Consider the following 82400-nt stretch of genomic DNA (forward strand, 5'->3'; position numbering starts at 1 on the left):
AAAAATAAGAAAAAATCAAGCAAAAAAATTGAAAGTTTATAATTGAACTTTATTTAAAATTAATGTAAAAAATTAGTAAAAAATTGAACTGTTATTAATAACTAATAATTTCCGCCAACACTCTGATGGTTTTTTCATCAAAAATTTTAAGACTTAGAATTAATAATGTAATTGTAGTTATATTTATTATATATTAAAAATAAAACTTAATTTATTATAGGTAATTTTAAAAGTAAGATGTGATATTAATGGGAAAATTTCTTAGAATTTTACTAGTAATTGTATTATTTATAATATTTTTTGAAGTAGGATTATTTAGTTCATATACAATTGTCACAGCTGAAGTTCCGGATGTTAAGGGGTTAATTGATATGCAGGTTGGCCAAATTACCGGATTTTTTAGTCCACAAAAGGTTAATGATGTGTTAGTTAAAGATCCAACACCGGTAAATTTCACTAACCATAAGGATGTAGCGAATAAGATGCAGCAGCTGTCGAATGTTGACGGCGTTAACGTTGATTCAATGAATGCATCAACCTATGAAGATACCAGTAAAGGTGAATTTAACATTACTATTGAAGCTTTAGGTTATGCTGCACCAAATTCAACTTCAGGACAAATTGTTATTAGTCAAAATCCTTCATATAAAGTAATAGTTACATCTGTTGCTTCATATAAGAATGGGGAACTGATAGTCGACACCAATCAAATGAAAGTAAATTCTGTATTAAAATTATTTTAGGTAAATCATGATTAATGTTATAGGAATTGGTCAAAATAGAGAAAATATGACATTAGGCGCCTTAAAGGCTATTGAAGAGTCTGATGTTATTATTGGTTATAAAAAATATATTGATCAAATTGAAGACCTTATCGAAGGAAAGGAAATTTTAAAGAAGGGAATGGGCGATGAAATAGCCAGGGCTGATGTTGCTATCCAAAAAAGTAAGGAAGGCCAGGTTGTTTCATTAATCAGTTCTGGAGATCCGGGTGTATTTGGAATGGCAAATGTATTATATCAGATACTTTCCAAATATGATGATGTTGATGTAAAAGTCTATCCCGGTGTTTCAGCTCTTAATTATACTTCATCAAAATTGGGAGCTCCTTTAAATGATTTTGCAGCTATTAGTTTAAGCAATATTCTAACTCCATTATCTGAAATAGAAAAAAAGTTAAGGTATGCTCTTGAAGCTAATTTAATCGTGGCTATTTATAACCCCATCAGTAAAACACGTAAAGAGCCATTTAGAAGATTTAAACAATGTGTTTTAGATATAAAAGGAGAAGATGCTTTAATTGGTATTGTAGATAGTACTTATGAACCTGCAAAAGAAACTATTGTTAAAGTTAAAGATTTATCAGAAGATATTGTTAACATGTCCTGTACATTAATTGTTGGAAATGATTTAACTTATATTCAAGATGATAAGTTAATAACCCCAAGAGGTTATGTAATAAGAACTCCAATTCATGAACTTTCTAGAAATCATTATGAAAAATTCTTAAATGGAGAAATTGGCCATGGTCCTAACCGTGAATGCGAATATTATCCATGCCACTGGGATGGCCAGTATTGTGATTTCTGTTATTGTCCTTTTTACCCGTGCGGTGATTCATCAACTGGCGGAGAGTGGATAAAAGGCAAAAATGTTTGGAATTGTAAAGAGTGCAACTGGCCTCACCAAAAAGAAGCCGTTGAATGTTTAAGAGGACCTATAGAAGAAATTTTAGATGAAGTTGATGATTTAAAATCTAAGAAAAAAACTTTATTAAAACTAAGAAGGGCATGCTTATTAAAAAATAATCCAAGGGATTTGTAAGAGGGATAAAATGTCGATTAAAAATCTTTTAATTGAAATGAAAAATATGTCGGAGCTAATGGTTGATTTAGCTTATTCAGCTGTTTTATTTAATAGTGTTGATGCGGCTGAAGAAGTATTGGCATTGGAAAATACTGTTAATGCAATGAATTATGAAATTAAAAAAGAATCATTAGTTGCAGCAAGAACATATGAAGATGCTGAAAAATTAACTGCATTACTTGAAATTGCTGAAGCTGCTGAAAGTATGGCTAATGCAGCAAAAGATTTAGCTGATTTAGTAATTAAAGGTATTAAACCACACCCTGTATTTAAAATGGTAATGGAAGAATCTGATAAGATGATTGCTAGAATTGGTGTGGTGGATGAATCTGATTTAACTAATAAAACTTTAGGAGAATTATTATTAGTTAATCGTACAGGAATGAGAGTTATAGCTATTAGAAGAGGAGAATCATGGATTTATGGTCCTGATAAAAATACTATGATTCTTGCAAATGATATTTTACTTTTAAAAGGAACAGATGAAGGTGCAGAACTTTTAAGAAAATTGGCATCAGCATCATGTTCATTAGAAGATATTCAAGAAGAATTAGATGACGAAGATTAAATTTAAGAGTGATATTATGATTGTGGGTAGTGATATGCATGAAAACCAAGAAGAAGATTCGCACTTCACTATCTTCATTTCAGGACTTCTTTTCAGAACATAAGTCTGTACTAAAAGAAAGTTTTATAGCTCTTTTAATTTGTGCATTAGGAGATTTATTTGCCGGAATTATCTTGGGAAACATGACCTTTTTCTTAGAAACATTTCCGGGATTACTTGTTATTATCCCTGGTGCAATTGGTATGAGGGGAAATATCTTTGGAACTTTTGCTTCAAGACTATCGACCAATTTACATATTGGTATATTATCTCCTGAATTTAAGTTTTCAGAAGATTTAAATAATAATATTATTTCATCTTTTGTTTTAACATTAGTATTATCTTTATTTTTAGCTATTATAGCTAAATTATTCTGTATTTTATTACATTATGAATCAATGTCCTTAATTGATTTTATATTTGTTAGTGTAATTGCAGGAATAATTTCTAATTTGATAATGCTTCCAATTACTATGCTGGTGTCATTTAAGAGTTTTAGTCATGGCTGGGATCCGGACAATATTACAACACCAATTATTGCTGCTTTAGGCGATTTACTCACATTGCCGGCTATCATTGTTTCAGTAATATTTTTATCATTTTTAAATACTGATGCATTTATTAAAAATATCTGTTTTGTAGTTATAATTGTTTTAGTTATCATAGCATTTATTTACGCAATTAAAAAATCTGATGAGTCTAAAAAAATTATTTTCCAATCAATTCCGATTTTACTGCTTTGCTCCGCTTTGGGTGTTTCAGCCGGTATAATATTGAACAGTTCTGTCGAAACATTGCTTACTAATCCTACTTTGCTTACATTATTACCTTTATTCTCTGGTCTTTGTGGAAGCTTAATTAGTATTTTAAGTGCTAGATTATCATCTAGTCTTCACTACGGTTTAATTGAACCTTTAACAAGACCTCAGGGTGAAAGTATTCATAACTTTTTAATTTGTTATGTTTTAGCACTTTTGATGTTTCCTTTCATTGGATTTTTGGCAGAGGATTCGACCGAGATATTGGGTTTGGTCGGTGTAGGTTTTGTTAATATAATAGCTATTTCATTAATTTCAGGCATTATTCTTTTGACAATAATGATTTTTGTAGTTTATTTCATTTCAATAAATTCATATAATCATGATTTAGACCCGGACAATATTGTTATTCCTATTTCAACAAGTTTAACAGATGCCATTTCCAGTTTAATACTTGTTTCAGTATCACTTTTATTGCTTGGAATAATTTAACTCCAAGCTCTTATGGTGAAATCACATGTTTGTGTTGTAAAATACTTATAATTTAATTTATTTTTATCAAATTCCTTTGGAACAGCGACCAATACAGCTTTTGCATCCTTCTTATTGAAGTGAATAAAAACGATAGAACTTGTATCATTTCCTTCAAACAAATTTTTTAAATCGTTGTTTAAATAAATTTCTGTATTTGTTACTTTTTTTCCATTATAACTTTTAAAGTGTGTTGTATCAATTGAATATTCGCATTGTAAGTTCTCGCTGTCATCTATCAGTAAATAATAGTCCATTTTTTTTAAATTTTTTGGAAATATTTTAAAGTAGTTACAGCTGTGGTCTTTTTGATTATGGTTATGATTACATTTTCCATCGTTTAAAAAATCACAGATTACATATTTTTTAAAAAAATCACATTTTACAACTCTTGTAACACTAAAAACATTGTTATCTTCAGTTTCAGTAGAACCTATTTTTACACTTGAAATAGATGTATCATATGCTTTCAGTTCCATATTTGAATGAAACTTATTATTGAATAGTTTTTTAGTAACCAGGTTATCGTAATCTCTTCCGAGTTCTAGGAATTTAAAGTATGAAACGCTGTTCATGACTATATTTTCCTCTTCATTGATGATTGCAAGGCCTACTCTTTTAGGTTTATAGTCTTCCCATACTATTGGAGTTCCAGGATCATTTATTAATGTATCAGCTATTTCTGAAATTGTTTTTTCAATGTCATTGTCTTCTACATTTTTTGAAATCTTTTCATGAGAGACTTCAGATGCAAGTGCAGTAATACCTAAAATCAGTAAAATGATTATTCCGACCACCACTATTTCAAGTGTAAAATTTCCTCGGTTATCCATTGCGAATCAACCCGTATTTTTTGGCATGAGAATCATCTAAAATTAAACTGTTAATGTCTAATTTGTTTAATTTTTCTCCAGTATATCTGTCATGGAAAACTACATGATCAGAACATGATACACTTTCATTTGACATAGTGTGGGTTTGAATAAAGACTTCCATTCCATAATGCGGACAAGTACCTTTTCCATCCAATCTGCATAAATAACAACTACCGTCTGCACTTTCATGAAAATAACCTTGTTTTAAACATTCACTTAGTGTATTTCCATCTCCATGATGAGAATAAGGGTCATACGGGCATTTTTTAATTGTTAAAGGTGACGTGGCTAAAAGATATGCATTATATTCCTTTACATTATGCATCCGCAAATATTGAGCCAGAGATTGAAAATAGTAAATTCTGTCCCCATGATGGTTTATATTACTTTGAATTTTAGGTAATTTTGCATAAGGGAGGGGATCATTTAAACCTTCAATTGAAGAATTGCTTTCTAAAATACCATCAAACTGTTCAGTATCTTTATCCGCTTTTACACGAACTTTAAATAATACTTTCCATGGGCTATCCGTACTTTCTACAGATATGACTTCTGATCTAATGTCAATACCATATTTTTCTTTATATTCTTTGTTAACCTCTTTTAATTTATTATTTAAGATTTTTTTTATATCTCCTCTACTGTTATGAATTATATGTGCATGATATAATTTATCTGTCTCTTCAGCTATTGAATCTCTACCTAATTGTTCTAAATTTTTATTGTAGTCTTTAATAATGTATTTGAAATTATCACTAGATATTGAGTTGATATTTTCACTTTCCATATAATTTAAACTATTTACAACAAAAATTACAATCAAAATAATTGAAACAACTAAAATTAGCGTTGTTCCAGTAATTATATTTCCTTTGTTATCTATTTTTGAGTACATGAAATAAAATTAGAATAATATTTTTTAAATTAATTTTTGAAGTGCGATTGTGTGATTTTTTTAATCCTTTATATGGTGTTTTTAATTTTTCTTATTTTTTTCAAATATTGTTTAATTCATATCCTCAAACTTTTTAAGTTAATTTTTTATATTATCACTATTAATAATTATTAATAATCAATAATTTTTTTGGAGGATACACATGTCAGATACTGTTAGAATGTGGCGTCATATACAACAGAGATATAATCTTGTTGGTTCAAAATGTAATACCTGCGGAGATGTATTTTTCCCTGCCCGTGTTGTTTGCCCAAATTGTAGAAGAAAAGGAAAATTAGAGCCATTCCAATTTTCCGGCAAAGGTAAAATTTATACTTATTCAGTTATTAGATCACCTCCAGATGATTTCAAAAAGATGGCACCATATGCTGTTGCAATCATTGAATTAGACGAAGGTGCTAAATTAACTTCACAACTTGTTGATTGTGACGTTGATAATATTGAAATTGGTGATCCTGTAGAAATGGTCTTTAGAAGAATTTCTGAAGATGGACCTGATGGTGTTATTTCTTACGGATTTAAATTTAAACCGATAAACTAATTTTGGAAATTAATACTTTCCTTAATTTTTTTCTACTTTTTTTAATAACTACTTTTATATAATATATTTAATTAATATTTATATCATGATTAGTAATAACGGAATTATACTCATTAGTCATGGTAGTAGCTTGCCTTATGGTGAGGTTACTTTTACAGAAATAAAAGATAAATTTATTGATAAAACAGGATTTGCAACAGAAGTCGGTTATATGAAAGTTTCAGAACCAAGTATTGCAGGCGCTGTTGATATTTTAAAAGATGAAATCGATGGATTAGATAAAATTATTGCACTTCCTGTTTTTTTAGCTCCGGGGATTCATACCAATATTGATATTCCTATTCTTTTAGGTTTAGACCCATTGGAAGAAGACCCAAGATGTCCTGATGGAAATTATCCGGAAAATCATTATTTATCCATTGCAGATGATGTTGATTTTGATGGTGAAATTGAATTATTGCCTCCTATTGGCCCTGATGATGATTTACTTAAATTTATTGATAAAAGAATTGAAGAGGTATTGTCCGAATCTGAATTGGATGAAGATGTTAAAACAGGAGTTTTACTCGTTTCACATGGAAGCAGATTAAAATACAATAAGGAATTTACATCAGCATTATTTGCTAAATTTGAAAAAACTACTGATTATCCATGTAATTTTGGATTTATGGAATTGGAAGAACCTAATATTCCTACCGCTATTGATACTTTACTTAGTGAAAATGAAATTGATAGATTAATTGTTATTCCGGTATTTATTGCTCCGGGAGTTCACACAACTAATGATATTCCTACAATTTTAGGCTTAAAAGAAGGTCATTCTCACGAACATCATCACCACCATGGCCACGACCACGAACATGGCCATGACCACCATCATGATTTAACAACAATTGATTTTGATGGTGAGATATTATATCCTGAGCCAATTAAGGCTGATGATATATTAATTGATATTTTAGTAAAAAAAGTTAATAATGCCTTATAATTATTAACTTATTATTTTTTTGTTAATTGAGGAAGGTATGCAAAATTTTTAATTAATTTCTATTTTTAGAAAAATTTTCTTTATTTCTTATTTATATTGATATTTTGTATTTTTTTATCTAAATAATACTAATTTAATATTTTTTGGTTAAAATATGATGTAAGCAACCACTTCCATTCGAAAATCTTTATATGTGGTCGAATTCAAATTAATAATTAGAAAACATGCATTAATATAAAAAATTATTGTATTGTTTATTTTAAATTTGTAGGACGATAAATCATGAAAAAAATAATTTTTGCATTACTTGTTTTGTCAGTTGCTTTAATTGGTATGAGTTTTGTTTCAGCATCCTCTGATGTTGATGATGTGAATGTTGATTCTGATTATGAAAACTTGGGTGATTCAGCTTCAAATAATATAAATAAACATTGGGATTTTCCGGATCCATATGATCCAGCTAATTTTCATAGAATACTTCCGAATGTTATATGGGGTCCTCACGGACCAATTGATATATGTCCACCTTCAGGTACAAATCCAGGTCCGGTAGCTTAAAATCCAAAACAATATTTAATTATTTGATGAAGTATTTTAATACTTTAAAACTTTTTTTTTTAAAAATTGAGGAATTGTCGCAAAATTTTTAATTAATTTCTATTTTTAGAAAAATTTTGTTCAATCAAATCTAGAATAATCACGCTTAAATCTCAAAATTGTAAGATAATTAGGATGTTGCATACTTGTTAAGTACATATAACCAACATCTGTTTGTGTTCTTCGCTTAATTTCAAGTGAGGATAAAAACACTCGTTAAAACTAACCTAAACAATAATATGAGGATAAGTAAATTAGTCAGGCATATCACCAAACTTACGGTTCGCTTCAGAACAGTCAATATAATCGGCTATATTTTTAATAAAATAACGCGGATGGTCTTTTGGAATCAATTTTCTCAAGTTCATGAGGTATAATCTCTTAAAACTATAAATAAAACAATTATAAAGATTTACATGGGAATAATAGATTATACTTCATATTATATAAAGTTAAAGGAAAAAATAAATAAAAAAATTTAAAAATTAATGAGTTCGTGTCCAATCCTCTAATTAATTAAACTTTAAATATTTTTAATTATAAAGTAGTAATAATAAAAAATGAGTTGTTATTATGATTGACGAAAAAACTGGAATTTTACTTTTAAGCCATGGTAGTAGATTAGAAGATGGTAAAAAAGTAATTGAAGCTTATACTAATATGTTTAAAGATGAATTTCCTAATACTGCTGTAGAATATGGATTTATGGAAATTAAAAAACCAGGAATTCCTGAATCTATTAATAAATTAACTGAAAATAATGATTTGGAAAGAATTATTGTTGTTCCTGTTTTTGTTGCCCATGGACTTCACACAAAAAGGGATATTCCCGAATTACTTAAAATTGAAAGTGATTTTAAAGAAGAAGATGCACACGGACATCATCATCACCATCACGGGCATGACCATGGTCATGGACATCATCATCACCATCATGATGAAGATGAGGAAGACTTTGAATTTGATGGTGAAATAATTTTAACTGATCCTTTAGGTATTGATACAAGATTATATGATATTATTAAGGATAGAATTTCAGAACATTTATAGATGTTCTGATAACTTTTTTTTAGAAAATTTATATATATTAGATTAGTTATAATTATATTACATTAATAAAATTTATTATGTGATATGATGAACTTTAAAAATATATTTTTTATAACAATTATTTTATTAGCTATTTTTTCAATTTCTGCTATTAGTGCAGAAGAAATAGCTGATGATAATGGTGTAGATATTATTAGTAGTGATTTAGACTCTACTGATATTGTTTCTACCGATGTTAGTAGTGATATAAGTCTAATTCAGGAAAATGGTACTGATACAGATGATGATGGAAATACTACCCAATCTTCAATTGTATCAAGTGATTTAGTAAAATATTGTAAGAACGATACACAATATGAAGCGACTTTTTTTGATGCTAGTGGAAATCCGTTAGCAAATAAAATTATTCCTATTGAGATTAATGGTGTTGAATATAATAGAACTACCGATGCAAATGGTTTAATGAGGATGTCAATCAATTTAAACCCAGGTGATTATGTTATTAAAGTTACCAATCCTGCAACCAATGAATTTGCTTTAAATAATATCACTGTTTTACCTACTTTAATTGGTAATGATGTTCGCAAATCCTTTAAAAACGCAACTCAATATTATTTATTGGTTTTAGATGGCCAAGGTAAAGCTTTACCTAATGCTGACATAACTTTCAACATCAATGGGGTAATGTATGAGCGTAAATCTAATGAATATGGTATTGCTAGACTAAATATTAATTTAAATCCGGGCAATTATGTCATATCTGCTTATAAAGAAAATGGAGAAGCAACTTCAAATAATATTACAGTTTTACCAACAATCACTGCAAATGATGTTAAAAAATATTACAGAAATGGAACTCAATATTATGCTAATTTCACAGACAGTCAAGGTAATCCTTTAGCTAATGCAACTGTATCTTTTAACATTAATGGAGTATTTTATAATAGAACAACCAATGAAAATGGTACTGCAAAATTGAATATTAATTTAAATCCAGGTAAATATATTATAACAGCAACAAATCCTGTTACAACTGAGCAAAAAGGTAATACTGTTGAGGTTTTAAGTAAAATTGTAGTTAAGAATTCTCAAACTGGTGGAAATATATCAATAGAATATAATACCAAGGCTAAATACACTGTAGTTCTTTATAATGATAATGGTACTCTAGCTAAAAATAAAAATGTATCATTTAATATTAATGGTGTATTTTATAATAGAACAAGTGATGAAAATGGAACTGCTTCTTTAACCATTAATTTAGTACCTGGAAATTATGTTATCACTTCTAATTTTGAGGGATGTCTTGTAAGTAACCTCATTAAAGTAAGAATAACTCCTGCTATTAGTGTAGTAAGTACTAAAGTTAAATATAATCAACCTATCCAATTTTATATAAAAGAGAAGAATACAGGCAATCCAATCACTGGTGACCACTATGGTGTTGTTATATTTAATGATACCTATTATGGAGCTTTACCTGATGCAAACGGTCTTGTAAGTATTGGTCAAAACCTTCCTGTAGGATTTAGAGATTTATTCTATTTCGCTGTGATGGATGACGATTATTATTCTTCAATAATGGTAGGTAATACTATAGAAATTGTTGAATAGATTTAGTTAATGTGATTTTTTCACATTAATTTTTTTTACTTTTTTTCTTAAAACTTATTTATTTTAAAATTAATACTAATATACATGGCTTTAAATGTCTCAGATATTGGTGAAAAAGAATTAATTAACTATATTTTATCTAAATCTAAGGATATTATACCAGATGACACAGCTATTACTAAATTTAGAGATACTAATCTTATTTCTACTTGTGACATGCTTATAGAATCAAAGCATTTTCCTAGGACAATGTCTTATTTTCAAATGGGTTTTAAAGCAGTCACTGTTAATGTCAGTGATCTTGCAGCAATGGGGGCCGGTCCCATTGGTTTTTTACTTTCAATAGCTTTACCTAAGGATTTGGAGGTTAATAACTTTAAAGAAATTATCGACGGAGTCATTGATGCCTGCGATTATTATAAAATACCTTTAATTGGTGGAGATACAAATGAAGCATCTGAAATTATTATTTCGGGTACTGCTTTAGGCTTGTGTGATAAGCCATTAATGAAAAATACTTCAAATGCAGGTGATTTGATTTGTCTTACAGGCGATATTGGTCTTGCCGCTTTGGGTTTTAACCTGAAAGAAGATAATATTTATACAAAAAAAGCTTTAAAACCAATAGCCAGATTATCTGAGGGAAAGGTTATTAAAGATTCTGGGGCAACATCAGCAACTGATGTTACAGATGGTTTAGCATCTGAACTGTATGAAATGAAGCCGGATTCTTTAGGATTTATGATTTATGAAGATAAACTCAATATATCACAGGAATATAAGGATATTTCATCTGAATTGGGGTTGAATTATTTGGATTTGCTTTTGCATGTCGGTGAGGATTTTGAATTAATTTTCACTATTGGTAAAGATAATGACTTGAATATTGACTTTACAATAATTGGTGAAGTGAATAATTCCAATAAAATCCAAATTACTTTAAGTAATGGTGAAGTAAGAGAAATTGAAAACAGGGGTTATAATCATTATGTTAGTTAGTCAGGATTTATATAAAAAAAGCTCTAAAACACAAAAAATTAGATGTGAGATTTGTGCTAATTACTGTAAAATTGCGGAAGGCAATGTTGGAGTTTGTAGACAGCATAAAAATATAAATGGAGAACTTTTTGATTTGAGTTATGGTATTGTATCTTCTTTAAGCCCGGATCCTGTTGAAAAAAAGCCTTTAAATAAGTTTATGCCAGGTACTTTCACCTATTCAATCGGCGGTTTTGGGTGTAATATGACTTGTTTGCACTGCCAGAACTATACGATTTCACATGAATATGAAAAGTTTGGCAATGGCATTAAAATACAACCAGAAACGATTGTCGAAAATGCACTTAAATATAATTGTAAGTCAATTGCTTGGACCTATAATGAACCTACTATACACTTACCTTTCAACAAAAAAACTTCTCTGCTTGCAAAGTCAAAAAACCTGAAAGTAATTTATGTAAGTAACGGTTATATGTCAAGCCAGTCTCTTGGTGAAATTTTAACTTTTGTTGATGCATTCAATATAGACTTGAAATCCATGTCTGAAAAATTCTATAAAAAAGTATGTGGTGCAGACCTTGACATAGTTTTGGATAATTTAAGAAGTATTTATTTGGCGGGTAAGCATTTGGAAGTTACAAATTTAATAATTAATGATTACAATGATTCAATTGAAGAGATAGAACAATTATGTGATTTTGTAGTTGATGAATTGTCTGTTGATGTTCCGCTCCACTTTTCAAGAGCATTTCCATACTATAAAATGAGAGATATTGAGCCAACAAACAGGGAAATATTATACGAAGCCCGTGAAATTGCTATAAAAAAAGGAATAAAAAATGTTTATTTGGGAAATATTTAAGTTCATTCCCCAAAACTAACTCTTTCGAATTTTTCTAATGTTTTTAATGATTTTGTTGCATCAACACCAATTTTGGTTGTAGTACCATCACTTTCAGCAACTGGATCAAGAGATGAACCACGTACGTTAGGAACAATCATAATATCTCTGTCACCTTTTACACGGGTAGCTATTGCATACTCAACATCTTCAGCATCAAATACGTTGACATCAGTGTCTACAACAACACAATGTTTAAGTGATGGGTGAGCAGATAATGCGGCCATAATAGCGTTTTTACCGTCTCCTTCAGTTTGTTTATTAATGGAAACAGCCGCATGTAACCAGCAGCATCCTCCTTCAGTTAAAACAACATTTTCAACTGTAGGAACTGCATTTTTAACGGATTTAAATATTCTAGGTTCCTGAGGAAGACCTTGTAATAACTTATGTTCAAATCCTGCAGGAATAATTGCATGATAACATGGATTATCCTTTTTAATATGCATTTTTTCCAGGTTAATTACTGGTTGGTCACGAATAATATCATAAGTGTCAGTTAAATCTACAAATGGACCTTCCCTAACAGTTTCCGTTACAGAAATCTTACCTTCTAAAATAATATCTGCTTCGGGAACTTCTAAATCACCGCATTTAATCAATGTTAACTGGCCATCTTTAAATGCATTGGCAACATCCATTTCATTATAATCAATAGGGATTGAAGTTGTACTTGCAAGCAAAATTGCAGGATCAATTCCAATAGCTATTGCTATATCCAAGTCTTTTCCTTCTTTTTGAGCATTTTGGAAGTAAGTGTAAAGATTCCTTGGAACAATCCTGATAACAAGTCTTTTATTATCTAATACCATCATTCTGTGGATTGATGCATTTTGAATACCGCTTACAGGGTCACGTGCAAAAACAACACCTGCTGTGATGTATTTACCACCATCTCTTTTATAATGAGTTAATATTGGTATTTTATCTAAATCGATTTCTAAATTATCATATTCACTAAAATCACTGAATTTGTCAACTTTAATAGGATTGTCGCTAGCTTCAATAATTTTTTCAGTAATTTCAGACACTTCACAGTTAATTGATTTAGCTATTTTTTCACGTGTATTACAAATACCGGAAATAATAGGTATATCATATCCTTTAACGTTTTTAATAATAACTGTATCTTTAGGATAATCCCTTAAAACGCGAGCTACTTCAAATTCAGAAGATAATTCTTCCGTAATTTCAATAATGTTTTCATCTTTAATATTCATTTTAATCCCTACAAATTAATCTTTTTATCTTTTAATTTAGTTAAAATTTCAATAGTGTTAGTATTTTTAATTGAAAGTATTTCACCAGCCAAAACTCCTGCATTTCTTCCATTGTTAATACCTACTGTAGCAACAGGAACTCCCGGCGGCATATTTACTGTTGTGAGTATGTGTTCTCTTCCAAGTTCATTTTCACATGGAACACCAATGACAGGTCTGTCAGTAAGGCCAACCAAAGCGCCAGTAACTTGTGATGAATTTGAGCTGATTCCAATAAATACTTTGGAGTTTTTGACAGAAACAACATAACTTTTGAATTTTCTATTTGATCTGATTGGACATATTACTTTCATATTATAACTTATTTTAAGTCTATCTAGTGTAGCACTTACTTTTTTAGCAACTACCAAATCAGATTGCCTACCAACTAAAATTGCAACATCTGCATCTGGATTAATTGAATCTTCAATATCAAGTTCCTCTTTTTCAATTTTTAAATTTTCAACATCCAGATAATCTTTAACAAGGTATTTTTTATCTTCAAGAGTAGCAACGATTTTATTGCTGTCGAAAACTTTCTTTTCATATTCTTTTCTTAACTTAATAACTTTTTCACGAATTTCTTCATCATGTAAAGCCATAAATTGAGCAGCTAGAATTGCACCATTGTCCCCTCTGTCAATACCGACAGTTGCAATAGGTGAGGGATATGGCATTTGAACACATGAATCAAGAGCATCAACACCTCCTGTTTTAACATCAACAGGAACTCCAATTACTGGTCTTGGAGTATAAGCAGCTATTGCTCCAGGTAAATGTGCTGCAAGACCTGCAATACCTATGAAAACTTCAATTCCAGCATCAGTTCCCTGTTTTACAATTTCACGAACTAAATCCGGTGTTCTATGTGCTGATGCAATTTTTAAACTATAGGGAATTTCTAATTTTTCAAAAATATCCATACTTTTTTCAGCAATAGCAATATCAGAACTACTGCCTAAAATAATCATCACTTTTGGAACCATTTAAATACCTTCATCATAAATTAATATTACTTAATAATATGATTTTTTATATATTAATAGTTTAATAAAAACCAATAAATGTTAATATTAATGTTGCGGATAAAACTAATGTAATACAAGTTAATAAAATATGATTATAGTCTTTAATTTTTTTACAGTACCCTTTACCTATAATTAATGGAATTAACGGCAAAATTGGAATAAAATATCTTGCTTGAATACCTAAAATTACATTACTACCAACAGGTGACCAACTCAAAAATTGTATGAGGAAAATACTGACGTATATTACCATGAAAACAAAAAACATATATAATCTTTCTTTTTTCTCAAATTTAGCTGGTGAAAGTAAAGATACAATAAAGAATATAATTAATATTAATAAATTAAATAAAATGTAACCATTTACGTATTTTATATTATAAAGATTTAATTCATAGATGAATATTGTGTAAATAGAACTTCCAACACTTTTAATAAGTGTTAAAATCGCATTTAATGGATTATTTAACATGTAATTTATTTGGCCTGATACAGATACATTATTTTGAGCCATTATTAAAGCTCTTCCACTATTTAATAGTTCATGTGAAGCATATTTGTATGAATAAATCATTGCAATACCAATCAAAAGTAATGAAATTAAATTCAACGTTAAGCAATAATTTTTTGATTTAAACTTGTTTTTCGGTAATATGAAGATTAATAGCAATATAAAAATATAAGGCATCTTTAAAAGACCCATCAATAAACCGCTGATAAAAAAGATTAGCAAATCTTTCGAATCGAACTCTTTTTCACTATTATATAAACGAATAAAATAAGAAAAGTTTAAAATAGCCATTGCAAAAATAAACCCGTCAACACTCATTGATGCAGCTTGAAAAATAGCTAAAGGCAAGCATGCTATAAATAATAATTCATATTTAAATTTTGGAATATTTCTTATAGAAACATAAACAATTAATGAATAAAAAATTAAATTAAAAAACCTGCCCAACCATAAAGTCCATATTACAGATAAATCTAAAATTTTAGCTAGAAATATTCCAATTGCCTGAGCAATATATCCATAAAAAAGATTTTGCGAAAATACTGATTCAAAAAAGGCCTGTGTATCCCATATATCCCAATGTGTTAAATTAGCATTGAAAATTGTTGATCCGGTATTATAGAGCATATCCCAAAAGTAATTATTCATATAATATCCTTGATTGGGGCTATATTGGGGAAACAGTACCCCCTCTGATGTTAAATCACTTCTTGCAAAGTGTTCAACTTCATCAGGAGCTACGAAAATAGGTGAAGTAAATGCTATTATCAAACCAAAAATCAGCAAATACAATAACGCAATCTGATGGATATTTTTTCCTGATTTTAAAGAGAATTTTAATAGAATAAATCCGACAATAAAAGTTATTGTAATTAATATTAAATTAATTTTTGAGTAGTTAAATCCATTACAATAAAAAATAATTAGAGTATATAAAATTAAACTAATCAAATAGATTAATGTCAATTTATTTTTAAAAAAATAATTTTTAATTTTTTTATTGTCTATCATTATTTATAATTTACTTTTTTTAAATATAAATAATTGATTAATATTTTAAATCAATTATTAAAGCTTTTAATTTAATTTTTTACCATAAAACATTAGGCGACGTGCTCCAAAGTTCCAGAATAGAACTAAAAAGGATGCAATAATTTTTGATAGAATAAGGCCTAGGCTAAGAATATCTACGAATAAGTAAAGAAGTATCTCTGTAAATATCCAACCCACAATACTTATTGCTAAAAATATATTAAATTCAACAGCCCTATTCTCAATTTGACTTTGATTAAATACCCAGGATGTTGATAAAATGTAATTTGCAATAACAGATATGAAAAATGCTACTGCAGCGGCAATTAAATAATTTATGCCAAGATAGCATAATAGAATGTAAATGCAAAAATCAATAATAAATGCTGTTCCACCAACAAAAATGAATCTAAAAAATTGTAAGAAAATATTGTCAGTTTTGTCAACGAATAGTTTTCTGATTAAATCATTCATTAAATCACACACACCTAATATAAAGATTATAGAACTTGATGAAAATTTTGTAATTGTAGTTACAATAATTAATTTAATTTCTTCATTATTTATATTAGAATATTAATGCTAATAAAACTAATGTCGGTAAAGGTATTTTGTAACAACACAGGATTCTATAATATTAACCAATCCTATGGATTAATGTTAAATATTGATGGGTTTTTAAATAATTAAATGGTTTAGAAATCTTTTGTTTATATTATTTTTCATTTAATCAAAGTTATCTTCTTTTATAATGTATTTTGGCCTATTTTTTGTTTCAACATAAGTTTTACCTACGTATTGACCTAAAATTCCTATAGAGAATAGTTGTATTCCCCCAATAAATAGTATAACACTCATTGTAGATGGCCAACCGCTTACAGGATCACCAAATAATAATGTTCTCACTACAACAAATAAAATAAAAATAAATGAGATAATTGAAAATATAATTCCTATAACTGTGGATAAGTATAATGGAGCTACTGTAAATGATACAATACCTTCAATTGAATAAGCGAATAATCTCCAAAATGACCAGCTTGTTTCACCTTCACTTCTTTTAATGTTTTCATATTCAATCCATTTTGTATTAAAACCTATCCATTGGAAAATTCCTTTAGAGAAACGATTATTTTCATTTATGTCCAATACGGCATCAACTACAATTCTTTTCATTAATCTAAAATCACGGGCACCATCGACAAGCTCTATATTTGTTAGCCTATTCATTACTTTATAGAAATTTCTTGCAAAAAATGATCTTATTTTTGGCTCTCCAATTCTTGAAACACGTCTTGTAGCTACAATATCATAATCATCAATATAGTCAATCATTTCAGGAATTAATGATGGAGGATCTTGAAAATCACAATCCATTAAAATAACATAATCTGCTTTTGTATGTTTTAATCCTGCAAAAATTGCAGCTTCTTTTCCGAAGTTCCTTGAAAATGAAATGTATCTAACATTGTCCAGTTTTTTTATTTCATCTAATGTATTATCAGTTGAACCATCATTAACAAATATTATATTAAAATCAATTTTATCTCTTAAAACATAATTTATTTCAATAAAAAATTTTTTAATGTTTTTTTCTTCATTATGACATGGAACAACAATTTCTAAATTCATTTTTATACCTATGCACTGATTTTATAGATTTTGAACGTATTATTCTTTAATGTTTGATCGAATTTTACTTCTTCAACATGTATTCCCTGAGCTCTTACTTCTTCAATATTTTCATGACCACCATCAACATAATAAATTTTCGTGCCATTATTAATCTCTGCCTGAATTCCGGGGTCATTTAATGTATTTCTAACATTGACTCCCACATCTTCAGTATAACCGATATAATGGTTATGTGGTAAGAAATATCCGCTAAGTTCAAAATATATTGGGAAAAAGTCCACAATTAAAATGTTCCCGCTACCTACAACTTCGTTTAATGAGTTCATTTCTGTTTCAGTGTTTATCGCATCCTGTGTCTGGATATTAATGAAATAAACGCATCCAACAGCACCAATAACTAGTATAAATGCCAAGATAATATAAAATAACTTTTTATTTTCATATATTTTAGCTAATAATATAGAAAAGCCTAACCACAAGCATCCTACTGCCGGAATTAAAAATCTCTGATGGAAACACGGTTGTACTGCTATTGAAAGTATCACTCCAATAATTGGAACTATTATAAAAGCTATTATGCTTGCAATAGCAAATTCATCTCTTACTCTGTATATTAAATATAAAAATATTAATAGAAATATGCTTCCAAAAATGGTAGGAGATAACAATTCGTTGGCTTGAATAAAGTATGTTGCAGGAGATAATACAAAATATATATAACTGATTAATGTTTTAAATGTAATTGGTTTAATCCAAAATCCGCTTTTATATGTGGCCATCTGATTTAAAACAATAAATGTCCAAGGTAAAAATACTATAACACTAATTATAGCAGATAAAAGCCAGTATTTTAATTGTCCTCTATTATTTTTAAATAAGTAGATAAATAAAAGCATGTAAATACCAAATGAAGCTACCGCTGAAAAATAATGTGTATATGAAGAACAAATTGTTAAAACAGTTAAAATGGCCCAATATTTTAAATTAGAATCATTTTTAATAATTTCGTAACCATAAATTAAACTGGCCGTTACGAAAAATAAACCCCAGGAATACATTCTAACTTCAACGCTGTAAAGCATTAATTGAGGCATTGATGTAATACATAAAAAGAATAATCCTGCTGTTAAATAACCAAAATTCTTTTTGACTTTGGTTATTGATAATAACCCAATTAAATATATTGGAATCAGTGATACAATTTTTCCTATAACTCCAATATCCAGAAATGTAAAAATTTTTGTAAATGCTTTAAAAATTATATAGTATAGTATTGGATGAACGTCTTTCGGTCCAATTTCTAACATATCATGGATAGGTAATTGTGCAAATGCTATTGAATATAGTTCATCGTACCATAATCCAATTTTTGTCAATCCGATATATGTAGTGATTAAAAGAAAGATAATTCCGATAATAAAAAGAATTATGCCTAAATTATCTTCTTTTGAATTATTTTTAAAATCCTCTAACTTAAACATTGTATCAAAATTTATTTTTAATATTATTTAATATTTTACTGTCACAGTAAGCATTATCATTCCACCAATAAATCCCATAGCTATTGTTAGGAATAATAAGGATAATTTCTCTTTATCATATTCAAATAAATCTGTATTTATAATAAACGGAACGAAGATTAATAACGGCATGAAATATCTAGCGAATACTCCATTAACAACACTGTCAGCACCAACTTTAGCCCATGTTAAATATTGAACACCAATAACACCTATATATATTAAAAATCCTATTAGAAATCCTTTAATTCTAGTTTTTATATTAAATTTTTCATCTAAAGGATATATAAATGAAAATATGAGGAAAAATATTGCGTAAAGTGTAGCCAGTAAAGTTGATGAATACTGACGAACATCATTTGAGAAGTAGAAAAATCTATCTGCAATTATAGGAAATTGAGTAAATACATTTAAGAATCTTTCAAAAGCAAATTTTGGATGATTTATTAAATTGTTAGCCTGTTGTGTACTATTAACATTACTATTTATAAAATATTCTCCTCTCCATGAATTCGCCAATACACTTGTTGCATAACTGCTCCAGGCAAATCCGATAGCAAATGTAGGTAAGATAGCCAGCTTTGATATTATATTTTGAGTTTTATTTTCAAAATGATTGTTTGGAACTAAAAATATTAATAAACTTAATGCCAGGAACGGAGATTTCAATAGTCCGGATAATATTATTGCAATATAAAAAATTGCCAAATCACCCCATTTGATTTTTGGAGTTTTATAGAAATATAAAAAGTAAGCAAATGCAAGTAAGGCAAGAGATGAAAACATTCCATCGACACTTAATGAAGCGGCCTGATATATTGCCAACGGTAGAATAGAGACTATCAGCATTGGAAACTTCAGTATAGGTGTTTTACGTATTGCGAAAGAAATGATACCTGCATATAATATTAAATTAAACAATCTTCCAAGCCATAACATCCAAATAGCATTCAAATCCAATAATTTTGCAAGAAATATCCCTATGGCCTGTGGAAGATATGAGTAAAATGGATTTTGGGAAAACGCTGAGTTAAAATACGATGGCGTATAATCAATTTTCGCGTCATCCACATTCGTATTAAAAACATTTAATCCTGCACTGTTACAAAAATCAGTTAATGATTTTATTGTTTGGTAGCCGTGTACAGTTGTATTTGGAATTAAAATATAATCAGTTGAAATCTGTCCGGTTGATACTATCTCGGATCTGATGAAATGTTCCTGTTCGTCTGATATATCATTAATTGGAGAAATAAAAACACAGGTAACTCCAAAAAGCAGTATTATAATAAATGCAACCTTATGAAGATTATCTTCATTTTTCATGTAATAATATAAACAAAAAGCTCCAATTATAAAAACCAATATTAACATAGCTATTTCAAAAAACGGAGATGAATAATCTTTTTTTGTTAAAAAACACAATGTAAATATAACTAGAATAGCCAAGTAAATTAATATGTAATATTGATTTTTTAAGTTTAAATTTATTTTTTTCATTATGGTAGAGTTTATTTAAAATATTATATTAAATTTTCATTGAAAGCTGTATTCTTTTTCTGGAAATATCAACATCCAAAACTTTAACATTAACGATTTCGCCGACGCTAACAATATCCAATGGGTGTTTTACAAATTTGTTGGCCAATTGAGATTTATGGATTAAACCATCCTGATGAACTCCGATATCAACAAAAGCGCCAAAATCAACTATATTTCTAACAGTACCTTCTAAAATCATGCCTTCCTCTAAATCTTCAATAGATAAAACATTTTTTCTTAATTTAGGTTTTGGCATATCATCACGTGGGTCACGGCCAGGCTTTTTAAGCTCATGAATAATATCTTTTAGAGTTTCAATACCAATATTATAGCTGTTTGATATTTCATCTAAATTTAAATTATCTAATTTTAAATTATCTTTTCCTATATCTTCAACACTATAACCTAAACTTTTTAAAAGTTTTAATGTAGCATCATAGGATTCCGGATGAATTGTAGTATTATCTAGAGGAAAATCAGGATTATTTATCTTAACAAAACCTGCGCATTGTTCATAAGTTTTTTTTCCTAATTTTTTAACATTTAATAATTCTTTTCGGTTTTTAAAACTTCCATTTTCGTTTCTATATTCAATTATATTTTTTGACGTAGTTTTGTTAAGGCCTGAAATGTAGGAAAGTAAACTATAAGAGGCAGTATTTAGATCAACACCAACTTCATTTACAACTTTTTCAACAACACCACTTAATGATTCTGTTAATTGTTTCTGATTCATGTCGTGCTGATATTGTCCAACACCAATTGATTTGGGGTCGATTTTAACGAGTTCAGCTAATGGATCTTGCAGTCTTCTGGCAATACTAACTGCACTGCGTTCCCCTTCAGAAAAATCGGGAAATTCTTCATCAGCCAGTTTACTTGCCGAATAAACAGATGCTCCCGCTTCATTAACAATTATATATTCAACACTAGTATTTTTAATAATGTCAGCTACAATTTCTTCAGATTCTCTTGAAGCTGTTCCGTTTCCTATTGCAATGACATTAATGCCGTATTTTTTAATTAGTTCATGAACAGCTTTTTTTGATTCTTTAATCTTATTTTGAGGTTCTGTCGGATATATTAATGCAGTTTCAAGAACTTTCCCGGTTTTATCAATAACTGCTAATTTACAGCCGGTTTTAAATGCAGGATCCCAACCGAGTATAGTTTTTTCTGCTAAAGGAGATTCCATTAATAGCTGATTTAAATTTTTTGCAAATACTTTAATTGATTTTTCTTCCGCCTTTTTAGTTAAAAATGTTCTTATTTCACGTTCAATAGCAGGTGCAATTAATCGTTTATAGGAATCGTTTATTGCGTCTTTTATGATTGGCGTTGTATGCGGATTATATTTGATTTTTTTAGGGGTTTTTGAGTGATTTTTTAGGGTATGTCTTTTTAAATAAATCAGTATTTCTTCTGTTTCAACAACTATTTTTGCTCTGATAACTCCTTCTTTTTCAGCCCTATTAATTGCAAGAATTCTATGTGGAGGAATTTTTCTTAAATCTTCATCATACTCATAGTAAATCTCATATTCAGATGAAATATCTTTATTTTTAACTTTTGTCTCAATTTTACCAGAGTAAAAAGTGTTTTTCCTGATTTTCTTTCTAAAAACAGAATTATCGGAGATAATTTCGGCAATAATATCTTTTGCACCTTGAATAGCATCTTCTGGTGTATTAATATCATGTTTTGGGTTAATATAATCTTTAGCTATTTCTATTATAGGTTTATTAATGTTTTGTTCTAATATAATGTCTGCTAAAGGCTTTAAACCTTTTTCCTTTGCTATTGATGCTCGTGTATGCTTTTTACTTTTGTAGGGCCTATACAAATCTTCAAGTTCAACCAATGTTTCAGCATTCAAAATACTTTTTTCTAGCTCATTAGTCAATTTTCCTAAACTATCAATTCTTTCAATAATTTTGGATTTTTTTTCTTCAAGATTTCTAAGGTAAGCTAACCTTTCATCAAATTTCCTTAATATTTCATCATTTAAAGAGCCAGTAACATCTTTTCTATATCTGGCAATAAATGGTATTGTGTTACCATCATCAATTAGCTTAATTACTTTTTTTACTTGCCATGACTGAAGATTTAACTCTTTCTGCAGTGTTTTTGTAATCATTTTAATTTATTTTTTTATTGTCTAATTCAGGATTCATTCCCCATTTAAAGTAAATTACACCTTTAGATCCATTGTCCATAGCTAATTTTCCATCTTTTATTAGTTCATCAGCAGGTGTATTGGTGATATTATCATCGGAATGGTATGTTTGCAGTCCTATCCATACGTCAGCTTTGCCTGAGTTATCTACAAACCATTTAGTTGTATTTGAAATCCATGAACTGTCCTCTTTATAATTTCCTTTATACATCATTGGAATTATAACATCAACGTTTTTACTTATTGTTTTAATATCCTGTCCATAATAATAAGCATCATTTTCAGCTTCAGGCATTACTGTTGCAGATATTGTCAATGAAGGATTTACCTTTCTTACACTATTTGAAAAGTTCTCAACAAATTGATTTATTGCAGCTGTTCCATTTGGATATTTGTATGCATTACCTTCAAATCTTATATAATCCATCTGTATTCCTTTCACGCCTTCAAGACCAGCGTAATATTTTGCTTCTTCAATTTTGTAATTAAAATACTTGTTATCTGGCGTACCATTTTTAAGCGGTGAAATCCAGTTACCGGTATTGAATATCTGCATCCAAATATGAACTTCAATTCCATGGGCGTTTGCTTCTTTAATCCAGTTCAAAACATCTCTTTGTCCATGTTCCGTAAAAGCATAAGAATTTAAAAATATAATATTAACTCCATTGTCTGATAGTTTATCAAAATCAACATTGTACATGTCACCAGACCATACCCAGTATCCATATTTTTTTCCCTGTCCGAAGAAGTTTAAAAATCCAAAGAAATCAAAATCCTTTGAAACAGATGGGCTTTTGTAATTTAATTCATTTATTGCGTGGTATTTTATCGGTTGATGGTTTATTTCTTTAACTTTGTAATTAACACATATGTTATCTGAAATTATTGAATCATCCGATAAATCAGTATCAACTGCTGAAACTATTGCAATTGATAAAATAAAAAACAGTGTTAATAACAATATTAACAATTTTTTATTAATAAATAGTCCTCCTATTCTATCCTTTTATAATGTTTTTTTTTAATACTCTTTTATATTTTTTGTTTTTTACTATTTTTTAACTAAAATAATTTTAAATAATATAATAAATGAATGTTATATATAACAATTAATATATTACGTGGGGAAAGAACAATGAAATATTTTAATAAAGCACTGTTGTTTATAATTATATTTATTATAATACTTCCAATCAGCTTTGCTAGTGAGAATATTACTTTAAATGATGATAATTTATCTTTAAATGATAATGAAGGAATGTCATCTTCAACATATGTTTATTTTGATTCATCACTATCAGTTGATGGAAATGGTAGTCAAAATAGTCCATATAATCATTTAGAATCAAACAGGTTAAATGATAATTCTATTGCTTATTTTTTTAATGGGGAGTATAACCTGGATTATTCAAGAAGTTTTAATAACTTAACAATTATTGGTCAGAACCATTTAAATACAATAATTAAAAGTAATTATCTGCAATTTACATCAGATGGTACCTTATCAATTGTTAATATTACTTTAGATAGTGTATCAATTAGAAATAATAATGATTTTACTGCTACAGGCGTAATTTTTGAAAATAATATGGGTAGTTATAAGGGAAGATATGATAACGTTTTTGGTGGTGTTATTTATTCTACTTCAGGAAATGTTTTAATCGATTCCTCTACTTTTAAAAATAATAATGCAACTTATGGTGGAGCAGTTTATACCACCAATACAAATTTAAGAATTGTTAACTCTAATTTTGAAAATAATAATGCTTACAAGTATGGTGGTGCAATAGCTAGTGAAGATAATTCCATTTTAGATATAAGTAACACATACTTTTCAAATTGTTATACTTTAACTAATGCCGGTGGTGCAATCTATTTAAAAGAGTCTACATTAAATGTTAAAAAATCTAATTTCACTTCATGTAATTCTACTTTTGGAGGTGTTATCTGTGATTTAAACTCTGATTCTACTATTGATTCAATAATTGCATCTAATAATGTAGCTAATTATCAGGGTGGAGCTATTTATAAAATGTATGGAAATATGACCATAATATCATCCACTTTTAACTCTAATAAAGCATTGAATGGTGGGGCAGTTTTTGCGGATAATTCATCTGAAGTAATTATCAGGTCATCTACATTTAATTCTAATGAAGCTACATATGAAGGTGGAGCCATTTATACAATTTTAAACTCAAAAGAAACGGTTTCATCAAACACATATATTAACAATAAAGCAAAAATCGAAAAAAATTATTATAAAAACTCAGGTTATGATTTATTTATTGGAAACGGGAATTATACTCAATATGTCGGTGATTTTTCATTTAATGGAGTATTACCTTCTAAATATGATTTAAGAGATTATAATCAGGTTACACCAGTTAGAAGTCAAAAAAGCAGTGGAAATTGTTGGTCATTTACTTCACTTGCCGCTTTGGAATCCTGTATTTTAAAAGCATCAGGACAAAGTTTTGATTTATCCGAAGAAAACATGAAAAATATAATGGCATATTACTCTGATTATGGTTGGAATTTAGAACCTAATAAAGGGGGATATGATGATATGGGTGTTGCTTATCTTGTAAGTTGGCTTGGTCCATTTGAAGAAAATTTAGAAACATTCAGTGACTATACTGTATTGTCTCCAGTTTTAAACTCCACTATCCATGTTCAAAATGTTATTTATTTAACCCGTACAGATTATACGGATAATGATGCTGTAAAAGAAGCTCTTATTAGATATGGTGCTGTAGCAACCGGTATTTATTATAGTGGTTCATATATGAAATCTGATAGTTATTATTATTCCGGAACTAGTGGCCCTAACCATGCAGTAACTATTGTCGGATGGGATGATAATTACTCCAAAAATAATTTCAGAACTGCTGCACCGGGAGACGGAGCCTGGATTTGTAAAAACAGCTGGGGTGAAACCTGGGGTAATAAGGGTTATTTCTATGTTTCATATTACGATAAAAATTGTGTAAGGCTGGGAGCTTATGATAAATCTACATATACCGTTATTTTAAATGATACTCTTCATTTTGATAAAAACTATCAGTACGATATTATTGGAATAACTGATTATTTAATAACCGGTAATGACACATTGTGGTATGAAAATATATTTAATGCTACTGATAATGAACTTTTAACTGCATTTTCCACTTATTTCAATGCTACTACAGACTGGACTGCTCAAATTTATGTGAATGATGCTTTAATGATTACTCAAAATGGAAAATCCAATCCTGGTTATTATACATTTAATTTGGATGTTCCTATACCTTTAAAAGTTGGAGATACATTTAAAATAGTTATAAAAATTTCAGCGGATAATATAGCATCAGTTCCTATTTCCGAAAAAGTAAGGTCAAACAGAATTCTTTACTCAAAAGGAGTTTCATTCTTCAGTTTTGATGGTAAAAACTGGATTGATTTATTCGATTTTAAATATAATGCATCTCAGTATTCTCATACTTACGAATCACAGGTTGCATGTATTAAAGCATTTACAACCTATTATTCTAGTTCAAATATTGTCCTTAACAATTTAGATACTGTATCTATTAATACTCCATTTTATGTTGTCGCAACAGTTAAAGATGGTCAAGGTAAATTAATTAATGAAGGTAGTGTAAAATTCACTATTGATTCTCAAAATTACACGGTTAATGTTGTAAACGGTAAAGCAATATTAAAAACTCAATTATCTTCAATTGGATCTTATAATATTTTAGCTACTTATGAAGGCAATACACATTCATCTTCATCTGTTTCAGGTCTTATTAATGCCATCGATAAATATGCAAATTTAACATTAAGCATTTCAGATATTAATTATGGAGATGTATTAATCATCGAAAATACGTTAATTTCTAATGAATTAAAGGTTTCAGGAACTATTGATGTTAAAATAGGATCTAAAACTTATTCAATCGAGTCCAATAGTAAAACTCAAATTAATGATATTTTTAATCCAGGTAATTATGTTGCTTTTGGATATTATTCCAATATTGCAACTGCAAATACCACATTTGATGTAAACAAAGCTCCATTAGAATTGAATTTAAGTATTAATCACATATCTTCTGACAGTGTAAATATTACAGTAAAACTTTCAAAAGCTATTGATGGTACTGTTACAGTCAATGTCAATTCTAAATCTTATAACGTTAAAGTAAATAACGGAAGTGGAGTTTTAAGTTTAAATGATTTGGATTATGGTGTTTATAAAGTAAATGCTTTATATTCAAGCGATTATTATGAAAATGCTAGTGCAAGCAGTGAATTTAAAATAGATTCTATTAGAACCATCTTGACTGCTGATAATCTGGTGATGTATTATCGCGACGGATCCAGATTTAATGTCGTATTAAAGGATAAAAATAATAATTTATTATCAAATCAGAAAATTAAAATTCTCCTTAATGGCGTTGTAAATGAAAGAAATACTGTTGATGGTGTTGCATCTATGGCAATTAATCTTAATAGTGGTACTTACACCACTTATATTGAATATTCAGGAAATGATATTTATTTACCTTCCAATATCTCAAGAACTATAACAGTTAAATCAACCATTATTTCTTCAAATATAGTTAAATATTATAGAAATGGAACTCAATATTTCGCTACTATTTTGGATTATAAAGGTAATCCTGTAGCTAATGTTGATGTAGGCATGAATATTAACGGTGTATTTTATACAAGAAAAACTAATGAATATGGTCTTGTTCGTTTAAATATTAATTTAATGCCGGATAAATATATATTAACTATTACTAATCCGATAACTGGCGAAGAAACTTCTAATAATATTACTGTTCTATCCAGATTAGTTGAAAATCATGATTTAGTTAAATATTACAAAAATGCTTCAAAATATTCTGTTAAGGTATTGGATGAAAAAGGATCTCCATTAGTGGGGGTTGGTGTTACTTTTAATATTAATGGTGTATTTTACATAAGAACAACTGATTCAAACGGTGTAGCTAGTTTATCTATTAATTTAAACCCAGGTACATATGTTATCACTGCAGAATATGATACATCTTTAGTATCCAATAACATTAAAGTTCTAAGCATTATTGAAGCCAAGGATTTAGTCATGACTTACAGGGATGGAAGCAGATTTAACGCTTTAGTCCTGGATGAACAAGGTAATCCTAATCCTAATCAAAGTGTTACTTTTAACATTAATGGTATACTTTACACAAAAATGTCAAATTCAACAGGATTTGCGAGTTTGAATATTAATTTAATGCAAGGAAAATACATAATAACTACACAATACAACGGATTAAGTGTTTCTAATACTATTATTATTAATAGTCCTTAATCCATTTTTTTTTAATAACAAACATTTATACTATTAAAAAAATATACTTATTAATGTATTAAAAAAATTTTAGGTGAAATATTTGTCTTGGTTATTTGTTATTCTTGCTTTTTTACTTGCTGGTGTAAAATCATCAAAACCAAAATATCAAAAGGTTTCTGTTATTATACCGGCTTTTAATGAGGAAAATACAGTAGCTAGGGTTGTAGAAGTAATTAAACAAGTTTCATGTGTAGATGAAGTTATTGTTGTTAATGATGGATCGTCAGATAATACAGCTCAGGAGGCTACAAAAGCAGGTGCTATTGTAATTTCTCATGATGTTAATAAAGGTAAGGGTGAAGCTCTTTATACGGGTTATAAAAATACTGAATGTGATATAATTGCTTTTATTGATGCAGATATTCATAATTTAACTTCTAAAAAAGTTTCAGCAATGATTAAACCAATTTTGGATGGAAAAACAGATATTACTAAAACTAAATTTGCACGTGAAAGCGGACGTGTTACAGAGCTCACTGCTAAACCACTTTTAAACTTCTTTTTCCCTGAAATTTCATTTGAACAACCTTTGAGCGGACAGTTTGCTGCTCGTAAAGGAATTTTAAAAAGAATTAATTTTGAAAAAGACTATGGTGTTGATGTAGGTATTGTTATTGATGCTGATGTTTTAGGTATTTCTATTATGGAAGTCGACATCGGTGCAATAGAACATGACATGTCTCCTTTATCTGATTTACACATGATGGCTAATGAAGTTGTAAGAACTATTATGAGTCGTGCCAATAAATATGGTAGAGTAACGATGATTGATGACATTGGATTTTACATTCGTATGTCCATTGTTGGTTTATCTTTAGTTATTTTAGGCTTGTTTACAATATTTTTCGTTAAATTTATCCCATTATCTGCAGGTGTTTTAATTTCAGTTATTGGAATTATTATATCAATTTATTATTTAGTTAAAGTTGTTATCCAATCTATTATTATTTATAGAAAGACTCCTAGAGGTAATTTAATTAAATCATTTGTTAAAATTCATTTTCCTTTAATTATATCTTTAATTCTTTTAATACTAATGATTTCAACATTTCTGGGTGCTGCCAATATACAAAATGGTACTATTTCAATTGAACCTAATTCAAGAAATTTAATAATTTTTACAGATACACATAATAACAATTCAATTTCTGTTAGGGGACCATATACCGTAGATGCTGCAATTGAAAATGAATCTAATGTAATAAGGATGCCATCAGATGCAATGCTGACTCTGGATATTAGTGTTAATGACACGATTGTTATAGGTAATGAAGCCTATAGGATAAATGATACTAGAAATTTCGAGCCGGATACATTAAGATTACCTATTGAAGCAAAAAGTGTACTTCATCTGGAAGATGGTGATATAATTCAAAATAGTCGTTTAATTGATGTCTTTTCTAAATCAGTTGTTTACCATACGTTTAATCAGAAAAATGTTTCATTTGTTGAACAGTTCTCATTATCTTCAAAACCAGGTAATGAATGGATATATGATGTAGTTGTGGATAATGTTACAGTAGCTACTTCATTCGGTTCATTTAAGGAAAATCAAACTTATTCTGTACTTTCTGATGGTTATTATTTAGGTAGTTTTAAATACACTAATTCAACTATTGAAAATCTAAATTTAACAAATGGTAACCATTTAATACAAATTAAATTTAAAAATGTAAATACAACGACAACAAAAGAATTAGGCAGCGAATTTGTAAATTTTAAGCAAATAAGCACCCTATAAATGAAAAATAACTTTTTTTATAAAAAAAATAGATAAATAAGAGATTAGTTCTCTTATTTTTTATCATAAGCTTTTACAGCTTCTTCAACATCGTTGTAAAGACCTAATGCTGCTAAAGCCCCAACTTTACCTTGTTCACCAGTAACTGCAATTAATTCAATACCTAATTCTTTGGCAGTAGCTTCTGCAGTTTCAACATCCATCATACCGGATTTAGTTGCAATTGAGTATTGTCTTAATTTTTCAGGTATTTCAAGACCTTCAAGAATAGCTATTGCAGTTTTATCAGATAAAGTATCTCTTTTAAGAATTTCAATAGTTCTATTAATCAATGCTTCTTTTTTATCACTTTCAACGGCAAAAGTTAATGCAATAGAAACACAATTTTGAGTTTTATGTGGATTATGTGGATATAATTGAACAATAATATGATCAAGATATTCAAAACCTTCGCTAGCTAGTTCAACACCTAAATTATGAGCCATTGTCCATGTTGCACCAGCATCTTTTACATCTGTGTCGTCAACACCAATAACTACTTTTTCAAGTTTAGGTGTTACTACAGTTGCTCTACCTTCTTTTGAGCCACCACCGGATTTTATAAGTTCAATGTATTTAACTCCTTTTCCCATTCCTCTACACATTCCAGCTCCAACACCCGCGCCAGCAAGACCAGCATGAGTAACTTTGACTTCGTCATCTACTACTTTAATTTCATCAATTCCTGCTGCATTGAAACTGGCTTTTAAATCAAGAGGAGCACTACCTACATGACAAAAGTAAACATGTTTGTTACCATCGCGGTAAGCATCATCAATCAGTTCTGAATTATTTTTATATTGATGCAATAGCCAGTGTGAACCTGAAATACATGGATGGTACTCGATAAGTTCTACTTTATCTCCATCAACCATTGTTAGTACTTTTTCATATGGTGCGACCCAAGGATCTGAAAATTTTTCTTTTAACTCTTCAGGTTTTAGAATTTCCATATAATCATCTTAAATTTCTTTTAATCTATCACACATTTTAATAGCTGCTTCAACTGCACTTTTTGCATTTTTAACACGTCTGTGTGCATCTAATCTTGTCATTCCAGGACCAGTAATTCCTAGAGCAACAGGAGTATCATATTCTAAGGCTAAATCAGCTATTTTACGGGAAGCATGTTGTGCTACGATTTGATCGTGGTCAGTTGCACCTTCAATTACAGCACCTAAGGTGATAATTGCATCATGTTCTCCTTTTTGTAATAATTTTTTAATTACTAGAGGCATATCAAATACGCCTGGAACAACAACTACTTTTGTAATTTCACAATCTCTATTTTTTGCTTCAGCTGTAGCTAATTCTAACATCATTTGTGTAATATCATAATTAAATTCTGCAACAACAGCAGCAATTCTGTATTTTACCATATTTATTCCTCCGTTTATAAAATTTATGCAAATACTAATAGTAAGAATCCAGCGACACCACTTAATACCATAATAAGTATGATAAAGAGTGCAGCCCATTGCATTCTAGTAAGTTTTCTCATAATAAAAATCTCCTTAAATTATAATTAATATAACATTTTTAAGTTATTTAAATTTTTTTCCAATTTTTCTTAAATTTTTTGTAACTTTCCAACTATTTGAATTTAAGATTTCATTGTTTTCTTTTTCTAAAATTTGAATTCTCTGATTCAATTCATTTATTTTAGATTCGTAATCATTATCTTTTTTAAATTCAGTTTCACAGACTTCAATTAATTCTATTATTTTTTGAGTAAAATGGATAGTTCTTTGTTTTTTGTAATCCTTCTCATCATTTGAACAGTCTTTAATTGGAATATCTGTTTTTTTATTCATTATTGAGTTTAAAGTATTGATGTTGCTGTCAATATCATTTATATAGGATTTATATTCAATATTCAACTTGGACATTTCACTATTTTCTTCACAAATTGCCCAAATGCTTGTATTTGAACCATTATAATCTGATATTTTAGATGGAAGATATGGATTTTTAATAAAATCACCTTTTGTAGAACTGTCTTCAACAATCAGTACATCAAATTTTGTTGAAAGATTTAGAAACTCCAAATAATCAATATTGTTATTAATGATGGTTCTATCTAGAATTTCTTTATTTAAAATTTGTTCAAATAAAATTCTATTTGGTGTAAATAAATGCAGTCTTATTTTATCTTTATATTCATCAGATATATTGTCAAAAGCATTTATAAAGTCTTCAAAAGATCTATTTGAGAATATAACACCAAAGTAACCGAAATTAATGTAATTTTTATCCAAAGGATAGTTACTTTCCTCAACATAATAATATTTTTTATCAACTGTCGGATGTGGTGAAATTATATATTTATCATTAATATTCACTTTAAACGGTAGAGTATCAATCATTACCTCTTTTTGACTTTCATTTGTAAATATTATTTCATCAGCAAAAATAAAGGTTAAATATTCGCAAATGCAGTTGATATCATCAGCAGTGCTAATCAATTCTAAATCTTTTTCCTTTAAAATCTTATTTATTCTATTTATATATTCTTCATCTTCAAGTTTACCACTCAAATGTCTATTTCCAAAGGTATAAATTAATGGATCTGAGAATTCTGCTCTCCAATATGTATTTGGATTGGCTAATTTATATTCAAGTGCTAAAAAATGAGAATGTGCAAAATTGGCTCTGCTGTAAATATTTTCATAATTATTGATTAGTTTGATACCTTCATTTAAAAAATTTAAGATATTATTCCATTCTGTTGAGAAATTTGAATTTACTGTAAACATATTTACAATATATTCTGAGACCACTTTTTCAAGTGTAAAATCTTTCTTCATATCATCCAGACTTGCGCATATAACATCAACATTTTTCTTTTCAGAAAGAATTCTTTTTGCAACAACATTACTTGTGGTCGTATTTGTCGGTGGAAAAGCATAGGATATTATTAATTCTCTTTTTTCATTATTTAATTTTGATATATCTTCATTTAGATATTTATATGGGAAAAATTCATAATTATAACTTAAAATATCTTCTAAAACCTGTGTATAGTCTTCTGGATGTTCTTTTATATATTTATTTATTTTAACAACTTGGCCTCCGGTCAGACTTTTAATAAAGTTTCTCATTACTTGAGTTTTAGCTTTTTTAAGGCCTTTGTTAATATCATTAATTACTTTCAAACGGTCAGTAATATTAAAATCATAAGATAAGTCCTGTCTTGAAATGGACCCATGTCTCCATAATCTATAATAATTAGCATTTAAATCTTTATTGACTACATAAAACTCAAAATCATTAACAGGATATAAATTAGCATAATATGCGATATCTACACCGTTTTTAAGTTCCGGATTAAATGAAGAGTTTTTTACATTAACTGTTGGGATTATTTTATTTTGTGTAATAACAATGGCATCACTTATAGTGCCGTAAGGATTTTTGACAATGCCTGAATTTTCCAATATTTGCTGGGTCATATATGAGTCTGTAATTTCACCTGTATCTTCATCAATATCGTAAAATAACCCAACAACAATTCTATTAGGTTTAACGTATTTATATAACTCTTCAAAGTAATTTTCACTTATAAAATCATCATCGTCAATGAAAATAGAGTATTTCCTTGAAGCTAGGTCAATACCCTTATTACGTGCATTGCACACACCCTTTTCACTTTCGGTCAGGATTATATTTACATCAGGATTATTTTTCTGATATTTTTTAATAATATCTGGTGTTGAATCAAGCTCACCATTAACAATAAAAATAGCTTCAAATAGGTTAAAATCTATAGTTTGATTTATTAAAGAATCAAGTAGTTTTGAAATGTATTTTTCTCCTTTATAAGTTGGAATAATTGCACTAATACCTTCTTTTAACTCTGATTCTTTAATCATTTTTCTCACTATAACAATTTAATAATTTCATCTGTAACGTCTTTAGTGGTTGCAGTACCACCTAAATCTCCAGTTAAAACTTTTCCATCATCCAATAAAGTTAAAATAGCATTATCCAGTCTTTCGGCAGATTCATTTTCACCTAAATATCTAAGCATCATAACTGCAGATAACATCATTGCTATTGGATTTGCAATTCCTTTACCGGCAATATCTGGAGCTGATCCGTGCACAGGTTCAAATAAAGCACCATCATTTCCAATATTTGCTGAAGGTATTAATCCGAGTCCACCAACAAGACCAGCACCTTCATCTGATAATATATCACCGAATAAATTGGTTGTAACAATTACTTCAAAGTTTTCAGGCTGGGTAATAAGATACATTGCAGTTGCATCAACATAAAAATCTTCTTTTTCAATATCAGGATATTTTTCCCCTACTTCATAAAAGATTTCTTTAAATAATCCATCACTTTTCTTTAAGACATTTGCTTTGTGAACACCAGTAACTTTAGATTTATCATTGTCTTTTGCATATTGGAATGCATAATCGATAATGCGGCTTTCAGCTTCACGGGTAATTACACGTTTTGCAATAGCTCCTTCATCAGTTAATTCTTCTTTATCTGCAATATATAACCCTTCAGTATTTTCACGAACAATCATAAAGTCAATGTTGTCTGATAGAGAATTTGTGTTTGGGTATGATTTGACAGGTCTTAAATTAGCAAACATTTTCATTTCTTGGCGTAATTTAACGATAACGTCAGCTGCAGTTTCACCAGCTGCACCAAATAGACACGCATCCGCATCTCTTACAATATCAATTGTCTCTTGAGGAAGTGCACTGCCGGTTTTTTCCAAACAAGCATCGCCGGCTTCACCATAAACATAATTAAAATCAATATCCAAGTTATCTAAAACAGATATGGTAGCTTCCATTACTTCTGTGCCTATTCCATCTCCTGGAACAACAGCAATTTTATATTTATTATCTTTTGTCTTTGAGGTATTCAATAAGACCACCTTTTTCAAGTATTTCTAACATAAATGGGGGTAATTTTTTAAATGTTATTACTTCTCCGCTTGAGGAGGTAATTGTTCCGTTTTCCATATCAACTTCAATTTCTTCTTCATTTTCAATTAAATCAGTAATTCCTGGAGCTTCAAGAAGTGGAACTCCAACATTTGTGGCGTTTCTATAGAATATTCTTGCAAATGATTCCGCTATTACGGCAGATATTCCTGCACCTTTAATTGCAATAGGGGCATGTTCACGAGAAGATCCACAACCGAAATTAGTGCCTCCTACAATAAAATCTCCTTTCTTACACTTTTCACTAAATTTATCGTCTAATCCTTCCATACAGTGTTTTGACAGTGTTTCTTCATCAGTATAAATTAAATATCTTCCAGGAAGAATAATGTCTGTATCAATATCATTTCCAAATTTCCATGCTGTTCCTTTCATAAAATCACTCCGGCACAACAATTCTTCCTTCAATTGCAGAAGCAGCAGCAACTGCAGCAGAGGACAAATAAACTTCTCCCTCAGGTGAACCTTGTCTTCCTTTAAAATTCCTATTGGAAGTTGATAAGCTAACTTCTCCAGGTCCGATAATTCCTGTGTGCCCTCCAAGACACGGGCCACAACATGGCGCAGAAACCAATGCTCCCGCATCAATAAATATTCTAATCAATCCTTCATCCAAAGCTTTAGAATAAACTTCTTTTGATGCTGGGATAACTAACATTCTTGTACCTTTTGCAACCTCTTTTCCTTTTAAAATTCTTGCAGCATCTCTTAAGTCACTAATTCTTCCATTGGTACAGGAACCTAAAAATACTTGGTCGATTTCTCGGTCAACTTCACTTACCGGTTTTACATTGTCAACATGATTTGGGCAGGCTACTTGAGGTTCTAAGTCAGTAACATCTACATCAATAATATTTAATGATGGAGCGTCTAAGTCTGTTTTAAATATTTTGTAGGGTTTATTTGAGCGTTTTTCTACGTAATCAATTGTTTTTTTGTCTGCTTCTACTAAACCTGTTTTTCCACCCATTTCTATTGCCATATTGCATAAAACCATTCTGTCGGAAACGGTCATATCATTCACGGTTTGACCTGCAAACTCACAGGCTTTATAAGTTGAACCGTCAGCACCTACTTGACCTATAATATTTAAGATAACATCTTTAGCATATACATTATCTTTTAAATCTCCTGTTATTTCAAAACGATTTGTTTCGGGAACTTTAAACCATAAATTTCCTTCTGCAAAAACCATTGCCATATCGGTTGATCCTATACCTGTTGAAAATGCACCTAATGCACCATGTGTACAGGTATGTGAATCTGCACCAACAATAACTTCTCCAGGCACAACATGCCCTAGTTCCGGTAAAATTTGGTGGCAAACGCCTGCATTAACATCGTAAAAATGTTCTATATTTTGCTTTTTTACAAAATTTCTCATAATTATATGATTATTAGCAGAGTCAATAGAGTCAGCCGGTATTTGGTGGTCAAATGGAATTACTATTTTAGATGGGTCCCATACTTTTTCCGCACCAATTTTTTCAAATGATTCGACTGCAAGAGGTCCAGTTAAATCGTGTGTCATTGCAATATCGATATTTGCAATGATAATGTCACCAGCTTCAACTTTATTTTTTCCAGATGCCCTAGCTAATATTTTTTCAGACATTGTACTTGACATATTAATAAAACCTCACAGTATTTATTTATATTTTGTTTAACATTCTATTTAACTTTTGAAAATAACTTTTTGATAGAGATAATTCTATAATCATAACTTTATATAATATGTAAAACAAAATACTTTTCATGAGTAAGTTCTTTGGTAGATTTAAAAAAGAAGAAGAAATTCCTGTTTTTGAAGAACAGGTGCCTGTATGGGAAGATAGAATTTTTTGGGTTGAAACTTTACAAAAAATAGCTTTACCAGTTTTAATCAATGTTAAAAAAGATTCATTAAGAAAAACAATGCTTTTGGAATCTGGTAGTGTTGAAGGTAAAAAATTTGCTTATCTTGAAGCTTTTGCACGTGTATTTAATGGTATTGCACCTTGGTTAGAACTTGGACCTGAAGAGTCTGAAGAGGGTAGGCTTCGTGAAAGATATATTGATTTAACTATTCAAGCTATTTCAGTTGCTGTAAACCCAAAGAAAAATGATTATATTTTTTATTCTGAACCTAAGCAATCTTTGGTTGACATGGCTTTATTTGCTCAAGGTTTGCTCCGTTCTAAAAATCAAATCTGGCTTAATTTACCGATGGATGTTCAGGCAAAAATTATTGGAGAACTTAAAAATACAAGAATCATTGCACCATACGATAATCATTGGATTTTATATACATCAATAATAGAAGCTGCTCTTTTAGAATTCACTGGAGAATGTGATAAAGAACGTTTAATTTATGCTATTCATAAATTTAGGGATGAGTGGTATATTGGTGATGCAATTTATTGTGATGGTCCTGATTATGCTTCAAATTATTTTAATAGTATTTTCATTCATCCATTGCTTAATGATATTTTAATGGTTATGCGTAAATATGGATTATCTGATGGTGAATTTTTAGATATTCAATTAATGAGGTCTTCAAGACTTGCTTCACAATTAGAAAGATTAATTTCTCCTGAAGGAACTTATCCGATCATTGGAAAATCTATTTCTTATCGTTGTGCTATTTTCCATACCTTATCTCAAGTTTCTTTATTTAAAATTTTACCTAGAAATATCGAGCCGGCTCAAGTTAGATCCGCGATGACTAAAGTTTTAAGAAATTTATTTGAGGGAAATCAAAATTTTGCAAATGGAAATTGGTTAATATTAGGTTTAAATGGTCATCAACTGGATATTGCTGAAAAAGATATTAATACTGGAAGTTTATATATGTGCTGTTCAATATTTTTAGCATTGGGACTAGATTCTAATGATCCGTTTTGGTCTGATGAGTTTGCTGAATGGACATCTCTTAAAGCATGGAGTGGTCATGTAACACAGAAAGATCAACCTATTAACTTTTAAAATTGATTTTTATGGGGTTTAAATCTTTTTTTTCAAAAAATTCTAATAATGCCAATGATAGAGAAATTTGGGTTAATACATTATCTAAGATTATAAATCCCGTTTTAACCAATATTGCAAATGAGACTCTTAAAAAGAATATGCCTGTTGAATATGTTAAAGATGAAAGGGCAAAATTTGCACATCTGGAGGCTGTTGGCCGTACTATTTGTGGTATTGCACCATGGTTAGAATTAGGGCCTGATAATAGTAAAGAAGGAAAAATAAGGGAAAAATACATTAATTTAACCACCGAAGGATTAGTGAATATTTGCAATCCAAAATCACAGGATTATTTAATTTTTAACCAGCCGCATCAACCTTTGGTTGACTGTGCTCATTTAACTGAAGGATTACTTAGAGCAAAAACTCAGCTTTGGGATAATATAAATTCTGATGGTCAGGAATTGATTATTGATGCCTTAAAGGAAACCCGTTCAATTCAGCCATGGAATAATAACTGGATTTTATTCCCATCAATGATTGAAGCATTTTTGCTTGAAACCACTGGAGAATATGATGAATTTAGGTTAATGCATGGTGTTAATGTATATATGAATGAATGGTACTGTGGTGATTCCTATTATAGTGATGGACCAAATTTCCATTTTGATTATTACAATAGCTATGTTATTCATCCAATGCTTACAGATATTCTAACTGTTTTACGAAAGCATAATATTGGAGAATATACTTTTTTGGATGCTCATTTACATAGATTAAGGCATTATGCAGGACATTTGGAAAGATTGATATCTCCTGAAGGAACATATCCTGTCGTTGGCAGATCAATGTTATATAGAACTGCTGTTTTTCAAGCTTTAGGTCAGGCATGTTTGTTTGGTTTATATAACGAGGATGTAAAGCCTGAACAGGTTAGAAGTGCATTAACAGCTGTAATTCAAAATCAATTTTCAGACAATGATAATTTTGATAAAAAAGGATGGTTACGCTTTGGATTCAATGGTAATCAACCTAATGTTGCCGAGGATTATAGTAATACCGGTAGCATGTATTTGTGCACAACAGGCTTTTTGCCTTTAGGATTACCTGAAAGTGATAGGTTTTGGTCTGCTCCAAGCGCTGAATGGACTTCACTCAAGGCCTGGAGTGGAAAAGAAATAGATTCAAACATGTATATTAAAGATTGAGCTCGTATAAGTTTCCATAGTTGTATAATTTAATTTCATCTGGAACTTTATAGATTATGTTTTTTGTATCAAATATTTTAGTATTTTCATGAATCAGTGTATAATCAAGATTTTTAAACTCGTTGTGGTCACATAATATTAAAATCAAATCCGCATCACAAACAGCATCTTTAAAGCTGACAAAGCTAGGATTATCTATGTGTGGATCATGGATAGCTATTTCATAGTCTTTTTCTAAATTAGCTATAATTTCATAAGCAGGGCTTTCCCTATCATCACCAGTATTTCCTTTGTATGAAACTCCTAAAACAGCTATTTTACCTTCTTTGATTATTTTTCTCACGTTATCACATACAAATTCCGGCATTGAGTTATTTGTATCTCTTGCAAGCTTAATTATCTTAGCAGTTTCCGGCGCTTTTGAATAAATAAAGTAAGGATCAATTGCAAGGCAATGTCCACCAACACCAGGTCCTGGGGAATGTAAGTTTACTCTTGGATGTTTATTCGCCATTTTAATTACATCAAGGGCATTTACACCAATTTCGGAACAGATTTTTGCAAGTTCGTTAGCTAGTGCAATGTTGACATCTCTAAAAGTGTTTTCCATACATTTTGATAATTCAGCAGTTTTTGCTTCAGTCAACATTAATTCACCTTCTACAAACTGACCATAAACTTCTCTTGCTTTTTTACTACATTTTGGTGTAATACCTCCAATAATACGGTCATTATGAATTAATTCTTCAATGATTCTTCCGGGTAAAACTCTTTCAGGACAGTGTGCAAGATATAAATCTTCACCGATAGTAAATCCGGCTTTTTCAAATATTGGTTTTATTATGTCATCAGTTGACATTGGAGCAATTGTAGATTCTACAATAACAACATTATCTTTTTCTAAACATGGAATTATTGAGTTGCATGCATTGATAACATAACTTAAATCACAGCTATAATTTTCAGCAATATATGGGGTAGGTACGGTAATAATAAATGCATCAGCTTTTTCGGGCTTTAAAGAAGCTTTATATACTTTATTTTTTAAAGCTTGCTTTATTATAGATGATATTCCAGGTTCTTCTATGTGAATGATTCCGTTATTTAAATTTTCAATCATTTTTTCATTAACATCAACTCCAACGACTTCGCAATGATTTCTTGCGAATAATGCTGCTGTTGGAAGTCCTATATAACCTTGGCCAATTACACATACTTTCATTTAAATACCCCTTGTAATTTTAAATAATAATATTGATATATCTTATTTATATAATTAAATTTTTTTGGAGATACAAATGAAAATTTTAATCACTGGTTCAAATGGTATGTTAGGACATGATTTAATTGATGTTTTAGAAGATAAGCATGAATTAATCTTAACTACGTCTTCTTCATTAGATATAACTGACAAAGACCATGTTATTAACTTTATAAAGGAAAATAATCCTGATATTGTTATTAACTCTGCAGCCTATACTAATGTTGATGGATGTGAAGAAAATGTTGAATTGGCATTCGAAGTTAATGGTACTGGTCCAAGAAATTTGGCTTTAGGATGTAGGGAAGTAGGATGTCCACTTCTTCACATAAGTACAGATTATGTATTTAATGGTAAAATTACAAGACCATTGCTTGAAGATGATGAAATTGGTCCTAATTCAGTTTATGGTAAAAGTAAACTTGAAGGGGAAATAGCTATTCAGGAAATTTTAGATAAATTTTTCATTGTAAGAACTGCATGGTTATATGGTGTTAATGGTGGTAATTTTCCTAAAACAATGTTGGAGCTTGCTAAAAATCATCCTGAAATAACTGTTGTTACAGATGAAGTAGGCTGTCCTACATATACTCTTGATTTAGCTAAAGCTATTGGAGAATTGATTGAAACAGATTATTATGGAATTTATCATGTAACTAATTCCGATAGTTGTTCTTGGTTTGATTTTGCAAAATATATTTTCGAAGTTGCAGAAGTTGATGTTAAGGTAATACCTGTTACTGCAGCTGAATTTGCAAGACCTGCTCCAAGACCTTCATATTCTGTTTTAGATAATAAAAAATGGATAGAAAAGGGTTTTAAACCATTAAGAAGTTATAAAGAAGCTGTAAAGGAATATATCAATATAATAAAATAGGTGTGTAAAATGGATAGAAGATTGTTAATAATTGCTATTGCAATTATAGCGTTATTTGGTGGTCTTTTATTATCTGGTTCGTTTGCTCAAAAGAATGTAAAAGTTGAGGAAAATGGCCAGTATTGTACTGTTGATGAAGTTGCTGCTTATATCAAGGAATTTCATAAGCTACCAAGTAATTATATAACTAAGGATGAAGCAAAACAATTGGGGTGGAATGGAGGACCTTTGAAAAAATATGCTCCTGGTAAAAGTATTGGCGGTGATGTATTTACCAATAGGCAGGGATGTCTTCCAAAAACGTCTGCAAAATACATAGAATGTGATATTAATGCAAATGGAACATCTAGAGGGCCTGAAAGAATTGTTTATAACAATGAAACATTTAAAGTATACTATACATCAGATCACTATAATACATTTAAAGAGGTTTAAACTTGCCAGTTTATGAAATTGATGGTAAATTAATTGAAAAAGAAGGTCATAAATATCTAAAAGAAGCTTTAGAGTTTCCGGATTATTATGGTGAAAATCTTGATGCATTATATGATTGTTTATGTGAAATGAGTGGTGAAATTCATTTTAGCAATGTTAGTCATGTTAAAGAATGTATTCTAGATACATTTGATGATGCAAGAAAAGCAAATAAAAATTTAATTATTGAATTTATTTAAAAGTAAGTTTTTTATATTATACTTTTCATAAAATATGATAATAATTGACTTATTTTTAGATTTTCAATATGGAAATAAGCGAGTTAGATTAAATGATTAGGGATAATGCACAAATAAAAAACTTTAATAGGTATTCTTTCTTACTCACTGAGTTAGTTAAAAGAGATATCAGTGGTAAATACAAGGATTCATCATTAGGTTTATTCTGGAGTTTTTTAAATCCATTATTATCAATGATTGTGTTAACAATGGTATTTTCACAATTTTTCGGTGGATCTATTCCAAATTTTCCAGTATACTTATTAAGTGGTAAATTAGTCTTTGATTTATTTGCAAATGCTACTACTGGAGCAATGGACTCAATTAAGGGAAATTCAGAGATTATAAAGAAGATTTATGTTCCAAAATATATGTTTGCAGTTGGAATTGTATGTTCTGAGTTTATAAACTTTTTAATATCACTTATCGTACTTATTGCAGTGATGCTTGTAACAGGAGCACCGTTCTATATGTCTTTGCTCTACTCTCCGATTCCATTATTTTTCTTACTTTTATTAACAATGGGTGTTGGTTTAATTTTAGCAACAGCTACAACATTTTTCACAGATATTAAGTATTTATATGGTGTTTTAATCATGTTGCTATCATTTATGACACCATTATTTTATCCGATTGAAATGATTCCTGAGCAGTATCTGATTCTATTTAAAATAAATCCATTGTATGCTGCTGTAAAATGTTTTAGGGATATTGTATTGGCAGGCACATTCCCTGAAATGAAATTTTTCATTTATCTGGTTATTACATCAATTGCTGCATTGGCTATTGGAATTTATGTATTTAAAAAATACCAAGATGACTTTATATTAAATATTTAGGAGGTAAAAGATGACAATTCAGTTAAGATATCCAAAAAAAGTTTCTCAAAAAGAGGATAGCGAAAAATCTTCATGGGAAAATTTAGAAAACATTCTTCTTGATGATTGGGATGACGTTGCATCTACTTATGTATCTCCAGAACAAAAGCCATCTGTATTTACAATCAGTGACTTTAATTTTAATATTCCTGATGATGCAAGGGTTTCTGAGGTAGTAATTGAGCATGATTTTCACAAAGAATCTTCTCAAGAACCTATTGAAATTGAACCGCCTTTAATTACTCTGATGGTTGGGGATGATGATTTTGAAGTTAATTCCTTTATTAATGCAGATATTTATCCCGCTGATCGTAGTGTATCAATACCTTTGGAAGATATAAAAGGTGAGGATGTTAAAGGGGATAATTTTAGTATAAAATTTGAATTTCCTGAAAATTTAAATAATCATAGTGGACTGTTATTCTTTGATTTTGTTCGTGTAAGACTAATCTTTGATATTAAAAGATATATTTTAAGCAGTGGTGAAACCAATTCTTATTTCCCGACTGAAGAAAAACCAATCCAATTGGCAGTTGGAGATGAATTTAGATATTCTCTTTACTTTAAAAATGTAAATGGTGTTTCAACGGACCGTCAGGAAGTAAAGTTTAATATCCCCGAAGGATTTGAAATTGTAAAGCATTATTTTAAAGCATCAAAGATTAATAAATTAACAGATGATGATATTGATGAAGAATTGTATGAAGATGAGTTTGATGAAGAAAAACTAATATGGTATCCGTCTGTTAGAGGTAAAGGTTCAGCAGCTATTAGATTAGTTTTAAAATGTACTCAGGAAGGTCTTAAAGCATTATCAGGTTATAATGAAAACTTTGGTGTAACTCCTAATTTCTATGTTGAAGTTCATGATAAAGATTTTGAAAGTCCTCCAAACATGTTTGATGAAACAACTAATGTGTGGGGTACAGAATTAGGAGATGATGAAGAATATCAATTAATCAATCAGAATATAGTCATTGATGTAGAAAATGTATCAATGGAATTTAAAAAAGCACAGGAAAAAGTTGATAATCTCAAGGAATATTGTATTAAATGGGTTAAAAGAGAATTAAAACCTAAAAATAAATTTAAAGCTCTTGATAATGTTTCATTTTCTGTTCATAAAGGTGAAAGAGTTGGAATTATTGGTTTTAATGGTGCCGGTAAAAGTACTATTTTAAAAATATTATCTGGTGTTTTAAAACCAACTTCCGGAAAAATTCAAACTTATGGAACTATTGCTCCATTACTTGAACTTGGTGCAGGTTTTGACCATAATTACAGTGGACGTGAAAACGTATTTTTAAATGGGGCTATTTTAGGTTATTCCAGAGAGTTTTTAGAAAGTAAATATGATGAAATATTGGAATTTTCTGAATTAGGTGATTTCATAGATATTCCAATTAAAAATTACTCTTCAGGTATGGTAGCAAAATTAGGTTTTTCAGTTGCAACTATTGTGGAACCTGATGTTTTAATTTTGGATGAAGTATTGTCTGTTGGAGACGTAAAATTTCAGAAAAAAAGTGGAGATAAACTTAAATCCATGATGGGTTCCGGTGTAACTGTGTTACTTGTATCACATGCAACAGATAACATTCGTGAATTATGTACCCGTGCAATCTGGCTTGATCAAGGTAAATTGGTCATGGACGGGGATGTTGATTATGTCTGCGATGCATATATTGAAGCAGCTAAAAAGGCATCTGAAGAACAGTTAAGCGGACTAGATTTACAATAATTTTTTTATTTTTTAATCTTTTTAATAGTTATTTTAATTAATTATTAGTTATAAAATATTAATCATATTTAAAAATTTTATAAGTGATTATATGAAAGGTATTGTACTTGCTGGTGGTTCTGGAACTCGTTTGTATCCTATTACTAAGGCGGTTTCTAAGCAGTTATTACCGTTATATGATAAACCGATGATTTATTATCCTATTTCTGTTCTTATGCTTGCAGGAATTAAAGAGATTTTGATTATTTCTACTCCTCGTGATTTGCCTATGTATAAGGATTTGTTAGGTGACGGTTCTTCATTCGGTATTAGTTTTGAGTATGCTGTTCAGGAACATCCTAATGGTCTTGCTGAAGCTTTCATAGTTGGTGAAGACTTTATTGGTGATGATAATGTTGCTTTAATTTTAGGAGATAATATTTTCCATGGACACAGATTTACAGAAATTTTGGAACGTGCTACTAATCTTGATGAAGGAGCGGTTATTTTCGGTTATTATACTAATAATCCTGAAGCTTTTGGTGTTGTTGAGTTTGATGATGACTGGAATGTTTTATCTGTTGAGGAAAAGCCCGAACATCCTAAATCCAATTATATTGTTCCGGGATTATATTTCTATGATAATGATGTAATTGAAATTGCTAAAAATGTAAAACCATCCGATAGGGGAGAGGTTGAGATTACTTCTGTCAATGAAGAATATTTGAATCGTGGAAAACTTAAAGTTGAACTTTTGGGCCGTGGAATGGCATGGTTGGATACTGGTACTCATGCAGGTCTTTTAGAAGCAGCCAATTTCATAGAAACAGTTCAGAAAAGACAAAGTTTATACATTGCATGTCTTGAAGAAATTGCATATCTTAAAGGTTACATTACAAAAGAACAATTACTAAAAACAGCTGAAGAGCTTAAAAAAACAGATTATGGACAATACTTATTTAATTTAGCAGAAAGGTGATATTAATGGGTCAATTTAAATTTACAGAATGTGATATTGAAGGAATGTTCATTGTTGAACCTGCGGTTTTCGGTGACAATCGCGGATATTTCATGGAAACTTATAATGAGAATGATTTTAAAGAAGCTGGTTATGATTTAACTTTTGTTCAGGATAATCAGTCTTCATCATCAAAAGGAGTACTTAGAGGCCTTCATTTGCAGTTAACACAACCTCAAGGTAAATTGGTGCGTGTTTTGAAAGGTGAGGTTTTTGATGTTGGTGTGGATTTACGTGCTGATTCTCCTACTTATGGTGAATGGTTTGGTGCAATTTTATCTGATGAAAACAAAAAGCAGTTGTTTATTCCACCTTGCTTTGCTCACGGATTTTTAGTGTTATCAGATCATGCGGAATTCGCTTATAAGTGTACTGATTTTTATAATGGTCCTGATGAAAGTGGAATTATTTGGAATGACCCGGATATTGGAATTGACTGGCCAATGGATGGTATTGATGAACTAATCTTTTCAGAAAAGGATGAAAAATGGCAGACTCTTGCAGAATCACAAATTAAATATTAATGGGCGTTTTATTTATGAGTACTATTTTAATTACTGGTGGAGCAGGCTTTATCGGAAGCAATTTCGTTAAATACATGTTGGATAAGTATTCCGACTATGATATTATTAATTTGGATGCTCTAACTTACTGCGGAAACCTGGAAAATCTAAAAGATATTGAAGATATGGATAATTATACATTTGTTAAAGGCGATATAAGGGATAAAGAATTGGTTAATGATTTGGTAGCCAAATCTGACTATGTTATTAACTTTGCCGCTGAAAGCCATGTCGATAGAAGCATAACTGATCCAGAAATATTCATTAAATCCAATGTATTGGGAACACAGGTATTATTGAATGCAGCAAAAGAATTTGGTGTTGAAAAATACATTCAAATCTCAACCGATGAAGTTTATGGAACTTTAGGAGAAACAGGATATTTCTCTGAAACTACTCCGTTACAACCAAACAGCCCATATTCAGCATCCAAAGCTGGAGGAGATTTAATTACAAGAGCATATTTTGAAACTTTTGATTTACCAGTTAATATTACTCGATGTTCCAATAATTACGGTCCTTATCAATTTCCAGAAAAACTGATACCTTTAATGATATCCAATGCACTGGAGGATAAAAAATTACCAATATATGGTGATGGAAAAAACATACGTGACTGGTTACATGTATACGACCACTGCCAAGCAATAGATTTGGTATTGCATGAAGGAAAACTTGGGGAAGTTTATAATATTGGTGGACACAATGAAAGGCAAAACATCCAAATCGTAAAACTAATACTTGAAGCTTTAGGAAAAGATGAATCACTTATAGAATTTGTAGCTGACAGATTAGGCCACGACAGACGCTATGCAATTGATGCAGATAAAATCCGCAATGAACTTGGATGGGAGCCAAAATACACCTTCGAAACTGGTATAAAAGAAACAATTCAATGGTATTTGGATAATCAGGACTGGATGGACCAGGTGAAAAGTGGAGAATACCAACAATACTACGAAAAAATGTATAATAATAAATAAAGGGCGAAATCATGGATGTTAAGATTTCAGTAGTCTTACCTGTTTATAATGTTGCCGACTATCTTAGAAAATGTTTAGATAGTTTAGTTAATCAGACTTTTAAGGATTTTGAAGTTATTTGTGTAAATGATGGGTCTACTGATTTATCTTTAGGTATTCTTGAAGGTTATGCATTAACTGATTCAAGATTTAAAATTATATCTCAGGAAAATCAGGGATTGAGCGGAGCTCGCAATACTGGAATCGAACATGTCCAAGGCGAATATGTTTTATTCGTTGATTCAGATGATTGGTTAGAGGAAAACGCTTTGGAATTATTATATGAACATGTTAAAGGTTTCAATTCTGAAATAACAATGTTTAAATTTAAATTTTTTGATGATGATACTTCAGAGATTAGTGAGGATCAATTTACAAATTTAGAAGTGATTAATCCCGCATTGTATACAGGCAATTTCTCTTATTATGATGTTTTAGATATTATTTTTAAGATATCTCATGCACCCTTTAATAAATTATATAAAACTTCTTTTTTAAGGGAGTTGGATGCTAAATTTTTATATGGTTCCTATTATGAGGATGTGGAATTTTTTTACAAGGTCTTTTTCAAAGCTAAAAAAGTTTCAGTTCTTCCGCAATATCTTTATTATTACCGTATTCGTGATTGTTCCATATCAACCAGTGGTGATGAAGGTTCTTTTGATATATTTAATGTGTTGGAATCCACTAAACAAAATGTAATCGATGCTAAAATTTATGACGATGTAAAACAAGGTTGGTTAATGTTTATCATTGTAAATTTAAAGTTTGTTTACTTTAGATTAAATGATAATTATAAAAATCAATTTATTGACAAAATGAAAGAGAAATTCGATGATTATGAATTAAATGATGTTGTTTTTAGTGAAGAATGGCATTATTCAGACAGGGCTTTTTATGAATCTATTCAAGTATCAGATAATTATAAGGAATTTAATTTGAATAGTGAAAAAGTTTCTTATGAAATTTTGGCTAAACATTATGAAACTTTATCTAATGTATATAAAAATCAGATTGATGAATTAACTGCAGAGAATAATCGTTTAAAAGAAGAGTTAAATTCTTCTATTAAATCCAAGTTTAAAAAAATTGTGAAATCATGAAGAATAAATTAAGTGTTATAATACCAGTTTATAATGGTGAAGAATATCTCAGGCAATGTTTGGATTCTGTTGTGAATCAAAGTATTGGTATTGACAATATTGAAGTAATTATTGTAAATGATAATTCTACTGACAATAGTTTAAATATAATTAATGAATACTGTGATAAATATCCTAGTTTTAAACTTATATCAAATAATTCTCAATTAGGAGCTGGTGAATCTAGAAATAAAGCTATTGGTGAAGTTAAATCTGATTATTTAACTTTTATTGATTGTGATGATTTTATTTCTTTAAATGCTTATGAAGATTCATTATCAAAAATTGAGGAATCCGGTGCCGATTTATTAATTTTCAATTGGGAAACTTATACAGGTACAGATTATGTAGAGCCAATTAATATTCATCAGCAAAATACTTTAGAAAATAAATTAATTAATTCAATTGATGAAAATCCTAAATTAATATTTTCGACTCCTTCGTGGAATAAAATATATCATAAAAGCTTATTTAAATATTTAAAATTCTCTAATGCTTTGTATGATGATAATCTGGCTGTTGTTAGTTCACTTATTAATGCTTCTAAAATATTTTTATCAAAAGATGCCACATATTTCTATAGAAAGAATTTAACATCAACAACTGAAAATATTACACCACAGCACGCTATTGATTTATCTGAGTCAGTTAAGGAATTATATGATTTAAATAATAGAAATGTTGCTTTATTAAATGTAAAATTTATTAATGATGTTTTATTCTGGATATATTATTATGATTGGCCTATTCCCGATGAAATTGCTGTAATTTCTAAATTAAGAGAATCTGCATATAATATTTCAGCAAAAGATTTGGATTATTTTAGACAATTATTCCCGGATTACGAAGTATTTTATAGAAAAGATTGCTTAGATTTAAATAATTTTGATAGTGAAACATTTTTAGCTAAATATAAGTATTTTAATAGATTGAATAAAATAAAATCTACTGCAAGTTTATATATTGATAATGGAAGTGGGTTTAATGAAGATTCTAAAATATCTGTTGAATATATTCCTCAGAAAAATAACAAATTAAGTTTTGACTTGAGCAAATATTCAAATATTGTCAGTATTCGTTTTGATCCTTTGGAAGGTTCATTCATTAAGTCTAAAATAAATAATATTGCAGTTACTGATGCAAATTGCGATAATTCAATTAATGATGATTATCAGATATTTTTAAATTTGGATCCCAATTATATTTTTAACACTGAGTTAAATGAAGAGTTAATAATAGATTTTGATTTGGAATTCATAAACGATGGTGAATTAGCTAGTCTTTTTGTTGAGAAAAATGCTATTATTGCTGAAAAAAACAATATTATAAATGAGATTAATCATAAAGATAAAAAAGGTAGATTTAATTTTTTTAAGTAGGGAAACTATGGTAACTTTCAACGATTTCTTAATAAAATCAAAATTTAATATGAAAAAAGCTAAACTTTATCAAGAAAGCTATTATAAGATTATGGAATCCGGTTTATTTGATAAGAATTATTATATTAATGCTTATCCTCATATTAAAAAATCAGGAATGGATCCTTTAGTTCATTATTTATTTTATGGAGCTGGTGAAAATAAACTCCCTTCTCCAACATTTAATCTTAAAAGATACTTACAGGAATATCCGGAAATCGAAAAAAATAATTTAAATCCTTTAATACATTATATTGATAATAACAGTACTGGATTTACTTTGGATAAAAGTCCTTTTGAGTTAAGAAAGGAAAAAATCATCGATACAAATAAAATGTTTTTATCTAACTATGAATTTGAAAGTGAACCCTTAGTTTCAATTATTATTCTTAATAGAAACGGTCTTGAACATTTACAAAGGTTATTCGATAATTTTGATGATAAAACAAATTATTCCAACTATGAAATAATTGTCGTTGACAATGCATCTTCTGATGAGTCTGTTAGTTTTTTAAAGAGTTTAAACTTACCTATTACTCTAATTGAAAATTCTGAAAATGTTAGTTTTTCTAAAGGTAATAATGATGCTGCAAATATTGCAAACGGTGATTATTTACTTTTATTAAATAATGATATTGAGCCTACATATGGTTGGTTGAATGAAATGGTAGGATGCATGTTAAATAATGAAAATGTAGGTTCTGTTGGAGCCAAATTAATATTTCCGTATTATGAAGACATGAAAAATCAAGGCAAATCCTATTGTATTCAACATGCAGGCGTAAAATTTAGAGAGGAAAGAACACCTTATATTTATGGTCCTTATCATGAAAACATGTTCTCTACATTAATATTTTCATCTGATGTTAATCATCAAAAAGAAGTCATTTCCAATACTGCAGCATGTCTTTTAGTTCCAAAAGACGTTTATTTTGAGTTTGGAGGTTTAGATGAGACTTATTTCTATGGGTATGAGGACATTGATTTTGCATTAAAGTTATATCAAAATAATTATAAATCAATTTTCAATCCTTTCGCTTTATTATTCCATCACGAGTCAGCTACTCGTGTTGAAGATGAAGACAAGAAAAATCAACTTAATTATAAAAATATTATGTATTTTTTAAGCAAATGGGGCGATTTACTTTTTAAAAAGTTATTGATTGATAAAATTGAACAAAATCATTTTTTCACGGATAAAAAAATTGATATTTCAATCATTTCAAAAAATGATGAATTTATTTCTAATCTGGTAAAAGATTTAAATAATAGGGATTTCAATGTTAAAATAATTCCAAATTTAAATAATTTTGATATTGGTGAGGATTGTGATATTTTAATATCCAATGATAAGAATTATGATGTTGATAAAATCGTTTCAAGATTGAATTTAATTAAGGTTTTAATTTCTAATGAAAATGATTCTCGATATGATATTTGTTTAGATAAATGCGAAAATTATTCTGATAAATTAATGGATATAATCAAAGAAGAGTATTTGTGATATTATGGGATATGATGAGATTTATGAAACATATTTGGAAGTTTCAAAAAAACATGTTGATAGACCATTATTCGATCATTCAACTGATTCTTGTGAAGAAACAATTGAAGATATTAAAAATAATAAAATAGCTATTTATACAGCTTTCACAGGTGATTATGATACATTAAAACATCCTGAAGTCATTGATGATAATTGTGATTATATTTGTTTTACTGATAATGCTGAGTTAACATCCGATTTATGGAAAATCATCCCAATGGAAGAATCAATATTGGATAATAATAGAAAAGCCAAACAGTATAAGTTACTTCCCCATAAATACTTAAAAGATTATAAATACAGTTTTTGGCTGGATGGAACTTTTAAAATTAAAGGCAGTATTCGTGAATACATTTATAATAATATTCGAGCTAATTCTAAAATGCTGGTTGTTGTTCATACAGAAAGGGATTGTGTTTATGAGGAATATGATGCTTCTAAAATCATTCCACGCTATCCGAGGGCAGTTATGGAAGAACAAGTTGAATTTTATCGTTCACAAGGATTTCCTGAACATTATGGTTTAGGTGTTATGGGTGCGCTTTTTAGGCAACACAACCATCCTGACGTAATTAAAGTAATGGAAGATTGGTGGGATGAAAATATTAAATATACCAATCAAGATCAGCTTAGTTATGCATATGTATGTTGGAAAAATGATTTTCATCCATCTGTAAGCCGTGTTTATTATTGGGATAATGAATACTGGGCTAAGGAAGAGGGAGAGTATCATCATAAAGTTATTTTCACGACTCCTATTACAAGTGATAACTTAAGAGCCAAAATAGGTGTTGAAGTAGAAAATATGAAAATCGGAGATACTATTGACCTGTCCCGTGAAGAATTATATTTGCTTGTAAATGATGTAAAAGGATTAGCGGGATATAGAATTGATACTGCTGGACGTGTTGGTTTTTTACACAATGAGTATAATGAGTTTATGAATTCTAATTCTTTAAAATTAACGAAACCTTTAAGGGCTGCAGGCAATTTAGCTCGTAAAGTTAAACATAATAATGTAATAGAATCTATCAGAACTTCAAAAACAAGTGCTACTGATGACATTAGGGAATATGATGCCATAAGTAATTTAGGACTTTTGAATGAAACCAGATATGGTCAAATACATCCATGTATTGATCCGATATTGCATTTTATCCAGGAGGGTTCAAAAACTGATTCTATGGATAAAAAACTAGAATATATAAATCCGATTTTTGATTTGTATTACTACATAAGCGAAAATGAAATCGGGGATGAAGATCCGGTACTTCATTATGTTACAAAAGGTTTTAAAGAAGAATTAAGTTTTAATAGAAAATATCCTAATTTTATAAGAAATTTAAACGATAATGTTAATGTGCAGTTAGATACTTTTGCTAATAGACGCATTAAAAAAGAATTGAATTCTAATCATTATATAACAGATGCTAATGTTTTAATCGATTATATTGTTACTCAAAAAAAGTTTAAAACAAATACTATCAAAGTGGGGGTTTTTTTAGAAGATAATTATGATAATATGAATGCATGTCCATATATAAGAATTCATGCTCCATTTTCCAAATTATCTGAAGATGGAAATTATCATTTCTTTATTTATGGTCAAGAAATAATGCCTCTTCTGGATATTGAAAACATGATTAATTCACATATCTTCGATGTTATTGTTATTCAGAGAGTAAATCCATATTCCAATATAATTTTAAAGAAAGCTAAAAAGCATAATATTAAAGTAATTTATGAAACTGATGATGATTTCCTTGATATTAATCCGGCTAATCCCTCATATAACTATATTTTAGGTAATTTTGATAATATTAAAAAGCTTGTAAACAATGTAGACCAGATTACTGTATCTACCAATGAATTAAAAAGTCGTTTTGATAAATTGGGTATTGATAATGTTGAAGTTATTAGAAATTATTATGTTAATAGTTGTTTACCATTGAAACCATTTAAATTTAGAGGAAATGACATTGTAAAAATTGGTTATTTCGGAACTTTAACTCATCAAAATGATCTGGAATTAATTCATAATGTTATTTTAAGGTTAAAAGATATTTTCTCTAAGAAAGGAAAAACAGTTATTTTTGAAGTTGCCGGCGCTTCAATTGATGAGATTTGTGGATGGTTTAATGTAGTTAAAATACCTTATTATCCTATGTCATTACCTACTTTTTATGACTGGTTAGGAAAACACTCTGATTGGGATATAGGTATTATTCCATTAGTTAACACAGAATTTAATAAGTGTAAAAGCGAACTTAAATATATAGAATTTTCAGCTTTAGGCATCCCTGTTGTTGCAAGTGATATGAATGTCTATAATGAAGTTATTAAAGAAGGTGTAACAGGATTTTTAGTAAATACGGAAGATGAATGGGTAGACAGATTATCCGTATTAATAGAAGATCCTATTTTAAGAAATGGTATGGTAAATAATGCTCATGAGGATATTTTAAAAAATTACAGTTTAAAATCCCGTGTCAATAAGTGGGATAATATATTTAAAAGATTATTAAAGGATTAATTATCTTAATCTTTCTTTTATATTATTTATTTTATATTTAATCCACCCTTTTGTAGTTTGAAGTCTTGCAACTTTCTCATTTTTTTGATTTAGTTCAACTTCAAGATTTTGTATTCTATTTCTGAATAATTTGTAGTCTTCCATTTGCATATATGCTTCATCTAAGTTTCCTTGTATAATCTGGTTAATAATACTTTTAATCGCATTATTTTCGGGAAACGGTTCTACATTTTTTAGTTTTTTAAACATATGTATGGATTTTTCAACTAATGTTTTTTTATCCTCCAAATCAATTGTTTCGCTCAATGCAACGTCACTGAGCCAGACAGATAAATGCTGATTGAAAATGGTATCATAGTACTTGCAAGCATTATTCTTTTCTAAAACATCTTCTGTGTATGAATAACCATCTATTAATCCATTTAAATAATGCATTCCTTTTGATAAACTTGTTGATGAGTTATCTCCAGTTCTCAATCTAAAATTGTAAACAATATCATTAATAAATATAATCTTATTTGCATTAATGAATGCATCTACCATAAAAGTTAAATCTTCTGCAAAAACACCTTCCGGAAATGATATTTCATGTTCAAGCAAAAATTCTTTTGGAAATATCATTCTCCACACATTATTTATTGAGAAAAATAGTAGGTTTTCATCAATTGAATTTAAAACAACATCTTCAGTTATCCAGTCTTCAGTTACAAAGTAATTATCACCAAAAGTCTGGAATTTTCCAATAGCAATATCAGTGTTATTGCTTGTGATTGCATTGTATAACTTTTCTACTGTGTCTGGAAGATAATTGTCGTCATGGTCTAAAAACATTATGTAGTCAGATTCACTGTTAGCTATTCCAATATTTCTTGCTCTTCCAGGAGTTCCTGTTTTTTTACAAGAGTCATAAGTTTTAATATTTTCGTATTCAGAACAATATTTGTTGATTAAATCTTGTGTTGAGTCTGTTGAATAATCGTCTATGATTATCACTTCAATATTTTCAAAGCCTATACTTTGAGCTTTAATTGAATCGATTGTTGAGTCTAAAAATTCAACACTATTGTATGATGGAATAATAACAGTTACTTTATATGACATAAATTTATTTTTATGTTAAATATTATATATAATTAAGAGATGAAATAATGTTTTTTTCTAAATCAATTAAAAAAAATCCTAAGGCTTATATTGCATTTAAATCTAAGGGCAATCCTCAAAAAATTTCTAAATATCAGGATGCATACTCTCGTATTAAGAGCTTAGCCATTATCGATGAAGATAAATATTTGGAAGTTCATAATAACTTAAATGATTTAGATTATATTCTCCATTATTTATATTATGGTATTAATGATTCTCTGGAAGTTCAGCAATCCTATACCAGCGATATTTTTAACTTAGAATTCTATAAAAATACTTATGGTACTGATAATCCTATTTTGGATTATGTTTTAGATGGTTTTTATAAAAAAAATCAGCTTAATATTCTGGATAATAATTATATTAATACACTTGAAATGGACCTTTATAAACAATACTTTTCAAATGAAAAATCAACTGTTGAAAATATTGTTTCTAATTCGTATTATATTCGTGATAAAAGAACTTTAATTCCCTATATTCAACGTGAAAATCCTATTGAACTTGATACAATTCGTGTTGGAGTTTTTACAAATGATCCATTTGAGAATTTAGCTCCATGTCCATATATAAGATTGCATGCTTTATTTTCAAAATTGTCTGAAAGTAAAAAATTCACTTTCTTTATGTATGGTATGGACAGTTTTGTAATGATGGATATTGATAATATTTTAAGATGTAAGCTATTTGATGTGGTTGTTGTTCAAAGAATTCTTCCTTTTTTGGATGTTTTACGTAAAAAGTGTAATAAATATGGTATTAAATTAGTTTATGAGACTGATGATGATTTATTGGGTGTTGAACCTAATAGTCCTTCATATGAATATGTAAATAGAGTTTCAGATTCTATAAAAAATTTTATAGATGATAGTGAAGTTATTACAGTTACAACACCAACTTTAGCATCTAAATTTGATGAAAATAAAACCGTTATTATCTCAAATTATTATGTTGATTCAGTTTTTGATATTAAAGAAGACATTAAGACTGAAGGAAAACTTAAATTAGGTTATTATGGAACGTTAACTCATTCAAAAGATTTATTTTTAATAAAGAATGTTATTCTAAAATTAAAAGAGAAATATGATTTTGATTTTGAAGTTATTGGCGGATTTAATGCTTCAGATAATGTAGATGAAAATTGGTTTAAATCAGTTGAACTGCCTCCGGACAATATGGATTTTGAAAAATTCATGGGTTGGTTATCCAAAACAATTGATTGGGATATCGCCCTTGTTCCTCTTGATGATTCTCCATTTAATCAGTGTAAAAGTGAGTTAAAATTCATTGAATTAGCTGTTTTGGGACTTCCTGGTGTTTATTCTGACATGTGTGTTTATAATAATGTTGTTACAGATGGTATCGACGGTTTTTTAGCAGGTAATGATGATGAATGGGTAGAGAAAATCGAAATGCTTATTTTAAATAATGATTTAAGGAAAAATATTAGAAATAATGCTTTAAATAAAGTTTTAAGGGATTATTTAATAGAAGATAGGATACAAATGTGGGAGAGAGTATTGATTCAATAAGTTAATTTTATATATGCTTAAATAATAATAGTATTATTGAAAGGAATTTTTTTCGGAACTTATCTTCCGATATATGAAATGGGGATTTAATATGTTGGAACAATATTTACCATTTGCTGCTTTGATAATATTTGGGAATATTGAGAATTTAGTACTTTCTTCTCAAGGTGTTATTGCTGGAGCTAATCCAGTTAAATTGGCTATTTTTAGTTTAATTGCAGTAGCTTTTTGGTTAACTCTTGGAACAATTGGAACTCAAATTGCAAGACCTTATGTTAGTTTTATAGACTTTTTTGGTGGTTTAATAATATTTATTTTAGGTTTTCAAGCTATGTATGAATCGTTTAGGGGCGAATAAATATGTTTAAGGAGTTTAAACAATTTTTTGGCCTAATTGTTTTTGGAAACATTGAAAACCTTATTTTGGCTGCACAAGGTGTTGGTAGCGGTGTTAATCCAATAGGTTTAGCTATTTTAAGTTTTATTGCTGTAATATGTTGGCTGTTAATTGGTACATTTGGTACTAGGATAGCTATTAAATATGCAAGGTATATTAATTTTATTGGTGGGCTTGCAATATTTATTTTAGGTATTCAGGCAATGGTAGGGGCCTTTCCTCATATGTTAGCTTTTTTCCAATAATTTCATTTTTTTAGATATATTTAATTAATATCAAAAAGATATTAGTTATTAATTATATTATTTTGCTGATTTTTATGAATGATAATGTGAATCCTTATGAGATAGTAAGAACTATATATGAATCCAATGTTGACAGTTTTATTTTAAGTGATTTATTTCAGCCCAATTTCGAAGTAGATAACGAATTAATTAATGATATTAAAGATAATGAGATTGTTATATATACAGCCTTTACTGGAGGATATGATTCACTTAAAGAGCCAGAATTTAAGGATGATAATGTAAGATATGTCTGTTTTACACAAGATTCTAATTTAAAATCTGATACTTGGGATATTATTCAGATGGAGGATTCTACATTAGATGATAATAGGATTGCAAAGCAGTATAAAGTTTTTCCAAATAAATATTTTCCGGATGATAAATACAGTTTTTGGATTGATGGTTCTTTTAAGATTAAAGGCAGTATTCGAGAATATATTTATAAATACGTTAATTCTTCAATGTTAACGGTTGTTCATCCGGAACGTGACTGTATTTATGATGAAGCCGCACAATCCTTGCCTCATCCAAGATATTCAAATTTTACCATAACAAAACAGGTTGAAAAATACAGATCCGAGGGGATGCCCGCTCATTATGGCCTTCCCGTTTTAGGTGCTATTTTTAGAAAGCATAATGACCCTGAAATTGTTTCATTAATGAATCAATGGTGGGAAGAAATAATTAATTACACTAATCAGGACCAATTAAGCTTTACTTATTTGATGTGGAAGAATGACTTCCATCCTTCTGTAGGAGCTGTTTATTATTGGGATAATGAATATTGGGCAATAGACAACCAGGAATATCATCATAATGTTAAAGTAGAGGATTATATTACAAGCAGGAATTTAATAAAATCCCTTGAAGGCAATATCAAAGAAACAAATACATTAACAAAAGAGGAAATTACTTTGCTTTTTAATGATATTGATGCATTAAGAGATGAAGCAGAAGCTTTAAACCAGAATAGGGATTATTGGGATAGACAAATTAACAATGTTAGAGACTCCACATCCTGGAAATTGACTAGTAAATTGCGAAATCTAAAGAATAAGGGTGATTAAATGGTTAAAAATATTGTTAGCGGGTTTTCTCCATCAAATTTAAAATCCATGCTTAAAAATCGTAAATATTATGGTCAGATAAATGATTCAGGATTATTTGACAGCGAATTTTACAAAGAAACTTATGATGATTTTAATGGAGATCCTCTCAATCATTATTTGACTAAAGGTTATAGGGAGGGAAAATTACCTTCTTTAGATTTTGATCCTGATTTTTACTTAAAAACTTATCCTGATGTTAAGCAAGCACATTTAAATCCATTACTGCATTATATTGCTTATGGCAAATCAGAAGGTAAAATAATTCAACAGGCATATTCAATTAGAAGAAAAGAAGAAATTTGTGAAACTAACTTGGCATTTTTATCTAATTATGAATTTGATACAGAACCATTAGTATCTATTATTATTCTAAACAGAAATGGTTTGACTCATCTTAAACGCTTGTTTAAAGACTTTGATGCAAAAACCAATTATTCTAATTATGAAATCATCGTTGTAGATAATGCATCAACAGACGATTCAGTTTCCTTTTTAAAAAGTCTGGATTTACCAATAACCGTTATTGAAAATGATATTAATGTTAGTTTTTCTAAAGGTAATAATGATGCGGCTAAAATAGCTAAAGGCCAATATTTACTTTTATTGAATAATGATATTGAGCCTACGTACGGATGGTTAAATGAATTGGTCGGTACAATTTATTATAATGATGATGTAGTTTCTGTTGGAGCTAAACTTATTTTTCCTTATTATTTTAATGTTAATAGGGAATCATCTTATAAAATACAGCACAGTGGCGATATATTTGCTGAAAGAATGTATCCTTGCTGTTTATATGCAGTTAATAAATCCGATTCAAAATTAGATATTTTTGATTCAAAACTAACTCGAAATAATCAATGTATTGCTGTTACCGGTGCCGTAAATTTAATTGATAAAGAAGTTTATGATGAGCTTTCCGGTTTGGATGAAGAATATTTTTACGGTCTTGAAGATGTTGATTTTTGTTTAAAATTACATAAAAAGGGTTATAAAATTTTATTTGCAGGTAATGCTGTATTATTCCATCATGAATCTAGTACAAGAGTTAAAAGTAAAAGTTATTTCGAAAATGATAAGAATAATTACTCTGTTTTCTGGAATAAATGGGGTCAATATTTATCTAGATGTTTATTATTGGATAAAATTAATTCACAAAAGTTTTTCACAGAAAAGAATCTTAAAATCACTATTGTTGATGAGGTAGATTCTAAAAATAAAGAATTGATATCTGATATTTCCAAAAAATTTAATGACATTGATTATTCAGTAGAGGTGATTACGGATATGGGAAACAATTATATCGGTAATTCCTGTGATATTTTAATTTCATTTACTGATAATTATAATTTAAATAATCTTGTTGCACGTGGTGATATTGTAAAAGTTATTGTTGACAATAATAATCTGAATACTGATGATTATGATATTGTTGTTTCTTTTGATGATATAAGTCAAAATAACGATTATTTTATTAAAATCGATAATGATTTCGCATCAGAATTTTTAGAAAAACTTGAAAATATAATAAGAGATGGTTATGAGTTTTAAAAATAAACTTTTTTCAAAGTTTCCAAGCAGATATATTTCTTATAAGGTTAAAGATAAATCCAAAGCTTCAGAAATTATTGAAGGATATAAAGCTATTCGTAAAAATAATCTGTTTGATGATGAATTTTATTTAAAAAAATATCCTAAAGTTTCATCATCTGGAATGGATCCGCTGCTTCACTATATTTTCTTTGGTTTTGATGAAGGTAAAAAGCCTAATGACACCTTTGACGGTGTTTTTTATAAAAATCATTATTCTGATGTTAATATCAATCCTTTAGTTCATTATGCATTATATGGAATTAAGCAGAATCGCCAAATCAGGGTTCAAAATAGTGATTTATCTGAATTTGCAAATGAGAATAAGAAAAATATTCTATTTGTTTTACATGAGAAAATCGGTACAATCGGCGGAACAGGTTTTTTAAACATGGATATTATTGATAACTTGCCTGATGAGTATAATGCTTTTATCTTAACTTCTGATGGCGAGGATGTTGAATTATGGAACGCTGATGAAAATTTAGAAAAAATTGCCAATTATGATGTTTCTTTTAATACTAATTTTTCAGTCATAGATAATGATGATAATTTCATTTCTCATGACAGTTTTGAAAACATTTTTTCCAATCATGAGTTTGCTATCATTTACGATGAAATCCTTTCAAAATTAAGAATTAGTTTAGTTCATATTAATCATTTAATTAATCATAGTTTTGATTTAATTAATATTATAACAAAAAAATCCATTCCATTTCTCGTTAATCTACATGACTTCTATTATGTTTGCCCATCCATCCATTTAGTTGATATCAATTGTCAATATTGTAACTTCAATTGTCAAAATTGTAAAGGTATTGCTCATAAATCAGATATTACTAATGAAGAAATCCTTAAAAGATGGCATGAAGAATGCTGTGCTCTTTTAGAAAAATCATCTATAAATATAGCACCTACTCAAAGTGTAGTCGATATATATCGAAATATTTATCCCGATTTAAATAATTTTGACGTGATAGAACATGGTGTAACGGTGGATAAATCTTCATATACTCCAAAATTAACTGCAAATCCTATAAAGATTTTAGTTCCAGGACATGTATCACCCCATAAAGGTTCATTAGTAATAAAACAGCTGAAAGAATTTGATAAAAGCAATAACCTGGAATTGCATTTCATGGGAACTACAATTCCAAATTTAAATAACTATGGAATAAATCATGGTAAGTATGAAAGAAATGATTTTAATAGAATTGTATCAGAAATAGAACCTTCATTTTCTTTAATATTATCGACTTGTCCTGAAACTTATTCATATACTTTAACAGAGTCCTGGATGGCAGGTATACCAGTTATAGCATCAAATCTTGGAGCTTTAAAACAAAGAATTTCATCAACTGATGCGGGCTGGCTGGCTGATTATACAAATATAAATGATATTTATAACTTAATTATTAATATTAATCAAAATGATTATGATAAGAAAGTTTCAAATATTTCAAAGATTAAGTTTAAAGATTTAAATGAAATGTGTGATGAATATATAAGTTTATATAATAAATTAACTGATTAAAATGGCTGATTATAATATTTCCGTTATTGTCTCTACTTATAATACTGGTGATTATTTAACTGAGTTTTTAGACTCTATAAAATCCCAAAGTATTGGATTTGAAAATATTGAAGTTATTTTCGTTGATGATAAATCAACTGATAATTATACTTTGGATTTATTAAAAAAACTAGATCAATCTTACACCAATGTTAAAGTTGAATTTTTAGATGATAATAGTGGATTTCCTGGAACTGGAAGAAATACAGGTTTAAATTTGTCCAGTGCTGATTATGTTATTTTTGCTGACCATGATGATACCTATACCGAAAATGCATTTGAGATAATGTGTAATAAAATCGGTGAAAATGATATGCTAATATCTAATTTTAATCAGGTTTATCCAAATAAAACTATTCCATTTAAGTCAATTTATAAAAATTCAGGTGAAATAGAGGTTAAAAACATTGATGAAGATAAAAATCTTTTAAGAGTACCTGCTGCAATATGGACAAGATTATTCAGAAAAAATTTTTTATTAAAAAATAATATTAGTTTTTTGGAGGGTATGCTGGCTGAGGATGTTTATGTTGCCACATATTCCTGCCTTAAAGCTGATGGAATAATTTATCTTAATGATTTTTATTCTTATAATTACAAAATAAGAGATAGCGATAATGATAAGTCAACTATTCATGTAAGGAATCGTAAATATATAGAGGCAATATTGAATGGTTATTATAAAATCGATGAGATGTTAATAAGTTTAAACAAGACATCTTATGGTGAAATAATCTTTAAGAGTCATCTTACATCATGGCTATATACAATTGTTTTATCCAAAATATGTGATGAAGACAAAAAAGAATTATTTATTAAATCATATGATATATTTAATAAATATTACAGCGAAGATCCTTTCTTTAAAAAAAGATATGATAAATTAGTTGATTTAATTTTAAGTAAAAAGTTTGATGATGCGGTTATAGAATCTAATAAATTAGAAAAAACTCAGGAAAATATGAATAACAGAAGTTTCATTTCTAAAATAAAGAATAAATTGGTCGGATAAAATGGCAAAATATAAAGTTAGTGTGGTTGTTCCAACATATAATTCAGGTCTTTTTCTCAATGCTTTTTTTGATTCAATAATGTATCAGAGTTTAGGCTTTGAGAATATTGAAGTTATTTTTGTTGATGACTGTTCCGACGATGAATATACTCTATATCTTCTTGATTTATTTGATGAGAATTTTTCTAATGTAAAATCAATTTCTTTAGAGAAAAATTCTGGATTTCCGGGAACCGGACGTAATACTGGCTTAATAATAGCCGATTCCGAATATGTAATTTTTTCAGACCATGACGACACATATAATCCAGATGCTTTTGAGATTATGTATGATAATGCGACAAAAAATGATGCCGATATGCTTATAACGAACTATTATAGGATTTTTCCTGATGAACGGGAAAAAGTCAAAACAGTTTTCAATGGGGAAAATATAGTAGTAAATGATGTTAACGAAGATACGCGCCTATTTTCTATAGATCCGGCAATTTGGTGCAAACTGTTTAGAAAGGATTTTTTAATTGAGAATGATATCCGTTTCTTGGAAGGCATGTTGGCTGAAGATTTATACTTTTTCATCGTTTCTTTATTTAAATCATCCTCCACTGTTTATTTGGATGATGTTTATAGTTATAATTATTATATTCGTAATGTTGAAGGTGATAAATCTACAATTCACATCAGAAATAAAAAATATTTGGGAAAAATGATTGAAGGATACTGGAAAACAGAAGAATTCTTAGAAAATAATGATTATAATAAATATTATGCTGAAATTTTCAATATGCACTTTGTATATTGGTTAACCAGTTTAATACTTAGCGGTATTACTGATGATGAAAAGTTAGAATTGATTATGGATATTAATGAACTTCTTAAAAAGGATGTTGAAGTAATTCCCGGATTTAATGAAAGAATTTATGCTAGTTTAACTAAACCTATTTTAGAAGAGGATTATGCAAAAACAGTTAAAAATATTAATTCTATTTCAAGATATCGTGGAATCTTACTGAAATTGACCGGTACTTTTTCAAGACTTAGGGGGTAGGCCATGTTTTTAAAACATAAAATATTTGGAAAATTATTTAATATTTTCACTAAATCTAAGATTAATAATAATTTAGTTTCTTTCATAATTGATTCTAATGAATCATTTAGCGGAAATTTGGAATATATCAAAAAAGAATTTGAAAATAGAGGTAATTTTCAGTTTCATTTTTATTATAAGGATAAACTGTCTTTAAGTTCTTTAAAAAAATTGGCTACTTCAAAATATGTATTTTTAAATGATAATTTCTTTCCTTTAGCTTTTATGGATTTTAATAAGGAAACTCTTGTTATCCAATTATGGCATGCTCCTGGTGCCTTTAAAAAGTTTGGTGGCAGTGTTGAAAATGCTTCAATGCTTAAATTAATTTCAGATAAAACTGATTATTTGATTATTACATCCACATACAACGAATCTTATTACAGCGAAGCATTTCAAATTGAAAAATCCAAAATTAAACCTTTAGGTCTTCCGAGGGCAGATTATTATTTCGAAAAGCATGATATTGATAGACTGCGAAATAATTTTAATGAAAAATATGGAATTAATTCTAATAAGAAAATAATTTTGTATACTCCTACTTTCAGAGAAAATAAAGAATATAATAATGTTTTTAATTATTTGGATTTAAATGAATTTAATAATAAACTGTCTGATGAATATGTTTTAGTTTTAAGGCTCCATCCTAAAATTAAAAAATTTTATTCAGAAGATATTTCTGTTAATGGGGATTATATTGATTGCAGCGATTATAAAAATGAACAGGAGCTATTATTATTGTCAGATATATTAATAACAGATTATTCTTCAATAATGATAGAATTTGGACTATTAAATAAACCAATTATATTTTTTGCTTATGATTTGGATAATTATTTGTCAAATGAGAGGGGATTTTATTTGGATTATAAAAAAGACCTTCCCGGACCTGTTGTTTATACCACTGAAGAATTGATTGATGTTATCAGTGAGGGAATTGATACTTCCAAATTAAAGTCATTTACTGAGACTCAATTTAATCAAATAGATGGTGGAGCATCTGCAAGGATTGTTGATTTTGTTCTAAAAGAAGGTGGCAAAAATGGATAATGTTAAAGTTAGCATAATATTGCCGGTATTTAATGAGGAAGAATATATATCAGCAACCATAGATTCAATCATCAATCAGGATTTTACGGATTTTGAAGTAATTGTAATTGATGACGGCTCAACAGATAACACCTTAAAAATCATCGAAGAAAAATTACTCAACTCTCCAATTTCACATAAGATTATCCATCAGGAAAATAAAGGGGTAAGTTCCGCTAGAAATAAGGGAATTTCTCTTGCCTGCGGTGAATATATTGTATTTATCGACGGTGATGATTATATTCTGACTAATCATTTATCTCAATTATACAACGAGGGCTATGATTTTAGTTTAACTCAAATGGTTAAAAAAGAGGGAAATGATTTAACAAATCCTCATTATTACGAATTTGAAGAAATCAATACTGAAGACTTCATTAAATTAGAGTTAGAGATGAAAATACCTTTTAATTTTGTTCAATTATCATACAAAACAGATATTATAAAGAAAAATAATTTAAAATTCCGTGAAGATGTAAGTTATGGTGAAGATACGGATTTTGCTTTAAAGGCATTAAGCTACGGTAATTCAATAAAAGTCAATAATGAAATTACTTATTATTATATTCAGCATGAAGAATCATTAATCAGTACTTCCAAATTAAAACGTTTTGATTATATTCCTGTTTTAGAGGATTTAGCTGTCTTTTTCAAAAAACAAAATCAGGATGACTTGTCAGAATTGGTAATTAGCTCCAGAATTCCAAGAGCTATTTTTGGAAATATGAACTACTTCTTTTATAATAATTACGATTATGATGAAGTAATTAAAAAAATGAAAGATTTGGATTTATTCACAAAATTATCTAATTTCAAAGGGGATAAAAAATTCTCACTTAAAATTAAGTTATTTTTATTTAATCCTAAGTTATACTATATAGTGTGGAAAAAATTTAAAAATTCAATTTAGATATTATGAAAGTTTCAGTTATCACCCCCAATTATAATGGAGTTAAATTTCTTAAAAATTATTTTAAATCACTTGATGATGACAGTGAATATATAGGTGAAGTAATAATCATTGATAACGGATCTGATGACTCCAGTATAGATTATATTCAAAATAATTCATTTAATTTTCCAGTCGTACTGATTAAAAATGATGAAAACATGGGTTTTGCACCTGCTGTTAATCAGGGAATTTTAAAGGCAAAACATGACTATATTTTCTCCTTAAATAATGACACTGAAATTAAAAAAGGTTCAATTAAGGCGATGCTGGATTTGATTCGGGATGAAAATGTCTTTTCCGTTCAGGCTAAAATGCTTCAATCCAACAATAAGCAGCTCATCGACGATGCGGGAGATGCATATAACCTCCTTGGATGGACCAAAAAAATAGGGGAAAATCAAAGTTCTGATAATTATTCTCAAGTTGTAGAAATCTTTTCAAGCTGTGCTGGAGCCGCATTATACAAAAAGGATGTTTTAAATGAAATTGGTCTGTTTGATGATAATTTCTTTGCATATATGGAAGATGTCGATTTGGCCATCAGGTCGCAAATTAACGGCTATAAAAATTTATTGTGTCCCGAAGCTATTGTATATCATATTGGCAGTGCAACGAGCGGCAGCAGATATAATGAGTTTAAAGTTAAGATAGCGGCCCGTAATAATATATGGACTGTTTATAAAAATTTGCCAATTCCATTAAAGATTATTAACTTTATATTTTTGTTTTTAGGTTTCTTGATAAAATATATTTTCTTTGTAAAAAAAGGATTCGGTTCACTTTATCTTGAAGGTATTAAAGAAGGCATGTCTACACGATCCAAACTTAAAAAAGTAAATTTTAAAAAAGATAATTTGAAAAACTATTTTAAACTAGAGTATAAATTAATTGTAAATACATTAAAATTTATAAAAAAGTGAAGTATTATGGATTTGTCGGTTGTAATAGTAAATTATGGAACGTTTGAATTAACAAAAAATACCATTAATTCAATATTGGATTATACTTATCCCTTTAGTATTGAAATCATTGTTGTGGATAATGCTTCAGTAGATGACAGCTTATCAAAACTTAAGGAGTACTTTAAAGATAAAGTAAAGTTCATCGCTTCCAAATCAAATAATGGTTTTGCTGCAGGAAATAATCAGGCATTGAAAATTGTTGATTCCAAATATATTTTACTTTTAAACTCGGATACTATCGTTTGGCAAAATACTTTGGAAGATATTTATAATTTTATGGAAAACAATCCTGATGTCGGTGCATGTGGATGTCAGGTACTTTTGGAAGACAATACGCTTGATAAGGCATGTAAACGCAGTTTTCCCAATGTAAAAAATTCATTTTTTAGACTATTTCATATTCCAACTAAAAGTAAAGACGATAATTATAATTTAGATGATTTGGATGATAGTGGAGTTTATGAAATTGATTGTCTGACCGGTGCGTTTATTTTTACCAGAAAAAAAGTCCTGGACGGCATCGGCTTGTTGGATGAGACATTTTTCATGTATGGCGAAGATATAGATTTATGTTATAGAATTAAAAAAGCTGGCTGGAAAATAATTTACTATGGAAAGGATAAAATAACTCACTTTAAAGGTGCAAGCAGTAAAAGACAAAGGCCAAAACTTATTTATGAATTTTATCGTGCAATGTATATTTATTATAAGAAACATCATTCACAAGAATCAAATTTTTTAGTAAACATTGTAGTATATTTAGGAATATTTTTGTTATGTATTGTTAAACTTTTTTTAAATATTTTCAAAAAGAAAAATTAAATATTCAATGAAATGTATATAATATATTAACTAATTTTCGTGGTTAATATATGATAAGAGAAAATCAAAGATGGTTCAATTTTACATTGGTTTTAATCGATGTTGCCGTAATAGTGTTATCTTTAGCTATTTCATGGTGGATTCGTTTTAAAACTACAATTTTTGGCCCTATCGGAGGACATTTACCTATTCAGAGTTATCTGATTTTTCTAATCTTTATTGTCATTCCCGTTTATTTAATTTTGTATTTCTCTTTTGGGTTATATAAACCTCGCAGAACCTATAAAACGATTTTTTCAGAAGCTACACAAATTATTAAAGTTAATATTGTTGCATTTGTCGTGTTAGTTGCTATATTATTTATTCTAAATCAGCCGGACTTTTCAAGAATAATGCTGTTTCTTTTGGCTGTTGTTGCAACAATCATAGGTATAATTGAAAGATTCATTATAAGGAGTATTCTTAAAAAAATACGTATAGAAAATAGAAATCTTAAACATATTCTTATTGTTGGAGATAATGATTTGGCATTTACTTTTGCACGTAAAATAAGAAACAATCCGTATTTAGGTTTTGATATTAGTGGATTTTTAGGAAGAAGTGATCGTGTCGGCCTTGAGGTTGAAGGAAGCAAAATCATTGGTGCTTTCAAAGATTTAGATTATGTTTTGGATCATCATACTTATGACCGTGTCGTTTTAGCTATTCCATTAAAATATTATTATAAAATAAATGAGCTGGTGGAAAGCTGTGAACGTGTGGGAATAAAAGCAGAAATTATTCCGGATTATATAAGGTATTTTCCGGCTCAGCCATCAGTTGACATGATTGAAGATATTCCAATTATTAATATAAGGTATGTTCCATTAGATGATGCATTTAATAGATTTATAAAAAATCTTTCCGATTATATTATTGCTGTAATAGCTATTATTATAACTTCTCCAATTATGATAATTACTGCAATTGCAATAAAATTAACTTCACCAGGTCCTATTATTTTTAAACAGGAAAGAATAGGATTTCATGGAAAACCTTTTGAAATGTATAAGTTTCGCAGTATGAAAGTTCAAAATCCGGACGATGAAAAATCAGGATGGACTACAAAAGATGATCCTAGAAAAACCAGGATTGGGGATTTTATTAGAAAAACAAGTATTGATGAATTGCCCCAGTTTTTCAATGTATTGAAAGGGGATATGAGTGTAGTAGGACCAAGGCCTGAAAGACCATATTTTGTCGATGAGTTTAGAAAAGAAATTCCTAAATATATGGTTAAGCATCAGGTCAGACCAGGCATTACCGGATGGGCTCAAATTCATGGTTGTAGAGGAGATACTTCTATTAAAAAACGTATAGAATATGATATTGAATACGTAGAAAACTGGCATATGGGATTGGATTTAGGTATAATGATTAAAACTGTAGTAAAGAAAAATCCTAATGCATATTAATAATCATCACATATTTAATAATTTATAGATTATTTAAACCATTTTAAGAAATATTTTTATAAAATATTACTCTTCAAATGCTCTCCCACATTACTTATATTATAGGAAAATACAAAATAATAATTAACTTTCTTATGAGGGGTTTGGTATGGAAAAAGAAATTTTAGAACAATACAATAAAGTCAAAGATATACTCTCTGAAGAAGAATTTTTAGCCGAAATGGAAGAAATGCGTGCAATGAATGAAGATATTGAATTTTATGATGAATTAAATTCTGCACAGGATGTTGTTAAAAACCATCTTGGCGCTACTGAAATTACAAAGGTTGAAGATTCAACTGAAGAAGACGATGAAGATTTTGAAGAAATCGTAATGACAGATGAACTTTTAGAAAAATACAATAAAGTTAAAGATTATCTTTCCGAAGAGGAATTTTTAGCAAAGATGAATGAGAAAAAAAGAGAAAATTCAGAAATATCCTTTATGAGTGAAGATTCTTTTGCTGACCAAATCATTGAAGAATATACAGATGAAGATGAGGACCTTTTCGTTGAAAAAGATGAACGATCCAGCGAGGATATAGGATTGCTTGAAGATGGAGACAAAGATAAATCATTTACCGGAATTGTAAAAAGTATAAGCAATCCAAGATCATTTACTACCCGTAAAGGAAATCCTGGTAAAGTTTGTAATGTTGATGTTGAAGATAAAACCGGGAAAATACGTGTTGTTTTATGGACTGAAAATATTAAACATTTAAAAAATATTTCAGAAGGAGACATTGTACATGTTGGGGATGTAGACATTAAAGACGGATATTCTGGTATTGAAGCTACAATGAGACCTAGATCTGTATTTGAAAAAGTAGTTGATGCAAACCCTAATGATTATCCAGCTTACACGGAAGAAATTACTCCTATTGGCGATATATCAGACTTGGATTCTGATGATGAAATAAACATCATTGCCAGAATTACAAGAATTCCGCCAGTTAGAACATATAATAAAAACGGTAAAGATGGTCAGGTTGCTTCTTTGGAACTTCAGGATGCTTCCGGAACTATAACATACACATTATGGAACAAAAATGTTGATTTAATTAAATCCTTGGATTTAAATGATGGAGATACTGTTAAAATTCTTAAAGCTAGAGTAAGGGACAGAAATGGTGAAAAATCATTAAGCCATTGGGATGGAAGAATAATTAAAGATGATTATGATGTCCCTGATTTTGAGCATGAATTATCAAAAATCGATGAATTGGATGACGGAGACACTGATGTTGAAATAATTGGTGTTGTAAGTAAAATCCAGGATGTTAGAAAATTTATTAGAAAATCAGACCAAAGTGAAGGACAATTAAGAAACTTCAATATTACTGATGATACAGGATCTATTCGTGTTACTTTATGGGGTGACGCTGCAGATTTAGACATTAAAAAAGGAGATATTGTTAAATTAATTGGTGGAAATGTAGTTTATGATGAATATACTCCAGAAGGTCATTCCATAAATACTAACTTCTCAACTCAGGTGACTGTAAATCCTACAAATTTATCTGAAGATGAATTAACCTTATTCGATTCAATTAGAGAAAAATTACAGCCAATTCCTATTGAACAAGTCATGTTGTACGATGAGGACGGTGTTGATGTTGATGTAATGGGTAGAATAATGTCTGTTGGTGGTGTCAGAACATTTGAAAGACAAACTGACGGCAGTGTAGGACATGTTCGTTCCGCATCCCTTTCAGATGGAACCCATGTCATTCAATTATCCTTATGGGATAATAAAACTGAAATTGATTTAGGTATCGGTGAAGCTTATTTAATTGAAAATGCCAGAGTAAGATTCACTATGGATTCAATTGGTTTAAATATAGGTTCATCTTCAAGAATTGTTAAGTTATCTGAAGAAGAAGCTAAATTCTTACCATCATTTGAAACTTTAGAGAAAATGATTTATGAATATCGTGAAATTTCCGATTTAGAAGAGTATGATGAAAACATTTTCATTGTAGCAAGAATTTTTGAAGTATTTGATGCTCGTGAATTCGAAAGAGATGACGGTACCAAAAATTTAGTTAGAAATATTGAAATTGCAGATAATTCACAGGCCATCAGGGTATCCTTATGGGGTGAAGATGCTAAAAGAGAATTTGATGAAGGTGAAGCAATCAAAATCCAAAACCCTAGAGTTGATTTCTTTAATGATCAATTAAATTTAAGCATTGGTGAATCTACAGCTATTGTAAAACCAAGTGATGAAGAATTAATGAATTTACCTTCATTCGATGAATTAAAAGAAGCAATTTATGTTCCTAAAGATATCGAAGCTATTGAAGATGAAGATTTCAATGTGCGTGTTACAGGTACTCTTCAGGAAATAATTTCAGACAGATTACTCATTAGAAAATGTCCTAATTGTGGTAATTCCATTGGAGACATTGAACTTGATGGTGAAACTACTTGTGAATATTGTGGAGAATCATTTGATGAACCTAATACTACAATTATGATTCCTGCTACTTTAGTTGATGATACTGGAGATATTGGAATTACTTTCTTCGATAATCTTGTTGAAGAGTTACTTGAAATGCCTAAAGATGAAATCGTTACTATAGTTAACGATGATCCTGGTGCTTTAGAAGGAAGAATTGAAGATTTAAATGGTATTACTGTAGAAGTAATTGCAAATGTTAGATATGATGACTTTAATGAAGTTAGAAAACTCAGCCCAAAGAAAATTTTACAAAAATATTATTAAATTAAATTAAGGATGGATTATTATGGTGGAATTAGAAGATTTACCAAGTGTCGGTGAAAAAACAGCTGAAAAATTAAGAGATGCAGGTTTTGCAGATATGATGAGATTAGCTACAGCTACTCCAAAAGAATTATCAGTTAAAGCAGAAATTGGAGAAGGTGTTGCTGAAAAAGTTATTGAAGCAGCACGTAAAGCTGAAGATATTGGCTTTGAAACTGCATTGGAAGTTGATGAAAGAAGAAAAGATGTTGGTCATATTTCTGTTGGAAGTAAAGGATTCAATGATTTGATTGGTGGTGGTATTGAAACTCAAGCTATCACTGAAGTATTTGGTGAATTTGGATCCGGTAAAAGTCAAATTTCACACGAATTAGCAGTTACTGTTCAATTACCTGAAGAATTAGGTGGTCTTGATGGAGATTGTGTTTTTGTTGATACTGAAAATACATTCCGTCCTGAAAGAATTAAACAAATTGCAAATGGTTTTGAATTAGAAGTTGAAGAAGTTTTACAAAGAATTCATGTTGCTCGTGCATTTAACTCTTCTCACCAAATTTTAATGGTTGATAAAATTAATGAACTTATTCAAAATGGTACTAATGTTAAATTAGTTATTGTCGATTCATTAATGGCTCACTTTAGGGCAGAATATGTTGGAAGAGAGTCTTTAGCTGTAAGACAACAAAAATTAAACCAACATTTACACTCACTTCAACAAATTGCAAATACTTATAATGTAGCAGTATTTATTACAAACCAAGTTCAAGCTAAACCAGATTCCTTCTTTGGAAGCCCTACTAAAGCTATCGGTGGTCACGTTTTAGGACACGCTTCTACATACAGAATTTGGCTTAAAAAAGGACTTGCAGGTAAAAGAATTGCTCGTTTGGTTGACAGCCCTCATTTACCTGAAGGTGAATGTGTATTCAAAATTACTAATGAAGGTATTGTAGACTAAATATCTTCATCTATTTTTTCTTTTTCCTTTACTTTTAAATATTTTAATTACCTATTTTTTAATAATGAACGCTATTGAAATCACTATTTTATCAATTGTTTTAATGATTGCTTTAGGTTATTTTTTAAAGCGAATTGATTTTATATCTTTTAAAGATGTTGATACTTTAAATAATATAGTGATTTATATTTTTCTTCCGAGTATGATTTTTCATGCTCTTTATACTGCAGATTTATCATTAATGCCACAATTAGGAATTCTTCCATTCGTTATTTTAGCTTCTTCTTTCATAACGGGAATTGTTTCTTATTTTATTCTAAAATCTTTTAATCTATCTGATAAACGCTTGTGGAGTATTTTAATAACTGTTATGATTGCAAATACTGGATTTATGGGTTATCCTATCAGTCTAGGTATTTATGGTTATGAAGGTTTTTTAAGAGCCATATTCTGTGATACTGCTACTATGTTTTTATTTTTAATACTGTCTTTTGTTTTAATTTTAAAATTTGGAGGCAGTGTAAAGACCGCTGTTAAAAAAATCGCTCTGTTTCCTCCGGTATGGGCAATTATTCTAGGTATTTCATTAAATTCCCTTAATATTCCAATTGGTCCGGTTTTAGATAATACTATAAATTATTTGGGAAATGCTGCTATTCCTCTAATTATGTTATCTTTAGGTGTTTCCATTGATTTGAGGGGATTAAAACGTTCAAAATCCGCAATAATTTTTACATCTATTATAAAATTGGCATTTTTTCCATTCATAGCCTTTTTAATAGTATCATTTTTAGGTCTTGTTGATCTTCAATATAATGTCTCTATTGTTGAAGCTGCAATGCCATCAGGTATGCTGTCTTTAGTTTTGGCTATTACATATAAATTGGATTATGAATTGACTTCCGATTGTATTTTAATAAATACTGTATTTTCGCTTGTAACTTTGCCCATAATTATCATGTTAATTTAGAAAATTTTATTCTATTAAAATTTTTGCATTCCTAAAAATTATTGATAAGATTTTTTATTATATTCAAAAAGCCTTTAAAAATCTTTTTTTTTAAATTAAGATTAATTTAAGGATTATTTTTTCTCATCATATATATACTTTACTCCAATATTTTTTCAGAAAGCTTTATTAATGTGTTTGTACTACATATTTAATATCTAACTCTATATGTTAGATAATTTCGCACACTTGTACAAGGTGAAAATTATGGCAGAAGAAAAAAGAGATAATAATGAAGAATTAAGGATAGGTGTTTACGTCTGTCACTGTGGTGTTAACATCGGTGGAGTCGTCGACTGTCCTGACGTAGCTGAATACGCTAAGACTTTACCTGGCGTTGTTCACGCGACTGATTATAAATATATGTGTTCTGACCCTGGTCAAGCTTTAATCCAAGAGGACATTAAAGAGAAAAACTTAAACCGTATTGTCGTAGCAGCTTGTTCCCCTCGTCTTCACGAACCTACTTTCCGTAGATGTGTAGAAGAAGCAGGATTAAACAAATTTTTATTTGAATTTGCTAACTTAAGAGAACAAGACTCTTGGGTACACATGGACTTACCTGAAGAAGCAACCCAAAAAGCTAAAGATTTAACTCGTATGGCTGTTGCTAAAGCAAGATTACTCGAACCATTAGAAGCTACTAAAGTAGCAGTAGATAACAAAGCATTAGTTATCGGTGGTGGAGTAGCTGGTATTCAAACCGCTTTAGATTTAGGTGACATGGGATTCAAAACCTACATGGTTGAAAGAAACCCAACCATTGGTGGACGTATGGGACAATTAGATAAAACTTTCCCTACTCTTGACTGTTCAATGTGTATTTTAGCACCAAAAATGGTAGACGCATTTAAACATGAAAATATTGAATTAATCTCTTACGCTGAAGTTAAAGAAGTAGACGGATACATCGGAAACTTCAAAGTAAAAGTTGAGAAAAAACCTAGATATGTTGATGAAGCTTTATGTACTGGATGTGGAGCTTGTCAAGAAGCTTGTCCTATCGAAATACCTAACTACTACGACGAAGGTGTCGGTATGGTTAAAGCTGCTTACATTCCTTTCCCACAAGCTGTACCATTATGTGCAACCATCGATAAAGACTACTGTATCGAATGTAACTTATGTGTACAAGCATGTGGACCAGATGCAATTGACCACAACCAACAACCTGAAGAAATTGAATTAGAAGTTGGTACTATTATTGCAGCTATCGGTTACGACCCATTCGACCCATCTAGTATCTATCAATATGGATACGGCCGTTACACTAACGTAATTACTGCAATGGAAATTGAAAGAATGATTAACGCATCAGGTCCTACTGGTGGACACGTTATCAAACCATCTGACGGTATCGAACCTGAACGTGTTGCATTTATCCACTGTGTCGGTTCAAGAGATGAGCAAATCGGTAAACCTTACTGTTCCAGAGTATGTTGTATGTACTCCATGAAAAACGCTCAATTATGTATTGACCACGAACCTGACACTGAAGTAACCTGTTACTACATGGATATCCGTTCATTCGGTAAAGGATATGAAGAGTTCTACAAAACCTCTCAAGAAAAATACGGTATTGAATTTATTAGAGGAAGACCAGCACAAATCTTCGAAAATGATGACTTAACCTTAACAATCAGAGCAGAAGATACTTTACTCGGTAAAGTAACTGAATACACATACGACTTAGTTGTATTAAGTGTTGGACTTGAACACTCTGCAGGATCTGACGACCTCAGACAAATCTTAGGTGTTTCCAAATCCGCAGACGGATTCTACATGGAAGCTCACCCTAAACTCAGACCTGTTGACACCTTAACTGACGGTGTTTACATTGCTGGTGTAGCTCAAGGTCCTAAAGATATTCCTGACTCTGTAGCTCAAGGTTCTGCTGCTGCATCCAGAGCAGCTATCCCAATGGCTAAAGGTCAAGTAGAAATCGAACCTATTGTCGCACGTACTGATGAAGGTATTTGTGGTGCTTGTGAAGTTTGTGTCGAATTATGTCCATTCGCTGCAATTTCAATTGTTGAAGATTCCGGATCCCACCATGCAGAAATTAACACTGCTTTATGTAAAGGATGTGGTACCTGTGTAGGTGCATGTCCATCTGGTGCAATGGATCAACAACACTTCAAAACCGATCAAATTATGGCACAAATCAGTGCTGCTCTTGAAGACATAGGAAAATAGATTTAGAGATTATTTAATCTCTATTTCTTTTACTTTTTTTTTAAAATTTTTTTTATAATTGGAATTCTTTTTAGGAAACTATTTTTTTCATAACTCTTATATTATAAGATTTACAAAATTAATATATACTATTTAATTTAGGTGTAGTAAATGACTGATTATCATGAAGAAATTTTAAACTTTGAAAAGATAGCACAAGAACATACTCAATATATGAGAAACAGTATTAATTTAATTGCTTCTGAAAATGTAACCAGTGTAGAAGTTACTGAAGCTTTAGCTACTGATTTTGCTCATAGATATGCTGAAGGACAAGCATTTCAGAGATTTTATGAAGGATGCCAATATGTCGATTTAGTTGAAGATAAAACCAAAAAACTTTCATGTGAAGTTTATGACTGTGAATATGCAAATGTTCAGCCTGTTTCAGGTGTAACTGCAAATCTCGCAGCATTTTTTGCTTTTTCAAAGCCTGGAGATAAGGTAATGGCTTTGGAAGTTCCTTCAGGAGGTCACATTTCTCACGCTGATGTTAGTGCTGCCGGTATTCATGGTTTAAAAACAATATTCCACCCGCTTGATAGTAATATAATGAACATTGACATAGATGCAATGAATAAAAAAATCTTGGAAGAAAAACCAAAAATTGTCTTATTCGGTGGAAGTTTATTCTTATTCCCTCATCCAATTAAAGAAGCTCGTGAAGCTGCTGATGAAGTTGGAGCTACTATAATGTATGATGGTGCTCATGTTTTAGGTCTTATTGCTGGAGGCCAATTCCAACAGCCACTTAAAGAAGGTGCAGATTTAATGATGGGAAGTACTCACAAAACATTCCCGGGTCCTCAGGGAGGAATTATCCTTTCCAGTAAAGAAAATGAGGAAATCATTGACAATGCAGTTTTCCCTGGTGTTGTAAGTAATCACCATTTACACCATTTACTTGGTTTAGGTATTGCTACAGCTGAAATGTTGGAATTTGGAGAAGCTTATGCTAAACAAACCATTAAAAATGCTCAGGCTTTAGGTCAAGCTTTGTATGAAAGAGGATTTGATGTATTATGTGAAGATTTGGGATTCACACAATCTCATCAAGTTGCTGTTAACTTAACTAAAATTAGATCCGCATCCGATATTGCTCGTGAATTAGCAGACAATAATGTTATTTTAAATAAAAACCTCTTGCCTGGAGACAACAGAGATAACAGTGATGATCCATCCGGTATTAGAATTGGTACTCAGGAAATTACCAGAAGAGGTTTAAAAGAAAAAGAAATGGATGAAGTTGCTGAATTTATTAAACGTGTTGCAGTTGATAAGGAAGATATTGCAGATGAAGTTGCTGAATTCATGAACCAGTACACTGTACTCGACTATGCATTCTCCAAAAAGGATGCTTATGAATATCATAAATTATAGATTAGCATGAGAATAGGATTTGCTTTTACTGGTGCAGGTCATTTACTCAATGAATCTGTTCAGGTAGCTGAAAAATTAGCTAAGGATCATGAGGTCACAATATTTCTCTCAGGAGCAGCCGAAGAAGTATTGAAGATGTATGGTCTTTATGAAAGAGTTGCCAGATTAACCGGCGGTAAATACAGAGAACTTGCAACAGATTCCAATCAAAAATTTTCATTTCCAATAACAGGCAGATTCTCCCTAGGCAAATATGATTTATTGATTGTTTCACCTGCAACAGCTAATACTGTTTCTAAAATTGTTTACGGTATTGCCGATACTTTAGTAACGAATGTTGTTGCACAGGCAGGTAAAGGTGCAGTAAAAACTTTCATGGTTCCTGTTGATATTCATCCGGGACCTGTTGATACAGTTTTACCATCAAAAATTGAAAAAGACAAATGTCAAAGTTGTGATGATTGCGTTGCATCTCTAGCATGTCCTGAAGGTGCAATTATTCCTCATGATGAAATAGATTTGACAAAATGTGTTGGATGTGGACAGTGCAGAAATACCTGTCCCTATGATGCAATTTCTGAAGGTAAAATAATTACCATATATATGCGTGACATTGATATTGAAAATACTCGTAAATTATCTGAAATTGACGATATTCAAATATTTGAACATCCTAATGATATTTTTGATAAAATTTAGTTCTTTTTTTATTTATTTGTTCAAATTTAAAGTATTACTAATTTTTCATGTTTAAATATTGGTTATTACTGTTTTTATTCAATTTTTTTTGTTTTAATTGATTAAAACATTCTTATTTTTCTTTTTTTGTAAAATTTTTCAAAAGTTTTATATGTAAATTTTAATAAAAATAAATATCAATTATTGTTAATATTTCGTTAATAATAATTATCAAATTTGATTGGAAAATAAGTTTATTTTCTGAAAAAATTAATTATATAATTAATTCACAAATGGGGATTAAAAAGATGTCTAAACATGAAATAAAGTCGATATCATTAATATTGTTTACATTAATGGTATTACTTATGGTTTCTTGCGTTTCAGCGCAAGATACATCTGATTTAATATCAGATAGTTCCGGCAATGTTTCAACTACAGACTCTGCTGTACTACAAGTTAGTGCAAATGACAATGTGTTGGCTGCCGGTGAAGGAACATTCATGGATTTAGCTGATGAACTTACTGGGGATACAAGTAGTTCTTTACAAACAAATGCTAAATCTTATGAAGGTAATTATTTAAATGAAATTCCTATTGCTGTTAATAGTGAAATACTTGGAATTAGTAATGATTACGTATTGTCCAGTGGAGAAACTGGTACTTTTACTGATTTGAGGAATGCTATTGATGGTGCTAGTGACACACTTGTTTTAGATTCTGATTATAAATATGATGCCAGTGTTGATACTCTCGATGCTGAATCTTGGAACAGTCATACTACTAGGTATGCTGATGGTATTTTTATTGATAAGAATATTACTATAGATGGTGCTGGCCATACGATTAATGCTTCTGAGGTTAACCGTGCATTTAAAATTTATGGCTTTAATATTGTAACTATTAAAAATACTATTTTTATAGATGGTAAAGCTGCTGAAGGTAAGGCTATTTATTCTTCCGGTGATTTAACTTTTGATAATTGTACTTTTATAGATGGTGCTAATACTTATGATGATAGTCAAGCTTTAAGTTCACATTCTATTTATCAGTCTCCTGATGAACCTGAAAGGGTTATTGTTATCAAGGATGCGGCCAGTTATAATGCTGCTTTGGCTAATCCTACTAGTGTATTAAACAGATATTATTATAATAATCCTAGGGAAGACGGTATTGATGAAAATGGTGATCTTGTTAGTGATTCAAATACTTTGATTGTTGGTCATAGTTGGAATGCTGCTATGCATGCTTGGACTGTTAATCCTCATGATCCTTCTATTCAGGTTTCTACTTTTCCTTGGATTGGTGTAAATTGTAATGGTCTTTCTGGTGAGTTTACGTTTAATTATGGTGATGAGATTAAGGCTGTTGCTGGTACTTTAGATCGTCCTTATCGTGTATATTCTGTTCCTAATGATTTGGGTATGACTGATTACAGGTTAGAGTGGGGTACTGGTAATACTGGTGCTGAAGAGTTAGATGTTAATAAAGTTAATGTTCGTTTTGTTGACACTTATAAGTCTTTCACTGATTTGAGGAATGCTATTGATGGTGCTAGTGATACACTTGTTTTAGATGCTGATTATGCGTATGATGCCAGTGTTGATACTCTCGATGATGTATCTTGGAATAGTCATACTACTAGGTATGCTGATGGTATTTTTATTGATAAGAATATTACTATTGATGGTGCGGGTCATATTATTAATGCTTCTCAGGTTAATCGTGCATTCAAAGTTTATGGTTTTAATATTGTAACTATTATTAATACTGGTTTTATTAATGGTAAGGCTGCTGAAGGTAAGTCTATTTATTCTTCTGGTGATTTAACTTATAAAAATTGTACTTTTACTACTGGTAGTAATTGTTATCATGATGGTGATGCTGTGAGTTCCGGTTCTGTTTATCAGTCTCCTGAACCTGAAAGGGTTATTGTTATCAAGGATGAGGCTAGTTATAATGCTGCTTTGGCTAATCCTACTAGTGTATTAAACAGATATTATTATAATAATCCTAGGGAAGACGGTATTGATGAAAATGGTAATCATGTTACTGATCCAGATACTTTGATTGTTGGTCATAGTTGGGATGCTGCTATGAATGCTCCTACTGATCCTGCTGAGACTTCTACTTTTCCTTGGATTGGTGTAAATTGTAATGGTCTTTCTGGTGAGTTCACGTTTAATTATGGTGATCAGATTAAGGCTGTTGCTAGTACTTTAGATCGTCCTTATCGTGTATATTCTGTTCCTAATGATTTAGGTATGACTGATTACAGGTTAGAGTGGGGTACTGGTGACCCTCTTGATAAAACTTTAGATGTTAATAAAGTTAATGTTCGTTTTGTTGACACTTATAAGTCTTTTACTGAATTGAGAAATGCTATTGATGCTACTCCTGCCGGTGGTGTACTTACTTTAGATGCTGATTATGCTTATGATCCTGTTGCTGATATTGCTGCTGAAAATGCTGTCAGATATCTGGATGGTATATTTATTAATAAGAATATTACTATTGATGGTGCAGGCCATATTATTAATGCTTCTGAAGCTAATCGTGCATTAAGAGTTTATGGATTTTCTAATTTAACTATTTTTAACACTGGTTTTATTAATGGTAAAGGTGATAAAGGAAAGTCTATCTATTCTTCTGGCAGTTTAACTTTTGAAAATTGTACTTTTACTACTGGTAGTAAATGTTATCATGATGATGATGCTGTAGATTCCGGTTCTGTTTATCAATCTCCTGATACAAATGTTAGATATATTGTTGTTAAGGACAAAGAAAGTTATGATGCTGCTTTGGCTGATCCGACCAGTCCTATGAATAGGATTTATTATGCATTTAATAGGGAAGATGGTATTGATGTAGACGGTAATCCTGTTCGTGATCCTTATACTTTTATTGCTGGTCATAGTTGGGAGGCTGCTATGAATGCCATTACTGATCCTGCTGAGACTTCTACTGCTCCTTGGATTTTTGTAAACTTGGTTGGTATTCTTAATGAGGATCTTGTTATTGAGTATGATGGTGAAGTTAAATTGATTGATCATATTGTTGGTCCTTTTAGTGTTAAACAATATTCTGTTCCTAATAACTTAAATGATATGGCTGATTATAGGTTAGAATGGGGTACTGGTAATCCTGGTACTAAAACTTTAGATGATGCTGAAGTTGAAGTTCTTTTCTATGATAATATTAATGGTACTTATACAGATTTACAATATAAAATTAATACTGCTACTGGTAGTTTAGTTTTACCTTATAATTTCACTTATACTCTTGAAATTGATGGTGCTAACTTCCCTAGTGGTGTTGTTATTAGTAATGAAGTAACTATTGATGGTAATGGAAAAACTATTAGTGGTAATAACAGTTATAGTATTTTCTATCTTAATAGATATTCTAATTTGACTATTAGTAATGCTACTCTTTGTGATGGTTTAGCAAATGTTAGTGGTACGGGTTCTATTACTTATGGTGGTGCTATATCTACTGATACTTATTGTAATTTGAATTTCACTGACTGTACTTTTAAAGATAATGTGGCTACTTATTCATCTAGTATGAGACATGGTGGTGCAATTGCTACTCAAGCTTATTGTAATTTGACTATTGCAAGTTCTAACTTTATAGATAATGTGGCTAGAAATTATGGTGGTGCAATTTATCTTGGATCTCAAAATAATGTAAATATAAAAGGTTCTAAGTTTGAAAATAACACTGCTGCTTCTGGTGGTGCAATTTATGCTTCTTCTAGTAGTAATGCTGTAATCAATATTGATGATGGTTCTGAATTTATTAATAATACTGCTAAAGGTTTAGGTGCTGGTAAAGGTGATGGTGGTGCAATTTATTCAAATAAAGCCACTATAAATATTAATGATGTTTTATTCAGTGGCAATAATGCTACTGGCCGTGGTGGAGCAATATATCATTATCAGGCATCCACTGTTTCTATTGTAGATTCTGAATTTGAGGATAATATTAATGCTGATGTTGCTAATTCCATTTATCTTGGTGCTAGTGGTAATTTATACTTGGAAAACAATGTTATAAATACTGATTTTGCAGAAATTTATAATAATTATGGTGTAATTACTTCTCAAGTTAATGCTACTATTTTAGAAAATAAAACTATTGATACTACTGATTCTTTATATGATTTGGTTGCTGTTGTTTGTGATGATAATGGTAACTTGATTTATGATGCTTATCTTCAGTTAACTGTTAATGGCATAGCTCAAACTACAACTGTTGGGTTTGAAAATTACACTGTTTTAAATTATGCTTTGGGCGATACTGGAGTTTATAAAGTTAATATGACTTCTAAAAAGGCTGCTCAAGTTTTAGATACTCATATTGGTATTTTAAGAAACATCAAAGGTACTT

65 protein-coding genes and 1 pseudogene are annotated in these 82400 nt (G+C 29.6%); 47 read left to right on the top strand and 19 right to left on the bottom strand.

Annotated elements, in window-relative coordinates:
• Positions 1-248: 248 nt before the first annotated feature.
• The 4 genes from ACKI5C_RS05960 to ACKI5C_RS05975 are packed head-to-tail and all read left to right on the top strand — an operon-like array spanning position 249 to position 3723.
• Positions 249-743 (top strand): hypothetical protein, encoded by a 495-nt coding sequence (locus tag ACKI5C_RS05960; protein ID WP_407432262.1) that lies wholly within the window; start codon positions 249-251, stop codon positions 741-743.
• Positions 744-750: 7 nt separating this feature from the next.
• On the top strand, positions 751-1824 hold the full coding sequence (gene cobJ / locus ACKI5C_RS05965) for a precorrin-3B C(17)-methyltransferase (RefSeq protein ID WP_407432263.1): 1074 nt from the start codon (positions 751-753) through the stop codon (positions 1822-1824).
• A 10-nt stretch (positions 1825-1834) separates the two neighbouring features.
• Positions 1835-2434 (top strand): potassium channel family protein, encoded by a 600-nt coding sequence (locus tag ACKI5C_RS05970; RefSeq protein WP_407432264.1) that lies wholly within the window; start codon positions 1835-1837, stop codon positions 2432-2434.
• A gap of 38 nt (positions 2435-2472) precedes the next feature.
• On the top strand, positions 2473-3723 hold the full coding sequence (locus ACKI5C_RS05975; protein ID WP_407432265.1) for a magnesium transporter: 1251 nt from the start codon (positions 2473-2475) through the stop codon (positions 3721-3723).
• Here the strand turns inward: ACKI5C_RS05975 and ACKI5C_RS05980 are convergent.
• Both ACKI5C_RS05980 and ACKI5C_RS05985 read right to left on the bottom strand, forming a co-directional pair.
• Positions 3720-4595: a hypothetical protein gene (locus ACKI5C_RS05980; RefSeq protein WP_407432266.1), complete on the bottom strand. Its 876-nt coding sequence runs from the start codon at positions 4593-4595 to the stop codon at positions 3720-3722. The genes ACKI5C_RS05975 and ACKI5C_RS05980 overlap by 4 nt on opposite strands.
• The gene (locus ACKI5C_RS05985; RefSeq protein WP_407432267.1) at positions 4588-5532 is read right to left on the bottom strand and encodes a hypothetical protein; all 945 of its coding nucleotides are present in this window, start codon (positions 5530-5532) and stop codon (positions 4588-4590) included. Before ACKI5C_RS05985 ends, ACKI5C_RS05980 begins: the two co-directional genes overlap by 8 nt.
• Before the next feature lie 202 nt (positions 5533-5734).
• Here ACKI5C_RS05985 and ACKI5C_RS05990 point away from each other — a divergent pair, with 202 nt between their 5' ends.
• The 7 genes from ACKI5C_RS05990 to amrS all read left to right on the top strand — a co-directional run bounded on the left by ACKI5C_RS05990 (position 5735) and on the right by amrS (position 12243).
• Positions 5735-6133 carry a Zn-ribbon domain-containing OB-fold protein gene (locus tag ACKI5C_RS05990; protein WP_407432268.1) on the top strand — a complete coding sequence of 133 codons (399 nt, stop codon included), beginning with the start codon at positions 5735-5737 and terminating at the stop codon, positions 6131-6133.
• A gap of 85 nt (positions 6134-6218) precedes the next feature.
• Positions 6219-7121 carry a sirohydrochlorin nickelochelatase gene (cfbA, locus tag ACKI5C_RS05995; protein ID WP_407432269.1) on the top strand — a complete coding sequence of 301 codons (903 nt, stop codon included), beginning with the start codon at positions 6219-6221 and terminating at the stop codon, positions 7119-7121.
• Between the two features lie 282 nt (positions 7122-7403).
• On the top strand, positions 7404-7679 hold the full coding sequence (locus ACKI5C_RS06000; RefSeq protein ID WP_407432270.1) for a hypothetical protein: 276 nt from the start codon (positions 7404-7406) through the stop codon (positions 7677-7679).
• Positions 7680-8291: 612 nt separating this feature from the next.
• Positions 8292-8768: a sirohydrochlorin nickelochelatase gene (cfbA, locus tag ACKI5C_RS06005; RefSeq protein ID WP_407432271.1), complete on the top strand. Its 477-nt coding sequence runs from the start codon at positions 8292-8294 to the stop codon at positions 8766-8768.
• Positions 8769-8855: 87 nt separating this feature from the next.
• The gene (locus tag ACKI5C_RS06010) at positions 8856-10382 is read left to right on the top strand and encodes an adhesin (protein WP_407432272.1); all 1527 of its coding nucleotides are present in this window, start codon (positions 8856-8858) and stop codon (positions 10380-10382) included.
• Between the two features lie 84 nt (positions 10383-10466).
• Positions 10467-11381, top strand: a complete 915-nt coding sequence (gene thiL / locus ACKI5C_RS06015) for a thiamine-phosphate kinase (protein WP_407432273.1) — start codon at positions 10467-10469, stop codon at positions 11379-11381.
• Positions 11371-12243 (top strand): AmmeMemoRadiSam system radical SAM enzyme, encoded by an 873-nt coding sequence (gene amrS, locus ACKI5C_RS06020; protein ID WP_407432274.1) that lies wholly within the window; start codon positions 11371-11373, stop codon positions 12241-12243. Before thiL ends, amrS begins: the two co-directional genes overlap by 11 nt.
• A 2-nt stretch (positions 12244-12245) precedes the next feature.
• On the opposite strand, the gene ACKI5C_RS06025 is transcribed toward amrS, so the two are convergent.
• From ACKI5C_RS06025 to ACKI5C_RS06065, 9 genes are all read right to left on the bottom strand, one after another.
• On the bottom strand, positions 12246-13502 hold the full coding sequence (locus ACKI5C_RS06025) for a UbiD family decarboxylase (protein ID WP_407432275.1): 1257 nt from the start codon (positions 13500-13502) through the stop codon (positions 12246-12248).
• 8 nt (positions 13503-13510) lie between these two features.
• Positions 13511-14527, bottom strand: coding sequence for a 5-(carboxyamino)imidazole ribonucleotide mutase (gene purE, locus ACKI5C_RS06030; protein ID WP_407432276.1), 1017 nt, complete (start codon positions 14525-14527; stop codon positions 13511-13513).
• 61 nt (positions 14528-14588) lie between these two features.
• A complete protein-coding gene (locus ACKI5C_RS06035; RefSeq protein ID WP_407432277.1) occupies positions 14589-15851 on the bottom strand; it encodes a DUF2142 domain-containing protein in 1263 nt (420 codons plus the stop codon).
• Between the two features lie 306 nt (positions 15852-16157).
• A complete protein-coding gene (locus tag ACKI5C_RS06040; protein ID WP_407432278.1) occupies positions 16158-16586 on the bottom strand; it encodes a GtrA family protein in 429 nt (142 codons plus the stop codon).
• 252 nt (positions 16587-16838) lie between these two features.
• Positions 16839-17744: a glycosyltransferase family 2 protein gene (locus tag ACKI5C_RS06045; protein WP_407432279.1), complete on the bottom strand. Its 906-nt coding sequence runs from the start codon at positions 17742-17744 to the stop codon at positions 16839-16841.
• A gap of 8 nt (positions 17745-17752) precedes the next feature.
• Positions 17753-19228 carry a hypothetical protein gene (locus ACKI5C_RS06050; RefSeq protein ID WP_407432280.1) on the bottom strand — a complete coding sequence of 492 codons (1476 nt, stop codon included), beginning with the start codon at positions 19226-19228 and terminating at the stop codon, positions 17753-17755.
• A gap of 27 nt (positions 19229-19255) precedes the next feature.
• Positions 19256-20593 carry a DUF2142 domain-containing protein gene (locus ACKI5C_RS06055; RefSeq protein WP_407432281.1) on the bottom strand — a complete coding sequence of 446 codons (1338 nt, stop codon included), beginning with the start codon at positions 20591-20593 and terminating at the stop codon, positions 19256-19258.
• A 202-nt stretch (positions 20594-20795) separates the two neighbouring features.
• Complete coding sequence (locus tag ACKI5C_RS06060) at positions 20796-22946, bottom strand: Tex family protein (protein ID WP_407432282.1); 2151 nt, start codon at positions 22944-22946, stop codon at positions 20796-20798.
• Between the two features lies 1 nt (position 22947).
• Positions 22948-23949, bottom strand: a complete 1002-nt coding sequence (locus tag ACKI5C_RS06065; protein WP_407432283.1) for a putative glycoside hydrolase — start codon at positions 23947-23949, stop codon at positions 22948-22950.
• A gap of 174 nt (positions 23950-24123) precedes the next feature.
• Between ACKI5C_RS06065 and ACKI5C_RS06070 the strand changes: the two genes are divergently transcribed.
• Positions 24124-28335 carry a C1 family peptidase gene (locus tag ACKI5C_RS06070; RefSeq protein WP_407432284.1) on the top strand — a complete coding sequence of 1404 codons (4212 nt, stop codon included), beginning with the start codon at positions 24124-24126 and terminating at the stop codon, positions 28333-28335.
• An 82-nt stretch (positions 28336-28417) separates the two neighbouring features.
• The gene (locus ACKI5C_RS06075; RefSeq protein ID WP_407432285.1) at positions 28418-30118 is read left to right on the top strand and encodes a glycosyltransferase; all 1701 of its coding nucleotides are present in this window, start codon (positions 28418-28420) and stop codon (positions 30116-30118) included.
• Between the two features lie 53 nt (positions 30119-30171).
• Here ACKI5C_RS06075 and mmp11 read toward each other — a convergent pair whose 3' ends face one another.
• The 6 genes from mmp11 to hacA all read right to left on the bottom strand — a co-directional run bounded on the left by mmp11 (position 30172) and on the right by hacA (position 36754).
• Positions 30172-31110 (bottom strand): methanogenesis marker protein 11, encoded by a 939-nt coding sequence (mmp11, locus tag ACKI5C_RS06080; protein ID WP_407432286.1) that lies wholly within the window; start codon positions 31108-31110, stop codon positions 30172-30174.
• Positions 31111-31119: 9 nt separating this feature from the next.
• Positions 31120-31536 carry a 6,7-dimethyl-8-ribityllumazine synthase gene (gene ribH / locus ACKI5C_RS06085; protein ID WP_407432287.1) on the bottom strand — a complete coding sequence of 139 codons (417 nt, stop codon included), beginning with the start codon at positions 31534-31536 and terminating at the stop codon, positions 31120-31122.
• Positions 31537-31701: 165 nt separating this feature from the next.
• On the bottom strand, positions 31702-34029 hold the full coding sequence (locus ACKI5C_RS06090) for a glycosyltransferase family 2 protein (protein WP_407432288.1): 2328 nt from the start codon (positions 34027-34029) through the stop codon (positions 31702-31704).
• Positions 34030-34037: 8 nt separating this feature from the next.
• Complete coding sequence (locus tag ACKI5C_RS06095) at positions 34038-35048, bottom strand: isocitrate/isopropylmalate family dehydrogenase (RefSeq protein WP_407432289.1); 1011 nt, start codon at positions 35046-35048, stop codon at positions 34038-34040.
• Positions 35023-35502 carry a 3-isopropylmalate dehydratase small subunit gene (locus ACKI5C_RS06100; RefSeq protein ID WP_407432290.1) on the bottom strand — a complete coding sequence of 160 codons (480 nt, stop codon included), beginning with the start codon at positions 35500-35502 and terminating at the stop codon, positions 35023-35025. Before ACKI5C_RS06100 ends, ACKI5C_RS06095 begins: the two co-directional genes overlap by 26 nt.
• Positions 35503-35506: 4 nt before the next feature.
• Positions 35507-36754, bottom strand: coding sequence for a homoaconitase large subunit (gene hacA / locus ACKI5C_RS06105; protein ID WP_407432291.1), 1248 nt, complete (start codon positions 36752-36754; stop codon positions 35507-35509).
• A gap of 128 nt (positions 36755-36882) precedes the next feature.
• Here hacA and ACKI5C_RS06110 point away from each other — a divergent pair, with 128 nt between their 5' ends.
• The gene (locus tag ACKI5C_RS06110; protein ID WP_407432292.1) at positions 36883-38091 is read left to right on the top strand and encodes a DUF2264 domain-containing protein; all 1209 of its coding nucleotides are present in this window, start codon (positions 36883-36885) and stop codon (positions 38089-38091) included.
• A gap of 11 nt (positions 38092-38102) precedes the next feature.
• Positions 38103-39281, top strand: a complete 1179-nt coding sequence (locus ACKI5C_RS06115) for a DUF2264 domain-containing protein (RefSeq protein ID WP_407432293.1) — start codon at positions 38103-38105, stop codon at positions 39279-39281.
• Here the strand turns inward: ACKI5C_RS06115 and ACKI5C_RS06120 are convergent.
• Positions 39271-40503, bottom strand: a complete 1233-nt coding sequence (locus ACKI5C_RS06120) for a nucleotide sugar dehydrogenase (protein ID WP_407432294.1) — start codon at positions 40501-40503, stop codon at positions 39271-39273. The two genes, ACKI5C_RS06115 and ACKI5C_RS06120, sit on opposite strands and share 11 nt — an antisense overlap.
• Before the next feature lie 76 nt (positions 40504-40579).
• On the opposite strand from ACKI5C_RS06120, the gene rfbD reads away from it, so the two are divergent.
• From rfbD to ACKI5C_RS06180, 12 genes are all read left to right on the top strand, one after another.
• Positions 40580-41419 (top strand): dTDP-4-dehydrorhamnose reductase, encoded by an 840-nt coding sequence (gene rfbD / locus ACKI5C_RS06125; protein ID WP_407432295.1) that lies wholly within the window; start codon positions 40580-40582, stop codon positions 41417-41419.
• Between the two features lie 9 nt (positions 41420-41428).
• A complete protein-coding gene (locus ACKI5C_RS06130) occupies positions 41429-41854 on the top strand; it encodes a ribonuclease domain-containing protein (RefSeq protein ID WP_407432296.1) in 426 nt (141 codons plus the stop codon).
• Positions 41855-41856: 2 nt separating this feature from the next.
• Positions 41857-42093 (top strand): barstar family protein, encoded by a 237-nt coding sequence (locus ACKI5C_RS06135; protein ID WP_407432297.1) that lies wholly within the window; start codon positions 41857-41859, stop codon positions 42091-42093.
• A 92-nt stretch (positions 42094-42185) separates the two neighbouring features.
• Complete coding sequence (locus tag ACKI5C_RS06140) at positions 42186-42971, top strand: ABC transporter permease (protein WP_407432298.1); 786 nt, start codon at positions 42186-42188, stop codon at positions 42969-42971.
• A gap of 10 nt (positions 42972-42981) precedes the next feature.
• Positions 42982-44751: an ABC transporter ATP-binding protein gene (locus ACKI5C_RS06145; RefSeq protein WP_407432299.1), complete on the top strand. Its 1770-nt coding sequence runs from the start codon at positions 42982-42984 to the stop codon at positions 44749-44751.
• A 91-nt stretch (positions 44752-44842) separates the two neighbouring features.
• Positions 44843-45709: a glucose-1-phosphate thymidylyltransferase RfbA gene (rfbA, locus tag ACKI5C_RS06150; protein ID WP_407432300.1), complete on the top strand. Its 867-nt coding sequence runs from the start codon at positions 44843-44845 to the stop codon at positions 45707-45709.
• Between the two features lie 5 nt (positions 45710-45714).
• On the top strand, positions 45715-46272 hold the full coding sequence (rfbC, locus tag ACKI5C_RS06155; RefSeq protein ID WP_407432301.1) for a dTDP-4-dehydrorhamnose 3,5-epimerase: 558 nt from the start codon (positions 45715-45717) through the stop codon (positions 46270-46272).
• 14 nt (positions 46273-46286) lie between these two features.
• Positions 46287-47294, top strand: a complete 1008-nt coding sequence (gene rfbB / locus ACKI5C_RS06160; protein WP_407432302.1) for a dTDP-glucose 4,6-dehydratase — start codon at positions 46287-46289, stop codon at positions 47292-47294.
• A gap of 11 nt (positions 47295-47305) precedes the next feature.
• Positions 47306-48436, top strand: coding sequence for a glycosyltransferase family 2 protein (locus ACKI5C_RS06165; protein ID WP_407432303.1), 1131 nt, complete (start codon positions 47306-47308; stop codon positions 48434-48436).
• On the top strand, positions 48433-49854 hold the full coding sequence (locus tag ACKI5C_RS06170) for a glycosyltransferase family 2 protein (protein ID WP_407432304.1): 1422 nt from the start codon (positions 48433-48435) through the stop codon (positions 49852-49854). The genes ACKI5C_RS06165 and ACKI5C_RS06170 overlap by 4 nt, the downstream gene beginning before the upstream one ends.
• A gap of 7 nt (positions 49855-49861) precedes the next feature.
• The gene (locus ACKI5C_RS06175) at positions 49862-51397 is read left to right on the top strand and encodes a glycosyltransferase family 2 protein (RefSeq protein ID WP_407432305.1); all 1536 of its coding nucleotides are present in this window, start codon (positions 49862-49864) and stop codon (positions 51395-51397) included.
• Between the two features lie 4 nt (positions 51398-51401).
• Positions 51402-53972 carry a glycosyltransferase domain-containing protein gene (locus ACKI5C_RS06180; protein WP_407432306.1) on the top strand — a complete coding sequence of 857 codons (2571 nt, stop codon included), beginning with the start codon at positions 51402-51404 and terminating at the stop codon, positions 53970-53972.
• On the opposite strand, the gene ACKI5C_RS06185 is transcribed toward ACKI5C_RS06180, so the two are convergent.
• Entirely contained in the window at positions 53973-55073 is a 1101-nt protein-coding gene (locus ACKI5C_RS06185; RefSeq protein ID WP_407432307.1) for a glycosyltransferase family 2 protein, read from the bottom strand.
• Between the two features lie 47 nt (positions 55074-55120).
• On the opposite strand from ACKI5C_RS06185, the gene ACKI5C_RS06190 reads away from it, so the two are divergent.
• The 20 genes and pseudogenes from ACKI5C_RS06190 to ACKI5C_RS06285 all read left to right on the top strand — a co-directional run.
• Complete coding sequence (locus ACKI5C_RS06190; protein WP_407432308.1) at positions 55121-56647, top strand: glycosyltransferase; 1527 nt, start codon at positions 55121-55123, stop codon at positions 56645-56647.
• 91 nt (positions 56648-56738) lie between these two features.
• Complete coding sequence (locus tag ACKI5C_RS06195; RefSeq protein ID WP_407432309.1) at positions 56739-57005, top strand: hypothetical protein; 267 nt, start codon at positions 56739-56741, stop codon at positions 57003-57005.
• Positions 57006-57007: 2 nt separating this feature from the next.
• Positions 57008-57289 (top strand): hypothetical protein, encoded by a 282-nt coding sequence (locus tag ACKI5C_RS06200; protein WP_407432310.1) that lies wholly within the window; start codon positions 57008-57010, stop codon positions 57287-57289.
• Positions 57290-57363: 74 nt separating this feature from the next.
• On the top strand, positions 57364-58398 hold the full coding sequence (locus tag ACKI5C_RS06205) for a glycosyltransferase domain-containing protein (protein ID WP_407432311.1): 1035 nt from the start codon (positions 57364-57366) through the stop codon (positions 58396-58398).
• The gene (locus tag ACKI5C_RS06210) at positions 58399-59991 is read left to right on the top strand and encodes a glycosyltransferase family 2 protein (protein ID WP_407432312.1); all 1593 of its coding nucleotides are present in this window, start codon (positions 58399-58401) and stop codon (positions 59989-59991) included.
• Positions 59981-61564, top strand: coding sequence for a glycosyl transferase (locus ACKI5C_RS06215; RefSeq protein ID WP_407432313.1), 1584 nt, complete (start codon positions 59981-59983; stop codon positions 61562-61564). Before ACKI5C_RS06210 ends, ACKI5C_RS06215 begins: the two co-directional genes overlap by 11 nt.
• 1 nt (position 61565) lies before the next feature.
• Complete coding sequence (locus ACKI5C_RS06220; RefSeq protein WP_407432314.1) at positions 61566-62615, top strand: glycosyltransferase family 2 protein; 1050 nt, start codon at positions 61566-61568, stop codon at positions 62613-62615.
• Position 62616: 1 nt separating this feature from the next.
• Positions 62617-63663, top strand: coding sequence for a glycosyltransferase family 2 protein (locus ACKI5C_RS06225; RefSeq protein WP_407432315.1), 1047 nt, complete (start codon positions 62617-62619; stop codon positions 63661-63663).
• Between the two features lie 3 nt (positions 63664-63666).
• Positions 63667-64752, top strand: coding sequence for a CDP-glycerol glycerophosphotransferase family protein (locus ACKI5C_RS06230; protein WP_407432316.1), 1086 nt, complete (start codon positions 63667-63669; stop codon positions 64750-64752).
• Positions 64745-65701, top strand: a complete 957-nt coding sequence (locus ACKI5C_RS06235) for a glycosyltransferase family 2 protein (RefSeq protein ID WP_407432317.1) — start codon at positions 64745-64747, stop codon at positions 65699-65701. Before ACKI5C_RS06230 ends, ACKI5C_RS06235 begins: the two co-directional genes overlap by 8 nt.
• A 5-nt stretch (positions 65702-65706) precedes the next feature.
• Positions 65707-66663 carry a glycosyltransferase family 2 protein gene (locus ACKI5C_RS06240; protein WP_407432318.1) on the top strand — a complete coding sequence of 319 codons (957 nt, stop codon included), beginning with the start codon at positions 65707-65709 and terminating at the stop codon, positions 66661-66663.
• A gap of 6 nt (positions 66664-66669) precedes the next feature.
• Positions 66670-67527 carry a glycosyltransferase family 2 protein gene (locus ACKI5C_RS06245; RefSeq protein WP_407432319.1) on the top strand — a complete coding sequence of 286 codons (858 nt, stop codon included), beginning with the start codon at positions 66670-66672 and terminating at the stop codon, positions 67525-67527.
• Between the two features lie 50 nt (positions 67528-67577).
• Positions 67578-68981, top strand: coding sequence for an undecaprenyl-phosphate glucose phosphotransferase (locus tag ACKI5C_RS06250; protein WP_407432320.1), 1404 nt, complete (start codon positions 67578-67580; stop codon positions 68979-68981).
• Between the two features lie 148 nt (positions 68982-69129).
• Positions 69130-71748, top strand: coding sequence for an OB-fold nucleic acid binding domain-containing protein (locus ACKI5C_RS06255; protein WP_407432321.1), 2619 nt, complete (start codon positions 69130-69132; stop codon positions 71746-71748).
• A 22-nt stretch (positions 71749-71770) separates the two neighbouring features.
• Positions 71771-72706: a DNA repair and recombination protein RadA gene (gene radA, locus ACKI5C_RS06260; RefSeq protein WP_407432322.1), complete on the top strand. Its 936-nt coding sequence runs from the start codon at positions 71771-71773 to the stop codon at positions 72704-72706.
• A gap of 64 nt (positions 72707-72770) precedes the next feature.
• The gene (locus ACKI5C_RS06265) at positions 72771-73676 is read left to right on the top strand and encodes an AEC family transporter (protein WP_407432323.1); all 906 of its coding nucleotides are present in this window, start codon (positions 72771-72773) and stop codon (positions 73674-73676) included.
• A gap of 246 nt (positions 73677-73922) precedes the next feature.
• Positions 73923-75911 carry a 4Fe-4S binding protein gene (locus ACKI5C_RS06270; RefSeq protein ID WP_407432324.1) on the top strand — a complete coding sequence of 663 codons (1989 nt, stop codon included), beginning with the start codon at positions 73923-73925 and terminating at the stop codon, positions 75909-75911.
• Between the two features lie 150 nt (positions 75912-76061).
• Positions 76062-77330: a serine hydroxymethyltransferase gene (gene glyA / locus ACKI5C_RS06275; protein ID WP_407432325.1), complete on the top strand. Its 1269-nt coding sequence runs from the start codon at positions 76062-76064 to the stop codon at positions 77328-77330.
• 6 nt (positions 77331-77336) lie between these two features.
• The gene (locus ACKI5C_RS06280) at positions 77337-78029 is read left to right on the top strand and encodes a dihydromethanopterin reductase (acceptor) (RefSeq protein WP_407432326.1); all 693 of its coding nucleotides are present in this window, start codon (positions 77337-77339) and stop codon (positions 78027-78029) included.
• A 347-nt stretch (positions 78030-78376) separates the two neighbouring features.
• A pseudogene (locus ACKI5C_RS06285) lies at positions 78377-82400 on the top strand (hypothetical protein); the annotation flags it as partial.

Origin of the sequence: Methanobrevibacter sp. (assembly GCF_045646045.1) — an archaeon.
Classification (GTDB): Archaea; Methanobacteriota; Methanobacteria; order Methanobacteriales; family Methanobacteriaceae; genus Methanocatella.

Coding starts and splice junctions, on each gene's coding strand:
- ACKI5C_RS06255 (WP_407432321.1), top strand. CDS start 69,130: ATGGAAAAAGAAATTTTAGAACAATACAATAAAGTCAAAGATATACTC.
- ACKI5C_RS06190 (WP_407432308.1), top strand. CDS start 55,121: ATGTTTTTTTCTAAATCAATTAAAAAAAATCCTAAGGCTTATATTGCA.
- ACKI5C_RS06040 (WP_407432278.1), bottom strand. CDS start 16,586: ATGAATGATTTAATCAGAAAACTATTCGTTGACAAAACTGACAATATT.
- ACKI5C_RS06215 (WP_407432313.1), top strand. CDS start 59,981: ATGAGTTTTAAAAATAAACTTTTTTCAAAGTTTCCAAGCAGATATATT.
- ACKI5C_RS06000 (WP_407432270.1), top strand. CDS start 7,404: ATGAAAAAAATAATTTTTGCATTACTTGTTTTGTCAGTTGCTTTAATT.
- ACKI5C_RS06210 (WP_407432312.1), top strand. CDS start 58,399: ATGGTTAAAAATATTGTTAGCGGGTTTTCTCCATCAAATTTAAAATCC.
- ACKI5C_RS06115 (WP_407432293.1), top strand. CDS start 38,103: ATGGGGTTTAAATCTTTTTTTTCAAAAAATTCTAATAATGCCAATGAT.
- amrS (WP_407432274.1), top strand. CDS start 11,371: ATGTTAGTTAGTCAGGATTTATATAAAAAAAGCTCTAAAACACAAAAA.
- ACKI5C_RS06175 (WP_407432305.1), top strand. CDS start 49,862: ATGGTAACTTTCAACGATTTCTTAATAAAATCAAAATTTAATATGAAA.
- ACKI5C_RS06100 (WP_407432290.1), bottom strand. CDS start 35,502: ATGAAAGGAACAGCATGGAAATTTGGAAATGATATTGATACAGACATT.
- ACKI5C_RS06250 (WP_407432320.1), top strand. CDS start 67,578: ATGATAAGAGAAAATCAAAGATGGTTCAATTTTACATTGGTTTTAATC.
- ACKI5C_RS06235 (WP_407432317.1), top strand. CDS start 64,745: ATGGATAATGTTAAAGTTAGCATAATATTGCCGGTATTTAATGAGGAA.
- ACKI5C_RS05960 (WP_407432262.1), top strand. CDS start 249: ATGGGAAAATTTCTTAGAATTTTACTAGTAATTGTATTATTTATAATA.
- cfbA (WP_407432271.1), top strand. CDS start 8,292: ATGATTGACGAAAAAACTGGAATTTTACTTTTAAGCCATGGTAGTAGA.
- ACKI5C_RS06265 (WP_407432323.1), top strand. CDS start 72,771: ATGAACGCTATTGAAATCACTATTTTATCAATTGTTTTAATGATTGCT.
- ACKI5C_RS06240 (WP_407432318.1), top strand. CDS start 65,707: ATGAAAGTTTCAGTTATCACCCCCAATTATAATGGAGTTAAATTTCTT.
- cobJ (WP_407432263.1), top strand. CDS start 751: ATGATTAATGTTATAGGAATTGGTCAAAATAGAGAAAATATGACATTA.
- rfbB (WP_407432302.1), top strand. CDS start 46,287: ATGAGTACTATTTTAATTACTGGTGGAGCAGGCTTTATCGGAAGCAAT.
- ACKI5C_RS06195 (WP_407432309.1), top strand. CDS start 56,739: ATGTTGGAACAATATTTACCATTTGCTGCTTTGATAATATTTGGGAAT.
- ACKI5C_RS06280 (WP_407432326.1), top strand. CDS start 77,337: ATGAGAATAGGATTTGCTTTTACTGGTGCAGGTCATTTACTCAATGAA.
- ACKI5C_RS05980 (WP_407432266.1), bottom strand. CDS start 4,595: ATGGATAACCGAGGAAATTTTACACTTGAAATAGTGGTGGTCGGAATA.
- ACKI5C_RS06140 (WP_407432298.1), top strand. CDS start 42,186: ATGATTAGGGATAATGCACAAATAAAAAACTTTAATAGGTATTCTTTC.
- ACKI5C_RS06230 (WP_407432316.1), top strand. CDS start 63,667: ATGTTTTTAAAACATAAAATATTTGGAAAATTATTTAATATTTTCACT.
- ACKI5C_RS06060 (WP_407432282.1), bottom strand. CDS start 22,946: ATGATTACAAAAACACTGCAGAAAGAGTTAAATCTTCAGTCATGGCAA.
- ribH (WP_407432287.1), bottom strand. CDS start 31,536: ATGGTAAAATACAGAATTGCTGCTGTTGTTGCAGAATTTAATTATGAT.
- ACKI5C_RS06225 (WP_407432315.1), top strand. CDS start 62,617: ATGGCAAAATATAAAGTTAGTGTGGTTGTTCCAACATATAATTCAGGT.
- ACKI5C_RS06245 (WP_407432319.1), top strand. CDS start 66,670: ATGGATTTGTCGGTTGTAATAGTAAATTATGGAACGTTTGAATTAACA.
- ACKI5C_RS06055 (WP_407432281.1), bottom strand. CDS start 20,593: ATGAAAAATGAAGATAATCTTCATAAGGTTGCATTTATTATAATACTG.
- rfbA (WP_407432300.1), top strand. CDS start 44,843: ATGAAAGGTATTGTACTTGCTGGTGGTTCTGGAACTCGTTTGTATCCT.
- hacA (WP_407432291.1), bottom strand. CDS start 36,754: ATGTCAAGTACAATGTCTGAAAAAATATTAGCTAGGGCATCTGGAAAA.
- glyA (WP_407432325.1), top strand. CDS start 76,062: ATGACTGATTATCATGAAGAAATTTTAAACTTTGAAAAGATAGCACAA.
- mmp11 (WP_407432286.1), bottom strand. CDS start 31,110: ATGGAAATTCTAAAACCTGAAGAGTTAAAAGAAAAATTTTCAGATCCT.
- ACKI5C_RS05990 (WP_407432268.1), top strand. CDS start 5,735: ATGTCAGATACTGTTAGAATGTGGCGTCATATACAACAGAGATATAAT.
- ACKI5C_RS06110 (WP_407432292.1), top strand. CDS start 36,883: ATGAGTAAGTTCTTTGGTAGATTTAAAAAAGAAGAAGAAATTCCTGTT.
- ACKI5C_RS06145 (WP_407432299.1), top strand. CDS start 42,982: ATGACAATTCAGTTAAGATATCCAAAAAAAGTTTCTCAAAAAGAGGAT.
- rfbD (WP_407432295.1), top strand. CDS start 40,580: ATGAAAATTTTAATCACTGGTTCAAATGGTATGTTAGGACATGATTTA.
- ACKI5C_RS05975 (WP_407432265.1), top strand. CDS start 2,473: ATGAAAACCAAGAAGAAGATTCGCACTTCACTATCTTCATTTCAGGAC.
- ACKI5C_RS06070 (WP_407432284.1), top strand. CDS start 24,124: ATGAAATATTTTAATAAAGCACTGTTGTTTATAATTATATTTATTATA.
- ACKI5C_RS06220 (WP_407432314.1), top strand. CDS start 61,566: ATGGCTGATTATAATATTTCCGTTATTGTCTCTACTTATAATACTGGT.
- ACKI5C_RS05970 (WP_407432264.1), top strand. CDS start 1,835: ATGTCGATTAAAAATCTTTTAATTGAAATGAAAAATATGTCGGAGCTA.
- ACKI5C_RS05985 (WP_407432267.1), bottom strand. CDS start 5,532: ATGTACTCAAAAATAGATAACAAAGGAAATATAATTACTGGAACAACG.
- ACKI5C_RS06025 (WP_407432275.1), bottom strand. CDS start 13,502: ATGAATATTAAAGATGAAAACATTATTGAAATTACGGAAGAATTATCT.
- thiL (WP_407432273.1), top strand. CDS start 10,467: ATGGCTTTAAATGTCTCAGATATTGGTGAAAAAGAATTAATTAACTAT.
- ACKI5C_RS06130 (WP_407432296.1), top strand. CDS start 41,429: ATGGATAGAAGATTGTTAATAATTGCTATTGCAATTATAGCGTTATTT.
- cfbA (WP_407432269.1), top strand. CDS start 6,219: ATGATTAGTAATAACGGAATTATACTCATTAGTCATGGTAGTAGCTTG.
- ACKI5C_RS06045 (WP_407432279.1), bottom strand. CDS start 17,744: ATGAATTTAGAAATTGTTGTTCCATGTCATAATGAAGAAAAAAACATT.
- radA (WP_407432322.1), top strand. CDS start 71,771: ATGGTGGAATTAGAAGATTTACCAAGTGTCGGTGAAAAAACAGCTGAA.
- rfbC (WP_407432301.1), top strand. CDS start 45,715: ATGGGTCAATTTAAATTTACAGAATGTGATATTGAAGGAATGTTCATT.
- ACKI5C_RS06120 (WP_407432294.1), bottom strand. CDS start 40,503: ATGAAAGTATGTGTAATTGGCCAAGGTTATATAGGACTTCCAACAGCA.
- ACKI5C_RS06050 (WP_407432280.1), bottom strand. CDS start 19,228: ATGTTTAAGTTAGAGGATTTTAAAAATAATTCAAAAGAAGATAATTTA.
- ACKI5C_RS06200 (WP_407432310.1), top strand. CDS start 57,008: ATGTTTAAGGAGTTTAAACAATTTTTTGGCCTAATTGTTTTTGGAAAC.
- ACKI5C_RS06165 (WP_407432303.1), top strand. CDS start 47,306: ATGGATGTTAAGATTTCAGTAGTCTTACCTGTTTATAATGTTGCCGAC.
- purE (WP_407432276.1), bottom strand. CDS start 14,527: ATGGTTCCAAAAGTGATGATTATTTTAGGCAGTAGTTCTGATATTGCT.
- ACKI5C_RS06090 (WP_407432288.1), bottom strand. CDS start 34,029: ATGATTAAAGAATCAGAGTTAAAAGAAGGTATTAGTGCAATTATTCCA.
- ACKI5C_RS06270 (WP_407432324.1), top strand. CDS start 73,923: ATGGCAGAAGAAAAAAGAGATAATAATGAAGAATTAAGGATAGGTGTT.
- ACKI5C_RS06180 (WP_407432306.1), top strand. CDS start 51,402: ATGGGATATGATGAGATTTATGAAACATATTTGGAAGTTTCAAAAAAA.
- ACKI5C_RS06185 (WP_407432307.1), bottom strand. CDS start 55,073: ATGTCATATAAAGTAACTGTTATTATTCCATCATACAATAGTGTTGAA.
- ACKI5C_RS06205 (WP_407432311.1), top strand. CDS start 57,364: ATGAATGATAATGTGAATCCTTATGAGATAGTAAGAACTATATATGAA.
- ACKI5C_RS06170 (WP_407432304.1), top strand. CDS start 48,433: ATGAAGAATAAATTAAGTGTTATAATACCAGTTTATAATGGTGAAGAA.
- ACKI5C_RS06010 (WP_407432272.1), top strand. CDS start 8,856: ATGAACTTTAAAAATATATTTTTTATAACAATTATTTTATTAGCTATT.